110 protein-coding genes and 1 tRNA gene (1 of these 111 only partly in view) are annotated in these 112,341 nt (G+C 63.8%); 34 read left to right on the plus strand and 77 right to left on the minus strand.

Going from position 1 to position 112,341, the window contains the following annotated elements:
* Nucleotides 1-149: 149 nt before the first annotated feature.
* Together AC0L21_RS02075 and AC0L21_RS02080 are read right to left on the minus strand one after the other, a co-directional pair.
* Entirely contained in the window at nucleotides 150-1,463 is a 1,314-nt protein-coding gene (locus AC0L21_RS02075; RefSeq protein WP_473257501.1) for an ABC transporter substrate-binding protein, read from the minus strand.
* 77 nt (nucleotides 1,464-1,540) lie between these two features.
* On the minus strand, nucleotides 1,541-2,602 hold the full coding sequence (locus AC0L21_RS02080) for an ABC transporter ATP-binding protein (RefSeq protein ID WP_473257504.1): 1,062 nt from the start codon (nucleotides 2,600-2,602) through the stop codon (nucleotides 1,541-1,543).
* Between the two features lie 202 nt (nucleotides 2,603-2,804).
* Here AC0L21_RS02080 and gntR point away from each other — a divergent pair, with 202 nt between their 5' ends.
* The 7 genes from gntR (at nucleotide 2,805) to AC0L21_RS02115 (ending at nucleotide 9,214) form a co-directional block, all read left to right on the plus strand.
* The gene (gene gntR / locus AC0L21_RS02085) at nucleotides 2,805-3,905 is read left to right on the plus strand and encodes an HTH-type transcriptional regulator GntR (RefSeq protein WP_473257506.1); all 1,101 of its coding nucleotides are present in this window, start codon (nucleotides 2,805-2,807) and stop codon (nucleotides 3,903-3,905) included.
* Between the two features lie 122 nt (nucleotides 3,906-4,027).
* Entirely contained in the window at nucleotides 4,028-5,857 is a 1,830-nt protein-coding gene (locus AC0L21_RS02090; RefSeq protein ID WP_473257508.1) for an IlvD/Edd family dehydratase, read from the plus strand.
* Nucleotides 5,858-5,989: 132 nt separating this feature from the next.
* Nucleotides 5,990-6,721: an SDR family oxidoreductase gene (locus AC0L21_RS02095; protein ID WP_473257510.1), complete on the plus strand. Its 732-nt coding sequence runs from the start codon at nucleotides 5,990-5,992 to the stop codon at nucleotides 6,719-6,721.
* 16 nt (nucleotides 6,722-6,737) lie between these two features.
* Nucleotides 6,738-7,484, plus strand: a complete 747-nt coding sequence (locus tag AC0L21_RS02100) for an SDR family NAD(P)-dependent oxidoreductase (RefSeq protein ID WP_473257512.1) — start codon at nucleotides 6,738-6,740, stop codon at nucleotides 7,482-7,484.
* 7 nt (nucleotides 7,485-7,491) lie between these two features.
* Nucleotides 7,492-7,884, plus strand: a complete 393-nt coding sequence (locus AC0L21_RS02105; protein ID WP_354127899.1) for a GFA family protein — start codon at nucleotides 7,492-7,494, stop codon at nucleotides 7,882-7,884.
* A gap of 161 nt (nucleotides 7,885-8,045) precedes the next feature.
* Nucleotides 8,046-8,726 (plus strand): site-2 protease family protein, encoded by a 681-nt coding sequence (locus AC0L21_RS02110; protein WP_473257514.1) that lies wholly within the window; start codon nucleotides 8,046-8,048, stop codon nucleotides 8,724-8,726.
* 65 nt (nucleotides 8,727-8,791) lie between these two features.
* Nucleotides 8,792-9,214, plus strand: coding sequence for a hypothetical protein (locus AC0L21_RS02115; RefSeq protein WP_473258367.1), 423 nt, complete (start codon nucleotides 8,792-8,794; stop codon nucleotides 9,212-9,214).
* Here the strand turns inward: AC0L21_RS02115 and AC0L21_RS02120 are convergent.
* From AC0L21_RS02120 to AC0L21_RS02145, 6 genes are all read right to left on the minus strand, one after another.
* Nucleotides 9,202-10,017 carry an energy transducer TonB gene (locus AC0L21_RS02120; RefSeq protein WP_473257516.1) on the minus strand — a complete coding sequence of 272 codons (816 nt, stop codon included), beginning with the start codon at nucleotides 10,015-10,017 and terminating at the stop codon, nucleotides 9,202-9,204. The two genes, AC0L21_RS02115 and AC0L21_RS02120, sit on opposite strands and share 13 nt — an antisense overlap.
* Nucleotides 10,018-10,026: 9 nt before the next feature.
* Complete coding sequence (exbD, locus tag AC0L21_RS02125) at nucleotides 10,027-10,482, minus strand: TonB system transport protein ExbD (RefSeq protein WP_473257520.1); 456 nt, start codon at nucleotides 10,480-10,482, stop codon at nucleotides 10,027-10,029.
* Nucleotides 10,483-10,485: 3 nt separating this feature from the next.
* The gene (gene exbB / locus AC0L21_RS02130) at nucleotides 10,486-11,406 is read right to left on the minus strand and encodes a tonB-system energizer ExbB (RefSeq protein WP_473257522.1); all 921 of its coding nucleotides are present in this window, start codon (nucleotides 11,404-11,406) and stop codon (nucleotides 10,486-10,488) included.
* Nucleotides 11,403-12,092, minus strand: coding sequence for a Fe2+-dependent dioxygenase (locus tag AC0L21_RS02135; protein WP_473257524.1), 690 nt, complete (start codon nucleotides 12,090-12,092; stop codon nucleotides 11,403-11,405). Before AC0L21_RS02135 ends, exbB begins: the two co-directional genes overlap by 4 nt.
* A gap of 19 nt (nucleotides 12,093-12,111) precedes the next feature.
* Nucleotides 12,112-14,643 carry a TonB-dependent receptor gene (locus AC0L21_RS02140; protein WP_473257528.1) on the minus strand — a complete coding sequence of 844 codons (2,532 nt, stop codon included), beginning with the start codon at nucleotides 14,641-14,643 and terminating at the stop codon, nucleotides 12,112-12,114.
* A 229-nt stretch (nucleotides 14,644-14,872) separates the two neighbouring features.
* Entirely contained in the window at nucleotides 14,873-15,112 is a 240-nt protein-coding gene (locus AC0L21_RS02145; protein ID WP_007592354.1) for a hypothetical protein, read from the minus strand.
* A gap of 375 nt (nucleotides 15,113-15,487) precedes the next feature.
* On the opposite strand from AC0L21_RS02145, the gene AC0L21_RS02150 reads away from it, so the two are divergent.
* From AC0L21_RS02150 to AC0L21_RS02160, 3 genes are all read left to right on the plus strand, one after another.
* Nucleotides 15,488-16,660, plus strand: coding sequence for an efflux RND transporter periplasmic adaptor subunit (locus AC0L21_RS02150; RefSeq protein WP_473257532.1), 1,173 nt, complete (start codon nucleotides 15,488-15,490; stop codon nucleotides 16,658-16,660).
* The gene (locus tag AC0L21_RS02155) at nucleotides 16,657-19,803 is read left to right on the plus strand and encodes an efflux RND transporter permease subunit (RefSeq protein ID WP_473257535.1); all 3,147 of its coding nucleotides are present in this window, start codon (nucleotides 16,657-16,659) and stop codon (nucleotides 19,801-19,803) included. The genes AC0L21_RS02150 and AC0L21_RS02155 overlap by 4 nt, the downstream gene beginning before the upstream one ends.
* A gap of 66 nt (nucleotides 19,804-19,869) precedes the next feature.
* The gene (locus AC0L21_RS02160; protein ID WP_473257539.1) at nucleotides 19,870-20,442 is read left to right on the plus strand and encodes an invasion associated locus B family protein; all 573 of its coding nucleotides are present in this window, start codon (nucleotides 19,870-19,872) and stop codon (nucleotides 20,440-20,442) included.
* Between the two features lie 11 nt (nucleotides 20,443-20,453).
* On the opposite strand, the gene AC0L21_RS02165 is transcribed toward AC0L21_RS02160, so the two are convergent.
* Nucleotides 20,454-22,742 carry an arylsulfatase gene (locus AC0L21_RS02165; RefSeq protein WP_473257541.1) on the minus strand — a complete coding sequence of 763 codons (2,289 nt, stop codon included), beginning with the start codon at nucleotides 22,740-22,742 and terminating at the stop codon, nucleotides 20,454-20,456.
* 108 nt (nucleotides 22,743-22,850) lie between these two features.
* Here AC0L21_RS02165 and AC0L21_RS02170 point away from each other — a divergent pair, with 108 nt between their 5' ends.
* Nucleotides 22,851-23,519 (plus strand): TetR/AcrR family transcriptional regulator, encoded by a 669-nt coding sequence (locus tag AC0L21_RS02170; RefSeq protein WP_473257543.1) that lies wholly within the window; start codon nucleotides 22,851-22,853, stop codon nucleotides 23,517-23,519.
* Here AC0L21_RS02170 and AC0L21_RS02175 read toward each other — a convergent pair.
* From AC0L21_RS02175 to AC0L21_RS02210, 8 genes are all read right to left on the minus strand, one after another.
* On the minus strand, nucleotides 23,514-23,642 hold the full coding sequence (locus AC0L21_RS02175) for an SEL1-like repeat protein (protein WP_473257545.1): 129 nt from the start codon (nucleotides 23,640-23,642) through the stop codon (nucleotides 23,514-23,516). The two genes, AC0L21_RS02170 and AC0L21_RS02175, sit on opposite strands and share 6 nt — an antisense overlap.
* A 123-nt stretch (nucleotides 23,643-23,765) precedes the next feature.
* A complete protein-coding gene (locus tag AC0L21_RS02180) occupies nucleotides 23,766-24,044 on the minus strand; it encodes a hypothetical protein (RefSeq protein ID WP_473257547.1) in 279 nt (92 codons plus the stop codon).
* A 37-nt stretch (nucleotides 24,045-24,081) separates the two neighbouring features.
* Nucleotides 24,082-24,801, minus strand: coding sequence for an ABC transporter ATP-binding protein (locus tag AC0L21_RS02185; protein ID WP_473257549.1), 720 nt, complete (start codon nucleotides 24,799-24,801; stop codon nucleotides 24,082-24,084).
* Complete coding sequence (locus tag AC0L21_RS02190; RefSeq protein WP_473257551.1) at nucleotides 24,798-25,565, minus strand: ABC transporter ATP-binding protein; 768 nt, start codon at nucleotides 25,563-25,565, stop codon at nucleotides 24,798-24,800. The genes AC0L21_RS02185 and AC0L21_RS02190 overlap by 4 nt, the downstream gene beginning before the upstream one ends.
* A complete protein-coding gene (locus tag AC0L21_RS02195; protein WP_473257553.1) occupies nucleotides 25,555-26,526 on the minus strand; it encodes a branched-chain amino acid ABC transporter permease in 972 nt (323 codons plus the stop codon). Before AC0L21_RS02195 ends, AC0L21_RS02190 begins: the two co-directional genes overlap by 11 nt.
* 13 nt (nucleotides 26,527-26,539) lie before the next feature.
* Nucleotides 26,540-27,403 (minus strand): branched-chain amino acid ABC transporter permease, encoded by an 864-nt coding sequence (locus AC0L21_RS02200; protein ID WP_473257555.1) that lies wholly within the window; start codon nucleotides 27,401-27,403, stop codon nucleotides 26,540-26,542.
* 65 nt (nucleotides 27,404-27,468) lie between these two features.
* Nucleotides 27,469-28,722: an ABC transporter substrate-binding protein gene (locus tag AC0L21_RS02205; RefSeq protein WP_473257557.1), complete on the minus strand. Its 1,254-nt coding sequence runs from the start codon at nucleotides 28,720-28,722 to the stop codon at nucleotides 27,469-27,471.
* 180 nt (nucleotides 28,723-28,902) lie between these two features.
* Nucleotides 28,903-29,265 (minus strand): DUF1428 domain-containing protein, encoded by a 363-nt coding sequence (locus AC0L21_RS02210; protein ID WP_473257559.1) that lies wholly within the window; start codon nucleotides 29,263-29,265, stop codon nucleotides 28,903-28,905.
* A gap of 295 nt (nucleotides 29,266-29,560) precedes the next feature.
* Between AC0L21_RS02210 and AC0L21_RS02215 the strand changes: the two genes are divergently transcribed.
* Nucleotides 29,561-29,634, plus strand: a tRNA-Gln gene (locus AC0L21_RS02215).
* 61 nt (nucleotides 29,635-29,695) lie between these two features.
* Here AC0L21_RS02215 and rnz read toward each other — a convergent pair.
* Nucleotides 29,696-30,598, minus strand: coding sequence for a ribonuclease Z (gene rnz, locus AC0L21_RS02220; protein ID WP_473257561.1), 903 nt, complete (start codon nucleotides 30,596-30,598; stop codon nucleotides 29,696-29,698).
* A 265-nt stretch (nucleotides 30,599-30,863) separates the two neighbouring features.
* On the opposite strand from rnz, the gene AC0L21_RS02225 reads away from it, so the two are divergent.
* Nucleotides 30,864-32,366, plus strand: coding sequence for an amidase (locus AC0L21_RS02225; RefSeq protein ID WP_473257563.1), 1,503 nt, complete (start codon nucleotides 30,864-30,866; stop codon nucleotides 32,364-32,366).
* 22 nt (nucleotides 32,367-32,388) lie between these two features.
* Here AC0L21_RS02225 and AC0L21_RS02230 read toward each other — a convergent pair whose 3' ends face one another.
* The gene (locus tag AC0L21_RS02230; protein WP_473257565.1) at nucleotides 32,389-32,994 is read right to left on the minus strand and encodes a TetR/AcrR family transcriptional regulator; all 606 of its coding nucleotides are present in this window, start codon (nucleotides 32,992-32,994) and stop codon (nucleotides 32,389-32,391) included.
* A gap of 201 nt (nucleotides 32,995-33,195) precedes the next feature.
* Between AC0L21_RS02230 and AC0L21_RS02235 the strand changes: the two genes are divergently transcribed.
* Nucleotides 33,196-34,437, plus strand: a complete 1,242-nt coding sequence (locus tag AC0L21_RS02235) for an efflux RND transporter periplasmic adaptor subunit (protein ID WP_473257568.1) — start codon at nucleotides 33,196-33,198, stop codon at nucleotides 34,435-34,437.
* Between the two features lie 148 nt (nucleotides 34,438-34,585).
* Nucleotides 34,586-37,774: an efflux RND transporter permease subunit gene (locus tag AC0L21_RS02240; RefSeq protein ID WP_473257570.1), complete on the plus strand. Its 3,189-nt coding sequence runs from the start codon at nucleotides 34,586-34,588 to the stop codon at nucleotides 37,772-37,774.
* Here AC0L21_RS02240 and AC0L21_RS02245 read toward each other — a convergent pair.
* The 14 genes from AC0L21_RS02245 to AC0L21_RS02310 all read right to left on the minus strand — a co-directional run bounded on the left by AC0L21_RS02245 (nucleotide 37,771) and on the right by AC0L21_RS02310 (nucleotide 49,610).
* Complete coding sequence (locus AC0L21_RS02245; RefSeq protein ID WP_473257572.1) at nucleotides 37,771-38,499, minus strand: sulfite exporter TauE/SafE family protein; 729 nt, start codon at nucleotides 38,497-38,499, stop codon at nucleotides 37,771-37,773. The two genes, AC0L21_RS02240 and AC0L21_RS02245, sit on opposite strands and share 4 nt — an antisense overlap.
* 14 nt (nucleotides 38,500-38,513) lie before the next feature.
* Entirely contained in the window at nucleotides 38,514-38,690 is a 177-nt protein-coding gene (locus AC0L21_RS02250) for a hypothetical protein (RefSeq protein ID WP_473257574.1), read from the minus strand.
* The gene (locus tag AC0L21_RS02255; RefSeq protein ID WP_473257576.1) at nucleotides 38,683-38,940 is read right to left on the minus strand and encodes a hypothetical protein; all 258 of its coding nucleotides are present in this window, start codon (nucleotides 38,938-38,940) and stop codon (nucleotides 38,683-38,685) included. The genes AC0L21_RS02250 and AC0L21_RS02255 overlap by 8 nt, the downstream gene beginning before the upstream one ends.
* 228 nt (nucleotides 38,941-39,168) lie before the next feature.
* Nucleotides 39,169-40,287 (minus strand): helix-turn-helix transcriptional regulator, encoded by a 1,119-nt coding sequence (locus AC0L21_RS02260; protein ID WP_473257578.1) that lies wholly within the window; start codon nucleotides 40,285-40,287, stop codon nucleotides 39,169-39,171.
* Nucleotides 40,288-40,399: 112 nt separating this feature from the next.
* Nucleotides 40,400-41,518, minus strand: a complete 1,119-nt coding sequence (locus AC0L21_RS02265) for a helix-turn-helix transcriptional regulator (protein WP_473257581.1) — start codon at nucleotides 41,516-41,518, stop codon at nucleotides 40,400-40,402.
* Between the two features lie 165 nt (nucleotides 41,519-41,683).
* On the minus strand, nucleotides 41,684-41,932 hold the full coding sequence (locus AC0L21_RS02270) for a DUF6894 family protein (protein ID WP_473257583.1): 249 nt from the start codon (nucleotides 41,930-41,932) through the stop codon (nucleotides 41,684-41,686).
* Nucleotides 41,933-42,014: 82 nt separating this feature from the next.
* Nucleotides 42,015-42,986 carry a helix-turn-helix transcriptional regulator gene (locus AC0L21_RS02275; RefSeq protein ID WP_473257585.1) on the minus strand — a complete coding sequence of 324 codons (972 nt, stop codon included), beginning with the start codon at nucleotides 42,984-42,986 and terminating at the stop codon, nucleotides 42,015-42,017.
* Between the two features lie 228 nt (nucleotides 42,987-43,214).
* Nucleotides 43,215-44,372, minus strand: a complete 1,158-nt coding sequence (locus tag AC0L21_RS02280; RefSeq protein WP_473257589.1) for a helix-turn-helix transcriptional regulator — start codon at nucleotides 44,370-44,372, stop codon at nucleotides 43,215-43,217.
* A gap of 240 nt (nucleotides 44,373-44,612) precedes the next feature.
* On the minus strand, nucleotides 44,613-45,125 hold the full coding sequence (locus AC0L21_RS02285; RefSeq protein WP_211399667.1) for a hypothetical protein: 513 nt from the start codon (nucleotides 45,123-45,125) through the stop codon (nucleotides 44,613-44,615).
* A 90-nt stretch (nucleotides 45,126-45,215) separates the two neighbouring features.
* Complete coding sequence (locus AC0L21_RS02290) at nucleotides 45,216-45,662, minus strand: MaoC family dehydratase (protein ID WP_473257593.1); 447 nt, start codon at nucleotides 45,660-45,662, stop codon at nucleotides 45,216-45,218.
* 384 nt (nucleotides 45,663-46,046) lie between these two features.
* Nucleotides 46,047-46,469 (minus strand): hypothetical protein, encoded by a 423-nt coding sequence (locus tag AC0L21_RS02295; RefSeq protein ID WP_007592397.1) that lies wholly within the window; start codon nucleotides 46,467-46,469, stop codon nucleotides 46,047-46,049.
* A gap of 12 nt (nucleotides 46,470-46,481) precedes the next feature.
* Nucleotides 46,482-46,703 (minus strand): hypothetical protein, encoded by a 222-nt coding sequence (locus AC0L21_RS02300; protein ID WP_007592399.1) that lies wholly within the window; start codon nucleotides 46,701-46,703, stop codon nucleotides 46,482-46,484.
* Nucleotides 46,704-46,898: 195 nt separating this feature from the next.
* Nucleotides 46,899-47,717, minus strand: coding sequence for a lytic murein transglycosylase (locus AC0L21_RS02305; RefSeq protein WP_473257595.1), 819 nt, complete (start codon nucleotides 47,715-47,717; stop codon nucleotides 46,899-46,901).
* A gap of 39 nt (nucleotides 47,718-47,756) precedes the next feature.
* A complete protein-coding gene (locus AC0L21_RS02310) occupies nucleotides 47,757-49,610 on the minus strand; it encodes a flavin-containing monooxygenase (RefSeq protein ID WP_473257597.1) in 1,854 nt (617 codons plus the stop codon).
* A gap of 176 nt (nucleotides 49,611-49,786) precedes the next feature.
* On the opposite strand from AC0L21_RS02310, the gene AC0L21_RS02315 reads away from it, so the two are divergent.
* Entirely contained in the window at nucleotides 49,787-51,412 is a 1,626-nt protein-coding gene (locus AC0L21_RS02315; protein WP_473257599.1) for a long-chain fatty acid--CoA ligase, read from the plus strand.
* Between the two features lie 43 nt (nucleotides 51,413-51,455).
* Entirely contained in the window at nucleotides 51,456-52,667 is a 1,212-nt protein-coding gene (locus tag AC0L21_RS02320) for an acyl-CoA dehydrogenase family protein (RefSeq protein WP_473257601.1), read from the plus strand.
* A 21-nt stretch (nucleotides 52,668-52,688) separates the two neighbouring features.
* Here the strand turns inward: AC0L21_RS02320 and AC0L21_RS02325 are convergent, their stop codons facing one another.
* From AC0L21_RS02325 to AC0L21_RS02345, 5 genes are all read right to left on the minus strand, one after another.
* Nucleotides 52,689-53,555 carry an efflux RND transporter periplasmic adaptor subunit gene (locus AC0L21_RS02325; RefSeq protein WP_473257603.1) on the minus strand — a complete coding sequence of 289 codons (867 nt, stop codon included), beginning with the start codon at nucleotides 53,553-53,555 and terminating at the stop codon, nucleotides 52,689-52,691.
* A complete protein-coding gene (locus tag AC0L21_RS02330; protein WP_027517340.1) occupies nucleotides 53,552-53,758 on the minus strand; it encodes a DUF1656 domain-containing protein in 207 nt (68 codons plus the stop codon). Before AC0L21_RS02330 ends, AC0L21_RS02325 begins: the two co-directional genes overlap by 4 nt.
* A complete protein-coding gene (locus AC0L21_RS02335) occupies nucleotides 53,755-55,806 on the minus strand; it encodes an FUSC family protein (protein ID WP_473257607.1) in 2,052 nt (683 codons plus the stop codon). Before AC0L21_RS02335 ends, AC0L21_RS02330 begins: the two co-directional genes overlap by 4 nt.
* A 217-nt stretch (nucleotides 55,807-56,023) precedes the next feature.
* Nucleotides 56,024-56,932: an amino acid ABC transporter substrate-binding protein gene (locus AC0L21_RS02340; RefSeq protein ID WP_473257609.1), complete on the minus strand. Its 909-nt coding sequence runs from the start codon at nucleotides 56,930-56,932 to the stop codon at nucleotides 56,024-56,026.
* A 178-nt stretch (nucleotides 56,933-57,110) separates the two neighbouring features.
* Nucleotides 57,111-57,530: a nuclear transport factor 2 family protein gene (locus tag AC0L21_RS02345; RefSeq protein WP_473257611.1), complete on the minus strand. Its 420-nt coding sequence runs from the start codon at nucleotides 57,528-57,530 to the stop codon at nucleotides 57,111-57,113.
* A gap of 143 nt (nucleotides 57,531-57,673) precedes the next feature.
* Here AC0L21_RS02345 and AC0L21_RS02350 point away from each other — a divergent pair, with 143 nt between their 5' ends.
* Both AC0L21_RS02350 and AC0L21_RS02355 read left to right on the plus strand, forming a co-directional pair.
* A complete protein-coding gene (locus tag AC0L21_RS02350) occupies nucleotides 57,674-58,915 on the plus strand; it encodes an amidohydrolase family protein (protein WP_473257613.1) in 1,242 nt (413 codons plus the stop codon).
* 213 nt (nucleotides 58,916-59,128) lie between these two features.
* The gene (locus tag AC0L21_RS02355; RefSeq protein ID WP_473257615.1) at nucleotides 59,129-59,440 is read left to right on the plus strand and encodes a hypothetical protein; all 312 of its coding nucleotides are present in this window, start codon (nucleotides 59,129-59,131) and stop codon (nucleotides 59,438-59,440) included.
* A 12-nt stretch (nucleotides 59,441-59,452) separates the two neighbouring features.
* Here AC0L21_RS02355 and AC0L21_RS02360 read toward each other — a convergent pair whose 3' ends face one another.
* The 6 genes from AC0L21_RS02360 to AC0L21_RS02385 form a co-directional block, all read right to left on the minus strand.
* Nucleotides 59,453-60,376, minus strand: a complete 924-nt coding sequence (locus tag AC0L21_RS02360; protein WP_473257617.1) for a DUF1932 domain-containing protein — start codon at nucleotides 60,374-60,376, stop codon at nucleotides 59,453-59,455.
* Nucleotides 60,376-61,245, minus strand: coding sequence for a substrate-binding domain-containing protein (locus AC0L21_RS02365; RefSeq protein ID WP_473257619.1), 870 nt, complete (start codon nucleotides 61,243-61,245; stop codon nucleotides 60,376-60,378). The genes AC0L21_RS02360 and AC0L21_RS02365 overlap by 1 nt, the downstream gene beginning before the upstream one ends.
* A gap of 19 nt (nucleotides 61,246-61,264) precedes the next feature.
* Nucleotides 61,265-61,948 (minus strand): 4-carboxy-4-hydroxy-2-oxoadipate aldolase/oxaloacetate decarboxylase, encoded by a 684-nt coding sequence (locus AC0L21_RS02370; protein WP_473257621.1) that lies wholly within the window; start codon nucleotides 61,946-61,948, stop codon nucleotides 61,265-61,267.
* A complete protein-coding gene (locus AC0L21_RS02375; protein WP_473257623.1) occupies nucleotides 61,945-62,658 on the minus strand; it encodes a PIG-L deacetylase family protein in 714 nt (237 codons plus the stop codon). The genes AC0L21_RS02370 and AC0L21_RS02375 overlap by 4 nt, the downstream gene beginning before the upstream one ends.
* 83 nt (nucleotides 62,659-62,741) lie before the next feature.
* A complete protein-coding gene (locus AC0L21_RS02380) occupies nucleotides 62,742-63,626 on the minus strand; it encodes an amidohydrolase family protein (RefSeq protein ID WP_473257625.1) in 885 nt (294 codons plus the stop codon).
* Between the two features lie 29 nt (nucleotides 63,627-63,655).
* The gene (locus AC0L21_RS02385) at nucleotides 63,656-64,363 is read right to left on the minus strand and encodes a TetR/AcrR family transcriptional regulator (RefSeq protein ID WP_473257627.1); all 708 of its coding nucleotides are present in this window, start codon (nucleotides 64,361-64,363) and stop codon (nucleotides 63,656-63,658) included.
* Nucleotides 64,364-64,477: 114 nt separating this feature from the next.
* Between AC0L21_RS02385 and AC0L21_RS02390 the strand changes: the two genes are divergently transcribed.
* Complete coding sequence (locus tag AC0L21_RS02390) at nucleotides 64,478-65,458, plus strand: tripartite tricarboxylate transporter substrate binding protein (protein ID WP_473257629.1); 981 nt, start codon at nucleotides 64,478-64,480, stop codon at nucleotides 65,456-65,458.
* An 86-nt stretch (nucleotides 65,459-65,544) separates the two neighbouring features.
* Here AC0L21_RS02390 and AC0L21_RS02395 read toward each other — a convergent pair whose 3' ends face one another.
* Complete coding sequence (locus tag AC0L21_RS02395) at nucleotides 65,545-66,693, minus strand: mechanosensitive ion channel family protein (RefSeq protein WP_473257633.1); 1,149 nt, start codon at nucleotides 66,691-66,693, stop codon at nucleotides 65,545-65,547.
* A 127-nt stretch (nucleotides 66,694-66,820) separates the two neighbouring features.
* Here AC0L21_RS02395 and AC0L21_RS02400 point away from each other — a divergent pair, with 127 nt between their 5' ends.
* Complete coding sequence (locus AC0L21_RS02400) at nucleotides 66,821-68,071, plus strand: DUF763 domain-containing protein (protein ID WP_473258369.1); 1,251 nt, start codon at nucleotides 66,821-66,823, stop codon at nucleotides 68,069-68,071.
* A gap of 38 nt (nucleotides 68,072-68,109) precedes the next feature.
* Here the strand turns inward: AC0L21_RS02400 and AC0L21_RS02405 are convergent, their stop codons facing one another.
* The 8 genes from AC0L21_RS02405 to AC0L21_RS02440 form a co-directional block, all read right to left on the minus strand.
* Nucleotides 68,110-68,352: a hypothetical protein gene (locus AC0L21_RS02405; RefSeq protein ID WP_473257635.1), complete on the minus strand. Its 243-nt coding sequence runs from the start codon at nucleotides 68,350-68,352 to the stop codon at nucleotides 68,110-68,112.
* Between the two features lie 33 nt (nucleotides 68,353-68,385).
* Nucleotides 68,386-68,649: a hypothetical protein gene (locus tag AC0L21_RS02410; RefSeq protein ID WP_035992883.1), complete on the minus strand. Its 264-nt coding sequence runs from the start codon at nucleotides 68,647-68,649 to the stop codon at nucleotides 68,386-68,388.
* Between the two features lie 15 nt (nucleotides 68,650-68,664).
* The gene (locus tag AC0L21_RS02415; protein WP_473257637.1) at nucleotides 68,665-68,892 is read right to left on the minus strand and encodes a hypothetical protein; all 228 of its coding nucleotides are present in this window, start codon (nucleotides 68,890-68,892) and stop codon (nucleotides 68,665-68,667) included.
* Nucleotides 68,889-69,095, minus strand: coding sequence for a hypothetical protein (locus AC0L21_RS02420; RefSeq protein ID WP_473257639.1), 207 nt, complete (start codon nucleotides 69,093-69,095; stop codon nucleotides 68,889-68,891). The genes AC0L21_RS02415 and AC0L21_RS02420 overlap by 4 nt, the downstream gene beginning before the upstream one ends.
* Nucleotides 69,096-69,104: 9 nt before the next feature.
* Entirely contained in the window at nucleotides 69,105-69,287 is a 183-nt protein-coding gene (locus AC0L21_RS02425) for a hypothetical protein (protein ID WP_473257641.1), read from the minus strand.
* 136 nt (nucleotides 69,288-69,423) lie between these two features.
* Entirely contained in the window at nucleotides 69,424-70,680 is a 1,257-nt protein-coding gene (locus tag AC0L21_RS02430) for a cytochrome P450 (RefSeq protein ID WP_473257643.1), read from the minus strand.
* Between the two features lie 107 nt (nucleotides 70,681-70,787).
* A complete protein-coding gene (locus tag AC0L21_RS02435) occupies nucleotides 70,788-71,114 on the minus strand; it encodes a hypothetical protein (protein WP_473257645.1) in 327 nt (108 codons plus the stop codon).
* A 106-nt stretch (nucleotides 71,115-71,220) separates the two neighbouring features.
* Nucleotides 71,221-71,994 carry a ferredoxin--NADP reductase gene (locus AC0L21_RS02440; RefSeq protein WP_106943076.1) on the minus strand — a complete coding sequence of 258 codons (774 nt, stop codon included), beginning with the start codon at nucleotides 71,992-71,994 and terminating at the stop codon, nucleotides 71,221-71,223.
* 156 nt (nucleotides 71,995-72,150) lie between these two features.
* Here AC0L21_RS02440 and AC0L21_RS02445 point away from each other — a divergent pair, with 156 nt between their 5' ends.
* On the plus strand, nucleotides 72,151-73,347 hold the full coding sequence (locus AC0L21_RS02445) for an amidohydrolase family protein (protein WP_018459312.1): 1,197 nt from the start codon (nucleotides 72,151-72,153) through the stop codon (nucleotides 73,345-73,347).
* 57 nt (nucleotides 73,348-73,404) lie between these two features.
* Here the strand turns inward: AC0L21_RS02445 and AC0L21_RS02450 are convergent, their stop codons facing one another.
* The 9 genes from AC0L21_RS02450 to AC0L21_RS02490 form a co-directional block, all read right to left on the minus strand.
* On the minus strand, nucleotides 73,405-73,794 hold the full coding sequence (locus AC0L21_RS02450; RefSeq protein ID WP_473257648.1) for a hypothetical protein: 390 nt from the start codon (nucleotides 73,792-73,794) through the stop codon (nucleotides 73,405-73,407).
* 43 nt (nucleotides 73,795-73,837) lie between these two features.
* Nucleotides 73,838-74,293, minus strand: a complete 456-nt coding sequence (locus AC0L21_RS02455) for a MarR family winged helix-turn-helix transcriptional regulator (RefSeq protein ID WP_473257651.1) — start codon at nucleotides 74,291-74,293, stop codon at nucleotides 73,838-73,840.
* A gap of 26 nt (nucleotides 74,294-74,319) precedes the next feature.
* Entirely contained in the window at nucleotides 74,320-75,024 is a 705-nt protein-coding gene (locus AC0L21_RS02460; RefSeq protein WP_027569464.1) for an ABC transporter ATP-binding protein, read from the minus strand.
* Nucleotides 75,021-75,812 carry an ABC transporter ATP-binding protein gene (locus AC0L21_RS02465; protein WP_473257653.1) on the minus strand — a complete coding sequence of 264 codons (792 nt, stop codon included), beginning with the start codon at nucleotides 75,810-75,812 and terminating at the stop codon, nucleotides 75,021-75,023. Before AC0L21_RS02465 ends, AC0L21_RS02460 begins: the two co-directional genes overlap by 4 nt.
* Nucleotides 75,809-77,698 carry an ABC transporter permease gene (locus AC0L21_RS02470; protein WP_473257655.1) on the minus strand — a complete coding sequence of 630 codons (1,890 nt, stop codon included), beginning with the start codon at nucleotides 77,696-77,698 and terminating at the stop codon, nucleotides 75,809-75,811. Before AC0L21_RS02470 ends, AC0L21_RS02465 begins: the two co-directional genes overlap by 4 nt.
* Nucleotides 77,699-77,845: 147 nt before the next feature.
* Entirely contained in the window at nucleotides 77,846-79,048 is a 1,203-nt protein-coding gene (locus AC0L21_RS02475; protein ID WP_473257660.1) for an ABC transporter substrate-binding protein, read from the minus strand.
* A 25-nt stretch (nucleotides 79,049-79,073) separates the two neighbouring features.
* A complete protein-coding gene (locus tag AC0L21_RS02480) occupies nucleotides 79,074-79,658 on the minus strand; it encodes an amino acid synthesis family protein (protein WP_211399699.1) in 585 nt (194 codons plus the stop codon).
* A gap of 27 nt (nucleotides 79,659-79,685) precedes the next feature.
* The gene (locus tag AC0L21_RS02485; protein WP_473257662.1) at nucleotides 79,686-80,582 is read right to left on the minus strand and encodes a UPF0280 family protein; all 897 of its coding nucleotides are present in this window, start codon (nucleotides 80,580-80,582) and stop codon (nucleotides 79,686-79,688) included.
* Nucleotides 80,579-82,036, minus strand: coding sequence for a 6-hydroxynicotinate reductase (locus AC0L21_RS02490; protein ID WP_473257664.1), 1,458 nt, complete (start codon nucleotides 82,034-82,036; stop codon nucleotides 80,579-80,581). Before AC0L21_RS02490 ends, AC0L21_RS02485 begins: the two co-directional genes overlap by 4 nt.
* A 282-nt stretch (nucleotides 82,037-82,318) precedes the next feature.
* Between AC0L21_RS02490 and AC0L21_RS02495 the strand changes: the two genes are divergently transcribed.
* Both AC0L21_RS02495 and AC0L21_RS02500 read left to right on the plus strand, forming a co-directional pair.
* A complete protein-coding gene (locus tag AC0L21_RS02495) occupies nucleotides 82,319-82,801 on the plus strand; it encodes a (2Fe-2S)-binding protein (RefSeq protein ID WP_473257666.1) in 483 nt (160 codons plus the stop codon).
* Complete coding sequence (locus tag AC0L21_RS02500; protein WP_473257668.1) at nucleotides 82,801-86,331, plus strand: molybdopterin cofactor-binding domain-containing protein; 3,531 nt, start codon at nucleotides 82,801-82,803, stop codon at nucleotides 86,329-86,331. The genes AC0L21_RS02495 and AC0L21_RS02500 overlap by 1 nt, the downstream gene beginning before the upstream one ends.
* Here the strand turns inward: AC0L21_RS02500 and AC0L21_RS02505 are convergent.
* Nucleotides 86,328-87,296 carry a catechol 2,3-dioxygenase gene (locus AC0L21_RS02505; RefSeq protein ID WP_473257671.1) on the minus strand — a complete coding sequence of 323 codons (969 nt, stop codon included), beginning with the start codon at nucleotides 87,294-87,296 and terminating at the stop codon, nucleotides 86,328-86,330. The two genes, AC0L21_RS02500 and AC0L21_RS02505, sit on opposite strands and share 4 nt — an antisense overlap.
* 437 nt (nucleotides 87,297-87,733) lie before the next feature.
* Here AC0L21_RS02505 and AC0L21_RS02510 point away from each other — a divergent pair, with 437 nt between their 5' ends.
* The 3 genes from AC0L21_RS02510 to AC0L21_RS02520 all read left to right on the plus strand — a co-directional run bounded on the left by AC0L21_RS02510 (nucleotide 87,734) and on the right by AC0L21_RS02520 (nucleotide 91,400).
* Nucleotides 87,734-89,473 (plus strand): ATP-binding protein, encoded by a 1,740-nt coding sequence (locus AC0L21_RS02510; protein ID WP_007592463.1) that lies wholly within the window; start codon nucleotides 87,734-87,736, stop codon nucleotides 89,471-89,473.
* A 204-nt stretch (nucleotides 89,474-89,677) separates the two neighbouring features.
* The gene (locus AC0L21_RS02515; protein ID WP_473257675.1) at nucleotides 89,678-90,259 is read left to right on the plus strand and encodes a peroxidase-related enzyme; all 582 of its coding nucleotides are present in this window, start codon (nucleotides 89,678-89,680) and stop codon (nucleotides 90,257-90,259) included.
* Nucleotides 90,260-90,458: 199 nt separating this feature from the next.
* Nucleotides 90,459-91,400, plus strand: coding sequence for a hypothetical protein (locus AC0L21_RS02520; protein ID WP_473257677.1), 942 nt, complete (start codon nucleotides 90,459-90,461; stop codon nucleotides 91,398-91,400).
* A 15-nt stretch (nucleotides 91,401-91,415) separates the two neighbouring features.
* On the opposite strand, the gene AC0L21_RS02525 is transcribed toward AC0L21_RS02520, so the two are convergent.
* From AC0L21_RS02525 to AC0L21_RS02535, 3 genes are all read right to left on the minus strand, one after another.
* A complete protein-coding gene (locus AC0L21_RS02525) occupies nucleotides 91,416-91,637 on the minus strand; it encodes a hypothetical protein (protein WP_473257679.1) in 222 nt (73 codons plus the stop codon).
* Between the two features lie 141 nt (nucleotides 91,638-91,778).
* Nucleotides 91,779-92,012, minus strand: a complete 234-nt coding sequence (locus tag AC0L21_RS02530) for a hypothetical protein (protein WP_473257681.1) — start codon at nucleotides 92,010-92,012, stop codon at nucleotides 91,779-91,781.
* A gap of 59 nt (nucleotides 92,013-92,071) precedes the next feature.
* On the minus strand, nucleotides 92,072-92,695 hold the full coding sequence (locus tag AC0L21_RS02535; RefSeq protein ID WP_473257683.1) for a ParB-like protein: 624 nt from the start codon (nucleotides 92,693-92,695) through the stop codon (nucleotides 92,072-92,074).
* A 269-nt stretch (nucleotides 92,696-92,964) separates the two neighbouring features.
* Here AC0L21_RS02535 and AC0L21_RS02540 point away from each other — a divergent pair, with 269 nt between their 5' ends.
* The 6 genes from AC0L21_RS02540 to AC0L21_RS02565 all read left to right on the plus strand — a co-directional run bounded on the left by AC0L21_RS02540 (nucleotide 92,965) and on the right by AC0L21_RS02565 (nucleotide 97,845).
* Nucleotides 92,965-93,306, plus strand: a complete 342-nt coding sequence (locus AC0L21_RS02540) for a hypothetical protein (protein WP_473257685.1) — start codon at nucleotides 92,965-92,967, stop codon at nucleotides 93,304-93,306.
* Nucleotides 93,307-93,556: 250 nt separating this feature from the next.
* The gene (locus AC0L21_RS02545) at nucleotides 93,557-93,844 is read left to right on the plus strand and encodes an acyl carrier protein (protein ID WP_007592476.1); all 288 of its coding nucleotides are present in this window, start codon (nucleotides 93,557-93,559) and stop codon (nucleotides 93,842-93,844) included.
* A gap of 10 nt (nucleotides 93,845-93,854) precedes the next feature.
* Complete coding sequence (locus tag AC0L21_RS02550; protein WP_007608856.1) at nucleotides 93,855-94,325, plus strand: 3-hydroxyacyl-ACP dehydratase FabZ family protein; 471 nt, start codon at nucleotides 93,855-93,857, stop codon at nucleotides 94,323-94,325.
* Nucleotides 94,322-95,527, plus strand: a complete 1,206-nt coding sequence (locus tag AC0L21_RS02555) for a beta-ketoacyl-ACP synthase (RefSeq protein WP_007592478.1) — start codon at nucleotides 94,322-94,324, stop codon at nucleotides 95,525-95,527. Before AC0L21_RS02550 ends, AC0L21_RS02555 begins: the two co-directional genes overlap by 4 nt.
* A gap of 99 nt (nucleotides 95,528-95,626) precedes the next feature.
* Complete coding sequence (locus AC0L21_RS02560; RefSeq protein WP_473257687.1) at nucleotides 95,627-96,904, plus strand: beta-ketoacyl-ACP synthase; 1,278 nt, start codon at nucleotides 95,627-95,629, stop codon at nucleotides 96,902-96,904.
* Nucleotides 96,905-96,912: 8 nt separating this feature from the next.
* Nucleotides 96,913-97,845: a lipid A biosynthesis lauroyl acyltransferase gene (locus AC0L21_RS02565; protein ID WP_473257689.1), complete on the plus strand. Its 933-nt coding sequence runs from the start codon at nucleotides 96,913-96,915 to the stop codon at nucleotides 97,843-97,845.
* Nucleotides 97,846-97,989: 144 nt separating this feature from the next.
* Here the strand turns inward: AC0L21_RS02565 and AC0L21_RS02570 are convergent, their stop codons facing one another.
* The 11 genes from AC0L21_RS02570 to AC0L21_RS02620 all read right to left on the minus strand — a co-directional run bounded on the left by AC0L21_RS02570 (nucleotide 97,990) and on the right by AC0L21_RS02620 (nucleotide 111,590).
* The gene (locus AC0L21_RS02570) at nucleotides 97,990-99,096 is read right to left on the minus strand and encodes a polyamine ABC transporter substrate-binding protein (RefSeq protein ID WP_473257692.1); all 1,107 of its coding nucleotides are present in this window, start codon (nucleotides 99,094-99,096) and stop codon (nucleotides 97,990-97,992) included.
* Between the two features lie 5 nt (nucleotides 99,097-99,101).
* Nucleotides 99,102-100,280, minus strand: a complete 1,179-nt coding sequence (locus AC0L21_RS02575; protein WP_473257695.1) for an aminotransferase — start codon at nucleotides 100,278-100,280, stop codon at nucleotides 99,102-99,104.
* 8 nt (nucleotides 100,281-100,288) lie between these two features.
* Nucleotides 100,289-100,615 (minus strand): rhodanese-like domain-containing protein, encoded by a 327-nt coding sequence (locus tag AC0L21_RS02580; protein ID WP_473257697.1) that lies wholly within the window; start codon nucleotides 100,613-100,615, stop codon nucleotides 100,289-100,291.
* A gap of 171 nt (nucleotides 100,616-100,786) precedes the next feature.
* A complete protein-coding gene (locus tag AC0L21_RS02585; protein ID WP_473257699.1) occupies nucleotides 100,787-102,715 on the minus strand; it encodes a potassium transporter Kup in 1,929 nt (642 codons plus the stop codon).
* Between the two features lie 140 nt (nucleotides 102,716-102,855).
* Nucleotides 102,856-104,754, minus strand: a complete 1,899-nt coding sequence (locus AC0L21_RS02590) for a potassium transporter Kup (protein WP_007608836.1) — start codon at nucleotides 104,752-104,754, stop codon at nucleotides 102,856-102,858.
* 273 nt (nucleotides 104,755-105,027) lie between these two features.
* Nucleotides 105,028-105,858 (minus strand): OmpA/MotB family protein, encoded by an 831-nt coding sequence (locus AC0L21_RS02595; protein ID WP_007592497.1) that lies wholly within the window; start codon nucleotides 105,856-105,858, stop codon nucleotides 105,028-105,030.
* A gap of 23 nt (nucleotides 105,859-105,881) precedes the next feature.
* Nucleotides 105,882-106,655, minus strand: coding sequence for a motility protein A (locus tag AC0L21_RS02600; RefSeq protein ID WP_007592499.1), 774 nt, complete (start codon nucleotides 106,653-106,655; stop codon nucleotides 105,882-105,884).
* Nucleotides 106,656-107,012: 357 nt separating this feature from the next.
* Nucleotides 107,013-107,732, minus strand: a complete 720-nt coding sequence (locus tag AC0L21_RS02605; RefSeq protein ID WP_473257703.1) for an RraA family protein — start codon at nucleotides 107,730-107,732, stop codon at nucleotides 107,013-107,015.
* Between the two features lie 152 nt (nucleotides 107,733-107,884).
* Nucleotides 107,885-108,766: a CDP-alcohol phosphatidyltransferase family protein gene (locus tag AC0L21_RS02610; protein WP_473257705.1), complete on the minus strand. Its 882-nt coding sequence runs from the start codon at nucleotides 108,764-108,766 to the stop codon at nucleotides 107,885-107,887.
* Between the two features lie 86 nt (nucleotides 108,767-108,852).
* Complete coding sequence (locus AC0L21_RS02615) at nucleotides 108,853-109,557, minus strand: phosphatidylserine decarboxylase (RefSeq protein WP_473258371.1); 705 nt, start codon at nucleotides 109,555-109,557, stop codon at nucleotides 108,853-108,855.
* Nucleotides 109,558-109,634: 77 nt separating this feature from the next.
* Nucleotides 109,635-111,590, minus strand: a complete 1,956-nt coding sequence (locus AC0L21_RS02620; RefSeq protein WP_473257710.1) for an ABCB family ABC transporter ATP-binding protein/permease — start codon at nucleotides 111,588-111,590, stop codon at nucleotides 109,635-109,637.
* Nucleotides 111,591-111,792: 202 nt separating this feature from the next.
* Between AC0L21_RS02620 and AC0L21_RS02625 the strand changes: the two genes are divergently transcribed.
* Nucleotides 111,793-112,341 carry the 5' portion of an LOG family protein gene (locus AC0L21_RS02625; protein WP_018459347.1) on the plus strand. The gene runs 57 nt beyond the window's last position, so 549 of the gene's 606 nt are visible here — the first part of the coding sequence; its start codon is at nucleotides 111,793-111,795; the stop codon falls past the right edge of the window.

Here is a 112,341-nt window from a genome sequence, read left to right on the forward strand (position 1 = left end):
ATAAAATGCGGGCTTTCTAATGCTCTGTTCCACAAGCTGGGGCGCTTCACCTGCGCGACTGCGTACTCGCCAAAAACTGCCTTGTCGGATCCCCCGCGACTAAAAGTCGCGGCGCCCGGCTAACCGGACGCCGCGTAGATTGGAGCTGATCAGACCTGGTAGTAGCGCTTGGCGCGCTCGGCTGCGCGTGCGGCTGCCGCCTTCGGCGTCACGGAGCCCGACGCGGCTTCCGCGAACATATCGACGACGACGAAGTCGCCCATCACGGCGGCGGAGGCATAGCCGAGATCGCCGGCATAGCCGTTGTCGCGGCAGCGCTTCAGGCAGTCGCGATACGGCGTGATCTTCGGATCCGACGTCCACACCGGGTTGTCGTTGTAGGCCGGCAGCGGCGGCGACACGTAGCCGTTGGAGGAGACCTCCCAGGCGTCGTAGTTCGCCTTGTCCATCATGAACTTGATGTATTCCTTGACCGCCTTGGGATACTTCGAGTGCTTGTAGCCGTAATAGACGAGCACGTTCTGCTGCTCGGTCGACACGCCCACGGGACCGATCGGCATCGGCGCGTGGTTCATGTCCTTGGCGATCTCCTGCTGCTTCGGATCGGTCGAGTTCTTGCCGACGGTCCAGATCGAGATGCCGTTCAGCGTCAGGCTGAGCTCGCCGTTGAGGAACGCCTTGTTGTTATTCGAGTCGTTCCACGACAGCACGCCGGGGATGAAGGTTTCGTAGAGCTGCTTGACGTATTCGAGCGCGGCGATCGTCTCCGGGGAGTCGATCACGACCTCGTTCTTGTCGTTGACGACCTTGCCGCCGAAGGCCCACAGCGCCCACTGGCACCAGCCATTGGCGTCACCCGTGGCGTGGCCGAGCGCGAAGCCGGCCGGCGTGTTGTTCTTCTTCAGCGCCTGGCAGAGCTTGAGGAAGCCGGCGGTGTCCTTGGGAAATTCATCGAAGCCGGCGGCCTTCACGTGGCTGACGCGGTAGTTCAGGCAGCCGCCGGTCGCGCCCTGCGGAATGGCGATCCAGCTGTTGCCCTTCTTGCCATAGCGTTCGGCAACCGGATACCAGCCGCCATATTGCGCGCCGAGATAGTTGGCGACGTCAGTCATGTCGATGAGCTTTTCCGGGAACTTGTGGGGATCATCGAGCGTGCCGATGATCAGGTCGGGACCGGCGCCGACATTGGCGGCGACCGCGGCTTTCGGGCGGATGTCCTCCCAGCTCTCGGCCTCGAGCTTGACCTTGACGCCGGTCTTCTCCGAGAACGCCTTGGTCTGCTCGGCGAATTTGTCGAACTCCGCCTGAATGAACTGCTTCCAGCGCAGCACGCGGATGGAGGCGTTCGGCTCGGGCGTGTTGGTCCACTCCGCCGCGCGCACCGGGACGATACCCGGGCCGGCCAGCAGCGCCGCGCCGCCCAGACCGACTTTAAGCACACTTCGCCTGTCGAAATCGCTCATCGTTCTCTCCCTAATTTTATATTTGTATTGGGTCGTCTTGTATTGGGTAGTTCTGCTTGGGCCGTTCTTCGGCCTCGCTACACGCGTTTGCCCGTCGCCTCGTCGAACAGATGAATCACGGAGGGATCGGGCTTCAGCTTGACCTTGTCACCCGGGTTGAACTGGTGACGTTCGCGGAAGACCGCGACGACCTGCTCACCGCCGAGCTTCGCAAACACCTGCGTTTCCGAGCCGGTCGGCTCGACCACGACGATCTCGGCATCGGCACCGTCGTCAGCGATGGTGAAATGCTCGGGACGCACGCCGTAAACGACAGGACGCCCGTCGGACGCCGCCGGCGCGTTCTTGAGCGGCAGCTTGACGCCGTTCGGCCCCTCGAAGGTCGCAACGCCGTTGACGCGCACATGACCCTTCAGGAAGTTCATGGACGGCGAGCCGATAAAGCCGGCGACGAACTGGTTCTCGGGCTTGTCGTAGAGCTCGAGCGGCGTACCCATCTGCTCGACGATGCCGTCATGCATGACGACGATCTTGTCGGCCATGGTCATGGCCTCGATCTGATCGTGGGTGACGTAGACCGTCGTGGTCTTCAGCCGCTGGTGCAGCTCCTTGATCTCGGTGCGCATCGCGACGCGCAGCTTGGCGTCGAGATTCGACAAGGGCTCGTCGAACAGGAACACCTGCGGATCGCGCACGATGGCCCGGCCCATGGCGACGCGCTGGCGCTGGCCGCCGGAAAGCTGGCGCGGATAGCGTTCGAGCAGCGGTGAGAGGGCCAGGATCTCGGCGGCGCGCTTGACGCGCTTGTTGATCTCTTCGGTGCTCTCGCCCCGCAGCTTCATCGAGAAACCCATGTTCTCGCCGACGGTCATGTGCGGATAGAGCGCGTAGTTCTGGAACACCATCGCAATGTCCCGCTCCTTGGGCTGGACATTGTTGACGACGCGGTCGCCGATCGAGATCGTGCCGGAGGTGATGTTCTCGAGACCGGCGAGCATGCGCAGAAGCGTCGACTTGCCGCAGCCGGAGGGGCCAACCAGGACGACGAACTGGCCGTCCTCGATCGGAATCGAAACGCCGTGCAGGACTTCAAAATTGCCGAACGATTTCCGCACGTCGCGAATTTGCACAGACGACATCTAGCTCCCTCCTCGAAAGTCCACGACGCCTCTTGCGCCGCGACCGTCTTGTTTTTTCAGACTTCACCGAACGAAGCCCAACCTTAGCGGGCGACATTGTCGGCAGTTTGTGCGGTTTTGGCAATTTGTCTTTGGTTAGTCCGTGCTGGTAGCGCTGTCAACGTTCCTTTGTTTGCGACAATGAGTGTGTTAAGAGCAGCGAATGGGTCGAAACCGCACCAAGTCAGGCAAAATCCGGCTGGCGGAAGTCGCCGAGCTTGCCGGCGTCAGCCCGATCACGGCGTCGCGCTTCTTCCGCAATCCCGAGGCGCTGTCGATCGCCAAGCGGACCCGGGTCGAGAGCGCGGCCAGGGAGCTCGGCTATGTGCCGAACCTGGCGGCACGCGCGTTGGCCTCGCAGCGCACAGAGGTGATCGGTGTCTTGATCCCGTCACTGACCAATAACGTGTTCTCCGACGTGCTGCGCGGCATCTACGACGCCTCCGAAAACAGCCGTTACTCGATCCAGCTGTCCAATACACGCTACAGTATTCTCCAGGAGGAGAAGCTGCTCCGCCTGTTTCTTGCGCAGAAGCCGGCCGGGCTAATCGTCACCGGCATCGACCAGACCACGGAATCGCGCGCGATGCTCGATGCCGCCGACTGCCCGATCGTGCAAATCATGGAGATCGGACCTAATCCGATCGACATGATGATCGGCTTTTCGCACTATGACGCAGCCCGTGCGGCGATTGCGCATCTGTTCGTGCAAGGTCACCGCAAGATCGGCTTCGTCGGCGCGCGGATGGATCCGCGAGTGCAGCGGCGGCTCGACGGTTACGTCTCGGCCATGAAGGACGCAGGACTGTTCGAGCAACGCCTCGTCGTCACGACGGCGACTCCGACCTCGGTAACGCTCGGAGGCGCCCTGTTCACCGATCTCCTGGCGCGGGAGCCCGGCATGGACGCGGTGTTCTGCGCCAATGACGACCTCGCGCTGGGTGTGCTGTTCGAATGCAAGCGCCGCGAGATCGCCATCCCCGAACAGATCGCGATCGTCGGCTTCAACGATCTCGAATTCATGGCCTCCGCCGTCCCGACTTTGACGAGCGTGCGCACCAACCGCTACGAGATGGGCAACACGGCCGCCAGCATGCTGATCGACGCGATCGACGGACGGCGCCCGGAGCACCCGGTGCTCGATCTCGGCTTCACGGTGATCGAGCGGCAAAGCTCGTTGGCCCGGCGGTCGGACAACCGGCCAGCCGCTTCAGGCACAGGCGCTGCGAACAAAATGGTAGCGTTACCAAGTGGCCATGACTAGTATCGGATTTGTGAGGAAACGACCCGCCAGCGGGCAGGCAAATCGTCGCTCGCGCCGTTGGGCATCGCACAAGCCGATACCCTAAAACGGACGCCAGTGCGTTTGCATTGCAGGAGAAACCAATGACAAAAAAACCAACCAATGGGCATGCCCCCGCCGGCAACGGCGCTCGCCGCCACCTCCGCTCGCAGGAATGGTTCAACAATCCGCATAATCCGGGCATGACCGCGCTCTATATGGAGCGCTATTTGAACTATGGTCTCACCCGCGCCGAGCTCCAGTCCGGCAAGCCGATCATCGGCATCGCACAGACCGGCAACGACCTCTCCCCCTGCAACCGCCACCATATCGAGCTTGCTCATCGCGTCCGGGAAGGCATCCGCGAGGCCGGCGGCATTGCGATGGAATTCCCGACTCATCCGATCCAGGAGACCGGCAAGCGCCCGACCGCGGCGCTCGACCGCAACCTAGCTTATCTGGGCCTCGTCGAAATCCTCTATGGCTATCCGCTCGACGGCGTGGTGCTGACCACCGGCTGCGACAAGACCACCCCGGCCTGCATGATGGCGGCCGCGACCGTCAACCTGCCCGCGATCGTGCTGTCGGGCGGGCCGATGCTGAACGGCTGGCACAATGGCGAGCGCACCGGCTCCGGCACGATCGTCTGGAAGTCGCGCGAGCGGCTCGCCGCCGGCGAGATCGACTATGAAGAGTTCATGGAGATTGTGGCGTCATCGGCGCCTTCGGTCGGCCATTGCAACACCATGGGCACCGCCTCCACCATGAACGGGCTCGCCGAAGCGCTCGGCTTCTCGCTGCCGGGCTGTGCGGCGATCCCCGCCCCCTATCGCGAGCGCGGCCAGATCGCCTACGAGACGGGAAAACGCATCGTCGACATGGTCTGGGAAGATCTCAAGCCTTCGGACATCCTGACCCGCGAGGCGTTCGAGAACTGCATCGTGATCAACTCGGCAATCGGCGGCTCGACCAACGCGCCGATCCACATCAACGCGCTGGCGCGCCACATCGGCGTCGAGCTCTCGATCGAGGACTGGCAGAAGGTCGGCCACGACGTGCCGCTGCTGGTCAACATGCAGCCGGCCGGCTTCTATCTCGGCGAGGAATTCCACCGCGCCGGCGGCGTGCCAGCCGTGGTGCGCGAATTGATGAAGCACAAGCGGATCCACGAGAACGCTGTCACGGTCAACGGCCGCGGCATCGGCGAGAACTGCGCCAATGCGCCAAAGCCCGACAACGACGTGATCTGGGCTTACGACAAGCCGCTGGTGAAGGACGCCGGCTTCCTGGTGCTGAAGGGCAATCTGTTCGATTCCGCGATCATGAAGACCAGCGTGATCTCCAAGGAATTCCGTGATCGCTACCTCAGCAATCCGACCGATCTCAATGCCTTCGAGGGCCGCGCCGTCGTGTTCGAGGGTCCTGAGGACTATCACGAGCGGATCGACGATCCCTCGCTCGAGATCGACGAGCGCTGCGTGCTGTTCATCCGCGGCACCGGCCCGATCGGTTATCCCGGCGGCGCCGAGGTCGTGAACATGCAGCCGCCTGCGGCGCTGATCAAACGCGGCATCATGTCCCTGCCCTGCATCGGCGACGGCCGGCAGTCGGGCACCTCGGGCTCGCCTTCGATCCTCAATGCTTCGCCGGAAGCCGCCGCCAATGGCGGGCTCGCGATCCTCAGGAACGGCGACAAGGTGCGCGTCGATCTGAACAAGGGCAGCGCCAACATTCTCATCTCGGACGACGAGGTGAAGAAGCGCCACGCCGAGCTCAAGGCCAATGGCGGCTTCAAGCATCCGCCGAACCAGACGCCGTGGCAGGAGCTTTATCGCAACACCGTCGGCCAGCAGTCGACCGGCGCCTGCATGGAGCTCGCCACACGTTACCAGAACGTCGCCGGCAGCTTTGGTGTGGCGCGGGACAATCACTAGCAGCGACATCGTCATTGCGAGCGCAGCGAAGCAATCCAGATATATCTCCGCGGAGACAGTCTGGATTGCTTCGTCGCAAGTGCTCCTCGCAATGACGAGCCGATAGAACTTTCAGGCAAGGGAGAAGAAAAAATGGCAGACCGCCTCAAGGGAAAGCGCGCCGTCATCACGGCTGCAGCGGCAGGCATCGGACGCGCATGCGCCATCGCATTCGCGCGTGAAGGCGCAACCGTCATCGCCACCGACATCAACGAGAGCGGCATCGCGGGCCTGACCAAGGAAGGCATCGCCGAGGTCGCCAAGCTCGACGTCCGCAACACCGCCGACGTCAACGCCTTCGCCAAGCGCATCGGCAAGGTCGACATCCTGCTCAACGCAGCCGGCTTCGTGCACCACGGCACCATCCTCGAATGCTCGGAAGAGGATTTCGATTTCTCGTTCGACCTCAATGTCAAATCGATGCACCGGACCATCAGGGCCTTCCTGCCGGACATGCTCGCGGGTGGCGGCGGCAGCATCGTCAACATCTCCTCCTGCGCGGCGCTGCGGCCGCCGGCCAACCGCTACGTCTACAGCGCCTCGAAGGCCGCGGTGTCGTTGCTGACGCGCGCGGTCGCGCTCGACTTCATCACCAAGGGCATCCGCTGCAACAGCATCTGCCCGGGCACCGTCGAGACGCCTTCGATGCTCGACCGGGCCGCAGCGCAAGGGCCGCAGGGCAAGGAGATGTTCGTCTCCCGCCAGAAGATGGGCCGGCTCGGCACCGCCGACGAGATCGCGTCCATGGCGGTCTATCTCGGCAGTGACGAGAGCGCGTTCACCACCGGCGTCGACCTCGTCGTCGACGGCGGCTACATGCTCTGACGCCAAGGCATCCAGCATGAACAAGATCGATCTCAACGGCCGCGTCGCCATCGTCACCGGCGGCGCACAGGGCTTCGGCCGCGCCATCGTTCAGCGCTTCGTCGCCTCCGGCGCCAAGGTCGCGATCTGGGATTTCGACGCCGCGCTGGCCGAGAAGACGGCAAAGGAAATCGGCGATAACGCCCGCGTCTTCAAGGTCGACGTCACCGATACCGTGGCCGTCGAGCAGGCGCGCGACGCGACACTGGCCGCCTTCGGCAAGATCGACATCCTCGTCAATAACGCCGGCGTCGCCGGGGTCAACAAGCCGGTCTGGGAGACCGATCTCGAGGAATGGCGGAAAGTTCTGCGCATCAACCTCGACGGCCCCTTCATCGTCTGCAAGGCGATCGTGCCCGCGATGCTCAAGCAGAAATACGGGCGCATCGTCAACATCGCCTCGATCGCCGGCAAGGAAGGCAATCCGAACGCCTCGCACTATTCGGCCTCCAAGGCCGGCCTGATCGCGCTGACCAAGTCGCTCGGCAAGGAATTGGCGACGCATGACATCCTCGTCAATGCGGTGACGCCGGCCGCGGCCAAGACCGCGATCTTCGACCAGATGACGCAGCAGCATATCGACTTCATGCTCTCGAAAATTCCAAAAGGCCGCTTCGTGCTGGTGGAAGAGCTCGCCGCGATGGTGAGCTGGCTCGCATCCGAGGACTGCGCGTTTTCGACCGGCGCGGTGTTCGACATCTCGGGTGGACGGGCAACCTATTGAGACAGCCATGATCAGAGAAGGCGGATGTCTGTGCGGCGCGGTGCGGTTCAAGGCGGAGGGCGAGCCGCTCAATGTCCGCATCTGCCATTGTCGCCTTTGTCAGAAGGCGATGGGCTCGCCCTACTTCGCCCGGGCACAGTTCGACCAGCGCGCACTGACCGTCGAGGGCGACACCGAGCGCTATGCGTCGTCCGAGCACATCGACCGCGTGTTCTGCAAACGCTGCGGCACGCGGCTGTTCGCCTGGCGGCGCAACGGCACGCTGGCGGGCGTCGCACTGGCGACCTTCGACGATCGCAACGCGTTTGTGCCGACCGAGCACATCTGGGTCAGCGAAAAGATGGGCTGGGTGACGATCGAAGACGGCATGATCCGATATGAGGGGACGATCCCGACGTAGCTCATGCGGCGGCAAGGCTCGGTGTCAAGGCCGCCGGTCGCGCCAATCATTTGCGGCGTGGCATTTCGGAGCTGGCCACCCTATGTGAGGTGAAGCGCTGCTGCACCACCGGTTTGGCTGGGTCGGCTGCAAGACCGCAGGCAAACCGGGACGGACGAACCGTGAATATCTCTCTCTATGACCTCTCGGTGTGGGTGCTGCCGCTGGTGCTCGCCATCACTTTCCACGAGGCTGCGCACGCTTTCGTCGCATATCGTCTCGGTGACGACACCGCATGGCAGCTCGGCCGTGTCAGCTTCAACCCGCTCCGCCATATCGACCCGTTCGGCACGCTGATATTGCCGGCGATGCTGCTGTTCGCGCATTCGCCGTTCCTGTTCGGCTATGCCAAGCCGGTGCCGGTGAATTTCCGCAAGCTCAACGACCCCAGGCTCGGCATGGTGTGGGTGGCGTTGGCCGGGCCTGCCACCAACATCCTGCTGGCGCTGGCCGCAGCTCTTGCCCTGCACGCCCTGCCGTTGGCCCCGGCGAACTCGGCGCAATGGATCTTCGACAATCTCAAGAACGCACTGCTGATCAACGCGGTGCTGGCGGTGTTCAACATGATGCCGATCCCGCCACTCGACGGCGGGCGCGTCGCGGTCGGGCTGCTGCCCCGGCCGCTCGCCCTGCCGCTGGCCCGGCTCGAGCCGTTCGGGATGCTGATCCTGATCGGTCTGCTGATCCTGCTACCGCTGGCGGGCTCCCAGTTCGGTCTAAATCTTGATGTTATTTCAGCAATACTGCGAACGTTGACCGGTTATGTGATTCAGGGTGTTCTCATTCTGACCGGCAATGCGTAGTTGAACAGCGACACACCCGAACACAAGCCGAAGGGCTCGAGGCCGACTTGGTCAAAGCTGCCGATATGTTGATTGCGCGACGCGCCGATACCCGCGCCCGCGCGGATTTCGCCACCTGGAAGATGATGGCCAAGCTCAACGGGTCATCGGCGCTGCCTCCGGGGGCGCAGGAATTCCTCGTGAGCTACAAGAACCTGCAGGCGCAGATGAACGAGGGTGAGGCTACCGAGGCCACCATCGGCGCCATCTACAAGGCCTACTATGCGGAGATGGGCGGCGCGGGAACCCCGCCTGACGTCCGGCCCCGGGCGGCCGAACCGGCGGCGGACAATGTTACCGCTTTCCGCCGCCCAGAACCGAAGCCGAAGAAGGCCAATTTCTTCGGGGCAGCGACCGCAGGCGCGACCCAGAAACGGCCGCTTCCGGTGGCGCTGATCTTCGCCTGCCTGGTCGCGGTCTATGTCGGGATCAGGCTCTACTGGCGCTGAGCCGTCTTCTTCTTTTTCTTTGCGTCCGGCGGCGTGAAGATGATGTCGACGGTGCGCTCGAACCGGTCGTCGGTCAGGCTGGCAGGCGGTTGCGGGATGGGATCGGATTTGCGGACAATCGAGATCGCGGCCGCATCGTAAGCTGCATCCCCGGACGACTCGACAACGTCGACTGAAAGCACGTTGCCCCGTCGGTTGATCGCGAAGGAGACCTTGACCTTCTGATTGTTGGGCTCCTTGCCCTCCGGATTAACTTTGTGGGCCGTGAGGTGCGCGCTAATCTTGCGGTTCCAGTCGGCCGTTATCTTCAAGATGTCCTTGCCAATGCCCAGCACAGGAGCCAGCGCCTTCTCGGCCTCGCGCGCGTCCTCGTCGAGCGTCTGCCGCGCCGTCGCAACGGACTTCGGCGAGGCCTCCGCAGCGGGCGTTTCGACCGCCGCAATCTTCGGATCCTCGTCCTGCGGCTTCTTCGAGATGTTCTCGGTGACGACCCGATCGGGATCGTCGACCTGTTGCGACTGATCCTTTGGAAGCTCGGTTTCCTTGGTCTCGGCCTTTTGCTCGGGAAGCGCCTGCTGCTCCTGCATCGCTTCGCTATCCGGTCCCGGCGGAAGGTCGGTGTCAGGCGCCTTCGGCGAGGCCATCTCGACAGCGAACTCCGCGCCGGCCGCGCCGAGGCCATCGTCGCCGTCATCGGCTCGCAGGTGCGCCAGCGCGAGCGCGGCACCACCGAGATGCAGCGCGAGCGCCGCCAGCGCTGCCAAAATCCAAAGCGTCCGGGCTGGTCTGGACTCGTCCGACATCGCGGGCCTCTAAGGCTGAGCGGCGCCTGCCGCAGGCACCCCCGGAGCGCCTTCCAGCGCAACCAGCTTCACCCGCGAATAGCCGCCTGAGCGCAACAGCTCCATGACGCCCATCAACTCGCCATACGGCACCGAGCGATCGGCGCGCAGGAAGACATACTTGTCCTTGCTCATGTCGGATAGGCCGTCGAGGGTGCCGATCAACTCGGCGCGGTTGACCGGGTTCTCTCCGATGGCAAGCGTCAAATCGGGCTTGATGCTGAGATAGGTCGGCTTGTCCGGCTTCTTCTGCGGCGTCGCGCTCGACGTCGGCAGATCGATCGGCAGGTCGACGGTCGACAGCGGCGCTGCGACCATGAAGATGATCAGCAGCACCAGGATGACGTCGATGAACGGCGTGACGTTGATTTCATGCGTTTCGCCGAAATCGTCGTCGTCATCATTGTCTGCGAGCGAAACGCCCATGGTTCACTCCGCCGCGCGCGAATGCACGCTGCCGTGACTGCGGTCGAGATCGCGCGAGAGCAACCGCCCCGCAGCGCCCGAGGCACGGCTGACGAGCTCGAGATAGCTCTTCGTCACGCGCGAGAAGTAGTTGTAGATGATGACGGCGGGAATGGCGGCGACCAGACCGATCGCGGTGGCGAGCAGCGCCTCGGCGATACCGGGCGCGACGACGGCGAGGTTCGTGGTCTGCGACTTCGAGATGCCGATGAAGCTGTTCATGATGCCCCACACCGTGCCGAACAGGCCCACGAAGGGCGAGGTCGAGCCGATGGTCGCGAGCACGCCCATGCCGACGCGGATGCGCCGCGCCTCCGCGCGCATGATCTCGGAGAAGCTCGAAGCCGCCCGCTCCTTGATGCCGGTATCGCTGGAGAGGCCGGCCGACATCCGCGCCTCGCGCAGCGCCGCCGCCAGGAAGGACGGCAGGATGCCCGCCTTGGCGCCGAGCGCCATCTGCGCTTCCGCGAGCGAGCGCGCCTCCGCGATCTTCTTCAGCGCCGAACGGAGCTTAGTCGCGGCAATCGACAATTCGATCGACTTGGCGATCAGTACCGTCCAGGTCATCAGCGATGCAAAGGCGAGCCCGATCATCACCGCCTTCACGATGATGTCCGCCGACATGAACATCACCCAGGGCGATAGTTCCTTCATGGCTGGCGCGATGCCGGCTGCCGTATCGGACTTTGCAGCCGCGGGCACGGCAGCTTGGGGCGCCGCAGGCGGAGCAACAACCGGGGCCGGGCTGACCGCGGACGGCTGAGCCGTCGACTGGACCGGTGCCGGGGGCGCGGCCTGTGTCTGGGCAGAAACAGGGGATGCAAGCCAGGCGGCCGCCAGCACCAGAGCTGCGGCGAGGCTTGCTTGGAAGGACATGATCTTCATACTTCGGCCCAGTAGCGAATGAGGTTGTGATAGATACCCGTCAATTTGACCGTTTCGGGATCGTCACGCCCGAGCCGTTCCACCAGCGCCTGTATCGCGGTGTCGAGATCAAAGATCATGCTCCGGGCTTGATCGTCCCGTATCATGCTCTGAAGCCAGAAGAAAGACGCAACCCGCGTTCCCCTCGTCACCGGGGTGACCAGATGGAGGCTGGTCGAGGGATAGAGCACGCAGTCCCCGGCTTGCAACTTGACTTCGTGCGAACCGTAGCTGTCCTCGATCACAAGTTCGCCACCGTCATACTCCTCCGGCTCGGCCAGGAACAGCGTCACCGAGACGTCTGTGCGGATGCGAAGGCCGGTCAGGCGGTCGCCGCGGATCGCATTGTCGACGTGCAGGCCGAAATGGTGGCCGCTGCTGGCCGCATAGCGGTTGAACAGCGGCGGGAAGATCTGGAGCGGGATCGCCGCCGCGATGAAGCGCGGGTTCGACGTCAGAGCCGAGATGATGCGGTTGCCGAGCTTGCGCGCAACCTCGCTGTCCGGCGGCAATTGCTCGTTGCGCTTGACCATCGCCGACTGCGAGCCGGCGGTGGAGCGCCCATCCTCCCATTCGCTGGCGTCCATGATGCGGCGGAAATCCGCCACATCATCCTTGCTCAGAACGTTTTCTATGCATGTCAGCATGAAACTGGCTGTCGCTCCATCAGTAGCGCGCCGAGAGCACCACATAGGCGGCACGGCCCGGTGCTTCCAGCACGAAGGGCGCAGCGCTCTGGTACAGCGCGTCGTAATAGCGTTTGTCGAAGATGTTGTTCACGAACAGCTTGACCTGCCAGTTCTTGTTGATCTTGGCCTCAGCAAACATGTCGAAACGCCAATAGCTCGGAAGCGACGTGCCCACGTTAGCCGCGAGCAAAGTGCCGCCGTAGATCTTCGAACGGTAGACCGCCTGTCCACCCAGTTCCCAGACGTCGGTGAGCTGGTACTTCGTGAGCAAGCTGAAGGACTCATGGGCGACGTTGGCGAGCGGACGCCCGACATTTGTCGGATACAGCGCCTTGTTCGCCGACGGCGCCAGCGACTGCGTCACCTCCGACTGCATCAGCACGAGACCGCCGAACACGCTCCACTTGTCGGTGATCTTGCCACCGATACCGAGATCGATGCCGCGGATGCGGTAGGCTGCACCGGCGGTAATGCAAGATATGTTGCCGGTCGTTCCGGTCGGATAGACGCATCCCAAGGGCGCAGCGGCGGCCGCACTACCGACGTTCTGCGACTCGCGCGCATTGTCCTTGGTGGTCTGGAACAGCGCCGCGGTGAGCAAAAGATGACGATCGAACAGCTCCCATTTGGTGCCGAGTTCGATCGCCTTGTTTTTCTCGGGCCCGAAGATCTGGGTGTTGCCGCCGGCGAGAGTCGGATTGAAGGCGCCATAGGGCGTGCTGGTGCCGTCGAACTCGGCACCGACGGGGTTCGCCGAAGTGGCATAGGCCACATAGACGCTGCCGTTCGGAGCAGGCTTGAGCGTCAGCCCGAGATTGAAGTTGGGGATCAGGAATTCCGCCGACTGCTGGCCGAGCGTGCCATTTGCCGCATAGCCGGATGAATTGATGCTGTAATTGTCGTAGCGAAAGCCGCCGTTGAGGATCAGCAGGTCGCGATAATTCGCGCTGTCCATGACGTAGCCGCTGACGGTGTCGATGCCGACGCTGATGGGCAGACCTGCCAGTGCGAGCGCTTTGCCTGGCAGATAAGTGTCCTGGGGAGAGAACACACTGACGCCCGTCGGCGAGCCACCTGGCGTTACGAGAACACCATTTCCCTCCGAGGTAAGCCCGAGGTACTTATCGATCGACGATCTCTCGCGATCGACTTCGATTCCTGCCAGCGCGGTATGCTTGAAGCCGGCCCCATCCTGGAATTTGTAGGTCGCCTCCGTCTGGTTGGCGAGCACGTCGGTGATCTGCAGGCGGCTCTGCGGATTCATCGTGAGCGTCGACGCCGAGAGCGGAGTGGCGATGACCGGGCTCTCCGGCAGCGTTCCGACATAATTCTGCGTCGAACGCGACGCGCGGAACTTGTTGCTGACGATCAGGTCCGGGGTGATCTGAACCTCGGCGTTGAGCGTGCCGATGTCCTGACCGGTCCGGAAGAAGTCCCGGTTGATCTGACCATACCAATTGTTGCGGTTGGCACCGAAGTCCGGGAATGGACCGCCGGCGGTGGTCGAGGTGCTCGGCCGATAATAGGGCACACCAAAGTCCGGAACTCCCGTCAATTCGGTATGGATGTAGCCAGCGGTGACCTTGACGGCGTCGACAGGCTTCCAGGTCGTCGCGACGAAGGCGCCGTTGCGGTCGTCCTTGACGTAGTCACGACCGGCGACATTGGCGTCCTGGAACAGACCGCCGGCGCGAACGGCGAGCGTCGGATTGATCACCTGGTTGACGTCGAGCGTGACACGCTTGGTCTGGTCGGTGCCAAACGTCGTGTCCATGTTGTAGAAGCTCTTGTCCGAATTTGCCTGCTTGGTGACGATGTTGATCGCACCGCCAGCGACACCGCGGCCGGAAAAGGTCGAGCCGGGGCCCCGCAGGATCTCAACTTGCTCGGTGAAGAAGTTCTCACGAACGCTCACGCCGGAATCGCGAACGCCGTCGATGAAGATGTCGTTGCGAGCATCGAAGCCGCGAATGAAGAAACGGTCTCCGAACGCATTGCCGCCCTCGCCTGAACCGAGCGTCACGCCGGCCGTGCTCAGAATCGCCTGCTTCAGCGACGTGGCGTTCTTGTCCGCGAGCACTTCCTTGCTGAGAACCGTGATGGATTTCGGCGTATCGACCAGCTTCTCCGGGAATTTTCCGCCGGCCTGCACGTGATCGACCTTGTAGGGCGCGGCCGGATCCGCATACGGATTGGCGTCGGCGGGACCGGACAGCGGGGTGGGAGCGGTCTGCTGCGCCGCCTGCTGCCGCTGCGCGGCGCGGCGAAGCGCATTGCGCGCGCGGACCTGATCCGCCGTCGGCTTCGAAGCCACCGGGCGCGGACGCGCGACCGGCGCATCGACTGTTACCGGCGGCAGGTTCGACTGCTGCGCCTCCGCGCCGCTCGACACCGATGCTGCCGCGATCAGGCCCGCGACAGCCGAGACCTTCTTGCCGGAAACGCCCGTGAACTTTTCATCGAATGCTGCGACCGAACGCAACGACTTCGGTGCGACCACCTGCCCCATTACCAAACACGCCCCATATTCCTGTTCGCCCATTCACTTCGATGAGCGATTGGAGTGTTGGTATCGGCCGTAAAATATCGGGTCAATGCGAGTAAGCCGCGAGAACGCTTGAATAAGTCCAGATCAAAGCGATTCTAAATTGCAGTTTGAAACCGTTCTAAATCGAGATTGGATTAGTTCTAAAGAGAGCGCGAAAATGCTGCGAAATCCGGCGGTCGCGCGCGCATCGTCAATCGCTGCTCGGCGGCTTCATCAGCGAGAACAATTCATCGACGGTCTTCTGCGCCACCGCGCGCACGCGATCGCTGTTGTCCATGCCGGCAATGTTGACGCCGCCGACGACGGCTCTGATCTCGTCGCGGAAGTCGGTGAGAAAGCGCAAGGGATCGCGCTGCTCGTTGGCGACGCGCGCGATCAGTCCCGTGATCAGGATCTGACACGCGATCAGCTTGCCGTTCAGTTCGTCCATGCTGCGCTCCCGTTGTGGCGCGCCGATATGACCGATGCCGGTTTTCCTGACAACCGAAACGGCCGTCCCACGATTTAGAACCGTTCTTGCGGGCCATCGCCTTGCGGCCCATGCGCAGCGCCGCTCTGTCCAGAGCACACCGCTTTCGAGCATTGCACAGATTTTGCACGCTGATCGTTCCTGACAGGAAAATGCAGCACTGCACACCGTAGTGACACGGAGCTGCCTAAGCAGTGCAAAGCTTTCCAATTGTTTAGGATTCTCAACCGATAGTGCTGTTTACACTGGAACTTGGCGTGTATTATACAAGCGCCCTGGAACCCTATGATTGCCTCATAATTCGTACTTAAGGCACAAGAGCCGACACGAGACGATATGAACAAGTCCCGGCCGATCCTCTGGATTCTGATCATCGCGGCCGTGGCCTCCGCGGGTTACTATGGTTGGCAGAAATTCGGCTCGCCCGACGCCCGAAAAACCCAGGCCGCACAGAAGGGGCCGCAGCGCCCGCCCGCTGTCCCCGTGAGCGTTTCGCCGGTCCAGAAGGTGGACTTTCCGGTTTACCTGACCGGTCTCGGCACGGTTGCGGGCTTCAACACCGTCCAAGTCCGGACCAGGGTGGACGGCCAGATCGACAAGATCGCCTTCACCGAAGGTCAGATCGTCAAGGAGGGCGAGCTCCTCGCCTCGATCGATCCCCGCCCCTATCAGGCCACGCTCGACCAGGCCAAGGCCAAGAAGGCCCAGGACGAGGCAAATCTGGCCAATGCCAATCTCGAGCTCCAGCGCGCCATGAAGCTCGGCGAATTCGCCACCGCCCAGCGGGTCGATACCCAGCGCTCCACGGTCGCCCAGCTCAACGCCCAGATCGCCGCCGACGAAGCTTCGATCTCCAACGCGCAGACCCAGCTCGACTACACCCAGGTCAAGGCGCCGATCACCGGCGTCGCGGGCCTGCGCCAGGTCGACATCGGCAACATCGTCAATTCCTCGACGCAGACCGGCATCGTCACGATCTCGCAGGTCGAGCCGATCTCGGTGATCTTCACCGCGCCGGAGGATCAGCTGCCCTATATCAGCGAGGGCCAGAAGGCCGGCGCGCTCAGGGTGATCGCCTTCACCACCGACGGCAAGAAGACGTTGGCCGAGGGCAAGCTCGCGGTCATCAACAACCAGGTCGACACCAGCAGCGGCACGATCCGGCTCAAGGCGGTCTTCGAGAACAAGGACCACGCGCTGTGGCCCGGGCAGTCGGTGTCGACGCGCCTTCTGGTGCGTACTCTGAAAGATGCGACCGTTGTTCCGGATGACGCGGTCCAGCACTCCACCAATGGACTCTACGCTTATACGGTCAATCAGGACAACAAGGCCGAGGTGCACAAGATCAAGGTCAGCTACGCCATCGACGGACGTTCGGTCGTCGACGAAGGGCTCACGCCCGGGCAACAGGTGATCACCGGCGGCCAATTCAAGGTCCAGCCCGGAAGCCTCGTCTCCACGGCCGTGGCGAGTACGGATCCGGCCCAGAACAAGGTTCGACAGGAATGAACGCGGGCGGGATTTCGGCACCTTTCATCCGTTATCCCATCGGCACCTCGCTGCTGATGGCCGGCATTCTCTTCGTCGGTCTCGTCGCCTATCCCCTGCTGCCCGTCGCGCCCCTGCCGCAGGTGGACTTCCCGACCATCCAGATCACCGCCAATCTGCCGGGCGGCAGCCCTGAGACCATGGCCTCGTCAGTGGCCCAGCCGCTCGAACGGCAATTCGCCCAGATCCCGGGCATCGCCCAGATGACTTCGACGAGCTATCTGGGCACCGCGTCAATCACCATCCAGTTCGACCTCAACCGCAGCATCGACGGCGCCGCCAACGACGTGCAGGGCGCCATCAACGCCGCGAGCGGTCAGCTACCGAAGAACCTGCCCTCGCCGCCGACCTATCGCAAGGTCAACCCGGCCGACGCCCCGATCCTGCTGCTGTCGGCGACCTCCGAGACATTGCCGCTGACCAGTGTCAGCGACGCGGTCGACGCCCAGCTCGCCCAGCAGATCAGCCAGCTCTCCGGCGTCGCGCAGGTCTTCATCGGCGGCCAGCAGAAACCGTCCATCCGCATCCAGATCGACCCGGCGAAACTCGTCGCCAAGGGCCTGTCGATGGAGGACGTGCGCAGCCAGATTGCCATCACCACGGTCGACAGCCCGAAGGGTAACATCGACGGTCCGAAGCGCGCCTACACGATCTACGCCAACGACCAGCTCACCCAGGCCAAGGACTGGAACGACGTCATCATCGCTTATCGCAATGGCGGTCCCTTGCGAATCCGCGATGTCGGCCAGGCGGTCAGCGGCGCCGAGGACGCCAAACAGGCGGCTTGGGCCAACGGCAAGCGCGGCGTGTTCCTGGTGATATTCAAGCAGCCAGGCGCCAACGTCATCGAGACCGTCGACCGGATCAAGGCCACTCTGCCTCGCCTCGTCGCCGCGATCCCGCCCGCGATCAAGATCGAGCTCATCAGCGACCGCACCACGACGATCCGCGCCGCGGTCGAGGACGTCCAGTTCACGCTGCTGCTGACCATTGCGCTGGTGGTCATGGTCATCTTCATTTTCCTGCGCAGTTTCTGGGCGACCGTCATTCCCACCATCACGGTGCCGCTGGCACTGCTGGGCGCGTGCGCCTTGATGTGGGTCGTCGGCTATTCGCTCGACAATCTGTCGCTGATGGCTCTCACCATCGCGGTCGGATTCGTCGTCGACGACGCCATCGTGATGCTCGAAAACATCACCCGCTATATAGAGGAAGGCGAATCGCCGATGGCGGCCGCCTTCAAGGGCTCCAAGGAAATCGGCTTCACCATCGTGTCGATCAGCATCTCGCTGGTCGCAGTGCTAATTCCGCTGCTGCTGATGGGCGGGATCATCGGGCGCCTGTTCCGCGAATTCGCCGTCGTGCTGGCGATGACGATCTTCGTCTCCATGTTCGTGTCGCTGACCCTGACGCCGATGATGGCCTCGCGCTTCCTGCGCGCCCATGGCGAGGTCACGCACGGCAAGTTCTACCAGTGGAGCGAGCGCGGCTTCGACCGGATGTTGCGCGGTTACGAATGGGTGCTCGACCATGCCCTGGCCTGGCGCCGCACGACGCTCACGATCTTCTTCGCGACCCTTGCCCTGTCGATCTATCTGTTCGTCCTGATCCCGAAAGGGTTCTTCCCGCAGCAGGACGTCGGCCTGATCACCGCGACCTCGGAAGCCTCCCAGGACATCTCGTTCGCGGAGATGCAGCGCCGCCAGGTCGAGCTCGGCAAGATCGTAATGGACGATCCCGACGTCGCAACGATCGCAATGAACATCGGCGGCAGCGGCCGCGCCGGCAACAACGGCAACATGTTCATCACGCTGAAGCCGCTCAGCGTCCGCAATGCCTCCGCGCAGCAGATCATCGCCCGGCTGCGTCCCAAGCTCGAAAAGGTGTCCGGCGCCCGCCTCTACATGCAGGCGGCCCAGGACGTCCGGCTCGGCGGCCGGCCGACCCGTACGCAGTTCGAGTTCACCCTGCAGGACGCCGATCTCGCCGAGCTCAACGACTGGGCGCCCAAGATCCTCGCCAAGATGCAGACCTTGCCGCAACTGCGCGACGTCGCGACCGACCAGCAGACCCAGGGCACCACGGTCCAGCTCAAGATCAACCGCGATACGGCAGCGCGTTACGGAATCCAGCCGCAGCTGATCGACGATACGTTGTACGACGCGTTCGGACAGCGTCAGGTCACGCAGTATTTCACCCAGCTCAACACCTACAAGGTGATCCTTGAGATCCTGCCGGAGATGCAGGGCAGCCTCGAGAGCCTGAACAAGCTCTACCTGAAATCTCCGCTGACCGGCGACCAGGTGCCACTGTCGACGTTTGCGACCTGGAGCACCGACCCGGTTCGGCCGCTCTCAATCAGCCACCAGGGCCAGTTCCCGGCGATCACGATCAGCTTCAACCTCGCCCAGGGCGTCGCGCTCGGCCAGGCCACGGAGGCCGTGCAGAAGGCGATGGCCGATCTCGGCGCGCCACCGACACTCAATTCGAGCTTCCAGGGCACGGCACAGGCGTTCCAGCAGTCGCTCGGCACTGTGCCGCTCCTCATCCTCGCCGCGCTGGTGGTGGTCTATCTGATCCTCGGCATCCTCTACGAGAGCTACATCCACCCGATCACGATTCTGTCGACCCTGCCCTCGGCCGGCGTCGGCGCGCTCGCGATCCTGATGGCAGCCGGCTTCGAGTTCAGCCTCATTGCTTTGATCGGAGTCATTCTGCTGATCGGCATCGTGAAGAAGAACGGCATCATGATGGTGGACTTCGCCATCGCCGCGGAGCGCGACGAGCACAAGACGCCGGCGGAATCGATCCGGCAGGCGGCGCTGTTGCGCTTCCGTCCGATCATGATGACGACGATGGCTGCCCTGCTCGGCGGCGTGCCGCTGATGCTCGGCCACGGCACCGGCGCCGAGATTCGCCAGCCGCTCGGCTACGCCATGGTCGGCGGTCTAATCGTCAGCCAGGCGCTGACGCTGTTCACCACGCCGGTCGTCTATCTCTATCTCGACGAGCTCAACAACTGGTTCTCCGGCTGGGGCCGTAAGGGTGACGGCGAAGGCGACGAGAGGGTCGAGCACGGCACCGTAAAGGAAGCTGCCGAGTAGCAGCTTGCACCGCGCGTCTCACGACGTTACAGCGAGGCCCTCGGTTCACGTCAATGCGGTCTTGCCATGCCCATGCAATCCAGATTTGTCGCCCTTGCCACCGCTGTCCTGTTGTCGGCGGGCACCGCGCATGCCCAGCAAGGCGCCAAGAAGAACGCGGCTCCCTCTGCCCCGGTGGCACAGCCCGCACCGGCTCCGACGCAACCGCAGGCTGACGGCGCTCCGGCGCAGCAGCCCGGCTGGGTCGTGCGCTGCACCAGCGTCAGCCGCGACGCACCGCTCGAATGCGCGATGGAGCAAAACGCAGTGCTGACCAAGACTGGCCAGACCATCGTCCTGATCAACATCCGCATCGCGTCCGACACCCGCACGCCGGTGGCGCTGCTGCAATTGCCGCTCGGCCTCAACCTTCCCATCGGCGCCAAGCTCCAGGTCGACGAAGGCAAGACGGTCGATCTCCCAATCCAGACCTGCGAGAATCGCGGCTGCTACGCCTCGACGCCGATTGCGCCGGACCTGCTCGCGGCCCTGCGCTCGGGCAAGCAGTTGAAGATCTCCTTCCAGAACATGGCCAAGGAAACGATCGCGATCCCGATGCCGTTGGGCGATTTCGCGGCCGCCTACGACAAGATCAAGTAGCCGTATCGTCGTCACTGCCGCGCCATCTGCGCATTGCCGACGGCGTCGCCGTCGAGCTTCTGGTCGTCGTGCATGGTCACGCTGACGTGCGAGAGCCGTCCGGTGAATTCGAACGGCGCCTCGTAATGCGACACCGGGCTGCCGCGGTCGCGGCCGATGTCGAGGCCCGACCACGAGATCAGCGTGTGGAATCCCAGCTGGGTCTGCAGCGATCCCGCCTTCTCGCCATCGATCAGAAGCGTGTAGTCGGTGATACCGGTGCGCGAGCCCTTCGCCGGCGGCTCTTGGCGCACGAGACGCTTCACGTGAACGCCGAGCCGCCGCGCGCCCGACGGCACCTTGCGGTCCGAGCGGATGATCTGGTGACTGCCGCCGATGTTGAGGTCGTGCACGAGATGCCCCCCTTTGACGTAGAGGCTATAGCCTGACGTCGCATCACCATGCGAGATCAGCACGCCGTCGGCACCCGCCTCGTCGAGCTCGACATGCGCCTCGATCGTATAGCTACGGCTGCGTACGTCCGGTGCAACATCGGTCGGCACATGGCCCATGCCAGCATGGAAGACGAAACGATGGCGGGCACCGTGAAAGCGCGCAGCATTCTCCGCAAAGCGCGGCCCGAACCGGTCGTCGAGCGGCAACACGTTGTGCTTCTCTGCCTCCGCCCACCATGCTGCGATCATCGTTGCCAGCCGCTCCGGCTCTTTCGCCGCGAGATCATCGGTCTCGGAGAAATCCTCATCGAGATGGAACAACTCCCATTTGTCGCTCTCGAACGGCGTGCCCGATGGATGGAAGGCGACCGCCTTCCAGCCGCCCTTCCAGAGGCCGCGATGGCCGAACATCTCGAAATATTGCGGCGAGCTCTTTGAAGGAGCAGACGCGTCCATGATCGAGCGCGCGAAGCTATCGCCTTCCAGCGGCATCTGCCGGCAGCCAGCGATCGTCGTGGGCGCCTCGATGCCGATCAGCTCCAGCAGCGTCGGCGTGAGGTCGCAGGCGTGCATGAACTGGTGCCGCAGCTCGCCCGTGCCCGCGATCTTCTTCGGCCAGTTGATGACGAAGGGATCGCGGATGCCGCCGCCATGGGTGTTCTGCTTGTAGCGGCGCAGCGGCGTGTTCGAGGCCATCGCCCAGCCATGCGGAAAATTACTGTGGGTGTCCGGCCCGCCGATGTCGTCGATGCGGCTCAGCTTCTCCGCGATCGGCTCCGGCTTGAAGTTGAACGGGCCCATCGCGTTGACGAAACCGAGCGGCCCGCCCTCCTGGCTCGCGCCATTGTCGGACATCACGATGATCATGGTGTTGTCGCGAATGTCGGCCTTCTCCAGAAATGAGACGAGGCGTGCAAGATGACGATCGGAATGGTCGAGCATTCCGGCAAAGGCCGCCTGCAGGCGCGTGAAGACGCGACGCTCGTCGGCCGAATGATCTTCCCAGGCTTTCACGCCGTCATTGCGCGCCGGCATCCGCGTTCCCTCCGGCACCAGTCCCAACGCCTTCTGACGCGAGAGCCGCTGCTCGCGTTCGACGTCCCAGCCGTGCGCAAACGAGGCGTCGTAGCTCCTGATGATATCCATCGGAGCCTGGTGCGGCGCGTGGCAGGCCCCCAGCGCGACCCAGGTCAGCCACGGGATATCCGGTCGATCGGCGACGTGATCTCCGATGAAGCGGATCGACTGGTCGATCAGGTCCTCGGTCAGATGGTAGCCGTCGGCATAGGTGCCCGGGGGATCGACATGCGTGTTATCGGAGACGAGCTCCGGCGCGTACTGGTCGGTCTCGGCGTCGAGGAAGCCGTAGAAGCGATCGAAGCCGCGGCCAAGCGGCCAACCGTCGAACGGGCCGGTGGCGCCGCTCTCGGTCAGAGGCGTCACATGCCATTTGCCGACCATGTAGTTGCGATAACCGTGGGTGCGGAGCATCTCGGCGAGTGTCCCCGCCTCGCGCGCGATCTTGCCGCGGTAGCCAGGATACCCGGAATCGAAATTGGCAAGACACCCGACGCCGACCGAGTGATGGTTGCGCCCCGTCAGCAGCGCAGCCCGCGTCGTCGAGCACATCGCTGTGGTATGGAAGCCGGAATAGCGCAAGCCTTCGGCGGCGAGCCGGTCGATGGTCGGCGTCCGGATCGCCGAGCCGTAGCAGCCGAAATCGGAGAAGCCGACGTCGTCGAATAGCACCACCAGGATGTTCGGCGCGCCCTCGGGCGGCCTTGGCGAATCCGGCCACCAGGGTTTTGAGTCCGCAACCGTCCTGCCGACGGTGCCGCGAAACCGCGTATCGCTGCCTGCACTCATCTGATCCTCCCTGTTCGGCCGGCCTGGGTGGCCGCGGACGGCCACGGTTGACCCGCAGCTCGTCCCCACCTAAATTATAATAAGAATTATGATTATCATTTAGCCGCGATGCAAGCACGGAAGCAGCCACGTTCCGAAGACCCCGGGGTTCGCGATTTCGACCTGCCCGGCGTCGCCCCGTCGCGCCAGAAGCGCAGCAGAGAGACGACGCTGGCGCTGCTGCGCGCCGGCGCCGAGATGCTGCGGACGCGCAGCCTCGCCGAGCTCTCGATCGAAGCACTCTGCACCGAGGTCGGCGCCACCGTTGGCGCCTTCTACAGCCGCTTCGAGAGCAAGGAGGCCTATTTCAACGCATTGATGGCGCTGGCCGCACGCGACGGCGAGCACCGACTGGTCGAGATCAGGCAGCCGTCGCCCGAGACAGGCCTTGGCGAGCTCTGCCAAATCGTTGTCAAAGGCATCATTGCCTGGATGCGCAACCACGAGGGCGTGCTGCGCGCCGCGCTCCAGCATGACGACAACCGCCCGGACAAATGGTCGGCGTTCAAGGCGCTGGCGAAAGCCACCACGATGGGCGCCACCCCTCTCCTGCTGTCGGCCATGGGCAAGGGACGCAAGGTTGCCAAGACCCGCACCATCGCCTTCGGCTTCCAAATCGTCCTCGGTACGCTGGTGAACGCCATCCTCAACGATCCCGGCCCGCTGTCGCTTTCGTCGAAAGAGATGGAGACGCGGCTGGCCGGCTGCCTGTTGCTGCTGCTTCAGGCGGAGCTATGACAGTCCTTCCTCGCGAAGGATCTGCTTCGCCTCCTCGTCCCCGAGCTCCGCGGCTTTGCTGAGCCAATACACGGCACGCTCATTATCTTTCGGCGTGCCGTTGAGGCCGTCAAAACAATTCACGATCATCTCTCGGATCGTCGCCAAACGACCTGACTCGGCCACCCGCTCCTTCAGATCGAAGGCCCTGAAGTAGCGCTCCCTGGGGGTTCCGGCCCCGAGCCCTCTTCGCAAGGCTCCGGCGAGCTAGAGCCATGACTCGCAATCGTCGGCAGCGATCGATGCCCCGGCTCGCGCCATCAGCGCCAGACTGGCTGGCTGATCGCCCTTGTCATGCGGATATTCAGCCATCTCGATCATGGCCATGACAGAGCCTTTCGCGATGAACGCCTCGAGATAGGCGACGCCTTCGCCGTCCCCGACTTCCTTCAAAAGTTGTCGGGCGACCCCAACATCGAATCCGAGCCCGTCTGAGAACACGATCCAATCTCCCGGCAGGCTCGCAAACTGCAAGCATAACATCATTCGCTGACATCCCGCGGTTGCTGCGAACGGACGCCGATCAGTCCACCCCGAGATAAGCCTTCTGCACCTGCGGATCCTCCGCGAGCGCGGCCGCCGTGCCTGACAGCACGCTCTTGCCGACCTGGAGCACCGTGGCGAAATCCGAGACCTCCAGTGCGAGCTCGATCGACTGCTCGGCGAGCAGAATGGTCAGGCCCTCGCGATGCAGGCGGCCGAAGGTCTCGTACATGGACTCGACCACCGCCGGCGCGAGACCGAGCGACGGTTCATCCAGCATCAACAGCTTCGGGTCGCTCATCAGCGCGCGCCCGACCGCGAGCATCTGCCGCTCGCCGCCGGACATGGTGCCGGCGCGCTGATTGCGGCGTTCCTTCAGGCGCGGAAAGATCTCGTAGACGCGTTCGAGCAGCGTGGCCCGACGCGACTTGTCGCGCAGCGGCGTTGCTCCGAGCAGAAGATTGTTCTCGACGCTCTGCTGCACGAACAGCCGCCAACCTTCCGGCGACAGCGCCAGCCCCTTGCGCACGATCGCAAACGCCTTCTCGCCCGCGATGTCCTCGCCGCGAAAGCGAATCGATCCGGAATGCACGGGAATGAGGCCGGCGATCGCGTTCAGCGTCGTGGTCTTGCCGCCGCCATTGGAGCCGAGCAGCGCGACCACGCTGCCTTCGGGAACCTCCAGCGAGACGTCGGACACGCCGATGAGATCGCCGTAGCGCACCTCGAGGTGCTCGATCCGCAGCAACGGCTCGCTCATAGGTCCGGCCCGCCCATCAGCTCGACCGGCGTGTGGCCGGCGGCTGCCTTCGCTGCACGCTTGCCGAGATAGGCCTCGATCACCGCCGGGTTGGAGGTGACCTCGCGCGGCGAGCCGCGGGCGATCTCCTTGCCCTGGTGGAACACCATCACGCGGCTGGCGAGCGACATAATAACTTCCATGATGTGCTCGACGATCACGAGGGTGATGCCGGAACGGTGAATGTCGCGCACGAGATCGATGGCGAGCCTCACCTCATGGGCGTTGAGGCCGGCCATGGCTTCGTCGAGCAGAAGCACCTTCGGCTCGGTCGCGAGCGCCCGTGCGATCTCCAGCCGCTTGCGGCCGGGCGTGCCGAGCGAGCGCGCCGGCGCATCCGCAAGCCTGATCATGCCGACGCGCTCGAGCACCGCGCGCGCTTTGGTCTCGGCGTCCTTGCGATGCGAGGTGCGCAGAAAGGCGCCGATCATGACGTTTTCCAGCACCGTCATGCCCTCAAAGGTCTGCGGCACCTGGAAGGTACGGGCGAGCCCAAGTCCGGCGCGCAGCTCCGGCGTGAAGTCGGTGATGTCGCGGCCCTCGAACAGGACGCGGCCCGAGGTGGTCTTGAGATCGCCAGTCAGGCAATTGAAGAAGGTGGACTTGCCCGCGCCGTTCGGGCCGATCAAGCCGAGGATGTCGCCTTGCTCCAAGGTCACGGAGGCGTCGTCCACCGCCTTGAAGCTGCCGAACGCCTTAGTGATTGCGCGTGCCTCAAGGAGCATGGCCAGCTCCCGTGTCCTTGGTCGGTTTGCTGCGGCGCGTGAGCAGGCTGAGCAAGCCACCCGGCTGGAAACGCGCGATCACGACGATGATCGCGCCATAGAGCACGAAGGTGAGCCCGGCGCCCTTGCCGCCGAGCCAGCTGTTGGAGATCTCCTCCAGCGGCACCAGGATCGCGGCACCGACCAAAGGACCGAACAATAGCCCTGCCCCGCCGAGCGCCGCCATGATCAGAATTTTCACCGAAATCAGGATGCCGAATCCCGACTCGGGATCGACGAAGCCGAACATCATGGCATAGAGCGCGCCGGCAACGCTCGTCAGCGCCGCACTCAGCATGTAGGCGTAGAGCTTGGTGCGGCTGGCGGGTGCGCCGAGCGAGCGCGCCGCGCGCTCGGAATCCTTGATCGCGCGCAGGTAAAATCCCATGCGGCTGTTGGTCATCCACCAGGTGATCAACAGAGTGATCGCGAGGATTGCGAGGAAGAGATAGTAGTACGGCAGCGACGACAGGAACGAGAGATCGAAGATGTTGCGCGGCACCGTCGGCCCGGAGAGCCCGACCGCCGCACCGAGCCAGTCGGTGTTGGTTACGATCAGCCGCATCGTCTCGGCGACCGCGATTGTCGCCATGCTGAAATAATGGCCCGACAGGCGCAGCGTCGGCACGCCGATGATCGCGGCCAGCGCCACGGCGAGCACGATCCCGCCGGGAATGCCGAACAGGGGCGACAGGCCGAACTTTGCGTAAGATCCCATCGCGGCATAAGCACCGCAGCCGAAGAACACGACGTGGCCGACCGAAACCTGGCCGGCATAGCCGCCGACGATATTCCATGCGGATGCCGCAATCGCATAAAGCAGCACCAGCGCGCCCACGCGCTGCTGGAACGGCGAGGACAGCAGCAGCGGATAGGCGATCGCAATCGCCGCGACAACTGAGAGCCAGATCAAGCGCCGCATCACAGCTTGCTCATCACATCTTCCCCATCAGGCCCTGTGGCCGGAACCAGAGGAAGAGCAGGAATAGGACATAGACGACGATGTCCTTGTAGATCGCGCCGATCAGATAGCCCGACAGCGACTCGATCACGCCGATCAGCAGGCCTGCAACGAGGGCGCCCGGCACACTCCCAAAGCCGCCGAGCGACACCGTGACGAAGGCGACGATGCCGAGCGTCTCGCCGACGGTCGGCACGATGTAGAAGAAGTTCGCAATCAGCGCGCCGGCAAGCCCTGTGGCGCCCGCCGCAATCGCCCAGGCAATTGCCTGCATGGTGTCGGGACGGATGCCCATCAGCTGGGCTGCGGTTTGATCCTCCGCCACCGCCAGCATCTTCGAACCGAGCGACGTCCGCGTCAGCAGCAGATGCAGCCCGAGCGTGACGAGCAGCGCGACCACGCCGGCAAGCAGCCGCGAGGCCTCGATGCGCAGGCCCGCGAACGCATAAGTGCCCCCCACGATGTCCGGAGGCATCGACAGGAAGTTGGCTCCGAACCACCAGAACACGGAATAGCGCAGCAATAGCGCAAGCCCGAAAGTGCCGAGAATCTGCGCCAGCATCGGCCCTTTCATGATATCGCGGATCAGGGCGAAATAGACCACGACGCCGACGGTCGCGAGCACCAGCGTCGCCAGCGGCGCGCCGAGGATCGGCCCTCCCCCCATCAGGGTGTAGACGACATAGGCGACATACATGCCGAGCATGACGAAATCGCCATGCGCGAAATTGACGATGTTCATCATGCCCCAGACCAGCGTGAGGCCTGAGGAAAACAGGGCGTAGACGGCGCCAAGCAGAAGCCCGCCGACGATCACCTGTACGAGGACAAAGGACATGAGCCAGTGTTGCTCTGATCAAATCATTTCGGGAGTGGCGGGGCGCGCAGCCCCGCCTTCAAATCTCACCAGCCCTTGTAGGGCAGCACCGGCGTCTTCGCGGCGTTGGCCTTCGGCCACACCGCGGTGTAGTTCTCGCCGTCCTGGAGCTGGATGATGAGCCCGGACGCGAGAATATTCTGGCCCTTGTCATCGAACTTCACGCCCTTGTAGCCCATCATCAATTGCTCGGGCTTCAGATCCGTCGCCTTCAGCGCGGCCTGGATTTTTGCAGGCTCAGTCGAGCCGGCGCGGTCGATCGCGTCGGCCAGCACGAAGAAGCCCTGCATCTGACGGCCGACGGTGTCGTCCATCTCCTCGCCGCTCTTCTTCTTGTACATGTCGGCGATGATGGCCGACGGTGAGCCGGCCGGCCCCACCGACCATGACGAACGGTTGAAGACGCCTTGCGATATCTTGCCGACCGCCTTGATAAAGGAGGGATCGGAATAGCCGGCGTCATCGGCCAAAAGCACCGCCGGCTTGTAGTCGAGCGACTGCATGGTCTTGGCGAACAGGATCGCATCCGACGTGTAGCTGATCATGATGATCACGTCGGGCTTCTTGTCCTTGAGCTGGAGCACCTGGCCCTGAACATCGGTCGCGTTGACGGGATAGGCGACGTCAATTGCGATGGCCTGGCCCTTCTCCTTGAAGGCGGCGCTGATCGTGTTGGCGACCGAGGTGCCGTATTCGGTGTTGTCGTGAACCAGCGCGATTGCATCGGTCTTGGCGCCCTGCGCCTTGATGTCGGCGAGGAAATCGACATAGGCCTTGGCGAAGTCGGTGGCGATCGGCGTGGTGCGGAAGAACCATTTGAAGCCGCGCTCGGTGAGATTGGCAGCGACCGACTCGGAGTTCAGGAAGGGAATGCCGTATTTCTCGGCGATCGCGCTCGACGTCAGCGTGACGCCGGACTGATAGGAGCCGAACACGGCGGCCACCTTGTCTTCCGTAATCAGGCGCAGCGCCTGGTTCTGGCCTGTTGCCGGGTTGCCCTGGTTGTCGGCGAACACGATCTCGATCTTGGCGCCGCCGAGGCCCGCAAGGCCTGCGTTCTTGGCCAGCGGCAGAGTCCCGAGTTCGGGATGAGCGTTGTTGATGATATCCATGGCGACCTCGAGCGCCGCCTTGGCGTGCGCCCCGATCGAGGCGGTGCCGCCGGACATCGGCAGGATCGCGCCGATCTTGACGATTTTGTCCTGGGCCTGCGTGCCAGAAGCGAACGCAACGGATATCGCGGCCGCGCAAAGCAGCCCGGTGACGTGCTTCAATCTCATGAAATCAGACCTCCCAAAGGGTTTCCCCAACCAGATTTTTTGGAAGCTCGGCTAAGCGCCCGCTTCCGTTTGTTTATGCCTGGCGATGAGAGGATGGCATGCTGGCCCGGTACCGGCAAGCAAAACGGCTTGCCACGATGCTGCATAGACAAGCACCGACGTGTGGGCTGGGTCAGCGCCTCACCCCACGGGGTCGCTCGCCGTCAGCAGCGTCGTGAAGCCGCCATAGATCATGCGCTTTCCGTCGAACGGCATGCCGTCCAACTTCAGCCGCGGGTCCGCCATCACCTTCTTGTTGACGGCGTCGCGAGTCTCCCGGTCGCGATAGACGATCCAGGAAAACACCACGATCTCGTCCTCCTTCGCCATCACCGCACGCGGAAACGAGGTGAGCTCGCCATAGGGCACGTCGTCGCCGATGCTTTCGACATAATCGAGCGCACCGTGCTCCATCCAGATCGCGCAGGCCGTTGTCGCCAGCGCCTTGTAGGCCTGGATCTTGTCCTTCGGCACGGCCAGCACGAAACCATCGACATAGGGCATCACGGATCTCCTTGTTGTGTGTCCGAAGGACGATGGGGCGCGTAACGATCCGACCGGGAAGCGTGATTTCGGATGAGGCAAACGGTCGCGCGCCGCCGCGGCGCTCCGCCGGAGCCTCCACCCCACGGCCCGCAGGCCGCAGGTGAACCGCAAAACATCCCTGCGTCGCAGCGCTTGCCAGCCCACAGCCGAGCGGGTAGAAACCCTCCACGCCTGAGCCGTGATTTGCGCGATAAGTGCCATCGGCCGCAGCCGGACAAATCAACAAGTCCTTGAATTTGTTCGGCTATTCCGTTGGGGAATGGTGTAACGGTAGCACAACAGACTCTGACTCTGTTTGTCTAGGTTCGAATCCTAGTTCCCCAGCCACCGCAGGTTAAGCGGCTCACAATCAGACCGTCAGAGGTTGCGCTCTCTTTGAGCGCTGCCGCTAAATCACGATGCGATCGAAGTCGGCGGCGATCCGCGTGCTTGGAAAAATCGTCCTCGCTTCGGCCAAAATCTCTTCGTCCCGATAACGCCCCGACATGTGATTCAGCACGAGTTGCCCGACGTTGTTCGCGGCGGCCAATGAAGCCGCTTCGCGTGCGGTGAGATGGCCATAGTTCCGTGCGGTCGCGGCGTCGCGATCGAGGAAGGTCGCCTCGATCACCAGCAGGTCGGCGTCGGCCACATGTTTGGACAGCCCCTCGGTGGTTTCGGTGTCGCCGATCACCACGAGCTTCCTGCCGCCGCTCGGCGGCCCCATGACGTCTTCGGAATCAATCGTGCGGCCGGCGATCACGACTGGTCGTCCCGCGGCCAGTTCTCCGCGCATCGGCCCATCGGGAACACCGAACTCGGCGAGGCGCGCCCGCTCAAGATGGCGGCGTGCCGGACTCTGGAAGCAAAAACCAAAGCTGTCGGTGTCGCGGTGGCGAACCGGAAAGCAATCGATGGTGAAGTCGCCGGCGTCGATAACCTGTCCTTCGGCCAGCGGCGCGAACTCCACAGGGATCGGCGCCCTGCCCGCGCCCCACAGGCTAGCAAGCATGCGGATGACGATGTCGAGCGTGCCCTGCCCTCCATGAACGGTCATCGCGTCCGATTGCTGGCGCAATCCCAGCGTCGAGAAGAGACCGGGGACGCCGAGCACGTGATCGAGATGGGCATGCGTCAGCAGGATGCGGTCAAGCCGTCGAAAGCCCGCGCCGCTGCGCAGCAACTGGCGCTGCGTGCCCTCGCCGCAATCGATGAGAACGCGCTTGCCCGCTGCCTCCACCAGGAGAGCGGGATGGTTGCGCTCCGCGGACGGAACGCTCGCCGAAGTGCCAAGGAATGTCAGGGCGAACATGCTCGTCAGTATCCAGGCTTCACCGCCCCCAATGCCACGTGAGCAGCAGCGCGTACAGAGCCCATCGATCGCGCATAGATCGCGGCAAGAGGTGCGTATCCCGCGATCTGATTGCCAGGCGCCGCCTTCGGACCCCGACCGGCGGACAGATCTGGTTCCCGTTGCGCGGCCTCCTCATCCCATCTGCCAAACTGCATGCTCAATCCTCGGATTGATTTGCAGCCGAACGACATCAGCGCGGCGATGCAAGGCAATGGAGATCGTGATGCCGCCCGGATTGACCGCCACTGACTGGGACTATGGTTCGATCAGCACACTGCTGAGCGCCCTGCACGCACGCAAACTTTCTGCGTCGGAGTTGATCGATCATACGATCGCGCGGATCGAGGCGCTGGACGGGCGGATCAATGCCGTCATCGTTCGCGATTTCGATCGCGCAAGAGACGCCGCACGCGCCGCTGATGCCGCGCTTGGCCGCGGCGAGCGCCTGCCATTGCTCGGCATCCCCGTGACGTTGAAAGAACCGTTCAACGTCGCCGGCCTGCCGACGACATGGGGCTTTCCGCATTTCAAAGATTTCCAACCGGCGGAGGACGCCCTTGTCGTCTCGCGGTTGAAGGCGGCGGGCGCCATCATCATCGGCAAGACCAACATCCCGATCGGTCTGCGGGATTTTCAGAGCTACAATGATATCTACGGGACGACGAACAATCCGTGGGACCTCGGCCGATCGCCCGGCGGCTCTTCAGGCGGATCGGGCGCGGCGCTGGCCGCGGGGTTCGGTCCGCTCTCGATGGGCTCGGATATCGGCGGCTCGATCCGGGTCCCGGCGCATTTCTGCGGTGTGTTCGGACACAAGCCGAGCCTCGGCCTGGTCCCGCTGCGCGGATACAGCCTTCCGCCGGCACCGCCCGCGCCTGGCCAGGGCGATCTGGCCGTCGTCGGGCCGATGACGCGCACCGCCTCGGACCTTGCGCTCGCCCTCGACGTGATCGCGGGGCCGGATGAGACGCGCGACGGGATCGGCTATCGTCTTGCGCTGCCGGCCCCGCGCCACGACCAGCTCAGGGATTTCAGGATCCTCGTGATCGATACGCATCCGTTGATGCCGACGGGCGATGCCGTGCGTTCCGCCATCGGGCGGCTGTCGGAACGGCTCGAACGATCAGGCGCGCGGGTTTCGCGCTCGAGCGCGTCGCTGCCCGACCTCGCCGAATCCGCGCGGCTCTACATGAAGCTGTTGAACGCGGCGCGAAGTCCACGCCTGACACCGGCCGCCCTCGCAGAGGCGGAAGGCGTTGCCGCGGCACTCTCGCCCGACGACCGCAGCCTGCAGGCAGAGCGCGCGCGCGGCTGGGCGATGATCCATCGTGAATGGCTGGCGGCCGATGCGGCGCGCCTGCAGCTGCAACAACGATGGCAGGAGCTGTTCCGCGATTTCGACGCAGTGATCTACCCGGCCGCCGCCGTGCCGGCCTTTCCACAGGACCAGTCCGAGCCGTTCGACGCGCGGCAACTCGATATCGACGGACAGCTCTACAACTATGCCGATGCGTGCTTCATCTGGGCAGACCCCGCTTCGACCTGCGGACTGCCTGCAACGGCCGTTCCGATCGAGCGCACGCCATCAGGCCTGCCGATCGGCGTCCAGATCATCGGACCTTATCTCGAGGACCACACCACGATTGCGCTCGCCGGATTGATCGAACACGCGTTCGGCGGCTTCGTCCCGCCGCCGTCGCTGGCTGCCACGCAATGGGTGAGATGATAGAGGAAGGCGGCAACGGTCGTCAGGTTCTTTCAGTCGATTGCGCCTCGACCGCCTGTACGGCGACACTCGCGACCTGCTGCAACGCTTCGCGGTCCGAGCCCGAAGACGCCATCACGCCCATACCGACGGATACCGCTGAGACATAGCGTGCGAGTGCCGCGGGGTCGGCGCTCTCCTTGAGATCGCCTTCGGCCTTTGCCCGAATGAAGCGATCGCGGAGCTGATCTTCGTTCTCGGCGCGGCGGGCGGCGAGTTCAAAAGGGACGCTCTCTGATCCGGTGCCGCACGCAATGCCGCCCTGCACAAGCAGGCAGCCCGGCGGGTTGGCCGGATCGGTCTGCTTGTCGGCGATGCCCATCAGCATCCGCTCGGCGACGCCACGGGCGGTGGGTGCCGCCACCACCTCGACCATCCAGACGTTGCGCAGTTTGGTATAGCGGTCGAGCGCGGCCTTCAGCAGCCCCTCCTTGTTGCCGAAACAGGCATAGAGGCTGGGCGGATTGATCCCCATGGCCTCGGTCAACTGAGCGATCGTGGCACCCTCATAGCCATGGCGCCAAAACACTTCCATCGCCTGGTCCAACGCCGTTTCGGCGTCGAATTCGCGGGGGCGTCCCATGCCCATGTGCCTATTCTCCTCGAAATCGGCGTCGTCTCTCAACCTAACGCCAGATCCTATCTCTTTGTTCTCGCTTTATTTTCTCTTCCACTTGCCAACTCTTGCGGTAAGCGGCTACAATTTTCTTAGCGGACGGTACATAAGTATCTTGCGCTGCGGTATCCAGCTCCACATCTGTAGTGAACACTACATATCTGGAGCGCGCAAATGCCCCCCTCCCAAAATACCTCTCGCCCTGGCCGTGTTCGCCGCCTTCTCGGCGGCGTCGCCATCGTGGGCGCTCTCGTCGTAGCCGGCTCGATCGCGACGGGCCATTACTTTCGTGCCGCGCAGGCGACCGCGACCGCCGCGGCCGAGCAAGCCGTCCCTGTCACGGTCGCGCTGATCGAACCAAAGCAGACGGTGCTGTGGGACGATTTCTCCGGCCGGCTCGAGGCTATCCAACGCGTCGAGCTTCGCCCGCGCGTCGCGGGTGCGATCCTTGCGACCAACTTCACCGAAGGCGCGCTGGTGAAGGCTGGCGACGTCCTGTTCAAGATCGATCCAGCGCCCTACGCGGCCGAGGTCGACAAGGCCGCGGCGCAGCTCGAAGCCGCGAAAGCGCGCGTGGTGTTCACGCAGAATGAGCTCGAGCGCGGCGCGCAGCTGGTCGGCAACGCGGTGGTCACGCGGCGCGACTACGACCAGCGCGACAATGCCTACCGCGAGGCCATCGCCAACGTGAAGGCGGCCGAGGCGACGCTCCAGACCGCAAAGCTCAATCTCGACTACACCGAGGTGCGCGCGCCCGTGAACGGCCGCGTCGGCAAGATCGAGATCACCGTCGGCAATCTCGTCGCCGCCGGTACCGCCTCCCCCGTGCTGACTTCGCTGGTCTCGGTCAATCCGATCTACGCGTCGTTCGATGCGGATGAGGAGGTGGTGCTGCGGGCGCTGAACTCGATCGCAGATAGCTCCGGCAAGCGCGGCAATCTCGACCAGATCCCGGTGGAGATGGCGACCTCAGGCGGCCTCTCGGCGAAGGGCCACATCCAGCTCATCGACAACCAGGTCAACGGCCAGAGCGGCACCATCCGCGTCCGCGCGGTGTTCAGAAACGAGGACGGGCGTCTCATTCCCGGCCAGTTCGCCCGCGTGCGCATGGGCCAACCGAAGCAGCAGGCGCTGGTGATGATCGACGAGCGCGCGATCGGCACCGATCAGGACAAGAAGTTCGTGATGGCGGTCGGCGACGATAGCCGCGCGGTCTACCGGTCGATCACGCTCGGCGGCTCGGTGGACGGGTTGCGTATCGTGACGGCAGGGCTGAAGACCGGCGACCGCATCATCGTCAACGGCCTCCAGCGCGTGCGCCCGGGTGCCCTGCTCAAGACGGAGATCGCGGCAATGGGCGCGGGCGGGCCGCAGCAGGCGTCCAACCACAGCAATCAGGACGTCGTGCAGCGTTAGCGTCTCCGCCATGCCGGAGCGCGCGGGCAGCGCGAACCGGAATGTCGAAATCGTTGAACCACCTAGACATACTTCTGGATTCCGGGTTCGCGGCTTTGTCCGCACCCCGGAATGACGGGAGAGTCGTCTCTCGCGCAGGGGCAAGGCCATGAATCTCTCGAAATTCTTCATCGATCGTCCGATTTTCGCCGGCGTGCTGTCGGTCCTGATCTTTCTCGCGGGCCTGATCTCGCTGTTCGCGATGCCGATCTCGGAATATCCCGACGTCGTGCCGCCCTCGGTGGTGGTGCGCGCGACCTATCCCGGCGCCAATCCGAAGGTGATCGCGGAAACGGTGGCGACGCCGATCGAGGAGCAGATCAACGGCGTCGAGAACATGCTCTACATGTCGAGCCAGGCGACCACCGACGGCGCGATGACTCTGACGGTGACGTTCCGGCTCGGCACCGATCCTGACAAGGCGACGCAGTTGGTGCAGAACCGCGTGCAGCAGGCCGAGCCGCGCCTGCCCGCTGTGGTGCGGCAGCTCGGCATCATCACCAAGAAGTCCTCGCCCGACCTCACCATGGTGGTGCATCTGCTGTCGCCGAACAATCGCTACGACATGACGTATTTGCGCAACTACGCCGTGCTCAACGTCAAGGACCGGCTGGCGCGGATCGACGGCGTCGGCGATGTTCAACTCTATGGCGCCGGCGACTACTCGATGCGGGTCTGGGTCGATCCGCAGAAGGCCGCCGAACACGGACTGACTGCGAGCGACATCGTCAAGGCGATCCAGGCGCAGAACGTCGAGGCCGCTGCCGGCGTAGTCGGCTCCTCCCCGAACATCAAGGGCATCGACCTGCAGCTGTCCGTCAATGCGGAAGGGCGGCTCGCGAACGAAGAGCAATTCGGCGACATCGTGGTCAAGACCGGCACGCGTGGCGAAGTCGTGCGCTTGCGCGACGTCGCCCGCATCGAGCTCGGCGCGTCCGAATACGGCCTGCGCTCGCTCCTCGACAACAAGCAGGCGGTGGCGATCCCGATCTTCCAGGCGCCCGGCTCCAACGCGCTGGAGATCTCCGATCACGTCCGTGCCACCATGGCCGAGATCAAGAAGAACATGCCGGAAGGCGTATCCTACCAGATCGTCTACGATCCCACCCAGTTCGTGCGCTCCTCGATCGAGGCCGTCATCCACACCCTGCTGGAGGCGATCGCGCTGGTGGTGCTGGTGGTGATCCTGTTCCTGCAGACCTGGCGCGCCTCGATCATTCCCCTGCTCGCGGTGCCGGTATCGATCGTCGGCACGTTCGCGGTGATGCACGTGTTCGGCTTCTCGATCAACGCGCTCAGCCTCTTCGGGCTCGTGCTCGCGATCGGTATTGTCGTCGACGACGCCATCGTCGTGGTCGAGAACGTCGAGCGCAATATCGAGGGCGGGCTGTCGCCGCGCGATGCGACCTATCAGGCGATGCGTGAAGTTTCCGGCCCGATCATCGCGATCGCGATGGTGCTGATCGCGGTCTTCGTGCCACTCGCCTTCATCTCCGGCCTCACCGGGCAGTTCTACAAGCAGTTCGCGCTGACGATCGCGATCTCGACCGTGATCTCCGCCATCAACTCGCTGACACTGTCGCCGGCCCTGTCGGCGCTGCTGCTCAAGGGACACAATGAGCCTAAGGACCGGCTGACGATCATCATGGAAAAGGGCCTCGGCTGGTTCTTCCGCGGATTCAACAAGGTGTTCACACGCTCGTCAGAGAATTACAGCGGCACCGTTACCAAGGTGATCTCGGGCAAGGCCGCAGTGATGGGACTCTATGTGGCGTTGGTCGGCGTGACCGCGCTCCTGTTCCGGCAGGTGCCGAGTGGCTTCGTGCCGGGCCAGGACAAGCAATATCTGGTCGGCTTCTCGCGGCTGCCCGACGGTGCCGCACTCGATCGCACTGAAGAGGTGATCCGCAAGATGAGCGACATCGCGCTGACCCAGCCTGGTGTCGAGAGTTCGGTCGCCTTTCCGGGCCTGTCGATCGCCGGCTTCACCAACTCCTCCAATGCCGGCATCGTGTTCTCCACGCTCAAGCCGTTCGACGAGCGCAAGGATCCTTCGCTCAGCGGCCCTGCGCTCGCGGCCGAGCTCAACAAGAAATATGCCGGCATCCAGGAAGCCTTCATCGCCATGTTCCCGCCGCCGCCGGTCAACGGCCTCGGCACCATCGGCGGCTTCAAGCTGCAGATCGAAGACCGTGCCGGTCTCGGCTATGAGGCGTTGAACGAGGCGACCAAGGCGTTCATGGCGGCGATGCAGAAGGCGCCGGAGATCGCCGGCGTGTTCTCGAGCTTCCAGGTCAACGTGCCCCAGCTGTTCGCCGACATCGACCGCACCAAGGCGCTCCAATTGGGCGTGCCCGTGACGGAGGTGTTCAACACGCTGCAGATTTACCTCGGCTCCTACTACGTCAACGACTTCAACAAGTTTGGCCGCACCTATTCGGTCCGGGTGCAGGCCGACGCGCCGTTCCGCGCTCGCGCCGACGACATCCGGCAGTTGAAGGTGCGCTCGTCCTCGGGCGACATGGTGCCGCTTTCGGCGCTGTTGAGCGTTCGCCAGAGCGCGGGTCCCGAGCGCGCGATCCGCTACAACGGCTTCCTGTCGTCCGACATCAACGCGGCGGCGGCGCCCGGCTTCTCCTCCGGTCAGGCGCAGGAAGTCGCGACGCGGATCGCGGCGGAGACGCTGCCGCCCGGCTTTGCCTTCGAATGGACCGATCTGACCTATCAGGAGTTCATCGCCGGCAATTCCGGACTGTGGGTGTTCCCGCTGGCGATCCTCCTGGTGTTCCTGGTGCTGGCCGCGCTCTATGAGAGCCTGACCCTCCCTCTCTCGATCATCATGATCGTGCCGATGGGCCTGCTCGCCGCGATGTTCGGCGTCTGGATCTCCAAGGGCGACAACAACGTCTTCACCCAGATCGGCTTGATCGTGTTGGTGGGCCTCTCGGCCAAGAACGCGATCCTGATCGTCGAATTCGCGCGCGAGCTCGAGTTTGCAGGCCGCACGCCGGTCCGGGCCGCGATCGAGGCGAGTCGGCTGCGGTTGCGCCCAATCCTGATGACCTCGATGGCGTTCATCATGGGCGTGCTGCCGCTGGTGCTCTCGACCGGTGCCGGCTCGGAGATGCGGCGCGCCATGGGCGTCGCCGTGTTCTCCGGCATGATCGGCGTCACCGTATTCGGCCTGTTCCTGACGCCGGTGTTCTATGTGCTGCTGCGGACGGTCACCGGCATGAAGCCGCTGACGCATCACGGCAGCGACACCGGCGCGGCGCCGGTGCAACCCGTCGGGCACTAGATCAGGGAAATCCCTGACAGCAACAACAAAACGAGCACGGTCTTGCGAAAGACGGTCTCGTTGACCCTGTGGAACGCGATCACGCCGAGCGCGGAGCCGGCGAACAGCGCCGGCAGGCTGACCGCGAGATCGACGAAGACTTTTGACGACAGATCCTGATGTCCGACCAGCAGCGCGATCGCGAACAGCTGCATCGCGGCGATGAACGGCTGCACCAGACCGCGCTGCTCGCTCTTGGGCACGCCGCGCATGTCGCACCAGATCGTCGGGATCGCGCCGGGCATCGCGGTCAGCCCGCCGACCAGCCCTCCCCCGAACCCGATCAACGCGACCCAGTGTCGCCCGACCGCCTCGCCGGCCGTCACCAGCGTCGGCCGCAGCAGCATGTAGGCCGCATAGAGTGCAACGATGATGCCGAAGCCGCACCGGAGCAGATGCGTATCGGTGCTCTGAAGCAGCGACACCGCAATGGGAACGCCGATCAAGCCACCGACGATCAGCAGCAGACTGCCTTCCCAGCGAATATCGCGCCGAAGCGCCCACAGATTGGTGGCCTGCACGCCGATGCTGCACGCCATCATCAGCGGCACGGCTTCGAGCGGCTGAAACACCCGGAGCAGGATGGCGCCCGCCACTGCGGAAAAGGCAAATCCCGAGAGCCCGGAGACGAACGCACCGGCAAACACGGCGGCGCTTAGCAGCATCACAGTCGTGACATCAGGCACAATCCGCCCTCCGGTCAGTCGTAGGGAATTTGCAAGACCGGGATATCGGCGCTCTCGGTGCAAACGGCCGGCACGAGTGGAACCGACGGATGCGCGTAAGCGTGCGATCGCTCCAGCATCGCGAGGCCGACCAGTTGGAGAGCAACGAGCGCCGCGGTCAGCGCAATGGCGACGATGCTGACGTTACGCACGCTCGAATTTGGGGTGGCCGGTCTTGCGCTCGCGCGGATCAACTCCGTTGGCATTTTCAAAAGTATCCTCTTCACGGGAGACGGGAATAATTTCATTCAAACACGGCGCTTCGTGCGGCTGGTCCAGCAGGTGGCGATAGCGTTTCAACACGCGCTGCGCGTCGATTTCCCGCTGCGCGCGGAGTACCGCGCCTATGCGGGCGACGATATCGCGGAACCTGCCTGTCAGAACCGGTGACGCCGTTCGCATGACAATCTCCTCTCAATCTGTTCGAGAGATTGACGGGATCCACTTCCGCCTGCAGTGAGTTGCTTCACACAATGCCTGACGTGTCGAACAACAGACCGCGTGATGTTCAGTAGAATAGAGCGCGGAAAATCGCGTCATTCGATCGAACGACGCGCGATAACTTTCTAATGATGTTTCTGATTGAACCTATTGCGAGCTGCTGCGACTCGCCTGCGTTTTGAACGCGTCTCAGTGCACGAGCGGATTGGAGAATCCAGCTGCGAGCTTGACGAGATCGGCTTGACGAGAAACGCCGGTCTTGGCGAACACCCGATGCAGATGCGTCTTCACCGTCGTCTCTGCGATACCGAGCGCAACCGCGGTCTCCGGCACGCCGCCGACATCGACGATCGACTGCAAGACCCTCAGTTCCGCAGGCGTGAGTTCGAAGGTGCGATCAATGAGACCGGCACACGAGCGGCCGTCGAGTTCCGCTTTCCAGATGAACAAGGCTCCCACGGCCGAACTGCGCTCGGCCGTCCCCTCGCGCAGCAATGACGGCAGCGCGATGATTTGCGCGACGTAGTAGGAACCGTCGCGCGATATCAGCGGAATTTTCCGCCCCGAAGATGCCGCCAAAGCGACTTCGCTTGTGTCGCGGAAGATATCGCGCAGGGCCGAGTTTGCAGCGGAGGAGCTTGCCACCAACCGGCCCGAGACAGACCGCAGGACATCATCGACGGCCAGGATCGTCTCCGCGGCCAGATTGCTGTGGACGATATGACAGGTCGAATCGAGCAGAATGACGCCCGCGTTGAGTCGGCCCACGACGTCGGTGAGCGCGATCGCGCGCTGCTGCTTCCGTTCGATGGCCCGGTTGATCAGCAGCGCCCGGCTCGCATGCGGAACCAGGAACTGCATCCGCGCCCGTTGTTCGGCGTCGAGCATCTCCCTGCCCGGGATCACCGTCATCAGCATCGGACAGGACGACTTCGACTGCTCGAGCACCACGTTGGCGACGTCGACGCAACCTTGGGGGCGCAGCCATTCCTGGTAGAAGCGGCCGCGGCGATATTCGTCGAAATCCACGAGATCGGGGATGTTGCGCACCTCGCCGTAGCGCGGAAGCCGAGCGAGCGGGTCGTACCGGGAGTAGGTCTCCGCATAGAGCTGAATGTAGTGCGGATCGACTCCGCAGTAATAATGCGTCGCGCCTGATTTGCTGACCGGGTCCTTCGAAATCAGACCACAGGCCTGGCTGCCGATGAAGGCATTGAGCTTGACAACGACCTCGCTCCACAACTCCGGGTGGAGACCCGCGTCATAGATAGTCTCGATCAACTCGGACGGCTTTGGAGGTCGGGGCATCGGACGAGCCAATGGTGACACATGGAGATGGCGACATGTTCTTCATGCCTGGCGGCTTCCGTGAGTCTTTCGCGGGAGCGAAAGGTTCAATCGTGATAGCAAAATCAACGGTCTAGTTGACGAGCGGATTGGAGAATCCTGCAGCAAGCTTGACAAGATCAGCCTGACGCGAAACGCCCGTCTTGGCGAACACGCGGTGCAGATGCGTCTTCGCCGTCGTTTCCGCGATACCGAGCGCGACCGCCGTCTCCGGGACGCCACCAACCTCGACGATCGACACGAACACGCGCAGCTCGGCCGGCGTAAGGTCGAATGTCCGCGCGATCAATTCGCCGTAGGACTGTCCGCCGAGCGATACCTTGCGCAGGAGCAGCGCACCGACGGCATCGACCACCCGCTCGCTGCGGTCCCGCAGGACGGACGACAGCGGCAGGATGTGCGCGACGTAACGCTCGCCCGAAGGCGAAAGCAGTGAAAACGCATGCCCCTTTGTGGCAAGCAGGGCAATTTCATTGCGGGCCGCGAACGCTTCCCGCAGCGTCTGATTGGCCTCCGCACTGCTGGTCACTAATTGCCCCGCAACGGACCGAACCAGATCGTCGGCCGCAAGCAAATCGTGCCCCGCGGAATTCGCGTGCACCACCCGGCAGAAACCATCGAGCAGGAAGATGCCGCAGGCAAGATTGTCCAGGACCTCTGCCAGCGCTGTCGCCAGCGTCAGTTGCGAGGTCATGGCGCGGTTGATCAGCAACGCGCGGCTGGCGTGCGGGACGACCAGCGAGAGGCGGTGCTTCATCACGGGATCCACCATCCGGCGGCCCGACAGCACCGTCATCATCACCGGGCAATTCGGATTCGAATTCTCGAGCACGACGTTGGCCGCATCGCTGCAACCCTGCGGCCGCATCCACTCCTGGTAAAAGCGTCCTCGCCGATATTCATCGAAATTGACGAGATCCGGGATGCTGACGATCTGGCCATGCGGCGGCAGGACTGTCAGCGGATCGAACTTCGAATGCGTCTCGGAATAGAGCCGGATGTAGTGCGGGTCCGCCCCGCAATAATAGTGCGTGACGCCGAATTTGCTGATCGAGTCCTTGGAAAACAGCCCGCAGGCCTGGCCGCCGACGAAGTCGCGGATGCCGGTGACGACGTTATTCCACAGCGAGGGATCGAGCCCGGCATCGTAGATGGCCTCGACCAGGTCGGGCAGTTTCCGTGGTCCGTGCATGGCTATAAATGGCCTGGGTGATCAATATCACCAAGCATACCACAACCACAGCATGCGGCATCCTCCGATCGGAGGATGCCGGCCCGGCGGATCGAGCCGGCCGGAACGAACGGACATCCGTTTTGGGCGCTGCTGATGCGGAGTTGCAATACCGCACCGGGACGCTCACGCCTCGTCCCAGCCGACCTTCTCCAGATTCTCCGACCAGACCGCGGCGCGATAGATCTCGCGCCCGTCGGTGTCTCTGACCCGGATGCAGGCATCGCGGCCGCGCAAATCGTCGCGCCAGACGAACAGGTGGCTTGCCATCTCGTTGGCCACCACGAATGTCGCTTCGGGGCATTCGAACACCATGCCACCCGGATCGATCTTCACGATATTGCCGAGCATAAGATCAAAGAAAAAACGGCGCATGCAACACAACACTCCAACTGCGGGCGGCGCACGCCCGTGCCGTCTCCAATCGGCATTTGACCTGACATTCAATCGCGCGCGGTCACGACATCTCGCGGCTCCTGACGTCACTGGGCGTGGCGCCATAAGTCCGCCGGAAGCAGCGGTTGAAATAGGAGAGATCGCCGAAACCGACATCGTAGGCGATCGAGCTGACCGTCCGCTCGGCGTATCCGGGTTCGCGCAACATGCGATGTGCACGCTTGACGCGTTGTTCGATCAGGAAGGACGAGAACGTCTTGCCGTCGGCCTCGAACAGGCGCTGGAGATAACGCGGCGTCACGCCGAGCTCGTGGGCGACCGTGGCAACCGACAGGTCCTGCCGCCAACAATTGTTGGCGATGGAGGCTTTGGCCTTCTGCAGCCGTGCCGCCTTGAGGCCGCGCCGCCCGGCCAGTTCCCGCGGCTCGTTGGTGGCACCGAGGACGATTGCCAGAAGATCGTGCAGATGCCCGACCCCGAGCTGGCGCAAATTGGGCATCGCGAACGCATTCTCCCGCACCAGCGTCACCGCGTAATCGACCAGCAGCCGAAGTCCCGTCGAACTCTCCGGCATGACCCGCATCACGGCGTCATCGACATCCACGATCATCGGCGCCAGCACGCGTCTCGGCACACGCAGCGAGAAACAGCTACCCAGCGACAATCGCTCGAACGTCGTGACGTCCTCCGCGCTCGTCAGGACAGCCTCTCCGGCACGGAGGCTCAGATCGTGCCCTCGCTCGGATATCCCAAGCACGCCGGATCGATTCACGATCAGGGCCAGACTGTCATCGCCATCGGCAACCATGTGCTTGGTGCGAATGACCCGCGCTCCGCACAATCCTCCGATCAGCAATTGGGCTTCCGGCATGACGTGGGACGTGAAGCTCGCCGCGAACGGCTTTCCTTCCCTGGGCTCGACCTCCGCCTTCAACACCCCGCGGCAGTAAAAATCGCGAAGCAGAGGGATGCGCTCGTTTTCGGGAATTTCGTTCGTTGAAACGTTGATAACGGAAAAATCAAACTGGCTCACTGCAATCCTCCAACCGATGAGCAGGCCGGCCGCGCGCTGTCGTTCCTCACACTCGCGTTCGATGCCGTCGTGGCATCTCTTCGCGGCGCTTGCTGCTTTTCACTTTTCTGCAACGCGATATACGAAAGTCTCAAATGACTCGCGTCCTGCATTCGGAGGACACCGGAGCTCGGCTCATCACAATGGATTGAGATTGCGGCACATAGCCGGCGAACCATGTGAAATAAATCACAAGGCATCGTCACCGTCGTTCGTTCGACGCGCGAATGGAACGGCAAAGCCGGTGGCGATCTTGACCAGGTCGGCCTGCCTGCCGGCGCCGGTCTTCTCGAACAGGCGACCGAGATGCGTCTTCACCGTCGTTTCGGCGATGCCGAGCTTTGCCGCAATGTCGGGAACGCCGCCAATCTCGATAATTGCCATCAATACGCGCAATTCGGACGGTGTCAGCCTGAAGGCCGCAGCGATCGCATCGGCTGCGAGCCATGTCGCCGCCGATGCCTTCTGAACGAACAGCACCGTGGCTGCAACATCTCGCGATGGAGTGCGATCGCGCTTCAGGGGAAAAGCGTGGAGCAGATAGTGCTGCCCATCAACTGATGTCGCAAGCTCGATCTGACGGCGGGGAACGGAACGAGTTTCGTTCCCTGAATCGATTTCGCACAGGCCACGGAATATTTTCTCGGTCTGGGTGTTACGGGCCACGATCCGGTCGCCGACCATTGCGAGCAGTCTGGCATCCGCGAACAGCCCGCGGCATGCTGCGTTGGAATGCACGACGCGGCCATCTGCGTCGAGCAGGCAGATCGCCGTGCTCAGCCCATCCAAGATATCGGCAAGGTCGTCCACGGTATGCGAGCGTGCCCTGATCTGCCGGCCCATGATCCTGGCGCGCTGGAGGTGCGGAGCAAGCAGCCGCATGCGCTCACGCATCGGCTCGTCGACGAGTCCGTGCGACCGGTGCCGCAACACCTGCAGGATCGTGGTGCGCGTGGCCGACGTCTCGAGCGCGACGGTTGCAAGGTCCATCGCTCCTTGCGGTTCCACCCACTCGCGATAGAAGCTCGTTGTCAGGAAATCCGCATGAGGCATGATGTCGGCTACGCCGATCGTCTGTTCCGCCGCAAGCGTGAGATGACGATCGAGCAGAGGGTCCAGCTCCACATATCGGTCGCGATATAGCTGGCGGAAGCGGGATTCGCTGCCGAAATGCTCATGGATCTCGATCGAGAGCCTGGCTCTGTCCCTGGACAGGATGGTCGCGGCACATCCGCCGATGAAATGCGAAACCTGTTCCAGCACCCCGCTGCGTAGCGCGGGATCGACCGCCGCGTCGTAGATCTCGCCGACGAGAGACGAAAACCGATTTGCGTGGAGGATTGTCATCGGCCGGACGACGCAATCGACGCGGAGAAAACGTTGCAACGAAATGCTGGAATATCGAACATCGTCCTTGCGTAACGTCAACCGCAGGATGCGGCTTGGACGTTTTCGCCAAAGACTAGGATAAATGCGAACAGCGCGCGGACTGTGTGCGATGAGTCACGTGCGCGATGCGTCAGGCGCCGCGCGCTGCAGAACCCTGTCGTCACCGATCCCGCCGACGTCGCATCCGATTCCGGCAATTTACTTGCGATTCTCCTCGCAGAATTTCAGCGCCGCCAGCGCTTCACCGGCACGCGGCACCTGCATCTCGATGCTGTCGTCGTCATCGTCCTCGAAATCGAGCGAGAGACGCTTGGCCTTAGACAGCCGGTCCATCATGGACTGATCGTATTCGAAGATGCCGCGCACGGTGGTCTTGTCCATGACCTCCCACTTGGCCTTCTTCATGATATCGGCGTCGTCGGTGCCGACATCGGCCCGGAGGATCTCACCAACCTTGTCCCACTCCCAGCCGTCATAGATCATGACGATGACAATAGCCTTCTCGGAATAGGTAATGACGATGACGTAGTCCCGGTTCTCGTCTTCCTTGTCCTTGTAGCCGCGGCTCGCATTGCAATGTGCGTCTTGCGTACGCTTTTCGATGGTCCAGTCGCCGACCTTGGATTGTTGCGCCTGCACCGGTCTTGCGGTCAAAGCGACTGCGCTCAAGGCGCCGGCCAGCAACCCGGCGGCGAGAAGAGATCGTTTCATGTCAGCCTCCAGCGTGTTCCCCGGACCGAGATGACCACCTCTGCCGGTGACCCGCAAGGGCTTCAGGGGTGCGTAGGCCCCGACCTTGCCCTACTCCCGCCGCGGCACGATCGCGATCGGGGTGAAGGTGTAAACCTCCTCGCCGTTCTGGTTGAACATGGTCCATTTCACCAGTGCGATACCCTGCGGCTTCGACTTCGACGGCGCCAGGCTCATGACCTCGCCAACCAGATGCAGGCGGTCATCGGGCCGTACCGGGATGGTCCAGCGCAGCCCGTCGACGCCGGCGCCGATCAGCGGATGCGGGCCGAAGGGGCGGGTCTGGATCGCGAGGCTCATGGCAATCGCAGCGGTGTGCCATCCCGAGGCAGCGAGACCCCGGAACAGGGTCTGCTTGGCGGCTTCGTGGTCGAGATGCATCGGCTGCGGATCGAACTCGGCCGCGAACCGCTTGATGTCGGCCTCGGTGACGTGAACTTCGGGGGATTTGAACTGCATTCCAATGGTGAGATCGTCGAACCACTCGACCTGCGCCATGATTTCGCCTCGCCATGTGATGCGCCGCCTCGCGGCTAATGGGATTGAGCAAGAGCGGGATGTAGCGGCTCCGCAGCGCACAAACCAGCCCGGGGTTCCCCAAGAAACCCGTTTCCAGATGCGACGAAACACGCCTGAAACAGATGCTCGGTTATCTGGTTGTCAAAATCATACAGGGACGGCCACCATGCAATTCTTCCTCGACCTGATCTGGGATTATTCCTGCTGTCAGCACCTCGTCGCCCTGGCGCCGCAGGAGGACGAGCTATGATCGAGCTGATCTCGGCCCTGCTCGCGCTTTGCAGCGTCGGCGTTTTTGCAGCGCACGCGGTGGATGCCTATCGCACCACACATTACTGATAGCCGTGCACTGATAGCCTTGCCCTAGAACGGCCGCCGATAGAAATGCTCCGAATGCGTTGCCGGCGGAAACCTGTTGGCGAGCGCGAGAGCTCCCCTTTCGTCGGTTTCAAGTGCGATCTTCTGTGCGAGCATGACGTCGCCGGGGACGAGAAAGCCTGACGGGACAAAGCACCACCCCATTGTCGCGTTTCCGGCCGCGTCGATCTCGTGGACATTGGCGGCGGTGCCATAGTGGATGCGATAGGTCTTGCCGGTATCGCAGCCGACGACATCGAAATGCCGGTACTGCTCGAATTGCGCGCGCTGCGCCGGTGACAGCCATTCGGCCAGGAGCCGCCGGCCGCGGGCATCCGGCGTGTTCTCGCCGAAGAAGCGCCGATAGAGTTCGCGTAGCGCATGCAGACGCGCACGCGCCGGCGCGCGGAGCCAGACCGCCGCGATCATGAGCAGCTCAGATCAACCGCCGACCAGGCGGGGATAGAACAGCGTTTCCTGCGCGGTCGGGTCGAACGATCGGATCCGGGTGACTTCGCCGGGTCCGGTTCGCAGCGCGGCGGTGAAGCCCGCTCCGGTCAGCTCCCGAAAGCGCCGTTCGGCCCGCGCCAGCGCTTCGGCATTGCCAGGATCAAACTCGTGGCGCGTGTCGCCAGTCTGGTCCATCACGATCTGGGTTGCCATGTTGAGTCTCCTCATGCCCAGCCCTGTTCGATCAAAGCAAACCTCGTGCCGTCGGTTCCAGTTGGCAACAACTTTCTCTTGCCCGCGCATCACGCCTTGCTGAGCAGCAGGGTGCCCAAGCGAAGTGGATGCCGGTCCGCATAAGGAAAACGCGCCAAAACAAGAAGCTAGAGCCCGTTCGAAACGGGGCTCTGGTCAGCGCGAGGCGGCCGTACCTCCGCCCTCGTCGATCTGCCGTCCCATCAGGGCGATCGCCTTCTGATAAACGCCGGCGGCATTCCAGGCTTCGATGGCGGCGAAATTCGGCTCGCCCGGCTGGTAACCGGCTCCTGCACGCCAGCCGTGGGCCTTGAGGAAATTCGCTGTCGAGTTCAGCGCATTGGCGGCAACTTCGAGATTGCCTGTGCCGTAGGCCAGGATGTTCTTGGGCATGAACTGGGTCTGGCCGACTTCGCCGTGCATCGAGCCGCGGGTTGCCCCCGACAGCGTGCCGCGATCGATCAGCTTCAGCGCCGCATAGAGCTGGTCGGTGAAGAATTCGGGACGGCGGCAGTCGTAGGCGAGCGTCGCAATCGAGGAGAGCATGTTCTGGTTGCCGCGCTGGCTGCCGAATCCGGTCTCCATGCCCCAGATCGCGATCAGCGGCCCCGGCGGAACGCCATAGCGCTGCTGGATCGAGGCGAACAAGGCGGCCTGCGACTGCTTGAGCTGGCGCCCCTTGGCGACGATGGTAGTGGCGCCGCGCTTGGCGAGGAATTGGTCGAGCGTCAGCGAGAAGCTGCGCTGGCCGCGGTCGGCCGCGATGGTGGCACTGGCGTAATTGGTCTGCATCAGCGCCCCGAGCGCGGTCTGGCCGACGCCTTTGCCCTGCGCTTCCGCACTGAACTCGCGCTTCCAGGCCTCGAAACCGGCCGACGAGCTGCCGCATTGCGCGGCGTGGGCGGCGGGCGAGAGGCAGCCGAGCAGCGTCATCGCCCCGAAAACCGCCGCAGTTACAGTTCTGCCCCTGATCATGTCCAATGTCCTCTCTCTGGCGCGATCCAATGCCCGAGCTTACCCGGACGAAGGCGCCGACTCCATGGCGTGATCATACGACAGTTCCAGTCCGTCCAAATTGCCCTCCTTGCGCCACTTGTCGAGCAGCCGCAGGAATGCCACCGGCCCGCGCCAATACTGGCTGTTTCTCGCCGCGATCGGATCGAACACGCCTTCATTGTTGTAGTAGCCGGGCGTGCATTCAGCGAGGTAGGTCTGGCGTCCGAGCGCGGCTTTGACCACCTCCTCAACCCAGGCGTTTTCGGCCGCCAGCGTCGGCTCAAGAGTTCGCGCCTTGCGCTTGCGCGCTTCAGCGATCACGTAGGCGATGTGCTGCGACTGCTCGTCGATGATGTGCGGAAAGTTGGCGCTCTGGCCGGCCTGCACCATGACGATCAGGAAGCAGTTCGGGAAGCCGCGGCTGTAGAAGCCATGCATCGTCTTGACGCCGTCGCGCCAGCGCTCGGACAGACTCGTGCCATCGCGTCCATAAATCTCGAAGCCCATACGACGGGCGTAATCGGTGCCGACTTCAAAACCGCTCGCATAGATCAGGCAGTCGAGCTCATAGGCCTTGCCGTCGACCACGACGGCGTTCTCGGTGATGCGCTCGACGCCTTGCCCCCTGGTGTCGACGAGATGCACGTTGGGACGATTGAAGGTGTCGAGATATTCGTCGTGGAAACACGGCCGCTTGCAGAAGGCCTTGTACCACGGCTTTAACGCCGAAGCAGTTGCCTCGTCCTTGACGATCGCGTCGACGCGCGCCCGGATCTCTTCCATCTTGCGATAATCGGCCTGCTCGATGACCTTGAGCGCCTCCTCGATCGAGGTCACCGGCTGCGTCTGGCGACGCGGCGCCAGCAGTATCTCGCCGAGCAGGCCGGTCCAGCCGTCCTGCACCAGATCCTGTTCGAATGGCTCGCCCGAGATCACCGTGGTGAAATTGTCCATGCGCTCGCGCTGCCAGCCGGGTCTGAGTCCCTGCGCCCAGCTCTGATCCGTCGGGCGGTCGTCGCGCACGCCGATCGCCGACGGCGTACGTTGGAAGACGTAGAGCTCCTTGGCCGAGCGGCCGAGATGCGGCACGCATTGCACGGCGGTGGCGCCGGTGCCGATGATACCGACGCGTTTGTCGCCAAGACCACCAAGATCACCTTCGGCCGTGCCGCCGGTGTAGGCGTAATCCCAGCGGCTAGTGTGGAAGCTGTGTCCCTTGAAGTTTTCGATACCGGGAATGCCCGGCAGCTTCGGACGGCTCAGTGGGCCTCCAGCAGGGATGACGAAGCGCGCGCGGATGCAATCACCGCGATCGGTCTCGACCAGCCAACGTGCCTCGTACTCCTGCCATTCCATGCGCGTGATGACGGTCTGAAACAGCGCGCGCTCGTAGAGATCGAAGTGACGGCCGATGCGGCGCGAATGTTCGTAGATCTCGGGGGCTCGCGCATATTTACGCACCGGCATGTAGCCGGTCTCTTCCAATAACGGCAGGTAGATGTAGCTCTCGGTATCGCAGGCCGCACCAGGGTAGCGATTCCAGTACCAGGTGCCGCCGAAATCGGCGGCCTTTTCCACGACCCGGAAATCATCGATGCCGGCCGCGCGCAGTCGCGCGCCACACAGAAGGCCGCCGAAGCCGCCGCCGACGATGACCACCTCGGTCTGTTCGCTGACGGCCTCGCGCGCAAATCCGGAATTGGCCCAGGGATCGTCGAGATAGCGCCCAAACTCGCCGGTCACCTCGACATATTGCGCCTTGCCCTCGGTGCGCAGGCGCCGATCGCGCTCGTCGCGATAGCGCGCACGGAGTGCGTCAATGTCGAGTGTAGATTCGCCGGCTGCACCGGTCTTGTGTCTTTCCGCTGACATCCGTTTCCTCCCCGGCGGAAACTGCTTCGCCGGCAGCTCGCATCACTTAGCCCTGAAAAAGAGACGCATGCAATCAGGTCCCTCGCTTTTTACGTGAACGTCGCGTGGCGTTCCGCTAACCTCAAGCGCACATCACAAGCGCACGCCGCGCAACGACGTGGCGATCCGGAGGAACGATGCAGGGATTGATGATGGATATGCCGCTCCTGATCAGCGGCCTGATCCAGTATGCCGCCGATTATCACGCCGAGGCCGAGGTCGTCGCCCGCGAGATCGAGGGCGACATCCATCGCTACACCTATGCGGACGCCCATCCGCGCATCAAGCGCATGGCATTGGCGCTCAAGAGGCTCAGCATGATGCCCGGCGACAGGGTCGGCACGCTGGCCTGGAATACGCACCGGCATTTCGAAATGTTCTACGCCGCGCCGGGCATGGGCTATGTGCTGCACACGATCAACCCGCGGCTGTTCCCCGAACAGCTCGTCTATATCGTCAATCATGGCGAGGACCGGCTGCTGTTCATCGACCGCGCCACGCTGCCGATCGTGGAGGCAATCGCGCCGCAGCTCAAATCGATCGAAGCCTATGTCGTGATGTGCTCGCGCGAGCGGATGCCGGAGACCAAACTTGCCAACGTCCATTGCTACGAGGAGCTTCTGGACAAAGAGAACGACGCCGGCTTCGTCTGGCCGGAGTTCGACGAAAAGTCGGCGTCCACGATCTGCTACACCTCCGGCACCACCGGCAATCCGAAGGGCGTGATCTATTCGCACCGCTCCGCGATCCTGCAGACCATGGTCTCCTGCAATTTCGACTTCCTGCCCGGGCACCTGGAAGGTGTGCGCGAGGTGATGATGCCGATGGCGCCGCTATTCCACGGCAACGGCTGGAACATGCCGTTCACCGCGCCCTATACCGGTTCGAAGCTGGTGCTGCCCGGCCGCAATTACGAGCCGGACAAGCTCTACGAATTGCTTGAAGGAGAGAAGGTGACGCTGTCGGCGGGCGTGCCTAGCTTCTGGCTGATCCTGCTCGACTGGCTCGGACGCACCGGCAACAGGTTCTCGACACTTCGCGCAACATTGTCGTCAGGCTCGGCGCCGCCGCGCGCGATGGTCGAGAAGCTCAAGCGTGAGTATGACATCGACTACATCCAGGCCTGGGGCATGACCGAAGCGTTGGGCTGCTCGATGCCGGGCCTTCGGCCGGGCTCCGAGCATCTCGAAGACAAGGAGAAGTTCGACCGCCGCCAGGTGTCCGGCCGCGCGTGTTTCGGCACCGCCTTGCGCATCGTCGACGACGGCGGCAACGAGCTGCCGCGCGACGGCAAGAGCGTCGGCCATCTGCGCGCGCGGGGACCGTGGGTTGCGTCCGGCTACATGAAACTCGACGAAGGCCTGGACCGCGACGGCTGGCTGATCACCGGTGACATGGCCGTGATCGACCCCCAGGGCCACGTCACGCTGACCGACCGCTCCAAGGACGTGATCAAGTCCGGCGGCGAATGGATCTCCTCGATCCAGCTCGAGGACGTCGCCTTGTCTCACCCCGATGTGCTGCAAGCCGCCGTGGTCGCGATCAACCATGAGAAATGGCAGGAGCGGCCTCTGCTCATCGTCGTCCGCAAGAAGGGCGCGACCGTCGACGGCAAGACGCTGCTCGACCACATGCGCCCGAAAATCGCGAGCTGGTGGATGCCCGACGCCGTCGAGTTCATGGACGAGTTCCCGATGACCGGCACCGGCAAGGTGCTTAAATCGGCGCTGCGCGAGAAATTCAAAGAGTATCGCGTCGCCTGAGCCGATTGCGCGCCAGCCTGTCCATCGATCGAGGAGACCAAAGATGCTCTACCCGATGTCCCCCAAAGTCGTCGAGCTGAAGCGCAGGCTCGACGGTTTCATGGACCGGCACATCTATCCGAACGAGGAACGCTTTTATCGCGAGGCGGAGGAGCTGGGGCCCTGGAAGGTCTATCCGGTCGTCGAGGAGCTGAAGCCGCTGGCGCGCGCCGAAGGTCTCTGGAATTTGTTCCTGCCGGACTCCGGGCACGGTGCAGGCCTGACCAATCTCGAATATGCCCCGCTTTGCGAAGTCATGGGCCGCTCGCATCTCGCGCCCGAAGTCTTCAACTGTTCGGCGCCCGATACCGGCAACATGGAGGTGCTGGAGCGCTATGGCACGGAGAACGACAAGGAGCGCTGGCTGAAGCCGTTGCTCGCAGGCGAAATCCGCTCCTGCTTCGCCATGACCGAGCCTGCCGTCGCCTCGTCCGATGCGACTAACATCGAAAGCTCGATCGTCCGCGACGGCGACCATTACGTCATCAACGGCCGAAAATGGTACACCACCAACGCGACCGACCCGCGCTGCAAGATCTGCATTTTCATGGGCAAGGCTGATCCCGACAATGCGGACCGCCACAAGCAGCAATCCATGATCCTGGTGCCGATGGACACAGCGGGCGTCGCGGTCAAGCGTCCCCTGCCCGTGTTCGGCTTCTACGGCGTGCCCGATCGCGCCTCCGAGGTCGTCTTCACCGATGTGCGCGTGCCCAAGGAGAACATGCTGCTCGGCGAGGGCCGTGGTTTCGAGATCGCGCAGGGACGCCTCGGCCCGGGGCGTATCCATCACTGCATGCGGCTGATCGGGCTCTCCGAGCGCACGCTGGAAAAGATGTGCCGCCGGGTGCGCAGCCGCGTCGCCTTCGGCAAGCCGGTTTCCGAGCAGACGGTGACGCAGGAGCGCATCGCAGAATCCCGCATCATGATCGAGCAGGCCCGGTTGCTGACGCTCAACGCCGCCTACGCTATGGATACCGTCGGCAACAAGGTGGCGAAAGCCGAGATTGCGATGATCAAGGTCGCCGTGCCCAACATGGCCTGCCAGATCATCGACTGGGCGATCCAGGCCCACGGCGGCGGCGGCACGTCGAACGACTTCGGATTGACGCAGGCCTATGCGACCGCGCGTTTGCTGCGTCTCGCCGACGGCCCGGACGAAGTCCACAGGAACCAGATCGCGCGGTTCGAGCTGAAGAAATATTCGAACGCTTGAATCGGGCGATGGCAATCGCGCCTAATTCAGCACCTCCACCGTCGCTGAGCGCCCGGCCACCAGCGACATCCCGTCAGGCACATGATCCAGCGCGATGCGTACCGGCACGCGCTGGGCGAGGCGCACCCAGCTGAAGGTCGGGTTGACGTTGGCAAGCAGGCTGGCGCCCTCGACGCGGTCGCGGTCCTCGATGCCGGCGGCGATGCTCTCGACATGGCCCGGCAGCGTCACCTTCTCGCCCATCAGGCGGACCTGCACCTTGTCACCGATACGAATGCGCGCAAGTTTCGTCTCCTCGAAATAGCCTTCGACATGCAGCGTATCGGTGTCGACCAGCGCCATCACGCCCTTCCCGGCCGTGACGTAAGCACCGGGACGCAGATTCATGTTAGTGATCACGCCGTTCACGGAGGCATGCACCTCGCTGCGATCGAGGTTGAGCTGGGCGACCGCGCGGTCGGCAACGGCCGCATCGAAAGCCGCCTTGGCCTGGAGCTGGGTGGCCAGCACCTGCTCCTGTTTCTGCTGCGACACGGCGTCGGTCGTCAGCGCGCTGTAGCGCTTCAAATCGGCATTGGCCTGATCGAGCGTAGCCTGATGACCGGCCACCGACGCATCGGCCTGCCGCAGCGCCAGCGCAAAACGCTCGCGGTCGATCTTGAACAGGACGTCACCGCGATGGACCTTCTGGTTGTCCTTGACCAACACTTCGGTCACGAAGCCCGACACATCGGGCGCGACCTGCACCACGTCGGCGCGCACCCGGCCGTCGCGGGTCCATGGCTGCTCCATGTAATAGACCCAGAGCTCGCGGCCGACAGCGAGCGCGGCGACAACGGCAAGGAGCGTCAACGCGAGGCGCCCGAGCCAGGCAACATTCCCTTTCATGCAAGATACTCCGAGAGATAGACGACGACGCCGAGAATGCAGACATAGATCGCGAAATCGAACAGCGCGCGGTGCCAGACCAGCCGGTAAAGATCAAAGCGCTGCATGAAGCGGCGCAGCAGAGCACTCAGTGCGTAGGCGATGATGATCCACAACAGCAGCGCTGGCACGAGCACACCGTAGATATCGATCACGTATCTCACGCCGCAACACTCTCGCCTGCCCGCGGCCGATAGGCCGGTGCGTCCGGAAACAGGCCGCGCCTTATGCCGACGAGGCCGACCAGAGCGTCCTCGCGCGCCTTTCCGTTGGGATCCTTCACCGCCCGGGCCAGTGCCCGATCGACGCTTGTCAGAAGTTCGGCCGGCATTCCATCACCCGCATATCTGCGGCAGGCGATGGCGAGCTGATCGAGCATGTCGTCGATCACGGCAATGGTGGATGCCGCAAGCCCGTAGCGGGCGCGCCGCAGATCGATGATGTTGATTCCGATACGAAGCTGGACCAGGCTCTCGGCGTCGCGGCGGTCACTCTCGGAGAGAAACGCGATGCGCTGCACCAGAAGGCCGAGCCGGTGCAGCATCAGGCCTGCGAACTCCGCGCGATCCCGCTTGCCGCGCCGTTCGGCGGCGACCGCGAGCGCCGTCCAGTTCGACAGCACCAGGCGGTTGGCGATCCACTCCGCCCCCACCCCGCGCGCGATCCGCGTCACCAGCTCGGCAATGATGACACCGACGAAGAAGGCGACAGCGGAATTTGCGTAGGACGCGAAATCCGCGCTGTAGGTCGATTGCAGCGCCAGCAGCGTCGCCGTGTTGGCCGCGAGCGCCATGCCGGTTCCGGTCGTTGCGGGCCTTGCAATCAGCAAGCCATAGAGGAGGAACGTTGGCGCGAGCGCGGCGACCAAAACCTCGAGATGCGAGATCGCGGGCACCAGCGCAAAAAGGTAGATCGCCACGACGACAATGGCGACCAGGGACCACAGGCCAAAACTGCGGATGAAGCGCGCGGGGTCGTCCTGCGCGGCGAAGAACGAACAGGCGACGGCCGCCATCATCGGCGCCGACGCGCCGTCCGGCCAGCCGGTACCGATCCAGAACGCGCAGCAGATCAGGATGGCCGCCGACGCGCCGGCAGCCGACCACAGGGCAAGGCCGCGATCCCTATGGCGCACCGGCGCGGCACCTGCTTCGGATTGGAAATCCAGATCGAGGGTCGAGACGTTCCGGTTCTCGACGATCGCTTCCGTCAGGGCGCGGCAATCGCTCGAGAGGTCGACCAGCTCGCGCAGCCGCGACAACAGGCTGGTGACGATGATCCGCTCCCAGGACGCGCTGTCGTCGAGGACCGCCTGCTGCCGTGCGATCATGGCGCGAATCCGCTCGGCCGGCTGCCGTTCGTTGGCGTCGCTCGTGATCCATCCCGCGAGATCTTCCAGGAGCCGCCCCAGCTCGGGTTGCCGCCTCAACGCCTCCTCGCCCAGCGCGGCGAGCCGGTCCTCGAGCGAAGCGATCACCGGCAAAAGCATCAGCATGCGAAGCCGGATTTCACCCAGTCCGACGACGGCATTGCGGTCGGTCAACCGGTCATAAGCAAGATGGGTGGAGAGCGTGTCGATTTCGACGATGTCGGTCGCAAGCTTGATGCGCTTGCCGCGGCGGGTTTCGTTCGTCCCGTGGCGCAGCAGGACGACTTGACTTAGGCGCTGCGCGTCCGCCACCCAATTCTCGATCCGATTGGCAACAGCCGGCGCGACGCTGCGCGGAAAGACGATGGTCGAAACCAGGCTGGCGCAGATGATGCCGAGCGAAATTTCCTCCAGCCTTGCCACCGCGGTTTCGAAAATGGCGCCCGGCTCGGACACCGAGGGAAAGCCGATCAGCGCCACCGTGTACCCGGCCAGCATGAAGACATAGCTGCGCGGTGTGCCGTCGAGCAGCGAGAGATAAAGACAGAGCCCGACCCAGAGCGCGATGGCGAGGCACAGCAGCTCGGGTGCATCGATCAGGTTTGGGACCAGCGCCACCGTCGTGATCGCGCCGACCAGTGTGCCCATCACGCGGAAGAACGCCTTCGAGCTGGTCGCCCCCGCCAGCGGCTGCGAGGTGATGTATACGGTCGCCATCGCCCAATATGGCCGTGGCAGATCCATCGCCAGCGCGATGACGAGCGCCAGGATCGACGCGGCGAACGTCTTCAAAGCGAAAATCAGGTCCGCGTGGCGGACCGGGAACGGTTCATTTGCGCGCATGGCTATTTCGCTTCGGCGTCGGTCTCTGGCGGCTTGCCCACCGTTCTATGCGCAGGAGAGTCGCGAAGGCGACCGCAAGTTCCTCGGGACCGATATCATGCAGCAGGCTGGCCCGCCCCCGGCCGGACCCGGGGCGCGGTGGACGTTCCCGACGGCCTACTGACATCTCGGCGGGCCGCATGCGCGCGACACGCCTCCGGCCGCGACAGCTCTCGCCTCAGTTGACGACGTACACATCCGGATCGAAGCTGGAGCTCGGCTTCTTGAAGGCGTTGCGCAAGGCGCCCGACATCGGGACGTTGTAGTTGAGGCCGTTCGGCGGGGTCGGCGATTCCAGCCACTTCTTGTACAGGACCTCGATCTCCTGGCTGGCGTACAGCTCTGCAGTCGCGCGATCGGCGAGCGCCTTGAACGGCGCGTCCTCCCGCCGCAGCATGATCCCGTAAGGCTCGGGCTTCGAGAACGTCTCCTCGCTGATCATGAACAGCTGCGGCTCCTTCGAGCGCGCGATCGCGACCGCGAGCTGCACGTCGTCGAGCGCGTAGGCCTGGGCGCGGTCGGTTTCCAGCAACAGGAAGGCCTCGGCCTGGTCCTTGGCCGGCATCACGTTGATGCCGAGATTGCGCTCCGTGTTGACCTTGGCGAGCTGCGTCAGGTTGACCGATCCGGCCACCGCGGTCACCGCCTTGCCCTTGAGATCGTCGATGGTGTTGATCTTTGCGGCTTTCTTGGCCGCAAATCGCGTTGCGCTGAGGAAGTGCGTGTTGGTGAAGGCGACCTGCTTCTGGCGATCGGCATTGTTGGTGGTCGCCGAGCAATGCAGGTCGAGCGTCCCGTTGACCATCAGCGGAATCCGGTTCGATGACGTCACGGCGATGGTGTCGACGGCGATGTCGGGCATGCCGAGCTGCTTCTTCACGGCATCCACGATTCTCAGGCAGATATCCATGGCAAAGCCGACCGGCTTCTGGTTGCCGTCGAGATAGCTGAACGGGACCGAGGCCTCCTGATAGCCCAGCGTGATCTTCTTGGTCTCTTTGACCTTCTGAAGCGTACCCGACAGGTCTTCGGCGGAGGCGGCAGTTGCAAGGCATGTGAGGGCCAGGACAAGGGTGGGTAAACGCATCGGGAACTCCTCGAGGAGGCTCGCGCCTCCATGCCGGGCGCAGCAATCGCGCCGTTGATAGCGCAGGCGCGCGACAGCCGCCAGACGAGCTTGCGTCTATCAGCTATCGCGGCTTGCGATATGGTGACCGGCCGTTTGTCTCCGTGGAGTCAGGGCGGCTCAACCGCCAGGATGGCGCTTACGCGTCGATACCGCGCTGGACCAGGATGCGCTCGGCGCTGTCGTTCCAGACATCCATCTTGGTGATCTGGCCATTCCGGACCACGAAGCGGTCGACATAGCGGTTGCCCTCGAACGCGGTCCCATCCATCCATTCGCCGTAAAGCGTGCCGACGCTGTAGACCACGGTCTCGCCGTCGCCCGGGCAGATATCGAACCGATCCATCTTCTTCTTGACCCAGCGGTAGCGCTTGGCGTTGAACCCGGTCGGGCCGCGCGGATGATCGAACTCGCGCCCGCCGGTAAAGGTAATCACCGTGCCCGGCGCCATATAGGCCGCGGCGGCGTCCGGATCGGGGATCATCGATGCCGTGAGATAGGCTTCCACGATCTCGGCGTCGGACGACGGACCGGCTTCGGCTTTTGCGGCAACAGACATGGCTCGTTCTCCCCGGTTTCCGGAATACTAACGCCGCTCTCGGGGAATACGTGCATATATTTTGAACATTTCCGTCGCTACACTGCCGACAATCTGGAGCCGCCAAACGCGGCTGAATGCACTAAATTCCTTCCGCAAGAGCCATGATCACCCAATCCGCCTTTGACCTCATTTTTCGCAACGCCTTGCTGCGTGGTGCCGCCGACCCGATGGACATCGGCGTCACGCGCGGCCGGATCACCGCTATCGAACCGACGCTCGCCTGCGAGGCCGTCGAGGTCGATATCGGCGGGCGCCTCGCCCTGCCCGGCTTCGTTGACAGCCACATCCATCTCGACAAGGCCTGCCTGCTCGGCCGCTGCGGGCATGGTCACGGCAGCGTCTCGGAAGCGATCCGCGCCGTCGCCGGGATGAAGAAGGACTTCACGGTAGAGGACGTATATGAACGCGGCGCCAGGGTGCTCGAACGTGCCATCGTCCACGGCACCACGCGCATGCGCACCCATGTCGAGATCGACCCGCGCATCGGGTTGCGCGGCTTCGAGGCGGTGAAGGCGCTGAAGCGTGACTATGCCTGGGCGATCGACCTGTCGCTCTGTGTCTTTCCTCAGGAAGGCCTCACCAACGATCCCGGCAGCGAGGAGCTTCTGATCCAGGCGCTACGTGACGGCGGCGAGGTGATCGGCGGCTGCCCCTACACCGACACCGACCCGAACGCACATCTCGCCCGCATCTTCGAGCTAGCGCAGGAATTCGACTTCGATGTCGATCTCCATCTCGATTTCGATCTCGATCCCTCCTGGTGGCACCTCGACGAGGTCTGCCGGCAGACCGAGCGGCGCAACTACGGGGGTCGCGTGGCAATCGGCCATGCGACGAAACTCTCCGCACTGCCACCGGAGCGGCTGAAGGCTGCTACCGCGCAATTGGCCAAGGCCGGCGTTGCCGTCACCGTGCTGCCGGCAACCGATCTCTATCTGATGGGGCGCGAGGCGACCCACAACGCGCCGCGTGGGCTGACGCTCGCCCACAAGCTCGCTGGCGAAGGCGTGGTGTGCTCCATCGCGACCAACAACGTGCTCAATCCCTTCACGCCATTCGGTGATGCCTCACTCCTGCGAATGGCGAATTTCTACGCCAACGTCGCGCATGCCTCGGTCAACGACTTCGATACCTGCCTTGATCTCGTGACCGAGCTGCCGGCGCGGCTGATGAACCTCGGGGATTACGGCATCGAGGTTGGGAATCCGGCCGATCTCGTCCTGCTCGATACGCAGGACAGCCGCTTCGCCATCGCCGAACTGCCGGATATCGTGATGGGCTTCAAGAGCGGCCGGCAGACTTTTGCGCGTCAACGGCCCACTCTGTTCAGCCCCGGCTGCTGATCCGCTCTCGATGCATATCTGCATTGAAGGGCGGCTTATTTCCGAGCAGCTTCCGTTCGATGTTACCGCTGATCGTTTCGCAATTCCGAATCCGGTAGATTCCCGGATAGTAGATTCTTGCTGATTCCCGATAGCTGCGCGCATTGCAAGTCCCGCGGTGCCGGTCATAGTAGGACCGGCACTGATGTCTGCATTCAACGGGGAAGCATCGACATGTTCAGCGCATTCAGCGGCATCGACACTCACTCCATTCGAGCGAGAACGCCCAGCGAGGCCGCGGTGAAGCGGCTCGACGGCATCGGGCACGTCCTGTCGGACCTCGATCTGGCGGGCGTCCGGACACAGGATGACCTGACGCGCATGCTCCTGACGCTCGATACGGCCGACAAGTGTATTCGATCGATCCGCGCAGAATTCCGGACCGAAGTCGCGAACGATCGGCTGGCCCGCAAGGCCGAAGACTTGATGGAGTTGATCGAACGCGCCCGCGACGAGTTCACGGGCTGTCGCACGCCAAAGTCCTGAGCAGGAGCCGCCCTATTTCTCGCGATTGATCTTCGCCAGGATTCGGTCCGCCTCGGTGCGCCAATCAGCGCTGCGGGCGAACTCCTCGGTGCCTTTCGTTCCGAACAGGCCCTGATCGGCAAGGTCCGCCACCCAGGCCTGCCGCTCGGCGGTGCCCTGCGCGGACCACGGCGTCAGCCCCGCTTCACGCACAGTCTCGGCGACCTCGCGCACTTCCTCGGCGCGGCGGCGGCCATGCTCGATCACGCGCTGGAAGCAATAAGCGCCCTGCTTCTCCCAATCGATCGTGGGAAAGGTTTCCGCCAGCGAAGCCAGTACCGCATCCTCGACGCCATAGGCGCGCGCGGTGGTGAAGCTTTCGATGACCATGGCCTCCAGGCCCTTGATCATGATGCTGCGACACATCTTCACCGCCGATGAAACACCAAGCTTGTCGCTCGCAACCTTGGCCGCAAAACCGATCGCGTTCAAAAGCGGCTCCAGCTCCCTGGCGCCGGGACCACCGAGCAGCAGCGGCACCTTGATCCGATAAGGCGGCACCGACGTCATGACCGCGCCCTCGACATAGCGTCCGGCGGCGGCATCGATCAGCGCGGCGGCGCGCTGCTTGGCGCCGGGAGACGCCGAATTGAAATCCAGGAACCAGGTGCCCTGATTGATCGCGGCCGCGCAGGCCTTCGCCACCGGCACGGCCTGGCTGGCGGTGACCGCGGAGATGATGAAATCGGATTTGGCGGTGAGCTCGGCGTGCGAGGCTGCGAGCCAGACACCGAATTTTTCAGCATGCTCCTGCAGCGAACCGCCCTGCTCGCCTCCGAGCTTGATGTCATAGGCAGAGACCTTGATGTCCTGCTGGCGCAGATCCTCGGCCAGAATCCTGCCGACCTCGCCGTAACCGACCAGTCCGATCTGCCATCGTCTTGGATCACCCGCCATCAGTTCAATCCTCGCGTCGTCTCGTCGAACAGCTCCTCGACCGCGTAGCGGCGCGGGATCAGCGCCTGCTGGAACGCATAGTCCACGATCAGCTCCAGCGGCTTCCTGTTAGCTTCGATTCCGAACGGAACAAGGTCCGGCATTGCCGCCGGTCCCGCCTGCACCTTGCTCCGCTTGAGGAGATCATAAATGCCCGAAACCACGTCAGGACGCGATTTCGCCAGCTGCTCGGTCACGACCACGAAATGATTGACCGGCACGACGCCGCGGCGCGCGTACCATATGGCGGCTTCCGCGGCCGGATCGGGGAACAGCGTCTTCAGCTTGGGATCATCGGAGGCCTCGCCGAGGACGGCATCGAGCTCGCCGTCGATCAGCATCTGCAAGATCTTCTTGCCGTTCGGCGCGCGCTCGGTGGAGTCGACATATTCTGCCACATGCGGGTCCTCGAACGTGATCCAGCAGATCTTGTCGAGGTTGACGCCGCAGTCGTTGGCGAGGATGCCTCTGATCCAGGCGCCCGTCGTGGTCGTGAACGAGCGGATGCCGACGCGCTTGCCTTCGAGATCGGACGGCCCGAGCGTTCCATGCGCAGGATTATAGAGCGCGTAGGAATGCTGGAAGCGGCCGAGCATGGTGGCAGGCAGTAGCACGAGCGGCTTGCCATGCGCCTTCGCCATCAGATAGGTCACGATCGCCATCTCGCAGACGTCGAAGGCCTGCTCGCGCACCATCGGCTTGAACGCGGTGTTGGTTGGCGTGTATTCGATGAAGTCGAGATCGAAGCGGTCGGAGCGCAGCTCGCCGCTCTTCACCGCCTGGACGTGGGGGTGATTGCCGAGCACGGCCTTCAGCCTGAGACGATCCATCGGCCCGCTCCGCTTCTCTTCAGACATCCTCGGGATTGTCGACATAGACGAGCCCCGCCTTCGCCAAGGCCTCGCGCATGCAGTACATGTCGAGGCCCAGCTCGCCCGAAGCCAGCCGCTTGCGTTTGCCGCCTTCGTCCGCGTTGCGCTTCTTAGCCTTCTCGGCGACCTCGGCTGCGTAACGCTTCGGCAACACCACGACGCCGTCGCTATCGGCCACGATGATGTCGCCGGGATCGACATTGACGCCGGCGCAGACCACGGGAATGTTGACGGAGCCAAGCGTCGCCTTCACCGTGCCCTTGGCCGAGACCGCGCGCGACCACACCGGAAACTTCATCTCGTGCAGTGCCCTGACGTCGCGGCAGCCAGCATCGATGATCAGCCCCTGCACGCCCCGCGCCTGCAACGAGGTTGCGAGCAGCTCACCGAACATGCCGTCGGTGTTGTCGGTGGTACAGCCGACGACGAGGATGTCGCCCTTCCTGCACTGCTCGACCGCGACATGGATCATCCAGTTGTCGCCGGGTTGCGCCAGTACGGTGACCGCGGGGCCGGCGATCGCCGCGCCGACCCAGACCGGCCGCAGATACGGCTTCATCAGGCCGAGCCGACCATAGGCCTCGTGCACGGTCGAGACGCCGTACTCCGCCATGGCAGCGGGATCGGCTCGCTCAATGTTGCGAACGACGACCGGCTTCATGCCAGCTCCTCCGCTACCGTCGGGAACAAGCGCTGATAGGCCTCGCCATACGTCATGGGAACGCCGGTGTTACGGCTGCCCTGGATGCCGCGGTTGAGCGCGACACGCTCGTAGTAGCCCCAGAGATGTCTTTGCGCGGCGAGGATCTGGAACGCCTCGTACTTCTCCTTCCAGACCTCGTCGATCTTGAGGAGCAGGTCCGGCTTGTAGTTGCACTGCTCGGGCTGGTGCGGCTCGAACAAAAACACCGGCGGCGCAGAGTATTTGTACTGCGCGCCGGGCTTGTGGCCCATGGCCTGCGCGACCACGCGGGTCTCCTGCGCGAAATGCGCGGCGTTCGGATGGTCAAAATTATAGGGGTCCTCCAGCGCGTGCGTCAGCACGAAGCTCGGATTGAGCTCGCGGTAGATGTCGACCATGCGGTCGAAATGCGCTTCCGTCAGCTTCAGCGGATAGTCCCCGCAATCGAAGAACTCTATCTCGGCGCCGAGCAGCTTGGCAGCCCGCTCCGCCTCGTCCTTGCGGCCGGCCTTGACCGATTCCAGCGTCGCGCCCTTCTCCTTCCAGGCGAACTGGCTCTCGCCGCGCTCGCCGTAGGACATGCAGACGATCTTCATGCGATAGCCCTTCTTCGCATGCAGCGCGATGGCGCCGCCAGCGCGCCAGACGAAGTCGCCGGGATGGGCGGTGACTACGAGACCTGTTTTCATGGGACAAACTCCCCTCTTCTGTTCGTCAACGTCATAAGTTCATCAAGCGACGCGGCCGCGCGGCTTGTCGATCGCAAGCGCCGTCATTGGTCGAACTCGAACAGGCGCGCTGGATTATCGACGAGGATCTTCTGCTGATACTCCGGCTCCGGCGCGAACAGCGGGATCAGGTCGACGAGATCGCCGTCGTTCGGCATCGTCTTGACGTTGGGATGTGGCCAATCGGTGCCCCAGATGACCCGGTCGGGTGCGGTCTCGACGATCTTTCGCGCGAACGGCACGGCATCGGTGAACGGCGGACCGGCCGATGACACTCGTTCCGAGCCGCAGATCTTGACCCAGCACTTCTCGTCGCGCTGCATCAGCTCGATCAGGATCCTGAACGGAAGCTGATCGAGCCCTTCGGACGCCTTCACCCGTCCCATATGGTCAATCGTGTAGCTCAGCGGCAGCCTGGTCAGCATATCGGCGTATTCGGGCAGGTCGATCGCGTCGAAATGCAGGTCGATGTGCCAGCCGAGCGGCGCGACCATCGCGACGATACGGTCGAACACCCGCTTGTCGGGAACGCCGCCGAGATGGCGGACGAAATTGAAGCGGCAGCCGCGGAAGCCGCCCTCGTGCAGCACGCGGAGCCCGGGCTCGGTGATGGTGTCGTCGATATTGGCAACCGCGCGATAGGCCCCCTTGCTCTGCGCGATAGCGTCGAGCGCCACCGTATTGTCGGTGCCATGCACACTGGCATTGACGATGACGGCACGTCCAACGCCGAGCTTGGCATGTAACGCGCGGAAATCCGCGAGCGGCGCATCCGGCGGCGTGTAAGAACGGTCCGGCGCGTAAGGGTATTTCGCGCCGGGCCCGAAGATGTGGCAATGCGCATCGCATGCCAGCTTCGGCAGCTTGAACTTCGGCGTGCGCGTGTTCGGGTTGGGCGGCGGAATGGTCGGCGTGTACATCATTGCCATCAGATAAACCGCCGAACGGGACCGCGTCTTTAAGTCTTGCTGCCGACGACCGACCGTCGCCGTGCTGGCGCCTGATCCAGCGCCGGTGCCTGGAACGCGGCCACGGTGGCTTGCACCAATTGCTCGATGGCGCTGGCGGCATCGCTGCCGTCGGCCTCGCCGCGCGACAGGCGCGAGACGCGATCCGGCGTCACCAGCGAATAATAGAGTGCGCCGAGCAGGAAGTGGCTACGCCAGACGATATCGGTGCGCGGAACGTGCGGCAGACTTTCGTGAACAGCATCGATGAAGGCGTGGCTGGTGTCGTCAAAAGTCTGTGCGATGATCTTTCGCGCGACCTCATTGCCCTCCGCGGACATCACCGCGCGCAGCCGCGTGAACCGCGCCCCGCCCCCGGCAAGATCACTGCCCGAGGTGAAGGCCGGCACGACATAGGCCCGCACCACTGCTTCGAGCCGGTCCTGGAGATCACGCACGCGTTTGGCGGCCGCGAGCAGCTCGGAACGACGCAAGTTCATCGGCCCGCAATGGCGCCGGTAGATCTCCAGCAGCAGGCCGTCCTTGGTCTTGAAATGATAGGTGACGCTGCCGGGATTGGCGCCGGCGGCCTGCGCGATATCGCGCACCGACACGGCGTTGAAGCCGTTGGTAGCGAATAACTCCTCGGCCGCGGCGAGAATCGCCTCGCGCATGTTCGGCTTGCGGGCCGTTTCCTTGCTGGCGGGGTTGCGCATCATGTGATTTGTACTATCGTACAAAAGATCAGGTCTCGTCAACAAAAACCGTGGGCGGCGTCCCGACGGCTCGAAAGAGCGACGGTTCGCGCAGACGCCCGCAAGGAGTGCTGGAAAATGCTGGGTTTGAACAAAAAGATCGGCGGCTTGATGCTGGGTGCCGGTCTGCTGCTGGCGGGCGGCGGCGCCGAGGCCGCCGACAACTATCCGAGCAAGCCGGTTCACATCCTGGTGCCCTACGCGGCCGGCGGCGCGGTCGACGTGCTCGCGCGCACGCTCGCACAGGCATTGGCCAAGACCTGGAGCCAGCAGCCGGTGGTCGACAACCGCCCCGGCGCCGGCGGCATCGTCGCCTCGCAGGCCCTGACGCAGGCCGCCCCCGACGGCTACACGCTGATCCTGGTCGCGAGCGGTCATCCCCTCAATCAGTTCATTTATCCGAGCGTACCCTACGATACGTTTAGGGATTTTACCGCGATCACCGAGGTCGCCTCCTCACCGCTCGCGATCGTCGTCGCCAAGGACAGCCCCTACAAGACGCTCGGCGATCTCCTCGCTGCGGCGAAGAAGGACCCTGACAAGCTCTCCTACGGTATGTCCGGCAACGGCACCTCTGCGCATCTGGCCGGTGAGCTATTGAAATACATGTCCGGCACCAAGATCGTCGCGATCCCCTACAAGGGCGGCGCGCCCGCGCTAACCGCCGTCATCGCCGGCGACATCCCGCTCAGCATCAATCCACTTGCGGAGGCCATCAGCCAGATCGAAGGCGGCCCGGTGCGCGCACTCGCGGTGACCTCGGCCGAGCGCTCGAAGGCGCTGCCCAATGTTCCGACCATCGCCGAGTCGGGTGTGCCGGGTTACGACGTCTCCGTCTGGTGGGGCGTTCTTGGCCCGGCGAAAATGCCGCCGGAGATCGTGGCGAAGCTCGAAACCGATCTAAAGGCGGCGTTGCAGGACCCGAACGTACTTTCGACGCTCGGCAAGATCGGCGCGGCCCCGGTCGGTTCTTCGTCGAGGGAATTCGACGCCTACATGCATGCCGAGGCGATCAAATGGGAGCCGGTGCTGAAGGCCGCCGACATCCGCGCGCAATGAGGTGCTTCGCATGAGGACCGGCGCGCTGGACACGATCCAGCGCCAGGCCGGATCGCGCGGCGCCACGGGGGCGACGCGCGAGTAGGTCAATTGCGTGCGCTCGCCCGCCTCTTCTCTGGCGGCGCGGGACGCCGCACGAAATCGGCTTCATCGTCGCCTCCCCCCGATGGGATCAGGATCGCGCGCTCTCGCGGCAGCGCTTCCGGCATCTCGTCGCGGATGAAGGCGATGAGCTTCTCCCTCATCTCGCAGCGCAGGTCCCAGGACTGCGGCGCGTTCCTGGCGCTGACGAGGGCGCGGAGCTCGATGGTGCGCGAATCCGCATCGACTACCTGGAGGTTGACCACCTCGCCGTCCCAGAGCTTGGACTCCTTCACTGCTTCTTCCAGCCAGCGCCGGATCCGCGGCACGTCGGCACGATAATCGACATGGAACGCAATCACCCCGATCAGGGACGCGGTGTCGCGGGTCCAGTTCTGGAATGGCTTTTCGATGAAATAGGACAGCGGCACCACCATGCGGCGCCAGTCCCACAGCCGGATCACCACATAGGTCGAGGCAATGTCCTCGACCCAGCCCCACTCGTTCTCGATGATCACGGCATCCTCGATGCGGATCGGCTGGGTGATCGCGATCTGCATGCCCGCGATCAGATTGCTCAGCAGCGGTCGGGCGGCAAGACCAACGATGATACCCGCGGCACCGGCGGAGGCGAACAGGCTGACGCCATATTGCCTGACCGAGTCGAACGTCATCAGCGCGGTCGACACCGTGATGATGACAATGATGATATCGGCGACGCGCTTGAAGACGCGGACCTGGGTGACGTGCTTGCGCGCGACAAAATTCTCGGTGACGTCGCGAAAGTTCAGGAGATACCGTGCCGCGCTCATATCGACGATCCGGATCGAGATCCAGCCGATCAGCGCGATGAAGGCGACGACGAACAGGCGCGTCAGCGGCGTGCGGAAGGCATCGTCCAGCGGCGCGAGCGGCAGCACCAAGGCTACGGCGGCAAGACTGAGGGCCAACTGAGCAGGGCCCGCCGTGCGCGCGATGAACACGCTCACGAGCGGGAGACGGGTTCCGAAGGCGCGGTTGAACAGCCAAACCGAGAGGCGATAGATCGACAGGGCCATCAGAATAGCGCCAGCGACCAGACAGAGGCCGACGAACCACGACGGTATCCACCCGAACATCCTGTCGATGTCGGCCAAAATGGTCTGCCGATTCATTAAAGTCCCCGCATTTGCATTCGCGCTTGCCGCTCAACGCATTACAGCGTGGTTCGCTCCACCGCTCTGTGCAATGCAGCATCCCTCTGGTGCAATCATCGCCGAACTGCGCTATTTCTGGTCAATCATGACTCGACGGACCGGCAGCGCCGATCTTCCCCTTCACACCGGCCGGGTTCCACCCTGGCTGGCGACCCGCATGTCTTCGCTCGGCGCGATCGTCACGCAGGCGATCGTGCATCACTACGGACGCGATGCATTCCTCCAGCGGCTCTCGCACCCGTTCTGGTTCCAGTCCTTCGGCGCCGTGATGGGGATGGATTGGCATTCCTCTGGCATCACAACCTCCGTGATCGGGGCGCTGAAGCGCGGGTTGGGACCGCTCCAGGATGAGCTCGGAATCTACGTCTGCGGCGGCCGTGGCCAGCACTCGCGCAAGACCCCGGACGAACTGATGCAGCTCGGCGATCGCGTCGGCTTCGACGGCGCAAAGCTCACGCGTGCGAGTCGCCTCGTGGCCAAGGTTGACAGCGCGGCGGTCCAGGACGGCTTTGACCTTTACCTCCACGGGTTCTTCGTCACTTCCGACGCCAAATGGACTGTGGTGCAGCAGGGCATGAACGGCGACAAGCGGCAGGCCCGCCGTTATCACTGGCATTCCGAGGCCTTGAAGAGTTTTGTCGATACCCCGCACAGCGCGATCGACGGGCCGCTGCAGGGCGAGATCGTCAATCTCACCGACCATCGCGCCGAGATCTCGCGCGCCGCGCAGCTCGAGCTTCTGAGCGATCTCGGCCCGGACCGCATCCTTTCAGAATTCGAGCGGCTGACCGGGACTGCGCCCGAGCCCGCGCAGGGGATGCTGCCGCACCTGATCATGCCCGCGCATCACGACGTCCGGCCGAAGGATGTGTTCGCGCGTCGCCTGCACGGCACACTCGCGGCCGCGGCCGAGCGCGGCCCGGTCGACTTTCCGGAGCTGCTGCTGACGCCCGGCGTTGGCGCGCGCACCGTCCGTTCCCTGGCGATGGTGGCCGAGGTGGTGCACGGCGCGCCCTACCGCTTCAACGATCCCGCCCGCTTCTCGCTCGCCCATGGCGGCAAGGACCGGCACCCCTACCCCGTTCCGATCAAGGTCTACGACGAAACTATTCGCGTGCTGAAGGGGGCGATCCAGAACGCAAAGCTCGGGCGCGAGGATGAGATGCAGGCCATCAAGCGCCTCGACGACCAGGCGCGGCGGCTGGAGCGCACCGCGCGCGGGCCGTCGGTCGATGCGTTCATCACCGGCGAGCGTGCCGCCTCACCCGATCTCGACGGCCGCTCCGTGTTCGGCTGGGAACGCGAGATGGCATCGACAAAAAAGCGGACCGGCTGAAGACCGGTCCGCGAGTTTAGCCGGGAGGAACGCCGCTCTCACGTCTCGTCGGTGCCCGGCTCCTCGTCGAGCCGGTTGGCCGAGTGATCCTGATATTGATCTGTCTGGATCGCCTTGCCGTCCATGCCGCGAATGTCGGAATGCTGCTTCTTGTCGCGGTTGGACAGGACCATGTTGTCGCCGATCTTGTCCTTGGGCACGTCCGTCATGGCGCCGGTGCCGTCGCCCTTGCCGTGCATGCCCGATCTGAAATGCGTCTTGCTGCCATGACCACCTGGCATCTTTTTCTCCTCTTGCTTTGATAGCCGTGAAGCTCAGTGCTTCTGCTGTGCCGGCGTCGGTTTCGGCGGCTTGTGGCCGCTCTGGCCGGTATCGTTGTGTTTGTTGTGATCGCTTTCCTGGTTGAGGCCGCCCCGGCTCACCGGAAATTCACTCTGCCGCGCCTCAGGTCGCGCGCGATGGACGGCCGTGTCCTCCGGATTGTGGCCGATGGCCTGGTCAAGCTCTCGCGCGTCCGGAACATCCGGCTTGCGCTCGAGGATGCGAACCTGTTGCTCGTGGGTCTTCTTGCCTTGCATGCTCGCCCTCCGGAGCTATGGGGCGCGGCGGCGGGCGCCACGGCGCGCGACGTCCTTGTCGATGCCGCCAGTGGCGTTCACGTCGTTGTCGACATCGCCTTCGATCGTGTTCTCGCCCAGAGCGTCCTCGAGGTCCTCAGGCGAGATACCGGCCATCGTTGCGCCCTTCGATCCGCCGATGAGCGGGTTTTCGCGCAGATCCTTTTCGGTCGGTGCGTCGAGTTTGGGTTGCTTATTGGTCATGTCTCACTTGCCTCGGCTTTTCCGGCCTCGTCATGCCTGTGGTGTGAATCGTGCTCACCACCTCCGCCGGATACGCGGCTGTGGTTGCGCTGCGGCTCGTCCGCTGGTGGCTTCTTCACTTCAAGCGGTGCCTTCGCGTTCTCATGCGATGCGCCCGGTCCGCCTTGGCGGATGCTGTTCGGTGTCTTGGTGGACGTCGACATGTCCCCTCCTCAGCGATCTTGCTGATAGCCTTGGTTGGTGGTGTTCTGCTTGGCGTTGCCTTGCTGCCCTTGCTGGTCCGGATTTTGCGCACGCTGCTGGCCGCGCGGGGCAGTCGAGGACACTTGCTTGCTGTCGCCGGTTCCCTTCGGGCTTTGGTTCTCGGCGGGAACAGGTGGCATCTTGCCGGTCATGATGCTGTCTCCTGTTGTTGGTCTGCGACATCGACCGGAGGAACTCATCGCGGCTTTTGATGTCGCAAAAACAACCAGAGCAACGGCATGCCGTTCCTACCGACGAATGCAGAGAAATTCCGCAAGGGTATAAGGCTCAGTAAGCCGCTGGCTGGGAACGAACCATCATCGATCCAGCTGCTCCGTGACCGTCCGGCACGACAGGGAGGTTCGCGATCGCGCGCATGCCCGGTCGCTTGCGCCAGTGGATCTGAGACACGTCCACAGCAAAGCCAAGTTTTGGCCATCGCACAAAGAGCGCTTCCAGAGCGCACGCGGCCTCGATCCGCGCAAGTTGATGACCGAGGCAGAAATGGATGCCCGTTCCGAAGGACATGTGACGGTTCGGCTTGCGCGCGAGATCGAGGCTCTCGGGACGCTCATGCATCGCCGGGTCCATGTTCGCGGCGGCGAGCATCACCATGACGCGATCGCCCTTGTTGAGACGCACGCCCGCGAGCTCGATATCCCGCCTCACATAGCGCGGCTTGGAGAACTGCACCGGCGACACGAAGCGCAGGAATTCCTCCACCGCGAACCCGACGCGGCTCCAGTCCTGGGCCAGCCAGTCGCGGACGCCGGGATTTCTGAGGAGTTCGTAGACAGAACCGCTGATGAGATGCGTGGTGGTCTCGGAGCCAGCCGCGAGCAGCAGGAACACCATCGACACCATTTCGTCCGGCGTGATCTGGCCGCCCTCGCGCTCGACCTGGACCAGCTCCGCGATCAGGCCCTCGCCGCCCCGCACCCGCGCAATCTGTAACTGCCGTTCGAGGTAGGCTCGCATCTTGCGGAACGCGAACAGCAGGCGGAAGAAGCTGGCAACGTTCGTGAGAGAGGACATCGTATTGGCCCAGGCGATGAAGCGAGGGCGATCGGCCAGCGGCAATCCGAGCAGCTCGGAGATCACCGCGAGCGGCAGGATGCGGGCGTAGCGCTGCACGAGATCGGCCGGGCTTCCCGCCGAGAACAGCTCGTCGGCGAGACCGTCCGCGATGGCGCGGATGCGCGGCTCCATCGCGACGATCGCGCGGCGCCGGAACGCCTCGTCCACGATGCTGCGCAGCCTTGTGTGGTCGGGCTCGTCCATCGTCAGCATATTGTTGGCGATGGTTCTAACGGAGTTCGGCATCCACCAGCGCAAACCTGCGACGTTGCCATCCTCCTTGCGCAGCGTGAAACTGGTGCCGTCCTTCAGGACTTGCGCCGTGGCCTCATGGGTCGTGGTGATCCAGACATCCCCGACGAACGGAAATCGCGCCGCGACCACAGGACCGGACATGCGCAACGTTGCGATCGCCTTGGGCGGATCGCGAAAGAAAGCCTCGCTGGTGAAATCGAGGCGTGGTGCCATGTGATCACCGGAGCGGTTGATGGCGCCTCACCGAAATGGTGCGCGTCATTGCCCGCGCAAGGGGTACGGAACTTCGCTTCGGCAGCGCTGGCGTAGCGACGACGAGTCTACCCCCGCCCCGGTGAGCGCGGGCCGATCTTGCGCTGCTGCTGATTGGTGTAAGCGTCCCAATTGCTCCAGCTGCCGTTGCTGAGGCTCTGCAGGTCGGTAGTGAGCGGACGGCGCGTGCGCTTGTCGTGATCGGCGATGGCGCGCTCGGACTGCGCGATCTTGCGCTTGAGTTCCCCGACCGCCTTCTGGGTTTGGCCGTTCCGCTTCGAAGACGCGATCTCGCCCATCGTGAAGCGCGCGGTCTCGAGCGCCTTCAGCTCGGCGCGGTTCTTCTTCAACTGAACCCGGTGCCAGGCGATGTTGCTGTCGCTGTCCGCAACCATGTGGGAACTCCGCTGATTCGCTCCCGCAGTGTATCGCGCGCCGAATCGGCGCCGCAACGGGCGTCCGGCGGCGAAAATACGGTCTTATTGCGTGAAAATTCCGGGCCTAGCGTTCGGCGAAGGCCTTTTCGACCACGAATTGGGCCGGCTCGCCGTGATTGCCCTCGACAAGCCCCCGCTCGCCGAGGAGCACGCGCGTATCCGCCACCAGCGCCGGGCTGCCGCAGATCATGACGCGGTCGTGGGCGGCTTCAAGTGCCGGCAGGCCGATATCGGAAAACAGCTTGCCCGAGGTGATGAGGTCGGTGATGCGGCCGCGATTGCGGAAGGGATCGCGCGTCACGGTCGGATAGTAGATCAACTGATTGCGGATGTACTCGCCGATCAGCTCGTCCTTGGGCAGCGTTTCGGTGATCATCTCGCCATAGGCGAGCTCCTTGACGTGCCGGCAACCGTGCAGCAGCACGACCTTCTCGAACCGCTCGTAGGTTTCGGGGTCCTTGATCACGCTCAGGAACGGCGCAAGGCCCGTACCGGTGCCGATGAGGTAGAGGTTGCGGCCGTCCTCCAGATTGTCGATGACCAGCGTGCCGGTGGCCTTGCGGCTGACGATGATCTCGTCGCCTTCCTTCAGATGCTGGAGCCGGGAGGTGAGCGGGCCGTCCGGCACCTTGATCGAGAAGAACTCCAGCGTGTCCTCGTAATTGGCGCTGGCGACGCTGTAGGCCCGCAGCAGCGGCTTCTCGCCGACCTTGAGCCCGATCATGGTGAATTCGCCGTTGCGGAAGCGGAAGGTCGGGCTGCGGGTGGTCTTGAAGGAGAACAGCGTGTCGGTCCAGTGGTGGACGCTCAAAACGGCTTCCTGATTGAAATTGCTCATCTCACCCTTCCGTGGCGCGTCGTGGCGGTTTTCAAGGCGGCAGCTATGCGTCGTTTGTACACGATCATTTGTATACTAATGAATAATCCGGCTTGATCCCGCGGTCAAGGCTGCCCAAGATCGGAAGCGTTGCAGTTAAGGATAAGGACCCATTCCATGGCGCATGACGCACCCCAGGCCACCGGACCCTCGAAGCTCGTGATCCGCAATATCGGCCTGATCCTGTCCGGCGCGCTGGAAAAGCCGATCCTGGACGGCGACACCATCGTCGCCGAGAACGGCAAGATCACCGCGATCGGCCGCTTCAAGGATCTCAACACCGAAGGCGCGACCACCATCGTCGAGGCCAACGGCACCACGGTGGCGCCCGGCCTGATCGACAGCCATGTCCACCCGGTTGCGGGCGACTGGACGCCGCGCCAGAACCAGATCGGCTGGATCGACAGCAATTTGCATGGCGGCGTCACCACGATGATTTCCGCCGGCGAAGTGCATATGCCCGGCCGCCCGCGCGACGTCGTCGGGTTGAAGGCGATGGCCATCTTCGCACAGCGCGCATTCTGGAATCTGCGGCCCGGCGGGGTGAAGGTTCACGCCGGCGCGCCTGTGATCGAATGCGAGATGGTGGAGGAGGACTTCAAGGAGTTGGCCGCAGCCGGCGTCAAGCTGCTCGGCGAAGTCGGCCTGGGCGGCGTCAAGGACGGCCCCACGGCGCGAAAAATGGTCGGCTGGGCCCGCAAATATGGCATCCAGAGCACCATCCACACCGGCGGTCCCTCGATCCCCGGCTCCGGATTGATCGACAAGGACGTGGTGCTGGAGGCCGACACCGATGTGGTCGGCCACATCAATGGTGGCCACACGGCGCTTCCCGACGATCAGATCCGCTGCATCTGCGAGGGCTGCAAGCGCGGCCTCGAGCTCGTGCACAACGGCAATGAGCGCTCGGCGCTGTTCACGTTGCGCATTGCGCGCGAGATGGGCGATCTGCACCGCGTCATCCTCGGCACCGATGCGCCGGCCGGCTCCGGCGTGCAGCCGCTCGGCATTCTGCGCATGGTGTCGATGCTGTCCTCGCTTGGCGACCTACCGGCCGAGGTCGCGTTTTGCCTTGCCACCGGCAACACGGCGCGGATGCGCGAGCTCGATTGCGGCCTCATCGAAGTCGGCCGTTCCGCCGACTTCGTCATCATGGACAAGGCGCAGCATTCGGCCGGCAAGAACATTTTGGACAGCGTCCAGCTCGGCGACCTCCCCGGCATCGGTATGACCATCATCGATGGTATCGTGCGCACGCAGCGCAGCCGCAACACCCCGCCGGCCGGCCGGGTGCCGGAGGTGGTGGCGAAGTGACGCAGCCGGAGCGGTTCGCCGCTCCGCGCGGTCCCTCGGGAAAAGCTGATCACCCAATCAACGGCGCTTTGCGATTTCGCAACGCACGTAGGTCTGGCGCTTGCCTGGCCCGACCGGGCTGTTGTCCATCACCAGCTTGCCATCCGCGGCAATGGAAACCCGGGGACTAGAGCGATACTTCTCGCCCTCGCCTTCGCAGGCGAGCTTCATTTTCCAGCTGAGCTTTCCATCGGCGGTGATCTCGCTGGCGCGGCACCTGGTCTCGTACCAATAGAGGCGGTTGCCGCCCTCGATGCTCATGCGGTTGGCGCTGTCCTGGTCGCGGCAGTCCTTTTTGGTTGACGCCCAGAACCCCTCATAGGCTTGCGCCGCCAGGGCTGGAGCACACTGGCCCGCCAGCACCGCACTCATATTCAGAACCATCGCAAACTGCGTCGCCGCTCTCATACCGAAAAACCTCGACAAGACCTTCATCGAGGTTAGTCGCGCCTCACCGCAGCTTGTTCAACAGCGCCATGAGCATATCGCGCTCCCTTGCCTCGAGCGGGGCCAGCGTCTCCCGTGTGATCGCGAGCGCATTCGGAGCGACCTTTTCCGCCAGCTGCTGCCCCGCGCGCGTCAGGCTGACCAGAAGCCGCCGTCCGTCCTCGGGATCCTGGCTGGTCTCGGTGAGGCCGCGCGCCGTCAAACGATCGATCACGCCCTTGATGGTCGCCACATCCATCGCCGTGAGGCGCCCGAGCTGGTTCTGCGAGCATGGCCCGGCCTCGGCCAGCTTCGATAGCGCTGCCCATTGCGTCGGCGTGATATTGGTGCCGATCTCGCGAGAGAAGATCGCGCTGTGGCGCTGCCAGACCTGGCGAAGGATGAAGCCAACCTGCTCATCGAGCACGTAAGGCGGCTTTGCTGGTTTGACGCTTTTCTTCGCCGCGACGCTTCTCGCCATCCGCTCGATACCCTTGCCCTTTGCCTTCACAACGACAAATGTGCGTCGCGGATATCCGGACGCGCGTCGAGCTCGGCCATGGTGCCGCCGAAACAGATGCGGCCGCGCTCGATGATATAGGCGCGATCGGAGATCAGCCGCGCAAAGTGCAGATTCTGCTCGGAAACGACGATGCTGACGCCCTCCTTCTTCATGGTCAGGATGGCATCGACCATCTGCTCCACGATCTTCGGCGACAGGCCTTCCGAGGGCTCGTCCAGCAGCACCAGCGACGGATTGCCCATCAGTGTGCGTGCGATGGTGAGCATCTGCTGCTCGCCGCCGCTCATGCGCCCGCCCGGGCGATTTTTCATCTCGCCGAGGTTTGGGAACAACGAAAACAGCTTGTCGCGGGTCCAGTGCGGCGCGTTCGGGCGCTTCGGCTGGCGGCCCACCTCCAGATTCTCTTCGACCGTCAAATCAGTGAAGATGCGCCGCTCCTCCGGCACGTAGCCAAGCCCATCCCGCACGATCTCATGTGTGGGACGTGCCGAGACGTCCTTGCCTTCGAACATGATCCGTCCCGAGCGCTGCGCGACAAGTCCGACGATCGAACGGAACGTCGTCGACTTGCCGGCGCCGTTGCGGCCGAGCAACGCCACGACTTCCCCCTCGCCGACCTCGAAGCCGATGTCGAACAGGATATGGGCCGGGCCGTAGTGACTATTGAGGTCCTGCACCGTGAGCTTCATGCCGATGCTCCCTCGCGATGCCCGGCCTCGTAAAGCAGGCCCTCGCCGAGATAGACAGCCTGCACCTGCGGATTGCCGCGGACCTCGGCGGGCGAGCCCTCGGCGATCAGCGTGCCGCGGTTGAGCACGATGATACGATCGGCATGCTCGAACACCACGTCCATGTCGTGCTCGGTGAAGAGAACGCCGATCGATTTTTCCCGGGCGATCTGCGCGGTCAGTCGCATCAAGTCGACGCGCTCGCGCGGCGCCATGCCGGCGGTCGGCTCGTCCATCAGCAGCAGCTTTGGCTGGTTGGCGAGCGCGACGGCAAGCTCGAGCCGCTTGAGATCGCCATAGGCAAGCTCGCCGCAAGGGCGATCCGCATAGCCGCCCATGCCGACCAGCTCGAGCAGTCGCCCGGCTTCGCCGCGGTCGAAGTTCGGCGCCGAGCCCCAAAGATTGTACAATTGCTTGCCGTGCGAGATCAGCGCGACCTGCACATTCTCCCGCACCGTCATGGTCGCGAAAGTCGCGGTGATCTGGAAGGTGCGGCCCACGCCCATCCGCCAGATCTCGCGCGGTTTCCTGCCGGTTGTGTCTTCGCCGAGCAGGCGGACGTGGCCGGTATCAGGCTTGTTCTGGCCGTTGAGCATGTCGAAACAGGTGCTCTTACCCGCGCCGTTCGGTCCGATCAGCGCCAGGATCTCGCCTGATCGCAGCGAGAACGAGACGCCGCGCACGGCATGGACGCCGCCATAGGATTTGGTCAGGCCTTCGACCGCGAGAAGTGGGGGGGCGACGCTCATTCGGCGGACTCGATCGGCTGGGCAAGCAAGGGTGACCCGGGCGGCGATACCTTCCTGCGGCGCTGCGCCAGCATCTCCAGCATGCCGACGATGCCCTTGGGGAAGACGACGACGATCAGAACGATGAAGCCGCCGAGCACGAGTTTTGACAAATCGGTCTGGCTGACCAGCCAGATGTTCAAGGCCTTGTAGACGATGGCGCCGATCACCGCGCCCGACACCGTCTCGACGCCGCCGAGCAGCACCATGACAAGCGCATCGACCGAGAGCGAGATGCCGAGATTGTCCGGGAAGACACTGCCCTTGAGATAGGCGAACAGCGCGCCGCCGATGCCCGCGGTCGTGCCCGCGATCACGAAGGCCGTCCACTGGATGCGCTTGGCGTTGATACCGACCGCTTCGCTGCGCAGCAGCGAGTCGCGCGTCGCCCTCAGCGCATAGCCGAACGGCGAGAACACCATGGCCCGCAACGCGATCGTCACGAGCGCCGCAACGCCGAGCGACAGCCAATAAAAATGCGATGGGCTCGCCGCCCAGCTCGCCGGCCAGACGCCCAGGATGCCGTTATCGCCGCCGGTGACGCTCACCCATTGGAACGCGATGGACCAAACGATCTGCGCGAAGGCGAGCGTCAGCATCGCGAAATAGACGCCCGAGAGCTGTACCGCGAAGAAGCCGAACACGGCAGCGCCCATGCAGCCCAGCAGCGGCCCGAGCAACAGGCAGACGATCATCGGCAGTCCCGCCATCTTGGCGAGGAAAGCGACGCCGTAAGCGCCGAGGCCGAAATAGGCGGCATGGCCGAAGGAGGCAAGCCCGCCGACCGACATCAGGAAGTGCAGGCTGACGGCAAAGATGACTGAGATCGCGATCTCCGAGCCGACCGTGAGCGCATAGTTGCCGGCGAACAGCGGCAGCGTCGCCGCGATGACGAGCGCTGCAAGCGCAGCCAGCCGCTCATTCGACGTCAGCGGTCGCCACGGATTGACCGTGAGGCCCGGCGTCTTGCGCGCGGGGGCCTCAGGTTTGCCGAACAGGCCCCAGGGCCGCACGATCAGCACCGCTGCCATCACCAGGAAGACCAGGATGATGGAGATCTTTGGAAAGATCAGGATGCCGAAGGCGTTGAGCTCAGAGACCAGCACCGCCGCGACGAAAGCGCCGATGATGCTGCCGAGGCCTCCGATCACCACGACGACGAAAACCTCGACGATGATGCGCAGATCCATCGCGTGATGCACGGCATCGCGCGGGATCTGGAGCGCACCGCCGAGAGCGGCGAGGAAAACGCCGACCGCAAACACGCTCGTGAACAGCCATTTCTGGTTGACGCCGAGCGCTGCGACCATGTCACGGTCCTGTGTCGCTGCGCGCACCAGAACGCCCCAGCGCGTGCGCTGGAACAGGAGCCAGAGAATGCCGAGCACGACCGGACTGAGCACGATCAGGAACAAATCATAGCTCGGGATGTTCTGGCCGAAAAAGTCGATCGCCCCCTTGAAGCCGGGTGCACGGCGCCCGACGAGATCGTCCGGGCCCCAGATCAGGACGACCAGGTCCTCGACCATCAAGGTCAGGCCGAAGGTCGCAAGCAGCTGGAACAACTCGGGCGCGTGATAGATGCGCCGGAGCAGCACCATCTCGACAATGACGCCGATCACCGCTACGGCAAGCGCCGCGATGACGATCCCGCCCCAGAAGCCGAACGTCCCCGATAGGCGCTCCGTCAGCGTGAAGGCGATATAGGCGCCGATCATGTAGAACGCACCGTGCGCGAAATTCACGATCCGCGTCACGCCAAAGATGATCGACAGGCCCGACGCCACCAGGAACAGCGACGCTGCGCTGGCGAGACCGGTCAGAAACTGTACGACGTAAAAGGCCATCGGCGGTCCGGGTTGGGTTTCAGTGCGCACCCCGCGGGAAGCGCTGACCTTGTAGGGTGGGTTAGCGAAGCGTAACCCACCTTCTTGTCGTGCGGCACCGAAGTGGTGGGTTACGCCTCCGGCCAACCCACCCTACGGCAGCGGAGATCAATCCTTCGGACGCAGCTTCTCGACTTCGGCATCACTCGGCAAATAATCCGCGCCCTTCTTGTAAGACGAGTCCACCATGACACCCTTGCCGTCCTTCAGCGCGGTCTTGCCGACATAGGCACCGAGCGTCGACTGGTGATCGATCTTGCGGAAGGTGATCTCGCCCAGCGGCGACGGCATCGACAGTCCTTCCGCCGCAGTAATCAGCTTCTCCGGATCGGTCGAATTGGCCTTCGCCAGGATCGCCGCCGCCGACTTGATGGTCTGGTAGCCGACGATCGAGCCGAGGCGCGGATAGTCGTTGTACTTGGCCTGATAGGCCTTCAGGAACGCGTCATGCTCGGGCGTCTTTATCGAGTACCAGGGATACCCCGTGACGATCCAGCCCTCGGGCGTCTCCTCCTTGAGCGGGTCGAGATATTCGGGCTCGCCGGTGAGGAACGAGACGACCTCGCGTCCCTTGAACAGGCCGCGGGTGTTGCCTTCACGCACGAGCTTGACGAGATCCGCGCCGAAGGTGACGTTGAGGATCGCTTCGGGATTTGCCGCGGCAACCGCCTGCACCACCGGACCGGCGTCGATCTTGCCCTGCGGCGGCCACTGCTCATCGACCCACTGGATGTCGGGCCGCTTCTCCGACATCAGCTTCTTGAATACGGCAACCGCGGACTGGCCGTATTCATAGTTCGGCGCGATCGTCGCCCAGCGCTTTGCCGGCAGCTTGCTGGCTGCCTCCACCAGCATCGCCGCCTGCATGTAGTTGGAAGGTCGCAGTCGGAAGGTGTACTTGTTACCCTTGGACCAGGTGATGGCGTCCGTCAGCGGCTCGGCCGCCAGGAAGAACACCTTCTTCTGGTTGGCGAAATCGCTGACCGCAAGACCGATGTTCGACAGGAACGTACCCGTCAGCATCGCCACGCCCTCGCTCGACACCAGCTCGTTGGCCGCGGTCTGCGCATCCGCCGGCTTGCCGCCGTCGTCCTTGGACACGACGACGAGCTTCTTGCCGTTGATGCCGCCGGCTGCGTTGATCTCTTCGACCGCGAGCTGCCAGCCCTTGCGATAGGGCTCGGTGAACGCCGGCAGCAGCGAATAACTGTTGATCTCGCCGATCTTGATGTCCTGCGCCAGGGCCGAATGAGCCATGCCGCTTGCCAACAGCGCGAACGCCGCACCGACAAAATACTTCTTTGCTTGCATCCCAACCTCCACTTTTCTGAAAAGATTAACGCAGTCCGTCTTCGCCCTTGATCTCCGCAGCCGTCAGCCCGCCGACCCGGGGCAAAGGACGCCCGCTGTCGGTGACGGCAACCGCGACCATGATCTCGTTGGCGCGCGGCGCGTCGTTGATCTGCACTTCCATGCCGTCGAAATGACTGCGCACGAAAGCTGCATCCTTGTGGCCCAGCGGAATGTCCAACGTCGTGCCGGGTCCACTGCGCTTCTTCGACGACGGGATCAGCGCAGCGCCCTTGCTCAGCACTTTACGCACCGGCGCGCCCATTTTCGGGTGAAGGATGGCGGCTGCATGCTCCAGCTCGCCGTTTTCGCCGACGGCCGCAGCCTTGCCATAGCTCTGCGCCTTGGACCCGTCGATGCCGAGCGCCGCCACCGCACGCTTCGACAGCAGTTCGCCGAGCTCCTCGCCAATCGCGATCAGCGGCGAGAGATCCTCGACATACTTTCCAGCAAAGGGGTTCTCGATCACGGCGATTGCCGCCGCACGCCGCGTCGGCGGCGAGACCTGGCGGCCCATCTCCATCTGCGTCTCTTCGACGACGGTGACGATCTTGCGGATGATCGCGCTCATGATTGTTTCCTCAAGCCGCTTCCCTGTTCAGGCATGAACCGCGATCTCCGGCACAAGCGGGCGCGATCGTTGCCGTTCAATATCTTTGGTCCCGATGACAAGCATATCACCACAAAGCTGCAGCACGGCACCCTCGATCAATCCGCGATCGAATAGTTGCCGTGCACATTCCGCGCCAGATTCGAGCGCGGTGGTGATCTCGTTCTGCGACAATCCCCTGACGTCACGGGTCACGAGCCGCGCGCCGAGATCGCTGTCGGGCTGAAGCTCGCTGGCTGGCTTTCGGACGATGGCGGGATGCCCCGGCAAATCGACGGCGTTCGCAATGATCGTCGCGGCGGCATCGGCTTGCGACGCCGTTCCGGCCAACACGGTCACCGCATCGGCAATCCCGAGCGAAAAGCTGCGGCCGTGCCGCCCACTGGTCGCGATGCCGCGCACGGGATCATCGGCGCCCACCTTGATTGTCCGCATCACCCCGTCGCGATCGGGCCGGTCCATGAGGCCGACCGAAAAATGCTGGTCGTCGCAGAGATGCAGGGCGATGTCGCCGCCATTGTTGACATAGGCCCGTTCGAGCGCCGCAACGTTCAGCATCGCGCCCAACACCTCCTCCGCCACGCTGCCGGCCACAGCGGCCATCGGCGTGATGAAGCCGTCAGCGGCATAGGGCGCCACCGCGGCGTGCATACGACGCGCCACAACGCCTCTCAACGAAGTTGGGCCGTCGACGGCGGTCCGCAGCTCCGGCAGTTCCGCGCAGAGTTCGTCGAGTAACCCCGTGAAGCGCCGGGCGGCAGCCTCATAGGCTGCACGCACTGCGTCGGCGGCCCCCGTCGCCTCGGCGACCAAATCAATCGGTCCATCCTGCAAATGCAGCCGCCGGCCGTCAGACAGCAACGCGATTTGCGGGAGCCTTGTCATGCCCGAGGTCCCGGAATCGGGTTCTGCCACGGCAATTGGCGGACGTCGTCGCCGCGCTGAACTTCGGCGAGCGGTTTCACATAATCCATGTGCCCGCCGAGCGCCGCATAGTCCGACAGCTTCATCGTGAATTCGATCGGCGCGACCAGCGCCGGCGTCGGCACGTAACCGAATGCGCCCGCCGGCATCTGCGTCACATCGACCATGTAGGTGATGCCGCCGCCCGGCCAGACATAAACAGGTGCGCCGCCACTTGTGACGCGCGTCAGAGCGTCCTTCACCGAGCGCGTCAGCCGCACCGGATTATCGGTCACGCCCGCCCGCAAGGAACCACCGGCGCCCGCCATGAACAGCACCGTACACAGCGCCGGCTCGCAATTCTCCTGAATGCGCTCGACCGAAAACTTGAGGTCATCCGGCATCTCGGTCTCGACCGGCTTCAAGGCTTCGTCGAGCACGTAATAGGACGAATGCTCGCCCGTCGTGGAGACCATCAGCATGGAGAGGCCAGGCCTGGCCTCCGTCGCGTCGAACGGCCCGAGGATCGCGAGCGGATCGGAGATATTGGTGCCGCCCCAACCCGTGCCGGGATCGGCGACCTGGAAATAGCGGCCGGGCGTCGAGCGGCGCCCCTTCATCTTGATGCCGGTGTCGGCGATGTCGAGCAGCTTGCCGGCCTGGTGCTCCGAGAGCACGCCGGTGATATGGTCGTCGACCACGACGACCTCGTCGACCTTGCCGTGCCATTGCTTGGCGAACATGCCGATCGTCGCCGAGCCGCAGCCGACGCGCATGCGCTCTTCTTTCATGCCGTTGACGATCGGCGGCTGGCCGGCCTGCACCACCACGCTCGCGCCGCCGTCGATGGTGAGCTCGACCGCCTTGCAATTTGCGAGGTCCATCAGCGTGTCGCAGGTGACGCGGCCTTCCTTCTTGGAGCCGCCGGTCAGATGGTGCACGCCGCCGAGCGACAGCATCTGCGAACCGTATTCGCTGGTGGTGACATGACCGACCGCCTCGCCTTGTGCACGGACGGTCGCGGTCTCCGGCCCGAGATAGCGGTCGGTGTCGATCTTCACCTTGATGCCGCAATAGGAGAAGATGCCCTCGGTGACGACAGTCACCATGTCGACGCCGTCGACCTCCGCCGAGACGATGAACGGCGCCGGCTTGTAGTCGGGATAGGTCGTACCCGCGCCGATCGCCGTTACAAAGGTGGAAGGCTCGTGGACGATCTTGCCGTCCCAATCCTCGGTGCGGCTGAACGGAACGAGCTTGCCGCCATGCGACACGGTGCGCTCCAGGATCACATGCGGATCGACGCGGACGAGCTTGCCCTCGTGATTGGCATAGCGGTCGCAGGCGCCCGCCGCGCCCGGCTTGATGTAGCACATCACCGGACACGCATCGCAGCGGATCTTGTCGATGGCGGCGCTCGTAGGTTCAGTCACCATGTCAAAGCCAGCCGACAGTGCAGTTATCATTTGTACACGAACGATGTTGCGCGCCCTCCCGATGGCTGTCAAGCGGCGGTGCGGCGCAAAATATGCGCCTGCCGCATAAAACCTCATTTGCCTATCCGCTCTGTCCACAAAGAAGGCATTCGCGCTGCACTGCGGCATGCACGGCTTGCACGTTTGTGTACAAACGGTATCGTCGCAACATAGATTTTGAGCGGACCTGGAATTTCGCGAAGCTTTGGCCGCGGCGCTCGACGAGTCGACTTGGGAACGAGGATGACGCAGAAACCGATCCGCATCACCGTGAACGGCAGGATCCACGAGATCACTGCGGCGCGGGACACGCCGCTGCTCTACGTGCTGCGCAACGATCTCGCGCTCAACGGTCCGAAATACGGTTGCGGCCTCGGTGAATGCGGCACCTGCACTGTCCTGATCGATGGCGCGGCGGCGCGCTCCTGCGTCATTCCGATCAGTGGCTGCGCCGGCCGCGACATCATGACGCTCGAAGGGCTAGGTACCCGCGACAAGCCGGATGTGGTGCAGCAAGCCTTCATCGACGAACAGGCCGCGCAATGCGGCTACTGCCTCAACAGCATGATCATGACCACCAAGGCGCTGCTTGCGATCAACCCGCGGCCGACCGAACATGAGGCGCTGGCGGCGCTGCGCTACAATCTCTGCCGCTGCGGCACGCATGTCGAAATCCTGCGCGCGGTGATGCGCGCGTCGGGTCAACTCGCCGGGACCGCTGATTGATGGCCTCCCCTGTTTCGAACGGAGCTGAGCTGCCGCCGGGTTCGCTCGTCGTCGTCCGCACCGTGGACGAGTGCACATCCGAGACCTTCGTCCGCATCACGGCAGACGGTTCAGTCACAGCCTACAATGGTCATGTCGATCTCGGCACCGGCATCCGCACGGCGCTTGGCCAGATCGTGGCTGAAGAGCTCGACGTCTCCTTTGCCCGCGTCGTCGTGGTGCTCGGCGACACCGCAACGGTGCCAAACCAGGGCGCCACGATCGCCAGCGAGACCATCCAGATCACCGCCGTTCCCCTGCGCAAAGCTGCCGCGCAGGCGCGTCACTTCCTGATCGCACGTGCGGCCGAGCGGCTGGAGCTGCGGGCAGCCGATCTCAGGATCGAAGATGGCCTTGTGCGCGGGCACGACAATCGCAGCGTCAGCTATGGGGAGTTGATCGGCGGAGAGACCATTCGTCTCGAGCTTGCCGACGACGTCGCCGTCAAGCCGGTCGGCGATTACGCCATTGTCGGCCAATCGATGCCCCGCGTCGACCTGCCCGCCAAGGCCACGGGCGAGCTGACCTTCGTGCACGACATCCGCGTATCAGGCATGCTGCACGGCCGCGTGGTGCGCCCGCCCTATGCCGGCGTTGACGCCGGCCCGTTCGTCGGCACCAGCCTGATTTCGGTCGATGAATCCTCGGTGCGCGACATCCCCGGCATCATAGCCGTCGTGCGCATCGGCGATTTCGTTGGCGTCGTCGCGGAGCGCGAGGAGAACGCGATCCGTGCGGCCGAGCAGCTTGCGGTGAGCTGGCGACCGACGCCTGAACTGACGGATCTCGCCGACGTCGAGACGGCGCTGCGTGCCAACCCGTCCACCCCGCGCACGCTGATCGACAAGGGCGATGTCGATGCTGCCATTGCCGGTGCAGCCAAGCCGATGCGGCGCACCTACGTCTGGCCCTATCAGATGCATGCCTCGATCGGCCCGTCCTGTGCGGTCGCCGACTTCCAGGACGGCAACGTCCGCGTCTGGTCGGGCACGCAGAACCCGCACGTGCTGCGCGCAGACCTGTCGCTGCTGATCGAGCGTCCCGAGAGCGAGATCGAGGTCATCAGGTTGGAGGCGGCCGGCTGCTACGGCCGCAACTGCGCCGACGATGTCACCGCGGACGCGCTGTTGCTCTCGCGCGCGGTCGGCCGGCCCGTGCGCGTGCAGCTGACGCGGCAGCAGGAGCACGCCTGGGAGCCCAAAGGCACCGCGCAGCTAATCGACGTCAATGGCGCCCTGAACGCCGCGGGCAACGTCGCTGCTTACGATCTTGCCACGCGGTATCCGTCGAATGCCGCCCCGACGTTGGCGCTGTTGCTGACGGGGCGGATATCGCCGAAGCCGGACGTCCTCCAGATGGGCGACCGGACCGCGATCCCGCCTTACGATTACGAGCACATGCGCGTCGTCGCCCACGACATGGCGCCGATCGTGCGCGCGTCCTGGTTTCGCGGCGTCTCGGCCCTCCCGAACACCTTTGCGCATGAATCCTATATCGACGAAGCCGCGACCGAGGCCGGCGTCGACCCGATCGAATATCGCCTGCGTTACCTGAAGGACCAGCGCGCCGTCGATCTCGTCCATGCGGTCGCCGAACGGGCGGGCTGGACGCCGCGGCCGGTGCGCGGAGAGAAAGACGGCGAGATCGTGCATGGGCGCGGCTTTGCCTATGCGCTCTACGTCCACAGCAAGTTTCCCGGCTATGGCGCGGCGTGGTCGGCCTGGGTCACCGACGTTGCCGTGAACAAGTCGACCGGCGAGGTCAGCGTGACGCGTGTCGTCGCAGGCCAGGATTCCGGCCTCATGATCAACCCGGACGGCGTGCGCCATCAGATCCACGGCAACGTCATCCAGTCCACCAGCCGCGCGCTGATGGAGGAGGTCTCGTTCGAGCGCGGCGCAGTCGCGGCGCGCGAATGGGGCGCCTACCCGATCATCCCCTTCCCTGACGTGCCCAAGATCGACGTGTTGTTGCTGCCGCGGCCGGACCAGCCGCCGCTCGGCGTCGGCGAATCCGCCTCGGTCCCGAGCGCGGCTGCGATTGCGAACGCGATCTTCGATGCCACCGGCGTGCGCTTTCGCGAGCCGCCGTTCACGCCCGAGCGCATCCTGAAGGGGCTGCACGGCGGCGCACCGGCCACGCCGCAGGCGCTGCCCGCTCCGCCTGCGCCACAACCGTCCCATATCTGGGAGAATCCATTCGCCAAACGCGCCGGTATCTTCGCGACCATCGCGGCGATCTGCACCGCGGCGATCGGCATCGGCGCGGCTCTTTTGCCTAGCCGCGCCATCGCGCCGATCGCGCGGCCTGACCCATCGGTCTATTCCGCAGCGACGATCGCGCGCGGGCAACAACTGGCTGCACTCGGCAATTGCGCGGAGTGCCACACCATGATCGGCGGTGCGCTCAACGCCGGTGGCCGCACACTGGAGACGCCATTCGGCACGATCTACGCGACCAACATCACGCCAGATATCGAGACCGGAATCGGCGCCTGGTCCTATCCCGCGTTCGAGCGCGCGATGCGCGACGGGCTGCATCGCGACGGACGGCAACTCTATCCCGCCTTCCCCTACACGCACTTTTCGAAGACTGACGATGCCGACATGCAGGCGCTTTATGCCTACCTGATGGCGCAGCCTGCGGTGCGCGCGACGCAGCCTGCGAATACGCTCGCTTTCCCGTTCAATCTCCGCTCGCTACTTGCCGGATGGAATGCGCTGTTCCACCAGACGCGCGAGTTCAAGCCCGATCCTGCCAGATCCGAAGTCTGGAATCGCGGCGCTTATCTCGTCGAAGGACTCGGCCATTGCAGCGCCTGCCATTCGCCGCGCAACGCGCTCGGCGCCGAGCAGCGTGGCGCCTATCTCGCCGGCGGCTTTGCGGAGGGCTGGGAGGCGCCGCCGCTGACCTCGCTCTCGCATGCGCCGATCCCATGGAGCGAGGACGAGCTTTTCGCCTATTTGCGCACGGGCCACTCGCGATATCATGGTGTCGCTGCCGGACCGATGGCGCCGATCGTCAGGGATCTCGCGGCCCTGCCCGACCAGGACATCCGCGCCATGGCCGTCTATCTCAACTCGTTCAATGATGCCGCGACCGACGGGAAAGCCCAGGATGCGATTGCTCTGAAGCTTGAAGCTTCAACGCAAGTCAGGATGGCGTCCTCAACCGGCGCGCGACTCTATCAGGGCGCCTGCGCCGTCTGCCACGAGGTCGGCGGCCTGCCGCTGTTCGGCAGCCGCCCCTCGCTCGCGCTCAACAGCAATCTGCACAGCGCGACATCGGACAATCTCGTACAGATCATCCTGCACGGCATCGCCGAGCCGGTGTCGAGCGATCTCGGCTACATGCCGGCCTTCAAGAACAGCATGAGCGATGGGCAGGTCGCGGAACTCGTCACCTTCCTGCGCAAGCAGTTCGCACCGGACAGGCCGGCATGGACCGGCGTGCGCGAGACAGTCACGCGCCTCCGGACCTCAGCACATTAAGCGTGCTTCTTCACGTCCACCGGCGGCGTGCCGTGCGTATGGAACGACTCGATCGTCTTCAGGCCCCACGCCTGCCCCTTCTTGCGTTCTTCTTCGGTCCACACGATTGGCTTCCAGTCCGGTGCGAGAATGAGGCGCGCGCCCGCATTAGCGACCTCGACGCGGTTGCCGCCGGGTTCGTAGACATAGAGGAAGAAGGTCTGCTGGATCGCGTGCTTGTGCGGCCCGGTCTCGATGTGGATGCCGTTCTCCAGGAAGATGTCGGCGGCGCGAAGAATCTCTTCGCGGCTGTCGAGCGCGTAGGTGACGTGGTGGAAGCGGCCGGGCGTGCCGGAATGGTCGAGCGAATAGGCGAAATCGTAGCTCTTGTTCGACATGGTCAGCCACATCGCCGCTTCGCGGCCGTCGTTCAGCACGATCTGCTCGGTGAGCCGGCAGCCGAGATAGTTCTCGAAGAACTCGCGGTTGGCCTTGATGTCGGTGGCGAGGCAGTTGAGGTGGTCGAGGCGGCGGACGTTGACGCCGCGCGCGGGAAAGCGCTGCGCCTGGTTCTTCAGCGCCGGCTTCAGCTCGGGCGGCGCCTGATACCATTCGGTCTCGTAATAGAGCTCGACGATGTGGCCATCGGGATCGCGGCAGCGGAAGGTCGGCCCCTGCCCCATGTCGCCGTCGATCCAGCCGATGTCGAAACCGGACCCCTTCAGCGCCGCGACGCGGCGCTCAAGCGCCTGCTGGCTGCGCGCGCGCAATGCCATGTGCTCCATGCCCGACGTCTTCGACGCCGTCAGTTTGAGCGAATAGCGCTCGTAATCGTCCCAGCCGCGCAAATAGACCGAGTCGCCCTTTTGTCCGCTGACGGTCATGCCCATTACGTCGACGAAGAATTTCAGGCTCTCGTCCGGCTTCGGCGTCAGCAGTTCCATGTGGCCGAGATGAGCGAGATCGAGGATCGGTTCGGGCTGCATGGTGTCCTCCAAGGCGTGGCTCGCGATCCGCCGGACCGGATCCCGCGATCTGGCGCAGGCTGCAATCCGCTCACGCCCCGGTGGGCGATACCGAGGCCGGTTTATTTGTACCAATGTACAAATGATTAGGTTCCGTCAACAAACCAAACATCGCCCCCGAGAGCGAATGACGGGCCATCCAGGATGACAACCCGTCTCAGGACGGCGGACCGACTGCCCGAATGGTAAAATCTTCCTTAAACACTCCCAAGCCCCGCCGGCCGGGAAAAAGCAGCATTTTCCGGCCCCTTCTGCCTGAAAGTATGCATTGGGAACAAACTTCTCACCCGAATTGTCGCGGATTTAACGAAGCGCCGGCGCCTGCCGTTTAACCGTTTGTCCAGCGACGGCCGTGCATAGTCCAGGACAACCCGTTGCTCTTGCCAGGTTCATTCATTGTGACATCCTTTGGACGCGTGATTTCAGTTCGCGGGTCGCTCGCCCGGGTCGGGCTGCTGGCTGAAAGCCGGATGCCGGTCTCGGAAGTTCGGGCCACTGTCGGACGTTTCGTCAGCATACGCTGCGCCAGCTCGGTCATCGTCGCGATGATTACCGAGGTGTCGTGCGAGAACCTCTCGAGCAACGACAATTTGATCGCCATCGCCTCGGTCGACCTGCTGGGCGAAATCCTCAACGCGACCGGCAAGGCCAAATTCCAGCGCGGCGTCACCAACTATCCGACCATCGGCGATTCCGTCGACCTGATCACGAGCCAAGAGCTGCGCACGATCTACGCGCCCACCGGTTCCGACCAGATCAATGTCGGCTTCCTTCAGCAGGACAGCTCCGTCGTCGCCTATGTCGACATCGAGGAAATGCTCTCCAAGCACTTTGCCGTGCTGGGGTCGACCGGCGTCGGTAAATCGACCGGCGTGTCGCTGTTGCTCAACGAGATCCTCAAGGCACGCCCGAATTTGCGCATCTTCCTGCTCGATGTGCACAACGAATATGGCCGCTGTTTCGGCGACCGCGCGCTGGTGCTCAACCCGCGCAATTTGAAACTGCCGTTCTGGCTGTTCAATTTCGAGGAAATCGTCGACGTGCTGTTCGGTGGCCGCGCCGGCGTGCCCGAGGAGCTCGACGTCCTCGCCGAGGTCATTCCGCTCGCCAAGGGCGTCTACACCCAGTACCAGAACGCCGACCGCATTGGCCTGAAGCGCATCGATCCCAAGCAGATCGGCTACACCGTCGATACGCCGGTGCCCTATCGCCTGGTCGATCTGATGTCGCTGATCGACGAGCGCATGGGCAAGCTCGAGAACCGCTCCTCGCGCATCATCTATCACAAGCTGATCTCCCGCATCGAGGCGGTCCGCAACGACCCGCGCTACGCCTTCATGTTCGACAACGCCAATGTCGGCGGTGACACCATGGCCGAGGTGATCAGTCATCTGTTTCGCCTGCCGGCCAACGGCAAGCCGATGACGGTGATGCAGCTCGCCGGCTTCCCGGCCGAGGTCATCGATTCCGTCGTCTCGGTGCTCTGCCGCATGGCCTTCGACTTCGGCCTGTGGAGCGACGGCGTTTCGCCGATGCTGTTCGTCTGCGAAGAGGCTCACCGTTATGCCTCCGCCGATCGCAATGTCGGCTTCGGGCCGACCCGCAAGGCGGTGTCGCGCATCGCCAAGGAAGGCCGCAAATACGGAGTCTATCTCGGCCTCATCACCCAGCGTCCGGCCGAGCTCGACGCCACCATCATCTCCCAGTGCAACACGCTGTTCACGATGCGCCTTGCCAACGAGCGCGACCAGGCGCTGCTGCGCGCCGCGGTGTCGGACGCGGCCGCGAACCTGCTCTCGTTCGTGCCCTCGCTCGGCACCCGCGAAGTGCTGGCCTTCGGCGAAGGTGTCGCGCTGCCGACGCGGCTGCGCTTCAAGGAGGTGCCGCCGCATCAATTGCCGCGCGGCGAAGCCACCATCAGCAGCGTGCCGTCCGTCACCTCCGGTCACGACATGCATTTCGTCGGCGCCGTGCTCGAGCGCTGGCGTGGTGCCACCTCGCAGCGCGACGTGCCGAACGATCCGGTATTCTCGGCGCCGCCCGCGAAAACGCTCTCCAACGTCGAAGCCCCGATGCTGCAACCATCGATGGGGCTGGATCCGGACCGCTTCTCGCTGCTGAAGAAGCCGCTGCGGTAAGGGGCGGATACCGCTTCGGCAAACTCCGCCGTCATGCCCGCGAAAGCGGGCATCCAGTACGCCGCGGCTTCTCCGCATCCCATCGCTGTCTCTGGAATACTGGATCGCCCGATTAAATCGGGCGATGACACTGAGTGTGTGGCACGTTGAGGCGACCGCCAGCATCGACTAATGTTCGGTGCCCCCGATCCGGAAAACAAGCCAATGACAAAAACCGCCGCGCAACGCTTCCCCGCTCCCGCCCTCGATGCGCTCCCTGACGACATCCGCGCACGTCTCCTCGCCGTGCAGGAGAAGAGCGGCTTCGTGCCGAACGTGTTCTTGACGCTCGCCTACCGCCCGGACGAGTTCCGCGCCTTCTTCGCCTACCACGACGCGCTGATGGAGAAGGACGGCGGCCTCACCAAAGCCGAGCGCGAGATGATCGTGGTCGCGACCTCGGCAGCCAATCAGTGCCAGTATTGTGTGATTGCGCACGGCGCGATCCTGCGCATCCGCGCCAAGAACCCGCTGATCGCCGACCAGATCGCCACGAACTACCGCAAGGCCGACATCACGCCGCGGCAAAAGGCGATGCTCGACTTCGCGATGAAGGTCTCGGCCGATGCGCAGCGGATTTCCGAGGACGATTTCACCGCGCTCGCGCCGCACGGCTTCAACGACGACGACATCTGGGACATCGCCGCAATCTCCGCCTTCTTTGCGCTGTCGAACCGGCTGGCGAATTTCACCGGCATGCGGCCGAACGACGAATTCTATCTGATGGGACGGCTGCCGAAGAAATGATCGACCGCCGCGAGCGCGGAAGGAACGCATAGCCGACAAACGCAGTGGATGAGTTCCCGTTTGACGGGAACTCTGCGTTTTCGCAATCGTACACGTTTAATTAAGAATCTCACCCTCAACTAGCACAAACGCTTTGGCACAACTTGCGCAGTTTCCGTCAACGGGGACGCGGATGAGTCGTGCCTGTTGGGGGCTTCTCATGAACGTGCGGGCATTTGTGATCGCGACCTGTATCGGCACGGCATTCTTCGCGGCCGGATACGCATGGAACTATCAGCCGGAGATCATCAACGCGAACGAGATATGGAGCATGTTCGAATCGGAGCATGGCAAGGCACGGGCTGCCGTCTTACGCGTCCTCATTGCGCCGAATTCAGCTCACTTCAACGGCCTGCGAACGATCGATGCAGACCAGGCAAAATACGTATGCGGCTCCGTAAAGGCGTTGGACAAGGAGAGGCAGTATGTCGAGGCCGCGTTCGTTTACACCGTCGCGATCGATTTTGCGCGTATCGACGACGACGGCCGGATGACGTCGCAGCGTTCTCCTTACAAGCCCTGCCCAGGCGCGGCCGATGACAAAATTGCCGACCAGAACACGCTGATATCGCCAGGCGCGCTGTCGATGATCAAGACCGTCGAAAAAATCATCCCCAAGTCCAGCGGCGGAACGATGGAGCAACAGCTTGGCCAGCTAGCGGGACAGACAGCGGCGGTCGCGCCAGGTTCGGCGGTCCCGCGGAGATCAACCGGCTCGTCAGGTTCGGCAGCCTCAGCAGGGGCAGGATGGGCGCCAGCAGCACAGCATTCAAATTCGGCGGTGGAGGCGCGACAAGCAGATGAACTGACATGGCGTGTCGACCAACCGCCAGCCGCATGGCCGAATTTCCCCTCGGACCATCCGCTGGCGAAATCGACCCAGAAGCGGACGAGCGCCGAGGCCCTGGCTTTCGCGAAAGATATCGAGGGTCGATGGGAGCAAGCCAAGTCATCCGGGACTCCGGCCAAGCGTCCTTCGCCTGAGGAGATCAAGGAAGCATGCCGCGCGCTACTTGCGATTGATCCCACGGACAAGGATTATCCGCGGGCCTGGGCCGCCTTTGTGCGGCTGCGCAAAATCGATCACGACGCTGCTGGTTGAACCGACGGGCCTCGCTCACGCCTTGCGCCGCAGGCTCCAAAGGCTCCCGAGAGCCACGACGGCGGTCATCAGCAGGACGGCGACGAAAGTTTGGATGATCGTGAAGTTCAGGACGTCACGCGCGACGAACAGCGCAGTGACAGCTCCGGCGAACACAAACAGAATGCGAAGAATCAGACTCATCATCATGTCTCCAGACGGCATGATCTGGAGCCACCTGGCGACGCGGATGCGCAAGGCTGGTTCGGCGGTCATGCCGGCGGACCTTAGCGGCCGGCCCCAAAAGTCTGTTTGCGATACGTCAAGCGCGCGACGCCGTTGGGCAGCAGGTTTGTCGCAACTGCATTGCCAGCGGCTGCGCAGCACTATGGCGCTGGACTAGCGCTTCGCCATCAACTCGAGCGCCGGGGCAAAGCGCTCGGAAAACGTCAACGTCTTGGCATGGTGAACTGCGGCAAATGATGCCGAGATCCCGGCTGAAGCAACCACGAGCAGGGCAACGGCGAAAACCAGACGGCGCATTTCGGCCTCCTGTGTGAGCTCGACACTCGTACAGATGGCACGGCTTTGTTTCAGCACGGCTTCGTGCGGACGGAAGATGGTTTCGCTCAAGAGGCTGTGATCAGATCCGGTTTGCCGCGCCGCATGCCGGACTGCTGCGAGCGTTGCGCCTAATCATCCTCCGCCGGTCCGCACCAGCCGGGCAGATAGATCGCGTCCTTGCTCTTGGCTGAGAACATCGCCTTCTCGAGCGCCTTGTCGAAATTGGCATCCACGGCCTTGCGCGACAGCTTTCGGCGCAGATAATCGGCCCACAGGAATTCGGAGAAGGGCGTGGTGTCCTTGGCGAAGCCGCCCATACGGCGCAGCTCGCCGGCAAGGCTCCGGAAGGGATCGTCCTTGAGATCGACGACGGATTTGGGCAAATCGCGGAATGGTCGCCGTTCGCCCTTGGCGTCGTAGGGGTAAACCCAGCGCTTGTTGTCCATCACGCCCCAGAACGCTTCGCGCTCGACCATCCTGAGGTCACCGACGATGGTGACCAGCACCTCCTTGACGCCCTCGTCGTGCAGCGCGCGACCGAGATGATGATGGTCGATCACGTAATAGCGCTCGTCGGGGCCGTGCACGACGGGGATCATATGCTTGCCGAGCAGATCGGCCTGCTTCTTCTTGTCGTGCTCGCGCCAGCGCTTGCGCTTCTCCTTGACCTCGCGCATCCCGACCGTCATCTGCGTCGGCCGCAGCGACAGGATCGGCACCGGATGCACTCTCGGTTCGCGCGTATTGGTCATGATCGAAAGGCCCTTAATACGGTTGCAGCTGCGTGGTCAGGTTCCCTGGACTATGCCATGGGCATCGCGCCGGCAATGCATTCGGCTCGGCGGAGATTATTGCATCGCACCCTCTGCATGCCGGAACGATCAGGGTTCCGCGGTCCTTCGTTCGCAGCCCTGCAGGATAGTGCAAACGCGCAATGTACGTGCGTGTTGAGAAGATTTTCTGCAACGCGTTCACCACGTATGCTATCTAAAAATCGCTGCTTCGGAGTGATCCCTGCGCCATGACAACCCAGCGGCCCATAAGCTCGGATGACGAGCACCGGGTGCTCCAGTTCAGGCCGCGCACCTCGCCTTCCCCGACGGGCTACCGCGGCAACGGCAGCGTGCAGCAATTGCGCGTCGCGCCCGAGCCGCTCGACCTGTCGCGCTACGAGCAGCCCCGCAGCGAACCGGACGATTTCCGCCATCGCATGCTCGCCAACATCGCGGCGCTGGCCTTCACCATCGCACTGACCGCGATCGGGATATGGCTCGCGGTGAGCATCGCCGACCTGCGCCGGAACCAGGATTGCGTGCTGATGGGCCGCCGCGACTGCGTCAAGATCACGACGCCGCACATCTAGGCAGAACATTTGGCAGGCAAGACGTCTGGCGCGGCCCGCCGACGGTGCTTCGGCGGAAACGGCTCAGCCGGGGCATCCCCAGCCCCTGTGCCCACACCCGCCGGCTCCATTGAACTCAGGGCGGCGCTCCGATATACGGGCTTTCGACCCGGCCAGAGGGGGGTTGAGGGCATCATCGGGGCGCGATGCCCACCCACCGTTCCACTCTGGAAAATCTGACAAATATCTGCAATATATCAAAGGCTTAGTGATGTCCTCCACATTCGATCAGGTCGCTACGATCATCGCTGAAACCTGCGACATCCCGCGCGACACGATCACGCCGGATAGCCATGCCATCGATGACCTCGGCATCGACAGCCTCGATTTCCTGGACATCGCGTTCGCGATCGACAAGCAGTTCGGTATCAAGCTGCCGCTGGAAAAGTGGACCCAGGAGGTCAACGACGGCAAAGCGACCACCGAGCAGTATTTCGTGCTGAAAAACCTGTGCGCCCGCATCGACGAACTGGTTGCGGCCAAGGGCGCGAGCGCCTAAGCGCGCGGTCATGCAACTCGAATACTTCCACATGATAGATCGCGTCGTCGACCTCAACGTCGACGCGAAGACGATTGTCGTCGAGGCTCAGGTCCCGATGGAGAGCACCATCTTCGAGGGGCACTTCCCGGGCTATCCCCTGATGCCCGGCGTGCTCCTGATCGAATCGATGGCGCAGGCCTCGGGCTGGCTTCAGCTTGGCGTGCTCAAATTCGAGCGCATGCCGATCCTGGCTGCCGTCAAGGAGGCCAAGGTCCGCGGCTCGGTCTTCCCCGGCGATCTCATGAGCATCGAGGCGAGCCTGGCCCATCAGGGCTCGGGCTACGCCGTGACCGAAGCCAAGATCAAGGTCGGCGGCAAGCTGCGCGCGAATTCGACGCTGACCTTCACGCAGATTCCCTTTCCCCATGCGGATATGCGTGCCCACATGGACGCGGTCGCCAAACGCGTCGGCTTTCCGCAACAGGCCGTATCGCCATGACCGAGACTGCTTCGAAGCCCGCCCAGACGGAAGTCTGGATCACGGGCATTGGCCTGGCCACTTCGCTCGGCGAGGGCCTGGACGCCAACTGGGCCGCGCTTCAGGAGAAGCGCATCAATGTCGACGAGAAGGGGTTTGCGCCCTACATCGTGCACCCCCTGATGCCCGTTACCTTCGACAGCCAGATTCCGAAGAAGGGCGACCAGCGCCAGATGGAAGCCTGGCAGCGCATTGGCACCTATGCGGCCGGGCTTGCGCTCGACTCCGCCGGGATCAAGGGCAACAAGGATATCCTGTCGAAGATCGACATGGTGGTCGCCGCCGGCGGCGGCGAGCGCGATCTCAACGTCGACACCGGTGTGCTCACGGCCGAGGCCAAGGGCGCCAACGCGCCGGGCTTCCTCAACGAGCGGCTGATGAGCGATCTCAGGCCGACGCTGTTCCTGGCCCAGCTCTCCAACCTGCTCGCCGGCAACATCGCCATCGTGCACGGCATTGGCGGCACCTCCCGCACCTTCATGGGTGAAGAGGTTGCCGGCGCCGATGCCGCCCGCATCGCATTGTCACGCATCGCCTCCGGCGAGAGCGACATCGCGTTGATCGGCGGCTCGCACAATGGCGAGCGCAAGGACCTGATGGTCCTCTACGAATTCGGCGACTTCAATCTGAAGGACAAGTTCGCCCCCGTGTGGGCGCGCAAGGACCACGCCGGCTTCGCGCTCGGCTCGGCTGGCGCGTTCCTGGTGCTGGAATCGAAGGCGCATGCGGAAGCGCGCGGCGCAAAGCCGTTCGCAAAGCTGTCGAGCGTCGTTGCCGACCTCGCCCGGCGCAAGACCCCCGGCGACATGGCGGCGACGCTGGAGAAGCTTTGGGCAAAGTTGCCGAAGCGCGACGGCAAGGGCGCGATCATATCCGGTGCGACCGGCGCCGAGCCGGCGACATCAGAAGAGCGCGGATTCCTGAAGGGCCACGCCGAGTTCCCGGTGCGCTCGACCGGCACGATGTTCGGCCACACCATGGAGACGCAATTCCCGCTCGGCATCGCGCTCGCCGCGCTGTCGATCTCTCGCGGCGCGCTGTTTCCGCCGAACGATTCCACGGGCACCGAGATTGAAATGCAGGGAGCGCCCACCCAGATTGTGGTGGTGGGGGCCGGACACTGGCGCGGCGAAGGCATGGCGCTGGTCGAGGCAGTAAGCTAAAGCGCGTTGCGCTTTGGCGGGTTATTGTTTGGGCATGATCTTCTCGAAAAACCGCGTCACGCTTTTTCGGATCATGCTCCAGCTCAAGCGGGGATCGACATGACTGCACCACGCGACAAACTCGGGCGTCCCGTCGTCGTCGTCACCGGCATGGGCATCATGACCTCGCTCGGCAACGGCAAGACCGACAATTGGGCGAAGCTCGTCGCCGGCGAATCCGGCATCCGCACCATCACGCGCTTTCCGGTCGACGGCCTGAAAACCACGATGGCCGGCACGGTGGATTTCGTCAGCGTCGATCCGTTCTCCTCCACCGCCCTGTCGGAGCGGATGGCCGAACTGGTGACGCAGGAGGCGCTGGACCAGGCCGGCATCGGCGCCAAGGCGGATTTCCCGGGTCCTCTCTTCCTTGCGGTCGCACCTGTCGAAGTCGAATGGCCGCAGCGCCGCGAGCTCGGCCGTGCTGTCGGTAAGCTCGACTTCAATTATGACGATCTGCTGCGCATCTCCGGGGGCGGCAAGTACAGCGCCTATCACCACCGCTTCATGTTCGGTTCGGTCGCGGCCTACCTCGCCGAGACTTTCGGCACCAAGGGCTCGCCGATCTCGTTGTCGACGGCCTGTGCTTCGGGCGCAACCTCGATCCAGCTCGGCGTCGAGGCGATCCGCCGCGGCGAGACCGATGCCGCGCTGTGCGTGGCGACCGACGGCACCGTGAATCCGGAGGCGCTGGTGCGCTTCTCGCTGCTCTCGGCGCTGTCGACCCAGAACGATCCGCCGCAGGCGGCCTCCCGTCCCTTCTCCAAGAACCGCGACGGTTTTGTCATGGCCGAAGGCGCAGGTGCGCTGGTACTCGAGAGCTATGAAGCCGCCACCGCGCGCGGCGCAAAAATTCTCGGCGTGATCGCCGGCTGCGGCGAGCTCACGGATTCCTTCCATCGTACCCGCTCCTCGCCCGACGGCAAGCCGATCATCGGCTGCATGAACAAGACGCTGGCCGATGCCGGCATGACGCCGGACCAGATCGACCACATCAACGCGCACGGCACCGCGACGCCCGAGAACGACAAGATGGAGTACAACACGACATCGGCCGTGTTCGGCGATCTCATCTCGAAGATTCCGGTCACCTCCAACAAGTCGATGGTCGGCCACACCATCTCGGCCGCCGGCGCGGTCGAGGCGATCTTCTCGCTGCTGACGCTGGAGCATCAGCGTATCCCGCCGACGATCAACTACGACAATCCGGATCCCACGATCCTGTTCGACGTCGTCGGCAACAAGGCACGCGATGCCCGCGTCACCGCTGTGATGTCGAACTCGTTCGGCTTCGGCGGCCAGAACGCCTCGCTGATCCTGACCCGCGAACCGGCCTGACCGGACGCATGGCGCTGCTTCCTGCGAGGACGAAGGCCCGCGCGCGGGAGACGGCCAAGTCGATTGGTGGAGGCCTGATCGGCGCTGCCACCGTCGGCATGTTGCGCACCACGCGTTATTTCGATCCGGCCAAGACCTCGGACTTTTTCGCACGCGTCACCAGGCTGATCGGGCCCCGCCTTCGCGAGCACCGCATCGGCCGCGCCAACCTCGCCGCTGCGTTTCCGGACAAGTCGCCCGAAGAAATCGAATCCATCCTGATGGGCGTCTGGGACAATCTCGGTCGCGTCGGCGCCGAATTCGCCCATATGGATCACGTCTGGGATTACGACCGCGATCATCCGGAAAACAGTCGGATCGAACTGCCCAGCCGCAGCATCGAGCTGTTCGACCGCATCCGTGACGACGGCAAGCCGGCGCTGATCTTCGCCGCGCATCTGGCCAATTGGGAATTGCCGGCGCTCGCCGCCGTCGCACACGGGCTCGACGCGGCGATCCTCTACCGGCGCCCGAATATTGCGTCTGCCGACCGCATCATCCAGGAGATGCGCCAGGTCAACATGGGCACGCTGATCCCGGCGGGGCGCGACGCGCCGCTGCGGCTCGCGCAGGCGCTCAAGGACGGCAAGCACGTCGCCATGCTGATCGACCAGTATCTGACCGGCGGGGTCGAGGTCACCTTCTTCGGCCGCAAGACCCGCGCCAATCCGATGCTGGCGCGCCTGTTGCGCCAGGTCGAATGCCCAATCCACGGCGTCCGCGTCATCCGCCTGCCCGGCGGCCGCTTCACCGCCGAGATCACCGAAGAGGTCCAGCCGGTGCGCGACGCCGACGGCAAGATCGACATCCAGGGCACCACGCAGGCGATCACGAGCGTGGTGGAAGGCTGGGTCCGCGAGCATCCGGAGCAGTGGTTGTGGCTGCACCGCAGGTGGCGGTAGCGGTCGCGGGCGCAACTCTTCCCGTCATGGCCGGGCCTGTCCCGGCCATCCACGCATCGCCACACAGCAGGAAAGACGTGGATGCCCGGGACAAGCCCGGGCACGACGACTGAGCAAGGTGTGCGTCCGCTTCCTGTCAGCGTCTTACCGCCCCGTCTTCACCCTGGTCCAGAGCCTATTGATGACCCGCTGGGTCGCCGGCTCGCGCGCCGTGATGACGAACAGCTTTGCGAGCGTTGCCTCGTCCGGATAGATATTCTTGTCGTTCAGGATCTTCGGATCGACCAGCTTCTGGCTGGCGAAATTGCCGTTGGCGTAGGACAGGAAGTCCGTATTCCTGGCGGCCACGTCCGGACGGTAGAGATAGTTGATCAGCTCGTAGGCTTCCCTAACGTTCCTGGCGTCCGCGGGGATTGCGAGATTGTCGAAGAACATCTGCGCGCCCTCCTTCGGGATGGCGAAGCCGATCTCGATGCCGCTTTTGGCTTCGGCAGCGCGCGCGCGGGCCTGCATGATGTCGCCGGACCAGCCGACCACGAAGCAGATCTCGCCGGTCGCGAGCGCGCTTAGATATTCGGACGAATGAAACTTGCGCACGGAGGGCCGCACCTTGGCGACGACGTCGGCGGCCTTCTCAAGGTCGGCCTGCTTGGTCGAGTTCGGATCGAGCCCGAGATAATTCAACGCCGCCGGAAAGATGTCGTCGGCGGAATCCAGCATGTGGACGCCGCAGTCTTTGAATTTCGCGAGGTTCTCCGGCTTGAACACGATGTCCCAGCTCTCGATCTTCGCATCCGCTCCGAGAATCTGCTTCAGCTTGGCGACGTTGTAGCCGATGCCCGTCGTGCCCCACATGTAATTGGCGGCGTAGACATTGCCGGGGTCGTAGATCGCGAGACGTTCGGTCACCACCGGCCAGGCATTGGCCAGGTTCGGCAGCTTCGACTTGTCGAGCTTCTGGAAGATGTTGGCCTTGATCTGGCGCTGGAGGAAATAGGCGGTGGGCACCACGACGTCATAGCCGGACTTGCCGGCCATCAGGCGCGTCTCCAGGGTCTCGTTGGCGTCAAAAGTGTCGTAGACCACCTTGATGCCGGTCTCCCTGGTGAAGGCCTCGAGGACATCGGGCGCCACGTAGTTCGACCAGTTGTAGAAGTTGACGACCCGCTCCTCGGCCCCCGCGGGAGCGGAGAGCAACGTCAGCGCGGCGGCGATCGCGAGGCCAAATCCAAAGCGGCTGACGATCGTCATCTCCGCTACCTCTTGCGCCCGCGCACCGCGTCCGACAGCCGCTCCAGCGCGGTGTCGAGCGTCTCGTCCTTCTTGGCAAAGCAGAAGCGCACCACCGAGGTCACCGGGTCCTGCTCGTAGAAGGCCGACACCGGAATTGCCGCGACCTTGTAGTCCTTCACGATCCGCCAGCAGAATTCGGTGTCGCTCTCGTTCAGCCCGAGCGGGGACAGGTCGACGGTGAGGAAGTAGGTGCCCTGTGACTTCAGCACCGGGAAGCCGAGGCTCTCCAGCCCCTTGGCGAGGCGGTCCCTGCTCCGCGCCAGGTCCTTGCGCATCGACAGGAAGTAATCGTCGGGCTTGCCGAGGCCATACGCGACGGCGGCCTGGAGGTTCGGCGCGGTGGTGAAGGTCAGGAACTGGTGCACCTTGGCGGCAACGCGCAGCAACGGCGGCGCGGCGCAGACGAAGCCGATCTTCCAGCCGGTCAACGAGAAGATCTTGCCGGCAGAGCCGACCTTGATCGTGCGGTCCCGCATGCCGGGGATGGTGATCAGCGGGATGTGCTTGTGCTCGTCGAAAGTGACGTGCTCCCAGACCTCGTCGCAGATCGCGATGACGTCGAACTCCTGGCAGTAGCGCGCCAGCAGCTCGAGGTCCTCGCGCGGAAACACCACCGCGGACGGATTCAGGGGATTGTTGAAGAGCACCGCCTTGGTCTTTGAATTGAAGACGCTTTTCAGCATGTCCTCATTCAGCCGCCAGTGCGGCGGCTCGAGCCGGACCAGGCGCGGAATGCCGCCGGCCTGACGGATGATCGGCAGATAGGAATCGTACACCGGCTGGAAGCACACCACCTCGTCACCGGGCTGGACGACGGCGAGGATGGCCGAGGTCAGGGCCTCGGTGCCGCCGGAGGTCACCATCACCTCGCTCATCGGATCGAGCTCGAGGCCATGCCAGTGGCCGTAATGGGTCGCGATCGCCTGGCGCAGTTCCGGCAGGCCCATCATCGACGGATACTGATTGTAGCCGTTCAGTGAGGCCTCGGCCGCAGCGCGGCGGATGTCCTCAGGCCCGGGATCGTCGGGAAAGCCCTGCCCGAGATTGATGGCGGCATTGTCGCGCGCGGCCTGCGACATTGCCTCGAAGATGGTGACGGGAAGGTCCGCGAAGACCTTATTGAGGGACGAGCTCTTGGACATCGGCGGGGTCAGCCGCCGACCTTGCTGGGAAGACCCGCCGCCTTCCAGCCGAGCATGCCGCCCGCCAGATGCTTGTCGTAAGGCAGGCCCACGGCCTGCGCCGCCAGCGAGGCCGTCACCGAACGCTTGCCCGAGCGGCAGGCGAACACGACCTCCTTACCCTCGGGATCGGGGATCGCTTTGGGATCGAAGGTCGAGAGCGGCACGACCACACCGTAGGGATAGGCCTCGGCCTCGACCTCGTTCGGCTCGCGCACGTCGACGAGGAGATAGCGCCCTTCCGCGACACCCTTGGAGACCTCGTCCGGGGTCAGATCCTGTACTTGATTTGCCACATCATCCTCCAACGTCGCGGGCCGCTGCCGGGGCGATCCCGGCGGGCGGCAACCTCGCCTCTCGGCCGGTGAAAATCAAGCGCTACAAAGGCTTGAGCTGCCTTGCGCAAGTTAAAGCTAAATCGCAGCGACTTGAAGCGCGACCTGCAAAAGGAGGATCAGATCGTCACTTTAGATCGTCACCTGGGTGCCGACCTCGACGACGCGGCCGGAGGGGATCTGGAAATAGTCTGTGGCGTCGTTGGCGGAACGGCTGAGCGAGATGAACAGCCGGTCCTGCCAGCGCGGCATGCCGGAATGGGCGGCCGGCTTGAGCGCCCTCCGCGACAGGAAGAACGAGGTCGACATGATGTCGAACTGCCAGCCGAGCTTGCGGGCGATCGCCAGTGCCTTCGGCACGTTGGGCGATTCCATGAAGCCGAACTTCAGCGTCACCTTGGAGAAGGTCGGCGAGATCTGTTCCAGCTTCACCCGCTCGGCCGGATCGATGCGCGGGGTCTGTGCGGTCTCGATGGTCAGAATGACGTTCTTCTCATGCAGCACCTTGTAGTGCTTCAAACTATGCATCAGCGCGGTCGGCGCGCTGAGGGGGTCGCTGGTCAGGAACACAGCGGTGCCGGGCACGCGTTGCGGCGGCCGCTTCTCCAGCATCGCCACGAGGTCGGCGAGCGGGAATTCGAGCTTGCGCGACTTCTCGAAGAGCAGCCGGCTGCCGCGCCGCCACGTGTACATCAGGATGATCATGAGCGCGCCGAGTGCCAGCGGCACCCAGCCGCCCTCGAACACCTTGAGCAGATTGGCGGCGAGGAAGGTGAGGTCGAGGAACAGGAACGGCGCGATCAGGGCGGCAGCCGTGAACGGCGACCACCGCCAGACCTTCCAGATCACCACGAAGCCCATCAACGCCGTGACCACCATGGTCCCGGTAACGGAGATGCCGTAGGCCGAGGCCAGCGCGCTGGAGGAGCGGAACAAAAGCACCAGCAGGACCACCGCGACCAGCAGGAGCTGGTTGATGCGCGGGATGAAGATCTGGCCGGAATGGGCTTCGGACGTATGGCGAATTTCAAAGCGCGGCAACAGACCGAGCTGGATCGCCTGACGAGTCAGCGAATAGGCACCGGTGATGACCGCCTGGCTCGCGATAACCGTTGCGGCGGTCGCCAGCACGACCATGCAGCCGCGGAAAAAACCTTGCGGAAAGAGCTGGAAGAACGGGCTCACGATCGCGCCGGGGTCGCCGAGCACGAGGGCACCCTGCCCCAGATAGTTCAATGCCAGCGACGGCAGCACGATGAACAGCCAGGCGGTCTGGATCGGCCGCTTGCCGAAATGGCCGAGGTCGGCATAGAGCGCCTCGGCACCGGTGACCGCCAGGAACACAGCGCCGAGCGTCACGAAGCCGATGATGCCGTGGTGGATCATGAAGGACACGGCGTAGAGCGGATTCAGCGCGAACAGCACCTGCGGCTGCTGGATGATCGGGTGGATCGCCGCGATCGCGATCACCGCGAACCAGACGCACATGATCGGGCCGAAGAAGGCGGCGACGCGCGCGGTGCCGCGGGACTGCACGGCAAACAGACCGACCAGGATGATCACGGTCAGCGGTACGATGTAGGGCTCGAAGTGCAGCGTGATGTCCTTCATGCCTTCGATCGCCGACAGCACCGAGAGCGCCGGCGTGATCACGGCGTCGCCGTAGAACAGGGCGCCGGAAATGATGCCGAGCATGACGATGGTTGTTCCGCGGGTGCCGACTGCGCGCTGGGCCAGCGCCATCAGCGCCAGCGTGCCGCCCTCGCCGTTGTTGTCCGCGCGGAGCAGGATCACGACGTATTTGAGCGTCACCACGACGATGAGCGCCCACAGGATCAGGGAGAGCACGCCGAGCACCGCCGCCGGCGTCGGCAACCCCTCCGCGCCAGAAGCCGCCATCACCGCCTCGCGGAACGCGTAGAGCGGGCTGGTGCCGATATCGCCATAGACGACGCCGATGCTGCCGAGCGTCAGCGCACCGAAACCGGCGGTGGTGTGGGCATCGCCATGCCCATTGGCCGCCGCCGTTTCCGGGGCGGAAATCGCTACGTCACTTGTCATGGGAGAGCCTGATGGCCTCTAAAAATGCTTCGCTGCACAACGGCGAGGAGCGCGCGGCTTATAGGCCTGCGCTGCCGGCATAGCCTAGCCCGATTTCGGGCCTTAGACATGCAATTTTGCATGCCTCTGCCGATCGCCGTTTAGATGGTGACTTGGGTTCCGACTTCAACCACGCGTCCGGTGGGAATCTGGAAATAGTCGGTCGCGTCGTTGGCGGACCGGCTCAGCGCGATGAACAAATGGTCCTGCCAAAGCGGCATGCCGGACTGCGCCGACGCCTTCAGCGAACGCCGCGACACGAAGAACGAGGTCGACATGATGTCGAACTGCCAGCCCTGCTTGCGCGCGATCGCGAGCGCCTTGGGCACGTTCGGCTGCTCCATGTAGCCGAAGCGCAGGCGGACCTTGAAGAACTTGTCGCTGATCTTCTCCATCCGGAAACGCTCCGACAGGTCGACCCGCGGCGTATGCGCGGTCTCGATGGTCAGGACCACGTTGTGCTCGTGCAGCACCTTATTGTGCTTGAGATTGTGCAGCAGCGCGGTCGGCACGAAGGAGGGATCGCTGGTCAGGAATACCGCGGTGCCCTTGACGATGTGCGGCGGCCGCTTCTCCAGGCTCCGGATCAGATCGTCCAGCGGCACCTCGATACGGCGCGTTTTCTGGATCAGGATCCCGGACCCTCGCCGCCAGGTCCAGATTGTCCCGGCCATGATCACGCCGAACAGCAGCGGCACCCAGGCGCCTTCCAGCAGCTTCAGAAGGTTCGCGCTGAAGAAGCTGATGTCGACCACGACGAAGGGCAGGATCACGGCTGCGGCCGTCGCGGCGCGCCAGTTCCACAATTTCCAGATCACGATGAAGCCCATGATGCCGTCGGCGACCATGGTGGTGGAAACCGCAATGCCGTAGGCCGAAGCCAGATTGCTGGGGGTGTGGAACAACAGCACCAGCAGCATCACACCGATCAGGAGCAGCCGGTTGACACGCGGCAGATAGATCTGGCCGGCATGAGTTTCCGAGGTGAAGCGCACCTCGAAGCGCGGCAGGAGACCGAGCTGCACAGCCTGATAGACCAGAGAATAGGCCCCTGTGATCACCGCCTGGCTCGCGATCACGGTCGCGGCGGTCGCAAGCCCGACCAGTGGCAGCACGAAATGCTCGGGCACCATGCGATAGAAAGAGTGCTCGATCGCGCTGGGATCTGACAGCACCAGCGCGCCCTGCCCGAAATAGTTGATCAGGAGCGAGGGCAGCACGAAGAACATCCAGGCCGACTGGATCGGCTTGCGGCCGAAATGGCCCAGATCTGCGTAGAGCGCCTCACCGCCGGTCACCGCGAGGAACACCGCGCCCAGCGTCACCAGGCCGATGGTGCCGTGCGACAGCAGGAATTGCAGCGCGTAATAGGGATTGATCGCTGCCAGCACCGACGGATCGTCGGCGATGTGAATGGCGCCCAGCACGGCAAGAACGGTGAACCAGACGACCATCACCGGCCCGAAGGCCGAGGCGACCAGCGCCGTCCCCTTGCTCTGGACCGCGAACAGCAGCGCCAGGATGAGAACGGTCAGGGGAACGACATAGTGCTCGAAGGCGGGGGTCGCGAGCTTCAGACCCTCGACCGCCGACAGCACCGAGATCGCCGGCGTGATCATGGAATCGCCGATGAACATGGAGGCGCCGACAACGCCGAGCGCCATCAGGAACCAGCTCCGCCGCCCGAGCGCGCGCTGGCCGAGCGCCATGAGGGAAAGCGTGCCGCCCTCCCCGTTGTTGTCGGCGCGCAGCAGCAGCAGCACGTATTTGGCCGTGACGACGATCAGCAGCGCCCAGAGGATCAGCGAGAGCACGCCGAGCACCATGACGCGCGAGACCGGCTGACCGTGGGCCGCGCCCCTGACGGCCTCGTGGAATGCGTAGAGCGGCGAGGTGCCGATGTCGCCGAAGACAACGCCGATGCTCCCGAGCGTCAGGCCCCAGAAACCCGAGGTGACCGGCCCGTCCGGAGCTTCGGTCGATGTGATGCTCGCCGTCATATGAAACTGGAACGCTTCTGCCCGAGAATTGATCCGGCGCCTTTTGACGGTTCCGGCGCGCCTGTCAATTGGCACATCACCATAGCAGGCGCCGGGGCGGATGCTGTGACGGCGCAGCAACGGTCGTTGCCCACGCGACGACATGCCTCAGGTGAGATGGTGGTACAAGAGCCCTGAGCCTTTCCGTTCCCTAATGAAGGGGGATTGGCTCTATATCCTTGTTTTGTCGCGCTTTCTCCGCGCGAAACAGGGTCCGCTTCCCTCCAATGCGCCCTACGGCTTCAGATTCGGCGGCAGCGGCGGATCTTCGCGCATCAGGGTGATGGTCACCCGCCGGTTGGCCGCGAGCGAGGGATCGTCCGGAAACAGCGGCTGGGTATCCGCCTTGCCGGCGACGGCAAAGACATGGGCGGCCGGCAGGCCCTCACGTTCGAGGATCTGACGCACGGCATTGGCGCGGTCGGCCGACAGGTCGAAGGCGCCGTAGTCGCTGCGGGTCGGCACGAATCCAGCCGCGGTGTGGCCCGCGATGGAGACGCGCAGCGGCGTCGCCTTGAGCGGGACAGCGAGCTTTTCGATCAGGCGGCGGGTGCGGTCATAGGGCACTTTGGAACCGTCGGCGAACATCGAGCGGCCGTCCTGGTCCACGATCTCGAGGTTGAGCCCCTGCTTGGTCTCCTCGAACATGATGTGCTTGGACATCTCGGTCAGTTCCGGCATGTCCTGCAACGCCTGGCGCAGCGAGGCCGCAGCCAGTGCAAAATTCCGGTCGACCTTGATCTTCGCGCCCGAGGTGCGGTCACGATCCTCCTGGTCCGGCGTCGGCGTGTTGGAGGAATCCTCCGGCTGAATGTGATCGACGTTCTTCAGCCGTGGGCGGGTCGGCAGGCCGTCAGACTCGACAATGCCGGAATAGCGCGCTTCGGTCTGAACACCGAAGGCGTCGCGCATGGAGCCTGCGACGACCTTCAGCTTGTTGGCATCCTGGGTCGAGAACGCGACAAGCATCACGAAGAAGCTCATCATCAGGCCCATCAGGTCGGCGAAGGTCACGAACCAGCCGTGACCGCCTCCGTGTGAATCGCCGCGCTTCTTCTTGGCCATGTCTCAAATCCCGACGCGCGGCCTCAGGCCGGCACCGGCTCGCCTTCGGCGTGGCGGTGCTTCTCGGGCAGATAGGCCAGCAGCATTTCGCGGACCAGCGTCGGGCTCTTGGAGTCGCGGATCATCAGGATGCCGTCGATGATCAATGTGCGGTTGGTCTCTTCGTCCAGGAGCTTGCCGTGCAGCTTGTCGGCGATCGGGATACAGAACAGGTTGGCGACCAGCGCGCCGTAGAGAGTCGCGAGCAGCGCGGTCGCCATGAACGGGCCGAGCTTTGACGGGTCGGTCATGTTGGCGAACATCTGCACCATGCCGATCAGCGTGCCGACCATGCCGAAGGCCGGGGCGCAGTCGCCGATGGCGCGGTAGATCTTGCTGCCTTCGTCCAGATGCATCAGGAAATTGTCGCGGTCGCGCTCGAGATTGTCGCGAATGAAATCGAGGTCGTAGCCGTCGGCGACGTAGCGAATGCCCTTGGCGAGGAACGGCTCGTCGGTCTCGACCTTTTCCAAACCCACCGGCCCCTGCTTGCGGGCGATCTCGGCGATGCGGGCGAGTTCGTCGACCAGATCATGCGCCGACAGACGGCTCATCGTGAAGGCAAACTTGGCGCCGAGCGGCAGGCCGTGGATCAGCGTCGAGAGCGGAAAGCGGATCATGGTTGCAGCCGTCGAGCCGCCGAAGATGATGATCATCGCATGCTCGGAAATGAACATGTGGAGATCGCCGCCCAGCAGCATCATCGTCGCGATGACGACAATGCCCGCCACGAGCCCGATGCTCGTCATGATATCCATGGGAGACTCCAACGCGAACGCAACAACGGCCGTCCTGGCCGATGGCGCGGCCCAACCCCGAACCGCATCGGAAACCCTAGTGAGCCGCGATTAAAGACGCGTAAAGGTTAAGTCGAGCCGGCGCGCCGGGCGGCCGCAGCGCGCTGAAAGGCGCCGGCTTTTGCCGACCGCCGACACTGATTTCAACAATTTGCTAACCATACGGCGGCGCGCGCACCGATCACTCAAGGCCGCGCGCGCGAAGTCTTCGGATGCGCTGCCGCGGTGCTCGGCGAGCCGGATCAGGCCGCCCTATTCCTGACGGAACAGAGCAGCCTGCGAGCAGCGTCGCAGCCGTAGATCGTTCCGGTCCGGCCGTTAGTGGATCTCCGCAGAGCGCTTCAGCGCAGCCTTCAACTTCTCCAGCGAGAAGTCCGGGCTGCGGGCGATCTCGAGGATCGGCGTCTCGCGGCGGCCGCAGAGCTCGGCAGCCTCAGGCAGCTTTGCGGCGATATCGTGCGGAATCACGATGGCGCCGTGCAGATCGGCGTGGATCAAATCGTCCGACTTCACGGTCATGCCGGCGACGCGCACCTCGCCGCCAAAGCTCTCGGCATGCACCCATGCATGCGACGGGCCGATCGAGCCGGCCAGCGCCTGGAAACCCGGTGCCCATTGCGGGATGTCGCGGATCGAACCGTCGGTGATGACGCCGAGGCAGCCGAGCGCCTTGTGCACGTTGCTCTGCACCTCGCCCCAGAACGCTCCGTAGCCGACGTCGGGACCGTCGATGTCCTGGATCACCGAGATGCGCGGACCGTGGCCTGTACCGACATATTCGTAATAGTCGATGCGGCGCTTGGACTGCTCTTCCGGCGGTAGAGAATTTTTCAGCACCGAGCGGATCGCGACCGTGCGGGCATAGCCGACGATCGGCGGCAGATCGGGAAATGGGCAGACCAGCGGCTTGGTGGTGTAGCCGATCAGCCGGCGCTCGGGCGCCACGATCTCCATGGCATTGCAGATCGTCGGGGTGTCGTAGCGGCCCAGCGCTTCGAGGACGGAAGCAGGCAGCGGCCCGGTCGCGTTATTCGTCACGGCGTTCTCTCCCAGATTGGCGGCCGCTGTTGGCGCGGTGCCGCCGTCATCAGGCGATATAGCCGAGATCGGGCCTCAACCCAACTCAGGGCGCCTCATGGCAGATATCCAAGTCTCGCTGCTCGGGGTTTTGCCGCTCAGGGCCTTGCCGTTCAGTGCAGCCGGTCGGGCCGGTCATCGTCCCGCGGCGGCTCCGACAGGTTTGTCAGCGTCGGTGCCGACGGCGGCGACGAGACCTCGCCTCCCGCCGGCGCCGTGGCTTCCATCGTGCGCGCCTGGTCGCGATAGGATTTGTAGCCGAGCGGCAATGCGAGCAGATACAGCACCGTGCCGATCGACAGCACGTGCCAGGGATAGGCGATCAGCAGCGCGATGAAGACGATCACCGCGACGAACGCAGGCAGCACCAGTTCGGGCGGCACGCGCATGCGCTTGGTCTTGCCTGAGAACACCGGCAGGCGCGACACCATCAGGAAGGCGATCAGCAGCGTATACGCAGCCGTCACCGCCGCAGGCAGCCGGCCGAGATCGAGGAACGCGACATAGATCGGCAGCAGCACCGTGATCGCGCCCGCCGGCGCCGGCACGCCGGTGAAGAAATTGGCGGCGAAGGCCGGCTTGTTGGGATCGTCCATGGTGGCATTGAAGCGCGCCAGGCGGAGGCCACCGGAGATCGCAAACACCATGGCGGCGATCCAGCCGGCATTGCCGAGCTCGTGCAGCTGCCAGAAATACAGCATCAGGCCGGGCGCCACGCCGAAATTGACGAAGTCGGCGAGGCTGTCGAGCTCGGCGCCGAACTTGGACTGCCCCTTGATCATGCGCGCGATGCGGCCGTCGATGCCGTCGAGCGCCGCCGCGAATACGATGGCGTAGACAGCGAGCGACATCCGCCCTTCGATCGAGAGCCGGATCGAGGTCAGGCCGGCGCAGATCGCCAGCAGCGTGATGACGTTGGGCACCAGCATGCGCACCGGGATCGGGCGGAACCGCCGGCGGCGCACGTCAGGATCTTTGAAGTCATAGGGCGTCATGGCTCGTCCTCACCTTGGGGCGAGATATAGCAAGCCGCGTTCCCCTCCGCCATTGCGGCGGAAGACCCCTCGGGCCGACTTATTGGTTAATTGGAGCGGTAGGCGCGGCTCGGGTCGTCTCCGGCGAGATCGGCCAGAATCGTCTCGCCGGCGATCGCGGTCTGCCCTTCCGAGACCAACGCCCTGGTGCCCAGCGGCAAATAGACGTCGAGCCGCGAGCCGAAGCGGATCAGACCGAAGCGCTCACCGGCGCCGATTGCCTGCCCCTCTTTGACGAAGCAGACGATGCGCTTGGCGACGAGCCCTGCGATCTGGACCACGCCGATCCGCGCCGTCGGCGTCGTGATCGCCAGCGAGTTGCGCTCATTGTCCTCGCTCGCCTTGTCCAGCTCGGCATTGATGAAGAGGCCGGGCCGGTAGGCGATACGGTCCACCCGGCCTGCGATCGGGCTGCGGTTCACATGGCAGTTGAACACGCTCATGAACACCGAGATGCGCGGCAGCGGCCGATCGCCGAGCCCGAGTTCGGCGGGCGGCAGCGCCATGGTGACCATCGAGACGCGGCCGTCGGCTGGCGACACCACGAGCCCCTCGCGCACCGGGGTCACGCGCACCGGATCGCGGAAGAACAGCGCGCACCACACGGTCAGGATGGTGCCGATCCACCCCAACGGCGACCAAAGCCAGAACAGGATCAGGCTTGCCAGCGCAAAGCCTCCGATGAAGGGATAACCCTCCTTGTGGATCGGCGGGATCTGACGCTGGATCGAATCGAGAATGGACATCGTTATCTGCCGCTCAGGGTTGATGGCGCAGGTCGTCCCGCGCGGTGGTGTTGTTTAGGCCAGAGTTGGGACCGGAGACAAGGTCACTCCGCCGCCGCAGGCGCCGTCAGGACATCGGCAACCGGCGGCGGCTCCCGGTTGGGCGCCTCGCCGGAATCGGCCATCCTGGCCAGTTTCTCGCGCGCCGCCTCGGCCTCGCGCTGCCTGTTCCACATGCTGGCGTAAAGGCCCCCCTCCGCGAGCAGTTTTGCGTGGGTGCCGCGCTCGGCGATGCGGCCCTGGTCCAGCACGATGATCTCGTCGGCGCCGACGATGGTCGAGAGCCGATGGGCGATCACCAGCGAGGTGCGGTTCTTCGCCACGCGCTCGAGCGCGCCCTGGATCTCGTGCTCGGTGTGGGTGTCCAGCGCGGAAGTCGCCTCGTCCAGCACCAGGATCGGCGGCGCCTTCAACACGGTGCGCGCGATCGCGACTCGTTGTTTTTCGCCACCGGACAGTTTCAGGCCACGCTCGCCGACCTGGGTCTCGTAGCCTTTCGGCGCCATGCGGATGAAACGATCGATCTGCGCCAGCTGCGCTGCCTGCTCGACCTCGGCATCGCTGGCGTCCCAACGGCCGTAGCGGATGTTGTAGCGGATGGTGTCGTTGAACAGCACCGTGTCCTGCGGCACCATACCGATGGACGCGCGCAAGCTCGCCTGCGTGACTTCGCGAATATCCTGGCCGTCGATCAGGATCTTGCCGCCGGAGATGTCGTAGAGCCGAAACAAAAGCCGCGAGATGGTCGACTTGCCCGCACCGGATGGGCCGACGATCGCGACCGTCTTGCCGGCCGGCACCTCGAAGCTGATGCCCTTGAGGATCGGACGGGACGGCTCATAGGCAAAGCGCACGTCCTCGAAACGCACATTGCCCGCGGAGACCGCCAGCGGCTTCGCGCCCGGCGCATCCTTGATCTCGGCCTCGCGCCCCAGCACGTTGAACATCTTCTCGATATCGATGATCGCCTGCTTGATCTCGCGATAGACCATGCCCATGAAGTTCAAGGGCTGGTAAAGCTGGATCATCATGGCGTTGACCAGCACGAAATCGCCGACGGTGTTGGTGCCGTTGCGCACGCCGATCGCGCACATCAGCATGGTCGCGGTCAGCCCCAGCGTGAAGATCACGGCTTGCCCGGTGTTGAGCACGGCCAGCGAAGTGTAAGCCTGGACGCTCGACTCCTCGTAACGCGCGACCGATCGGTCGTAGCGCTGCGACTCACGGGCCTCGGCGCTGAAATATTTGACGGTCTCATAGTTGAGCAGCGAGTCGATCGCCTTGGTGTTCGCCTCGGTGTCGGCATCGTTCATCTTGCGGCGGATGCCGATCCGCCACTCGGTCGCGATGTAGGTGTAGTACATGTAGACCGCGACAGTGACGAGGGTCGCGAGCACGTAGCGCCAATCGAACTGCCACAGCAGCACGGCCATCAGCAGCGAGACCTCGACGATGGTCGGGATCAGCTGCAGGATCACCATGCGTACGATGACCTCGATGCCCTCGCGGCCGCGCTCGAGCACGCGCGTCAGGCCGCCGGTCTTGCGCTCCAGGTGGAAGCGCAGCGACAGCTCGTGCATGTGGATGAAGGTGATAGTGGCGAGCTTGCGCACCGCATGCATGGCAACGCGCGCGAAAATGCCGTCGCGCCATTGCGTCAGCACTGCCATCAGGATGCGCATCACGCCGTAGCTGGCGGTCAGCAGCAGCGGCGAGGCGATCACCCAGAGGTGCCAATTGTCGGCCTGCACCGGCGCGGTGTTGGCGCCGGTCAGCGCATCGGTCGCCCATTTGAAACTGAAAGGAACCGTGAGCGTGATCAGCTTGGCGGCGAGCAGCAACACCATCGACCAGACCACGCGCATCTTCAGGTCGAAGCGGTCGCCCGGCCAGATATAGGGCCACAGGTGCGCCAGCGTGCCCATCAGCGTGGCCCGCTCCAGCGGCCCCCCGGCGGGATCAGGAACGTTGGGGCCGGCGGGCAATTGAGCTTGGTCCATCAAGAAGCCTGAAAAGCCCGTCGGATGCGGGCTGCGTTGCCATTAAGGATTTTCGCTTGTCATATAGAGCCTTACCGATGCCCATGCACCCCGCCAGATGGCGAATCTTCGATTGTTCTTCGCCGTTTACCGGTAGATTTCCGGAAGTCCCGAATCACCGATTGGGCTTGACGCCTCTCCGCTGCAATGCATCATGGCACCAATGAGCACGATCAAAACCGTCTGTGTCTATTGCGGCTCCGGCCCAGGAACCAATCCCCGTTTCACCGAAGGCGCCAAGGCGTTCGGCAAGGCGCTCGCCGAGAACAACATCCGCCTCGTCTATGGCGGCGGCTCGCTCGGCCTGATGGGCTCGGTTGCCACCTCCGTGCTCGACCACGGCGGCACCGTCACCGGCATCATCCCCGACTTCCTGCGGATGCGCGAAAACGCGCTGACGCGCGTGCAGGAGATGATCGTCACCCCCGACATGCACGAGCGCAAGCGCTTGATGTTCGAACGCTCCGACGCCTTCGTGGCGCTCCCGGGCGGCGTCGGCACGCTGGAAGAGCTGGTCGAGCAATTGACCTGGAAGCAGCTGGGACGTCACGCCAAGCCGGTGCTGCTTGCCAACATCGACAATTTCTGGGAGCCGCTGTTCTCGCTACTGTCGCACATGCGCCAGACCGAGTTCATCCGCGCCGGGCTTTCGGTCGACATCCTCAAGGCCGATCGGATCGAAGAGATTTTGCCGAAGCTGAAATCGGCTGCG

The sequence above is a fragment of the Bradyrhizobium sp. WSM4873 genome (assembly GCF_055811355.1).

Coding starts and splice junctions, on each gene's coding strand:
- AC0L21_RS02075 (WP_473257501.1), bottom strand. CDS start 1,463: ATGAGCGATTTCGACAGGCGAAGTGTGCTTAAAGTCGGTCTGGGCGGC.
- AC0L21_RS02080 (WP_473257504.1), bottom strand. CDS start 2,602: ATGTCGTCTGTGCAAATTCGCGACGTGCGGAAATCGTTCGGCAATTTT.
- gntR (WP_473257506.1), top strand. CDS start 2,805: ATGGGTCGAAACCGCACCAAGTCAGGCAAAATCCGGCTGGCGGAAGTC.
- AC0L21_RS02090 (WP_473257508.1), top strand. CDS start 4,028: ATGACAAAAAAACCAACCAATGGGCATGCCCCCGCCGGCAACGGCGCT.
- AC0L21_RS02095 (WP_473257510.1), top strand. CDS start 5,990: ATGGCAGACCGCCTCAAGGGAAAGCGCGCCGTCATCACGGCTGCAGCG.
- AC0L21_RS02100 (WP_473257512.1), top strand. CDS start 6,738: ATGAACAAGATCGATCTCAACGGCCGCGTCGCCATCGTCACCGGCGGC.
- AC0L21_RS02105 (WP_354127899.1), top strand. CDS start 7,492: ATGATCAGAGAAGGCGGATGTCTGTGCGGCGCGGTGCGGTTCAAGGCG.
- AC0L21_RS02115 (WP_473258367.1), top strand. CDS start 8,792: ATGTTGATTGCGCGACGCGCCGATACCCGCGCCCGCGCGGATTTCGCC.
- AC0L21_RS02120 (WP_473257516.1), bottom strand. CDS start 10,017: ATGTCGGACGAGTCCAGACCAGCCCGGACGCTTTGGATTTTGGCAGCG.
- exbD (WP_473257520.1), bottom strand. CDS start 10,482: ATGGGCGTTTCGCTCGCAGACAATGATGACGACGACGATTTCGGCGAA.
- exbB (WP_473257522.1), bottom strand. CDS start 11,406: ATGAAGATCATGTCCTTCCAAGCAAGCCTCGCCGCAGCTCTGGTGCTG.
- AC0L21_RS02135 (WP_473257524.1), bottom strand. CDS start 12,092: ATGCTGACATGCATAGAAAACGTTCTGAGCAAGGATGATGTGGCGGAT.
- AC0L21_RS02140 (WP_473257528.1), bottom strand. CDS start 14,643: ATGGGGCAGGTGGTCGCACCGAAGTCGTTGCGTTCGGTCGCAGCATTC.
- AC0L21_RS02145 (WP_007592354.1), bottom strand. CDS start 15,112: ATGGACGAACTGAACGGCAAGCTGATCGCGTGTCAGATCCTGATCACG.
- AC0L21_RS02150 (WP_473257532.1), top strand. CDS start 15,488: ATGAACAAGTCCCGGCCGATCCTCTGGATTCTGATCATCGCGGCCGTG.
- AC0L21_RS02155 (WP_473257535.1), top strand. CDS start 16,657: ATGAACGCGGGCGGGATTTCGGCACCTTTCATCCGTTATCCCATCGGC.
- AC0L21_RS02160 (WP_473257539.1), top strand. CDS start 19,870: ATGCCCATGCAATCCAGATTTGTCGCCCTTGCCACCGCTGTCCTGTTG.
- AC0L21_RS02165 (WP_473257541.1), bottom strand. CDS start 22,742: ATGAGTGCAGGCAGCGATACGCGGTTTCGCGGCACCGTCGGCAGGACG.
- AC0L21_RS02170 (WP_473257543.1), top strand. CDS start 22,851: ATGCAAGCACGGAAGCAGCCACGTTCCGAAGACCCCGGGGTTCGCGAT.
- AC0L21_RS02180 (WP_473257547.1), bottom strand. CDS start 24,044: ATGATGTTATGCTTGCAGTTTGCGAGCCTGCCGGGAGATTGGATCGTG.
- AC0L21_RS02185 (WP_473257549.1), bottom strand. CDS start 24,801: ATGAGCGAGCCGTTGCTGCGGATCGAGCACCTCGAGGTGCGCTACGGC.
- AC0L21_RS02190 (WP_473257551.1), bottom strand. CDS start 25,565: ATGCTCCTTGAGGCACGCGCAATCACTAAGGCGTTCGGCAGCTTCAAG.
- AC0L21_RS02195 (WP_473257553.1), bottom strand. CDS start 26,526: ATGCGGCGCTTGATCTGGCTCTCAGTTGTCGCGGCGATTGCGATCGCC.
- AC0L21_RS02200 (WP_473257555.1), bottom strand. CDS start 27,403: ATGTCCTTTGTCCTCGTACAGGTGATCGTCGGCGGGCTTCTGCTTGGC.
- AC0L21_RS02205 (WP_473257557.1), bottom strand. CDS start 28,722: ATGAGATTGAAGCACGTCACCGGGCTGCTTTGCGCGGCCGCGATATCC.
- AC0L21_RS02210 (WP_473257559.1), bottom strand. CDS start 29,265: ATGCCCTATGTCGATGGTTTCGTGCTGGCCGTGCCGAAGGACAAGATC.
- rnz (WP_473257561.1), bottom strand. CDS start 30,598: ATGTTCGCCCTGACATTCCTTGGCACTTCGGCGAGCGTTCCGTCCGCG.
- AC0L21_RS02225 (WP_473257563.1), top strand. CDS start 30,864: ATGCCGCCCGGATTGACCGCCACTGACTGGGACTATGGTTCGATCAGC.
- AC0L21_RS02230 (WP_473257565.1), bottom strand. CDS start 32,994: ATGGGCATGGGACGCCCCCGCGAATTCGACGCCGAAACGGCGTTGGAC.
- AC0L21_RS02235 (WP_473257568.1), top strand. CDS start 33,196: ATGCCCCCCTCCCAAAATACCTCTCGCCCTGGCCGTGTTCGCCGCCTT.
- AC0L21_RS02240 (WP_473257570.1), top strand. CDS start 34,586: ATGAATCTCTCGAAATTCTTCATCGATCGTCCGATTTTCGCCGGCGTG.
- AC0L21_RS02255 (WP_473257576.1), bottom strand. CDS start 38,940: ATGCGAACGGCGTCACCGGTTCTGACAGGCAGGTTCCGCGATATCGTC.
- AC0L21_RS02260 (WP_473257578.1), bottom strand. CDS start 40,287: ATGCCCCGACCTCCAAAGCCGTCCGAGTTGATCGAGACTATCTATGAC.
- AC0L21_RS02265 (WP_473257581.1), bottom strand. CDS start 41,518: ATGCACGGACCACGGAAACTGCCCGACCTGGTCGAGGCCATCTACGAT.
- AC0L21_RS02270 (WP_473257583.1), bottom strand. CDS start 41,932: ATGCGCCGTTTTTTCTTTGATCTTATGCTCGGCAATATCGTGAAGATC.
- AC0L21_RS02280 (WP_473257589.1), bottom strand. CDS start 44,372: ATGACAATCCTCCACGCAAATCGGTTTTCGTCTCTCGTCGGCGAGATC.
- AC0L21_RS02285 (WP_211399667.1), bottom strand. CDS start 45,125: ATGAAACGATCTCTTCTCGCCGCCGGGTTGCTGGCCGGCGCCTTGAGC.
- AC0L21_RS02290 (WP_473257593.1), bottom strand. CDS start 45,662: ATGGCGCAGGTCGAGTGGTTCGACGATCTCACCATTGGAATGCAGTTC.
- AC0L21_RS02295 (WP_007592397.1), bottom strand. CDS start 46,469: ATGATCGCGGCGGTCTGGCTCCGCGCGCCGGCGCGTGCGCGTCTGCAT.
- AC0L21_RS02300 (WP_007592399.1), bottom strand. CDS start 46,703: ATGGCAACCCAGATCGTGATGGACCAGACTGGCGACACGCGCCACGAG.
- AC0L21_RS02305 (WP_473257595.1), bottom strand. CDS start 47,717: ATGATCAGGGGCAGAACTGTAACTGCGGCGGTTTTCGGGGCGATGACG.
- AC0L21_RS02310 (WP_473257597.1), bottom strand. CDS start 49,610: ATGTCAGCGGAAAGACACAAGACCGGTGCAGCCGGCGAATCTACACTC.
- AC0L21_RS02315 (WP_473257599.1), top strand. CDS start 49,787: ATGCAGGGATTGATGATGGATATGCCGCTCCTGATCAGCGGCCTGATC.
- AC0L21_RS02320 (WP_473257601.1), top strand. CDS start 51,456: ATGCTCTACCCGATGTCCCCCAAAGTCGTCGAGCTGAAGCGCAGGCTC.
- AC0L21_RS02325 (WP_473257603.1), bottom strand. CDS start 53,555: ATGAAAGGGAATGTTGCCTGGCTCGGGCGCCTCGCGTTGACGCTCCTT.
- AC0L21_RS02335 (WP_473257607.1), bottom strand. CDS start 55,806: ATGCGCGCAAATGAACCGTTCCCGGTCCGCCACGCGGACCTGATTTTC.
- AC0L21_RS02340 (WP_473257609.1), bottom strand. CDS start 56,932: ATGCGTTTACCCACCCTTGTCCTGGCCCTCACATGCCTTGCAACTGCC.
- AC0L21_RS02345 (WP_473257611.1), bottom strand. CDS start 57,530: ATGTCTGTTGCCGCAAAAGCCGAAGCCGGTCCGTCGTCCGACGCCGAG.
- AC0L21_RS02350 (WP_473257613.1), top strand. CDS start 57,674: ATGATCACCCAATCCGCCTTTGACCTCATTTTTCGCAACGCCTTGCTG.
- AC0L21_RS02355 (WP_473257615.1), top strand. CDS start 59,129: ATGTTCAGCGCATTCAGCGGCATCGACACTCACTCCATTCGAGCGAGA.
- AC0L21_RS02360 (WP_473257617.1), bottom strand. CDS start 60,376: ATGGCGGGTGATCCAAGACGATGGCAGATCGGACTGGTCGGTTACGGC.
- AC0L21_RS02365 (WP_473257619.1), bottom strand. CDS start 61,245: ATGGATCGTCTCAGGCTGAAGGCCGTGCTCGGCAATCACCCCCACGTC.
- AC0L21_RS02370 (WP_473257621.1), bottom strand. CDS start 61,948: ATGAAGCCGGTCGTCGTTCGCAACATTGAGCGAGCCGATCCCGCTGCC.
- AC0L21_RS02375 (WP_473257623.1), bottom strand. CDS start 62,658: ATGAAAACAGGTCTCGTAGTCACCGCCCATCCCGGCGACTTCGTCTGG.
- AC0L21_RS02380 (WP_473257625.1), bottom strand. CDS start 63,626: ATGGCAATGATGTACACGCCGACCATTCCGCCGCCCAACCCGAACACG.
- AC0L21_RS02385 (WP_473257627.1), bottom strand. CDS start 64,363: ATGATGCGCAACCCCGCCAGCAAGGAAACGGCCCGCAAGCCGAACATG.
- AC0L21_RS02390 (WP_473257629.1), top strand. CDS start 64,478: ATGCTGGGTTTGAACAAAAAGATCGGCGGCTTGATGCTGGGTGCCGGT.
- AC0L21_RS02395 (WP_473257633.1), bottom strand. CDS start 66,693: ATGAATCGGCAGACCATTTTGGCCGACATCGACAGGATGTTCGGGTGG.
- AC0L21_RS02400 (WP_473258369.1), top strand. CDS start 66,821: ATGACTCGACGGACCGGCAGCGCCGATCTTCCCCTTCACACCGGCCGG.
- AC0L21_RS02405 (WP_473257635.1), bottom strand. CDS start 68,352: ATGCCAGGTGGTCATGGCAGCAAGACGCATTTCAGATCGGGCATGCAC.
- AC0L21_RS02410 (WP_035992883.1), bottom strand. CDS start 68,649: ATGCAAGGCAAGAAGACCCACGAGCAACAGGTTCGCATCCTCGAGCGC.
- AC0L21_RS02415 (WP_473257637.1), bottom strand. CDS start 68,892: ATGACCAATAAGCAACCCAAACTCGACGCACCGACCGAAAAGGATCTG.
- AC0L21_RS02420 (WP_473257639.1), bottom strand. CDS start 69,095: ATGTCGACGTCCACCAAGACACCGAACAGCATCCGCCAAGGCGGACCG.
- AC0L21_RS02425 (WP_473257641.1), bottom strand. CDS start 69,287: ATGACCGGCAAGATGCCACCTGTTCCCGCCGAGAACCAAAGCCCGAAG.
- AC0L21_RS02430 (WP_473257643.1), bottom strand. CDS start 70,680: ATGGCACCACGCCTCGATTTCACCAGCGAGGCTTTCTTTCGCGATCCG.
- AC0L21_RS02435 (WP_473257645.1), bottom strand. CDS start 71,114: ATGGTTGCGGACAGCGACAGCAACATCGCCTGGCACCGGGTTCAGTTG.
- AC0L21_RS02440 (WP_106943076.1), bottom strand. CDS start 71,994: ATGAGCAATTTCAATCAGGAAGCCGTTTTGAGCGTCCACCACTGGACC.
- AC0L21_RS02445 (WP_018459312.1), top strand. CDS start 72,151: ATGGCGCATGACGCACCCCAGGCCACCGGACCCTCGAAGCTCGTGATC.
- AC0L21_RS02450 (WP_473257648.1), bottom strand. CDS start 73,794: ATGAGAGCGGCGACGCAGTTTGCGATGGTTCTGAATATGAGTGCGGTG.
- AC0L21_RS02455 (WP_473257651.1), bottom strand. CDS start 74,293: ATGGCGAGAAGCGTCGCGGCGAAGAAAAGCGTCAAACCAGCAAAGCCG.
- AC0L21_RS02460 (WP_027569464.1), bottom strand. CDS start 75,024: ATGAAGCTCACGGTGCAGGACCTCAATAGTCACTACGGCCCGGCCCAT.
- AC0L21_RS02465 (WP_473257653.1), bottom strand. CDS start 75,812: ATGAGCGTCGCCCCCCCACTTCTCGCGGTCGAAGGCCTGACCAAATCC.
- AC0L21_RS02470 (WP_473257655.1), bottom strand. CDS start 77,698: ATGGCCTTTTACGTCGTACAGTTTCTGACCGGTCTCGCCAGCGCAGCG.
- AC0L21_RS02475 (WP_473257660.1), bottom strand. CDS start 79,048: ATGCAAGCAAAGAAGTATTTTGTCGGTGCGGCGTTCGCGCTGTTGGCA.
- AC0L21_RS02480 (WP_211399699.1), bottom strand. CDS start 79,658: ATGAGCGCGATCATCCGCAAGATCGTCACCGTCGTCGAAGAGACGCAG.
- AC0L21_RS02485 (WP_473257662.1), bottom strand. CDS start 80,582: ATGACAAGGCTCCCGCAAATCGCGTTGCTGTCTGACGGCCGGCGGCTG.
- AC0L21_RS02490 (WP_473257664.1), bottom strand. CDS start 82,036: ATGGTGACTGAACCTACGAGCGCCGCCATCGACAAGATCCGCTGCGAT.
- AC0L21_RS02495 (WP_473257666.1), top strand. CDS start 82,319: ATGACGCAGAAACCGATCCGCATCACCGTGAACGGCAGGATCCACGAG.
- AC0L21_RS02500 (WP_473257668.1), top strand. CDS start 82,801: ATGGCCTCCCCTGTTTCGAACGGAGCTGAGCTGCCGCCGGGTTCGCTC.
- AC0L21_RS02505 (WP_473257671.1), bottom strand. CDS start 87,296: ATGCAGCCCGAACCGATCCTCGATCTCGCTCATCTCGGCCACATGGAA.
- AC0L21_RS02515 (WP_473257675.1), top strand. CDS start 89,678: ATGACAAAAACCGCCGCGCAACGCTTCCCCGCTCCCGCCCTCGATGCG.
- AC0L21_RS02520 (WP_473257677.1), top strand. CDS start 90,459: ATGAACGTGCGGGCATTTGTGATCGCGACCTGTATCGGCACGGCATTC.
- AC0L21_RS02535 (WP_473257683.1), bottom strand. CDS start 92,695: ATGACCAATACGCGCGAACCGAGAGTGCATCCGGTGCCGATCCTGTCG.
- AC0L21_RS02540 (WP_473257685.1), top strand. CDS start 92,965: ATGACAACCCAGCGGCCCATAAGCTCGGATGACGAGCACCGGGTGCTC.
- AC0L21_RS02545 (WP_007592476.1), top strand. CDS start 93,557: ATGTCCTCCACATTCGATCAGGTCGCTACGATCATCGCTGAAACCTGC.
- AC0L21_RS02550 (WP_007608856.1), top strand. CDS start 93,855: ATGCAACTCGAATACTTCCACATGATAGATCGCGTCGTCGACCTCAAC.
- AC0L21_RS02555 (WP_007592478.1), top strand. CDS start 94,322: ATGACCGAGACTGCTTCGAAGCCCGCCCAGACGGAAGTCTGGATCACG.
- AC0L21_RS02560 (WP_473257687.1), top strand. CDS start 95,627: ATGACTGCACCACGCGACAAACTCGGGCGTCCCGTCGTCGTCGTCACC.
- AC0L21_RS02565 (WP_473257689.1), top strand. CDS start 96,913: ATGGCGCTGCTTCCTGCGAGGACGAAGGCCCGCGCGCGGGAGACGGCC.
- AC0L21_RS02570 (WP_473257692.1), bottom strand. CDS start 99,096: ATGACGATCGTCAGCCGCTTTGGATTTGGCCTCGCGATCGCCGCCGCG.
- AC0L21_RS02575 (WP_473257695.1), bottom strand. CDS start 100,280: ATGTCCAAGAGCTCGTCCCTCAATAAGGTCTTCGCGGACCTTCCCGTC.
- AC0L21_RS02585 (WP_473257699.1), bottom strand. CDS start 102,715: ATGACAAGTGACGTAGCGATTTCCGCCCCGGAAACGGCGGCGGCCAAT.
- AC0L21_RS02590 (WP_007608836.1), bottom strand. CDS start 104,754: ATGACGGCGAGCATCACATCGACCGAAGCTCCGGACGGGCCGGTCACC.
- AC0L21_RS02595 (WP_007592497.1), bottom strand. CDS start 105,858: ATGGCCAAGAAGAAGCGCGGCGATTCACACGGAGGCGGTCACGGCTGG.
- AC0L21_RS02600 (WP_007592499.1), bottom strand. CDS start 106,655: ATGGATATCATGACGAGCATCGGGCTCGTGGCGGGCATTGTCGTCATC.
- AC0L21_RS02610 (WP_473257705.1), bottom strand. CDS start 108,766: ATGACGCCCTATGACTTCAAAGATCCTGACGTGCGCCGCCGGCGGTTC.
- AC0L21_RS02620 (WP_473257710.1), bottom strand. CDS start 111,590: ATGGACCAAGCTCAATTGCCCGCCGGCCCCAACGTTCCTGATCCCGCC.